The organism is Streptomyces sp. NPDC087215 (assembly GCF_044744885.1).
Classification (GTDB): Bacteria; Actinomycetota; Actinomycetes; order Streptomycetales; family Streptomycetaceae; genus Streptomyces.
This window is the reverse complement of the sequence record NZ_JBIUZD010000011.1, coordinates 39,758-151,701: the sequence shown is the minus strand read 5'-3', so window position 1 is coordinate 151,701 and position 111,944 is coordinate 39,758. Positions and strand designations below refer to the sequence as shown.

The following is a 111,944-nucleotide window of genomic DNA, read 5'->3' as shown; positions in this document are numbered from 1 at the left end:
TCGTCGAGGACGAGCACGAGTCCGGGGGCCGGTACGGCACGGACCGCATGGGCGATCCGGCGCACCAGCGCCGGCTCGGGGAGACGACCGGAACCGGCGTCCCGCACCGTGGGGCCCAGGCCCGAGTCCCCGTCGTCCCACGGGCGGCTGCCGTGGTCACCCGCCGCCGGGCTCTCCGTCACGCTCTCGACGAGGTCCGCCAGCGCGGCCAGTTCCGGGTGGGCGGTCCGCTCGTGGTGGCCGAGCCCGGACAGGGCGTCGGCCCAGGCTCCGAAGGGCGTGTCGGCGGTCGGGCCGGGACCCGCACGGCCGTGGAGGACGAGCGGGGCCCGCTGTCCGTCCGTGCCGCGCCCTCGAACCCGTGACGCGAACTCCGTGGCGAGCCGGGTCTTGCCGATGCCCGGCTCGCCCGTGACGTCCACGGCCACCGGGCCCGCTCCCCCGGCCCGGCCGCGTAACAGCGCTTCGAGCAGGTCGAGTTCACCGGTCCGGCCGAGGAAGGGCACCCGGTCGGCGCACCCCGGGTCCGCGAAAGTGTCCACGTGCCGTCCCCCTGTCCGGTCGTCCGGGTGGACGGCCGGTCGTGCCGTTCCGTTCACCAGTTCCCCCAGTTGTACGGCACGGCACTGACAACGGCCTCAGCCGCCGGTCAGGGCCTTGAAGGCGCGGGTCTGCTCCGTGATGGCCCGCTCGGTGGGCAGGCGTTCGATCGAGGAGGCACCGAAGAAGCCGACGACCCCGGTGGTGTGCTCCAGGACGTACCGGGCGTCCTCCGGCTCCGCGATCGGCCCGCCGTGGCAGAGGACCAGGACGTCGGGGTTCACGCGCTTCGCCGCGTCGTGCATCTCCTGGACGGCGGCGGCCGCCTGGTCGAGCGTCATGGCCGTGCCCGCGCCGATGGCTCCCTTGGTGGTGAGTCCGACGTGGGGCACCAGGACGTCGGCTCCGGCCCGTGCCATGTCGGCCGCCTGCTCGGGGTCGAAGACGTACGGGGCGGTGAGCAGGTCGCGCTCGTGGGCGGCGCGGACCATGTCCACCTCCAGGCCGTACCCCATGCCGGTCTCCTCCAGATTGACGCGGAAGGTCCCGTCGTAGAGGCCGACCGTGGGGAAGTTCTGCACGCCCGCGAAGCCCATGGCCTTGAGCTGGTCGAGGAAGAGGTCCATGCGGCGGAACGGGTCCGTGCCGCAGACACCCGCGAGGACGGGGGTGTCGCGGACCACGGGCAGCACCTCGCGGGCCATGTCCTGGACGATCGCGTTGGCGTCGCCGTACGGCAGGAGGCCCGCGAGCGAGCCCCGCCCGGCCATCCGGTAACGGCCGGAGTTGTAGATGATCAGCAGATCCACCCCGCCCTCCTCGGCGCACTTGGCGGAGAGGCCGGTGCCCGCTCCGGCGCCGACGACCGGGCGGCCCGCGGCGACCTGGGCGCGCAGCCGGTCGAGCACGTCCTGGCGGCTGATGATGGTCACGATCGTCACTCCTCGGTGTCTCGGGTGGGGGATTCCGGTGCGTTCCCGGTCGCGGTGCCGGTGCCGGTGCTTGAGCCGGTGCCGGTCGCTCAGAACGTGGTGCCGCGCGCCTTCTCGCTGATCAGCCGGTGGAGGCGGTCGGCCATGGCGACGGCGAAGGAGGGGTCGTTGACGTGGGCGTCGAGCTCGTGGACGCGGACCTCGCCGCCCCGGACGGCGGCGCGGAGCGCGTCCAGACCGGCCCGGTCCGCCTGCGGGTCCTCGAACGGCCCGTCGGCCACGTCCACGGCGGAGAGGCCGCGCAGGGGCCAGAAGACCTCGGCCGGGCCCCGGGCGGTGCGCAGTTTGCGGCCCATCGCGGTGCCGAGTTCGGCCATCTCGCCGGGGGTGGTGCGCATCAGGGTCACGGTGGCGTTGTGGACGAGCAGCCGCCGCTCGGCGAACCGCTCGGGCACGGTCGCGGCGGGACCGAAGTTGACCATGTCGAGGGCTCCGGGGGCGACGACCTGGGGAACGCCCATCATTCCGGCGGCGGTGAGCCTGGCCGGGCCCGCGCTGAGCACTCCGCCGACGAGTTCGTCGGCGAGTTCGGTGGTGGTGAGGTCGAGGACGCCGTCGAGCATCCCGTCCTTGGCGAGCTTCTCGACCGCCCGGCCGCCCGCGCCGGTGGCGTGGAAGACGAGGACCTCGTAGCCGAGTTCGGCGAGCCGGGTGCGGGCGACGTCGACGGCCGGGGTCGTCACGCCGAACATGGTGGCGGCCACGACCGGCCGCCCCCGGCCCGCGGGCTCGTCGTGGTTGCGCTCGTGGCGGCGGGCCATTCCGGCGGCCGCGGCGGCGGCGTTGCCGAGGACCTGGCAGGAGACGGAGTTCAGTCCGGAGATGTCGACGACGCTGTACATCAGGGTGAGGTCGCTGCTGTCGACGTACGGGGAGACGTCTCCCCCGGCCATCGTGCTGACGAGCACCTTCGGTACGCCGATGGGCAGGGCCCGCATGGCCTGTGCGGCGATGGCGGAGCCGCCGCTGCCCGCGGCGGCGAGCACGGCGTGGAGGCGGCCCTTGCGGTAGAGGTCGACGACGACCCGGGTGAGGCCCTGGGCCATCGCGGCGACGGCCGCGCCCCGGTCGCCCGCAGCCCTCAGCGCGGCGAGGTCGTGGCCCCCGGCCCGTGCGACGACGTCGGCGGAGACGTCGGGCACCGGCGCGTGGGCGGGCGGCGGCATGATCCCGGTGTCGACGAGGAGGACGTCGCTGCCGTACTCCCTGAGCCGCTCGCGCAGCCAGGCGTACTCCTCGCCCTTGGTGTCCAGTGTGCCGACCAGCACGACGGTCGCCATGACCTCACCCATCTCCCTGTCCCTGTCCGGTCCTCCGGATCCCCGGCCCGGTCCCGCCCTGTCGATCATCCGCCGGGGGTCCCGGGGCGACAACGACCAGTCGGGCAGGATTGGCCTGCGTCTTCGCGCACCATGGATGTCATGGCCAGGATTTCTTCGACCCGTTTGTCCCGACTTCTCACCGGTTGGTCGTCGGAGGGGCCGGGGCCGCTGCCCCGGCGGCTCGCGGACGCCCTGCGGGAGCTGGCCGAGCGGGGGGACGTGGCGGGCGGCACCGTCCTGCCCTCGCAGCGGGAGCTGGCCCTGGTGCTCGGGGTGAGCCGGTCCACCGTGACGGCCGCCTACGGGCTCCTGGAGGACGCGGGCCGGCTGGAGAGCGTGCGGGGCAGCGGTTCGCGGCTGCGGGGCTCCGGGGCGCCCGACGGGTATGTGACCGAGGGCAGGCTCGTGAGCTTCGACGCCCGTTCGCGCGCCGCCGACGGCACGGGCACGGCCGATCTGTCGAGCGGGGCGCTGCCGGGGCTCGGCGCGGTGGGCGAGGAGGTGGCCGCGCTGACCCGTGACGACCTCGGCGGGCTCCTCGGCGAGGACGGTTACCACCCGTACGGTCTTCCGGCGCTGCGGGAGGGGATCGCCGCCCACTACCGGGCGGCGGGGGTGCCGACCGAGGCGGCGCAGATCCTGGTGACGGCGGGTTCGCAGCAGGCGGTGTGGCTGGTGGCGCAGGCCCTCGTGGAGCCCGGGGACACGGTGGTCGTGGAGGATCCGACCTACCGGGGCGCCCTGGAGGCACTGCGCGCGCGGGGCGCCCGGCTGGTCCCGGTGGGCGGGGACGGACCGGGCGGGGAGGGGGCGGACGGCTCCGGTCCTGCGGCGCTGCGGCGGCTCGTCGGGCACGCGCGGCCCCGGCTGGTGTACCTCCAGCCGACGGTGCACAACCCGACCGGGCGGAGTCTGGACGGGGCCGCGCGCCGGGAGTGGCGCCGGGTCCTGGCGGACCTGGAACTGTTCGCGGTCGAGGACATGGCCTGCGCCGAACTCGCGCTGGGGCCGGACGGGGCCGGTGGGATCCCGGCGGCGGACGGGTCGCCGGGGCCGGGAACCGGACTCCGAGGGGCCGGACTCCAGGGCGCGGGACTCCAGGACACCGGGCTCAAGGACTCCGGGCTCCAGGACTCCGGGCTCCAGGGCCCCGGACTGCCGTGGGAGGGGGCCGGGGCCGAGGAGGTTCCGGTGCCGCTCGTGGCGGAGCTGCCGATGGGTTCGACGGTGACCGTGGGCACCCTGTCGAAGTTGTTCTGGGGCGGTCTGCGGGTGGGCTGGGTCCGTGCGTCGCCGCAGGTGGTGTCACGGCTCGCGCAGATCAAGACCTCGGTGGACCTGTCGTGTTCGGTGGTGGACCAGCTCCTCGCCGTACGGCTCCTGGACCGGCTCCCGGAGGCACGCGCGCACCGCCGGGCCGCGCTGCGGGAGCAGCGGGACGCGGCGGAGGCGCTGCTGCGGACGTGGGCGCCGCACTGGGAGTGGACCCGGCCGGCGGGCGGGCCCGCGCTCTGGGTACGGGTCCCGGGGACCGACACGGAGGCGCTCGCCCAGCTGGCCCGCAGGCACGGCGTGTCGGTGGTGCCCGGCTCCGCGTTCTCCCCGGTGGACGGCTTCCGGGACCGGCTCCGGCTGCCGTACGCGCGGGGGACGGACGCCCTGGCGGCGGCCCTGCCGGTGCTTCTGGAGTGCGCGGAGCGGGCGCGCGGGTGAGGGGCGGGCTCCGCGCGCGTGGGTCGTCCCCGGCGACGCGCGCGGAGCGGGCAGGGGACGCAGCTCCCCGGCCCCGCTCCCCGGCCCCGCCCTCGGCGCCAGAGGCGCGCGGAAGGCCGTCAGGGGTGCATACGGGCGCCCTTGAGGACCTTGTCGACGGCGTTGCGGGGTCCGTACACGGCGAGGCCCGCGAGGTCGAGGTCCGCCGTGGCCACCGCGCGGACGGCGGCCCGGTTGTCGCGGTCGTTGCCGGTGGTGAAGAGGTCCGTCGTGAACAGGGCGGTGGGGAGCGCGCGGGAGAGCGCGCGGCCGTGCGCCGTCACCAGGGTCTTCCCGCTGCCTTCGAAGACCAGGACGGGCTGACGGAACATCGGGAGGTACGGGGTGTCGTCGGCGTCCGCGTACGGTTCGCCGATCACCTCGGGCAGCAGGGTGCCGAGCCCGCTCACCAGGAAGGCGGTCACGTTCAGCCGCTGCCAGGTCTCCAGGTCCTCCCGCAGCAGGACGGCGATCTTGGTGTCGAAGCGCACGGGCGCGTGGTCGGTGGTGTTCATGCCCCGAGGCTGCCGGTGACGGCCCCGGGGCGTCTTGTACATTCCTTGCATGGTGGCGGGGCAGCGGGTCGTGGCATGGCGTCCCCGCGTCCCCGGGGTGGTGGAGGTGTTCCACGCCCGGTTCACGGAGCACGCGTATCCGATGCACGTCCACGACGTGTGGACGCTGCTGATCGTCGACGACGGCGCGGTCCGGTACGACCTGGACCGGCGCGAGCACGGCACGCCGGGCGACACCGTGTCGCTGCTGCCGCCGCAGGTCCCGCACAACGGCTCCCCCGCGACCGCCCACGGCTTCCGCAAGCGGGTCCTGTACCTGGATCCGACGCAGCTCGACGAGGGCCTGATCGGCGCCGCCGTCGACTCCCCCGACCTGGTCGACCCGCTGTTGCGCCGCCGTGTCGGGCAGTTGCACACCGCGCTGACGGAACCGGGCGACGAGTTCGAGGCGCAGTGCCGTCTCGCCCTGGTCCGCGAACGGCTGGGCGACCATCTGCGGCCCGGCGCCGCCACGCGCGCGCGTGAGACCGTTCCGGGGGTGGCGCACGCTCTGCGGGAGCTGCTCGACGCCCGGCTGTTCCAGGGGGTGCCCCTGGAGGAGGCGGCGGGGCTGCTGGGCGCCCATCCCACCCATCTCGTACGGGCGTTCAGCCGGGCTTTCGGCATCGCCCCGCACCAGTATCTGACGGCCCGGCGCCTGGACCGGGCACGGCGGCTGCTGCTCGACGGGATGCCGCCGGGGGAGGTCGCGGCGACCACCGGTTTCTACGACCAGTCGCATCTGAACCGCTCGTTCAAACGGCTCGTGGGCACGACTCCCGGGCGGTTCGCGGGCGGGCGCGGCGGGGCGGTCAGGCCGGAGGGGCCTTCCGGAGGGAACGTGTCAGACCCCGGTGGGCGCGGACCAGGACGGCGGCGGTCGTGAGGAGGACCACGTCGAGCAGCGCGACGGAGGCGAGCGGGGGCAGCCGGACGGCGGCCACCCCCACGACGACGAGGACGGCGGCCCCGGCGAGCCGTTCGGCCCAGGCTCCGCCGACCGTGGTGCGGAAGTACCAGGCCGTCGTGACGAGGTAGAGCGCGGGCCCGCCGAAGAGGAGCAGGGCGATCTCGGTGGAACCGTGGCCGGTGGGGTGGGCGATGGCCAGTTCGCTGCCGACGGCGAGGGCGACGAGCGCGGCCAGGACGAGATAGGCGCTGTTCACGCCGAGACGGAGCGCCCGCACCGGGTCGGGGGTGGTGGCCAGGACCGTACGGACGACGTCCTCGCCACCGCCGAAGTAGGCGGCCCACAGACAGACCAGGGCCACGAACACGCCCGCGGTCGCGAGCACGCTGGGCGCGTCGACCGGGGCGTCGGTCATCGCCCGGCCCGCGGTGAGGACGGTCTCGCCGAGCAGGATGATGAAGAGCAGCCGGAGGCGTTCGAGCATGTGACCGGCGTCGAAGACGAATTCCCGGCTGCGGAGGGTGCGGCCCGGCAGCGGGTGGGCGAGCCAGGTCCCGGTGACGTCCACGAGGGCGGCGGCGGCCCACCACCACAACCGGGGCCCCGGGCCGACCGCCGCGCCGACGACCCACAGCGGGGCGGAGCAGGAGACCCAGACCAGGGTGCGGCGGAAGTGCTCGCGCTGCGCCTCCGTACGGGCGACGGCGGCCGTCACGGCGACGGCGAGGAACTGGATCAGCAGCAGGGGGACGACGAAGGCCGGGGCGTGGTCGCCGAAGGCGTTCGGGATCTCGGCGTTCATGAAGAGGCCGAGGCCCATCACGACGACGATCATCCACCGGGTGACGACCCGGTCGACGTCGAGGAGGGTGGCCTCGTAGCTGGTGAAGGTCCAGGTGCCGAAGACGGCGGCCAGGAGGACCGCGGTCTCCGCCGCGCCCCGCGCGGTGAGGTGTTCCAGGAGGTGGTGGGAGAGCTGGGAGACCGCGAAGACGAAGACCAGGTCGTAGAACAGTTCCAGCGGCGACACTTCCCGCCGCGGTGCCAGTGGTCGGGGCGCGCTGCTCATGACCGGCTCCTCCTGGGGACGGCGGTGCGGTCCCCGCTCGCGGCGGACGGGGACGGCGGTACGGTCCCCATTCGCGGCCGGACGGGGTCCACGGCCGCGCGGGCGGCGGCGGGACGTATGTGTGCCCGGCCGTCGGCCCCTCGTAACCGGTCGGACCGCGATCGGGACGACCGAGACCATCACCCCGACCGCCGTCGGACTCTCCCCGGTCGGTCCTGGAGCGGCCCGTCGAGCCCCGGGAAGGCGCTGCGCGGTGGGAGCGGCGCGAGGGAAAAAAGCATTGGCCTCTGATCGGGGGCCGGGCGACCATGGCTCCGTGAAACCGTTGAAGATCGTCGCGGGCGACGCGACCGACCCCCAGGCGAAGGGGCCGAAGATCATCGCCCATATCTGCAACGACCTCGGCGGATGGGGCAAGGGATTCGTCCTGGCGCTCTCGCGTCACTGGCCCGGACCGGAGCGCGAGTACCGGCGCTGGCACCGCGAACGCGCGGGTGACGACTTCGCCCTCGGAGCAGTGCGGATGGTCCGCGTCCGGTCCGACATCCGGGTCGCGAACATGGTCGCGCAGCGCGGGACGAAGACGGGAAGCAGCGGTCCGCCGATACGGTACGACGCCGTCGAACGCTGCCTCCAAACCCTCGCCGAGCACGCCCTCGCCGACGGGGCCTCCGTCCACATGCCCCGCATCGGCTGCGGCCTCGCCGGCGGCAAGTGGGAACGCGTCGAGCCGATCATCAGCAGATCCCTGAGTGCCCGCGACATCGCCGTCACCGTCTACGACCACGCATGAGACCGCCGTTCCGTCCGGCCTCGGAGCAGCGGAGCCGCTGTCGGCTGTCGTGAGGTGACGAGTGGCTCCCTGTAGCCGTCGGGGAGGCGGCGGATCTGGTCGGGGGCTGGACGCCGCTGGAGGCGGACCGGGGAACGGCTCAGGACCTCGGGCCTCGGGCCTGGGCCCTCTCGCCCCTCCTGCCCGGTCCGGACCCGGACCCGGCCCCAGACCCCGGCTCAGCTCCTGGCCCCGGTGCGGCCCTCCGTACGGCCCCGGTCCCGGCTTCCGGCCTCCGGTTCCGGCCTCCGGTTCCGGCCTCCGGGAACATTTCCCACCCCTCGTTCGTCATACCCCCCAAGGGTATGCAGAGGAGAGTTCATGACCACGAGAAGACTGACCGCGCTCACCCCCGAGCAGGCGCCGGGCCGGGCCGGGGAGCTGTTGGCCGACATCGTCGGGCGGCACGGCTCCGCCGGGGAGATGGTGTCGACGATGGCGCACTCGCCCGCGCTGCTCGACGGCTATCTGAGCCTGTCGCGGGCGATGAAGCGGGTGAAGATCCCCCGCGCGCTGAGCGAGAAGCTGTCGCTCGCGGTCCAGGAGTGGATCGGCTGCGGCACCTGCCGGGAGGCGCACCGGGCCGCCGGTCTCGCGGCGGGGCTCACCGAGACCGATGTCGAGCTCGCCCGTCAGGGCACGTCGAAGGACCCCCGGGAGGCGGCGCTGATCGCGCTCGCCCTCCGCGTCCTCGCCGAGCCGGGCTCCCTCACCGACGAGGACGTCGCCGAGGTGCGGGCGCACGGCTGGAGCGACCGGGTGATCGCGGAAGTGGTCGGGGTGGTGACGCTGAACCTCCTGACCGGAGCGTTCAACCTGTTGGCGGGCATCCAGCCGGACCGGCGGGCCGAGGACGGCGAGAGCAGCGAGAACGACTGACATCCCCGACCGTCGGCCCGACCCCTGCGGACCGGGCGCACCGGTCCGTACGGCCGCCACCGGCCACCCGGCGCACGGCCACCCAGCCCACGGCAGCCAGGTCCGCGACCGGCCCGTCCGGCACCCACCCGGCGCCCGGCCGCTCAGTCCACGGCGGGCGGCCCGAAGGTGACGTCGGCGGCGGCGACGGTGACCTCCGCGTCGCTTCCCAGCGCGTACGCCGCCACCCGCGAGGCGACGGCCGCAGGAACGGCTTCGCAGACCCCCGGTACCGCCGGGACGTCCTGGGTGGCGTGGGCGTCGAACGGTACGACGACCCGGTAGCCCCGCTCCAGCGCCGTGCGGGCCGTGGCCTGGACGCACATCTCCGACATCACTCCGCAGACGGCGACCGACCGGACCCCGGCGCCGGAGAGGACCGCGCCGAGCGGGGTCTCCCGGAAGCCGTCGTCGAAGGGCTTGCGGACGACCACCTCCGTGGGGCCCGGCTCGACGGGGTGGTGCAGCTCCCAGCCGGGCGTGTGCGGCTCGTCCTCCGCGCCGGGCGGCCCGTCGTTCTGCAGATGCACGACGAACGCCCCCTCCTTCCGGGCCCGTGCCAGCAGCTCGGCCGTGCGGTCGACGAGCAGGGCGGCGTCCGGTACGGCTCCGGGTCCGGTCACGAAGGCGGACTGGACGTCCACGACGAGCAGGGCGTCCACCGGGGACGGGCGGGCGGCGGAAGGCGGGGACGAAGGCGCGGTCATCCCGCCATCATCGGAGCGGACCTCCCCCGACGCCACGGGTTTTCGTCCGGCACGCGACGGCGTCCGGTGCCCCCGCCCCTACGGGACGGGGCTCGTCACGCCGGGGGCGGCGGACAGGGCGTCCGGGAGTTCGTCCGGCAGCCCGGTCTGCGGGGACAACAGGTCGCCCAGCGCGGCGAGGCGGATCAGCCGCAGGATCGACGGCTGGTCGCACACGAGCCGCCAGTCCGCCCCGCTCCGGCGCACGCACCCGGCGCAGTGGGCCAGGAGGCCGAGCCCGGTCGCGTCGCAGAAGGTGAGACCGCGAATGTCGAGCGTCAGGGCTTCGGACTCCCTGACGAGGGCGTCCAGCTCGGGACGCAGGTGCCGGACCAGGACGAGGTCCAGCTCGCCCCGGAGGGCGGCGACGGTGGTGCCGTCGGCCGAACGGACGACGAGGTAAGGGTCATGACGGGGGATCAGTTGCATCGGGCGCTCCACAGGGTGGCTCCATGTGTCGCTCCGAGCGTGGCCGCCCCTCTTCCGGAAGGGACGTTTCGCCTCGACCGCTATCACCTGAATCGGTGAATGCCTGGACGGTTCTCCCTCGTACAGGTACCCGAAGGGCGTATAGGTACGCGAGGTGCGCGCCCCCCACCTCCGCGTCCACACCCCCGCCTCCGCACTCGCCGGACCGGCGGGCGGACCCGGCTCGGACGCCCGCGCCCGCCAGGGTGCCCAGGAGCGGGCGCCCCCTCGGACCAGCGGCATCCCGGGCGGTGACGGTGACGGGTTCCGCCGGATCGGCCCCGGCCGCCCGGCGCGTCCGGCCGGTGGGATCAACGGGGGCGCCGTCGGCCTCGAAGCGGATGCGGCGGCGCGGGTGCCCGAGGCCCCTCGGTGAGCTGCCGGAGGGCTTACGGGTGGAGGGCCCGGGGCCCTCAGACGTACGCCGTCCGTCCGTCGAGGGGTCCGCCCGGCCCACTGATCGGGCGGCGGAGAGCAGCGCAATTGGTCCCGGGTGGTCCGGGGTCCGGGGGTCCGGCATCCGGCGGGTGCAATCGGCCCGGAGGCCGGGGCGGGAGGCGGCGAGCGCGTCGAGTCCCGCGCGGAACAGCGCCTCGTCCGGAGACCAGCGGGGCGCGGCCCCGCCGCGCCGGAGGGTCACGGCGGGGCGGTGGGGCCCGCGCCATCCAGGCCATCCGGGTCCGGGTCATCCGGGTCGTCCGGGTCGTCCGGGTCGTCCGTGCCGATCACGACGGCGTCGAAGTCTGCGCCGCCCACCGTGCGGGACCGGCATTCGCGCCGGTGGCCGCGCCCGTACCACCGGCCGTGGCCGTACCTGTGGCCGGGGACGGGTCCGCAGCCGCGCCCGCGCCCGTGCCGGTGACCGTGACCGTCTCCGCCCCGGCAGTCGCCACCCCACCCGTCTCCGCCGCCACCGCCTCCGCGCTGATGCGGTCGAACTGCGCGCCCATCGCGGCGGCGAGCGCCTGGGCGGCGGAGAGCGGCCGGACCATGACCGTGAAGTCGTCGATCCGGCCGTCCTCGTCGAAGTGGAGGAAGTCGCAGCCGTGGATCCGCTTGCCGTCGACCTCGGCGGTGAAGACGAGCGCGCGGTCCCGGCCGTCCGCGCCCGCGATCTCGCGGACGTACCGGAAGTCGGTGAGGACGCGGATCACCCCGCGCAGGATCGCGGCGGTGAGGGCCCTGCCCCGGTACGGGCGGAACGCCACGGGGCTGGTGAAGACGACGTCCTCCGCGAGCATCGCCTCGACGGCGGCGTGGTCGCGCTTCTCGACGGCCTGACGGAACGGGTGCGTCACAGAGACTCCATACTCAATTTATTGAATAGGTGCACTCGCAGCTAACCCCATGGCGACCGACCGCGTCCAGGGCGCGGACATCCCGGCCCGCGACCCGCCCGGCCCAGGAACACCCCTCCCCGAGCCCGACCAGGCCCGGCCCGCCCCCGATCAGACCCCCGGCTCCGCCCGGCGCCGCAGCGGCGGCCAGGACAGCGTGGCCCACGCCCGCAGCAGCCATTCGAGCGGGCCGTACCGGTGACCCCGCAGCCACCACCGGGCGGCGACGGCCTGGACGGCGAAGAGCGCGAGGGCGACCGCGAGGACCTCGGACGGCGACAGCCGGCCCGTCAGCCCGGCCCCGTACCCCGTGAACAGCAGGGCGCAGACCAGGGACTGGGTGAGATAGCCGGTCAGGGTCACACTGCCGACCGGTCCGAGGGCGGCCACCACGCTCCGCCCGAACCGCCCCCGGGCGAGCCGGAGCACGGTGACGGCGTACGCGGCGGTGAGCAGCGGCGCGGTCACGACGTCCACACCGAGCGCGAGAATCTGGTAGGCGCCTCCCGGGCGGACCAGGCTCGCGTGCGCGTACACGACGGCGCCGAGGAGTCCGACCGTGAATCCCGCCCACTGGAGCCGGACCAGGGTCCGCCGGTGCCGGTCGAGGTCCGCCATCACACGGCGGCGTCCGGCGGCGAGACCGAGGAGGAAGGCTGCGAGGGCGGCCGGGGCCTGGAAGAAGACCAGCAGGTAGACGACGTCGGGCAGTTGCGACAGATGTTCCCGGACCACCTCCCCGGGGCTGCCGCGCAGCGCCTCCGTCGTCCGCGCGGCCTCGGCGGCGGCACCCGGGTCGACGCCGCCGGTGCCCGTGAGGTGCACGCCGAGCGCGAGCAGGGCGTAGAGGGCGGCGGTGGCCGCCAGGAGCACCACGGCGGTACGGATCGCGGTGCGGGGCGCGATCCCCCGCACCGCGAACAGGACCAGGCCGAGGACGGCGTACGTGGTGAGGATGTCGCCCGGGAACAGCAGGACCGCGTGGAGCGCGCCGAGGACGAACAGTCCGGCCAGGCGCCGCAGGAAGCGCGGCCCGAAGCGGGCTCCGCTCCGTGCGGCGGAGTCCAGTTGGAGCGTGAAGGCGTAGCCGAACAGGAACGAGAACAGCAGGAAGAACTTGGCCTCGAAGAACACCGCCACCAGCCATCCGGCCGCGTCGTCGAGGGGCGCGCCGAAGGCGGGGTCCTCGGCTCCCGAGCCGTGGTGGGCGGAGGCCAGATAGCCGATGTTGACGACGAGGACGCCGAGCAGGGCGAAGCCGCGCAGGGCGTCGACGTGCGCGAGCCGCCCGCGGGTGGTGGCACCGGCGGCCGGGCCCGTTCCCGTACTGGTGGCGGCCTTCCGGGTGATGGCGTCCGGGGGCGCCGTTCCCGGCCCTTCGGCCTTCGTGGTCTCCATGACCCTCCCCTAAAACTATCGAATAAGAAACGCTCGTATCGAGAATGAACGTATTACTATCGATAGCGCAAGTCGACGAGGAGGAGGGCCATGAACACGGAGCCGGTGGTGTGCCGGGAAGTCCCCGAGGGGAGCGAGGCGCGGGTCGCCGCGCTGTACTGGGAGGCGTTCGGGCGCAAGCTCGGCGCCGCCCTCGGCCCGCCCGACAGGGCCCGCGCCTTCCTCGCGGAGCATCTCCACCGCGACCGGGGCGTCACCGTGCTCGTGGACGGCGAGGTCGCCGGAGTGGCGGGCTACCAGCTCGGCGGGCGCGGTCTGACGGGCGGCGGCGCCTCGGACGTCCTCGCCGCCTACGGGGTCCTGAGCGGACTGCGGCGGCTGGCCCTCCTGGCGCTCATGGAGCGCCGCCCCGCCGCACGGGAACTGGTGATGGACGGGATCGCCGTCGCCGCCGGACACCGGGGCGAGGGCCTAGGCGGCCGTCTGCTGCGGGAGGTCGCGGCGGTCGCCGCCGAGGCCGGGTGCCGCCGGATCCGGCTCGACGTCATCGACGTCAACCCCCGGGCGCGCGCCCTCTACGAGCGGCACGGCTTCACCGGCGTCCGCACCGAGCGCACCCCGTACCTGCGGGATCTGATGGGTTTCGGCGCGGTCACGACCATGCACCGGCCCGTCACCCCGTCCGACGCCCGCCCGCACGGGCGGACCCCCGACTCCCGGGAGCCCCGATGAAGAGCACGAGCGCGGCGGACGACTCAGGGGAGCCTGTGAAGACCACGGCCGTCGCGGACGGCTCCGGAAAGCCGACCCGGACCACGACCGTCGCGGACGACTCCGGAAAGCCGACCCGGACCACGGTCGTCGCGGACGGCCCCGGAAAGCCGACCCGGACCACGGCCACGGCGGACGGCTCCGGGGCGCCGACCGGGACCACGGCCGCGACGGACGGCGGCGGGAAGCCGGTGCGGCCCCCGACCGCCGTGCCGGAGGAGGGCGGCGCCTCGGACGCCGTCCCGACCCGCACCCTCGTGCACGCCCTCGTCCGCACGGACGGCACCGTCGACGCCGGGGAGCTGTACCAGGTCGCGGGGCTGCTCTCGATGACCGACCAGCAGGTCAGGCTCTGCGTCAAGCGCCTGGTCGCCGAGGGCCTGTTCACCCAGGAGGGGCGCGGTCGCAGGGCCGTCCTGCGCGCGGTCGCCGAACCCTCGGGGCCGCTCGCCCCCGACGTCTCCTCCGTGCGGCTCGCCTACCGCCAGGACCAGGGGCTCGCCCCGTGGGACGGCGTCTGGCACCTTTTCGCGTTCGCCGTGCCCGAGTCCGCGCGGGCGGCCAGGGACGCGCTCCGCGACGCCCTGCTCGGTCTCGGCGCCGCGCCCCTCCAGGGCGGGCTGTACGTCACCCCCCACCCGGTCGAACCGCTCGTCGAACAGCGGGCGGGGCAGCTCGGCGTGGCCTCCCAGCTCGCCTGCCTCACCAGCACCGACCTGAGGATCGGGGCCCCGGCGGAGCCCCGGGAGCTGGCGGCGGCACTGTGGCCGCTGGACGGGATCGCCGCCCGGTACGGAGAGCTGGCCGCCGCCGCCCGAGACTGCCTGGACCGGCTCGAAGGACCCGAACCGCCTACGGGGCCGGAACGGCTGATGCTGGCCGTCCGGCTCGCCGCCGTCTTCACCCGCGCCATGCGGCCCGATCCGCTGCTGCCCCCGGAGCTGCTGCCCCGGCCCTGGCCCGGCGCACGGGCACGGGAGCTCTTCTCCACCGCCTGGGCCGCCCTCACGACGGCGGCGGAGCGGGACCCCGGCCCCTCCTCGCCCCGCCTGTTCGCGCTGTACGAGGAGCTCACCGGGCGGACGGCGCCGGAAGCCTGACCCGGCGGACGCCGACCCGGACAGGGGCCCGCCGGGGTCGCGGGACACGGGCGGCGGCCCCCGGAAACCGGAGGACCGGAAAACCAGAAACCGGAGAAGAGGGAAAGGGGACCGGCCCCGCGCACGGGACCGGACTCGGGGGGCGAGTCCGTGCGTCCGTGGGCGGGGCCGGAGAGAGCGGGCCGGGAAGTCCGGGGCGGAGGCGCCCCGGGCGTGGATCAGCCCGCGTGCCGGGCCATCCACTCCTCGACCTCGTCCGAGGAGCGCGGCAGACCCGCCGACAGGTTCTCGTTGCCGTCCTCGGTGACCAGCAGGTCGTCCTCGATGCGGACGCCGATGCCGCGCCACTCCTGCGGCACGGTGAGGTCGTCGGGCTGGAAGTAGAGACCCGGCTCGACGGTGAGGAGCATTCCCGGTTCGAGGACGCCGTCGACGTACTCCTCGTTGCGGGCGTGCGCGCAGTCGTGGACGTCGAGACCGAGCATGTGCCCGGTGCCCGCCATGGTGAAGCGGCGCTGGAGACCCAGCTCGTACGCGCGCTCGGCGGGGCCCTCTATGAAGCCCCACTCGACGAGCCGGCCCGCGAGGTGACGCTGCGAGGCCTCGTGGAAGTCGCGGTAGGCGGCGCCGGGCTTGACGGCGGCGATGCCCGCCTCCTGGGCCTCGTACACCGCGTCGTACACCGCGCGCTGCACCTCGGTGAAGGTGCCGCTGATGGGGAGGGTGCGGGTGACGTCGGCGGTGTAGAGCGAGTGGGTCTCCACGCCCGCGTCGAGGAGGAGGAGTTCGCCGGGCCGGACCGGGCCGTCGTTGGAGGTCCAGTGCATGATCGTGGCGTGGTCGCCCGCGGCGCAGATCGAGCCGTAGCCGAGGGCGTTGCCCTCCAGACGGGCGCGGCGGAAGAAGGTGCCCTCGATCCAGCGCTCGGAGGTGGCGACGGCGGTGGAGAGGTCGGCGACGCAGTCGGTGAAGCCGCGGACGGTGGAGTCCACCGCCTTGCGCATCTCGCCGATCTCCCAGGCGTCCTTGACGAGCCGCAGGTCGGAGAGCGCCTCCTCCAGTGCGTCGTCGCGGTCCTCGTCGGTGGTGACGGCGGCTTCGAGCCTCGGGTCGTGGCCGCGCACGATACGGGTGGGGACCCCGGGGGCGGCGGCCAGGTCATCGGCGGCGGCGCGGACGTCCCGGCAGGGCAGGCCCAGGACGACCTCGGCCTCGCGGAGGGTGCGGCGGCGGCCCATCCACAGTTCGGCGGTGGCGCCGAGCCAGAACTCGTCGTTGTCGCGGCTGTCGCGGGGCAGCTGGTAGCAGTAGGCGTCGTGGCCGCCGTCGGCGCGGGGTTCGAGGACGAGGGCGCCGTCGCGGGCCTGGTCGCCGGTGAGGTGGACGTAGCCGGTGTACGGACGGAACGGGTACGTGTCGTCGTTGGAGCGGGTCTTCAGATTGCCCGAGGGGATCACCAGGCGCTCGCCGGGGAAGCGAGCGGAGAGCGCGGCGCGGCGCGCGGCCGCGTACGGGGACTGCTCGGCGGGCTCCAGATCGTGCTGCTCGGTGTCCGCCCACCCCGTCCTCATGAGGCTGGAGAGTTCCTCGGAGACGCCTTCGTAGAGGCCGTTCTTGCGACCCTTCGCCACGTCCTGCACCTTCTTCCGGATGAGTTCCTGGGCCGCCGGACATCGGCGGCATCCCGGAAGCTACTCCACTCCGGGGCCGCCGGGTGCCCAGGACCGCCAGTGGCACGGATCGGACACGGCGGGGCCGCCCGGAGGCTCCGGCGGGCCGCATAATCGGTCCATGGCGAACGAGAAGCTGAGCGAGGCCCTCCGTCTCCTGGGGATCGGTCCCGGAGCCGTACGGGTCTACCGCAGCCTCCTGGCGGAGGGGCCCGCGCCGCTGAGCGCGGTCGGCGACGCCGCCGGTGTGACGGGCCCGGAGCTGGCGGAGGCGTACCGCGAACTGGTCGACTCCGGTCTGGCGAGCACCGCCGACGAGGAGCGGGAGGTGGTCGCCCCGGTGCCGCCCGCCGCCGGTCTGGAGATCCTCGGGCGGCGGCGGGCGGCCGAGCTGGACTCCTCCCGGATCACGGTCGGGAGCGCCTTCGACTCGTTCCGGCGGCACCGGCTCGCCGGATACCACGATCCGCTGGTGGAGGTCGTCACCGGCGAGGCGATCGGGCTGCGGATGCGGCAGGCCTGGGCCAGTGCCCGGGAGCGGATCCGGCAGTTCGACTCGCCGCCGTACTTCCCGCTGGAGGGGGCCACGGACGACGCGCTCGCCACGCTCGCGCGGGGGGTGACGCAGCGGGTGGTGTACTCCCGCGCGTCCCTGGAGCACCCGGGGCAGCTGGAGAACGCGATCGAGCCGTGCGTCGAGGCGGGCGAGCAGGCCCGGGTGCTGCCGTCGGTGCCGGTCAAGCTGGTCGTCATCGACGACGCGTACGCCCTGGTCGCCCTGTCGATCAAGGAGACGGACGTCTACAACACCATGCTGGTCGTGCAGCCGTGCGGGCTGCTCTCGGCGCTCGTGGCGCTGTTCGAGCAGGCGTGGCAGAGCGCGCTGCCCCTGCACGGGCGGACGGCGCGGCCGGCCGCCCTGCTCCCGGCGGACCGGCGGCTGCTGCGGCTGCTCGCGGCCGGGGCGGACGACGAGGTCATCGCCCGGGAGCTGGGGGTCAGCCGCCGCACGCTGTTCCGCCGGGTGCAGGTCCTGATGGCCAGGCTCGGCGCTACGAGCCGGTTCCAGATGGCGTTGCAGGCACAGCGCTCGGGCTGGCTGTGACGGCGTCCCCGGTGAGCCGCTGCCACAGGTAGGTGTGGACGAGCGCGCTGTTGTGCGCGGCCTGTTCGTTGTCGCCCGCCCCGGCGTGGCCGCCGCCGGTGTTCTCGTGGAACAGGACGGGATGGCCGAGTTCCCGCAGCCGGGCCGCCGTCTTGCGGGCGTGGCCGGGGTGGACCCGGTCGTCCCGGGTGGAGGTCATCAGGAGGACCGGCGGGTACGGGCGGTCCGCCGCGAGCCCGTGGTACGGCGAGAGGTCCAGGAGGTGCGGGCGGTCGGCCTCGTCGTCCGGGTCCCCGTACTCGGCGATCCAGGACGCGCCCGCGAGGAGCTTGTGGAAACGGGTCATGTCCAGGAGGGGGACCTCGGCGACGATCGCCCCGAAGAGCTCGGGGTGCCGGGTGAGCATGGCGCCCATGAGGAGGCCGCCGTTGCTGCCGCCCTTGGCACCCAGCATCGCCGGGGTGGTGATCCCGCGCGCCACGAGGTCCTCGGCGACGGCCGCGAAGTCCTCGAAGGCCCGGGGGCGTTCGGCGCGCAGGGCCGCCTGGTGCCAGTCGGGGCCGTACTCCCCGCCGCCCCGGATGTTGGCGATGACATGGGTGCCGCCGCGCTCCAGCCAGGCGCGGCCGGTCACCGCCCCGTAGTAGGGGGTGAGGGAGACCTCGAAGCCGCCGTAGCCGTAGAGCAGGGTGGGGCCGGGTCCCGTGCCGGTGCGGTCGGCGCCGATCACGAAGTACGGGACGCGGGTGCCGTCCCGGGAGGTCGCGAAGTGCTGGGCGACGGTGAGCCCCGAGGTGTCGAAGCGTTCCGGGGCCCGCTTGAGGACCTCGGAACCGGCGCCGATCCGCCCGAGGTGCAGGGTGGACGGCTGGAGGAAGCCGGACACGTCGAGGAAGTACTCGTCGGAGACGTCCGGGTCGGTGCCGAAGACGCTGACGGCGGACAGCTCGGGCACTCCGGTGAGCGGGCGGCGCTCCCAGGGGCCTTCGGCGGTGGGGGTGAGCACTTCGAGGCGGGTGCTGACGTCCCGCATCGTCTCCAGGACGAGGTGGTCGCGGGTCCACAGGTGCCCGGCGAGGGCGGTGCGCGGGTCCGGGACGAACAGGACCTGGTGGGTGCGGTCCCCGGCGAGGAAGTCCTCGAAGCCGAAGGCGAGGAGCGAGCCGGTGGGCCGGTCGAGCCACGGGGACTTCAGGGTGACGAGGAGGTACTGGCGGTGGACGTCGATGTCGGCGTCCTCGGGCACGTCGATCCGGACGAGGGTGCCGTCGGGGCGCAGCAGGTGGACCTCGCCGCGGAAGAAGTCCAGGGAGCGTCCGACGAACTCCCGCTCGTAGCCGGGGGTGGTGTCGCGGCTGCCCCAGGCCGACACGTCGCCCGGCTCGGCCTCGAAGACCGTCTCGGCGTCCGCCAGGGGCGTTCCGCGCCGCCAGCGCCGGACGGTGCGGGGGTAGCCGGAGTCGGTCAGGGAGCCGGGGCCGTGGTCGGTGCCGACGAGGACGGCGTCGGCACCGGCCCAGCCGATCCGGCTCTTCGCCTCGGGGAGCCGGAAGCCGTCCTCGACGAACTCCCTTGTCCCGAGGTCGAATTCGCGGACCACGGCGGCGTCCCCGCCGTCCCTGGAGAGGTGCACGAGGGCCCGCCCGTAGTCGGGCCGCCGGACCTCCGCCCCGTCCCACACCCACTTCTCGCCCTCCGCCTCGGCGAGCGCGTCGAGGTCGAGGAGGAGCTCCCACTCGGGTTCGTCCGCGCGGTACCGCTCCAGGGTGGTGCGCCGCCACACGCCCCGCACGTGCTCGGCGTCCCGCCAGAAGTTGTACAGGTGCTCGCCCCACCGTACGGGGTAGGGAATCCGGTCCGAGGCGTCGAGCACCTCGCGCAGGCGTTTCTTCAGCGTCTCGAAGCCGGTGCCCCCGGCGACGGCGTCGGCCGTCTCGGCGTTCCGTTCGGCCACCCACGCGAGCGCGGCGTCCCCCGAGATGTCTTCGAGCCACAGATACGGGTCGTCATCGGTCATCCCCGTATTGTGCAGGCCCGGACGCGGTCCGGTGGAGGGCAGGTCAGGGGGCGTCCACGCGCCGCAGCCGGGCCGCCAGGTGGTGCCCGAGGGGTTCGCCGACCGCTGCCAGGTCGTGGGTGAAGTCCAGGGTGGCGTCGTCGAGGACGTAGCGGCGGCGGGTGGCGTCGACGCGCTTGGCGGTGGGGGTGAGGGCGACGCCGTCGGTGGCCAGGTCCACCGTGCCGTCCCGCGCCTCGCCGACCATGATCTCCGCGATGCCGGTGGGCTGGGTGATCAGCGCCTCGACGGCTCCTTCGGGGCGCAGCCGCCACCAGCCGGTCTCCCGGGCCGCCGGGCGCGACGGGGTGCCGTCCGGGCCGATCAGCCAGGCACGGGCCTCGTAGTGGAGGAAGGGCCTCCCGTCGTGGCTGAAGGTCACTTCCTGCGCGTACGCGAAGTCGGCGTCGAGGGTGGGGTATCCGCCCCTGCCCCGCCCGGTCCAGGTTCCGAGGAGCCCGAGCACGGGGCCGAGCAGCTCGTGCGGCGCGGGCACCCCGTCGGCCCGGAAGGCGTCGGGGTAGGGGAACTGCCGGTCGTGTGGGGACATGGGTGCGCTCCTGGGTCGGGATCCGGTTGCCGCAGGGCAGCTTAGGGGCCGCACCCCCGGCCGGGGCCCTTGCCGGGCGGGTCCCGGAGGAGATCCGGCCGGTCGGCCGGGGGCGCGGCACCGGGAGACGGGGGCGGCCGTGGCCCGGCAAGGCCGAAGGAGAACGAGCGGGCCCGAGTCCGGGCGGAAGCCGTACGGAGAGCGACCGGGCCGAGGGCGGGGGGGGAGGGAGACCGGGCTGAGCGCGGGCGGACCAGGGCGGGGCGGAGAGCGGCCGGGCGAAACGACCGGGCCGAGGGCGGGCGGACGAAGGGCAGGGCCGAGGGCGGGGGGAGAGCGACCGGGCCGTCCCGCCCGTTCGGCTTCGGGCGGGGGCCGGTGGTACGGCCCCGGCGGGCAGAGCGGTGGGGCCCGACCCGGCCCGGCCGGTCGCTCTCCACCCGCCCTCGCCCTCGCACCCGCCCTCGCACCCGCACCCGCACCCGCACCCGCACCCGCACATGGTCCTCCGGCCGAGGGATGCTCCCCGGCCCCGGGCTCGCCCGTACAACGGGGCCCGGTTCACCTCCCCGTACGACGGCCGTACGAACGCCGTACGAACGCCGTACGGCTCCCGCAACGCTCTCGACACGGTGCCGTACGGGTCCCGTCACACGGCGGTGTCCGGGCGGGCGCCCCCGGGCGTCCGGACCGTGGACCGCTCGTCCGGGCTCCGAGACGGGCGTTGACCCGGTCCGTGCCCGCCGCATACCTTCGCGCCATGCCGCGTACAGCCCTGCTCACCACGCGTGGTCACATCGACCTGCTGCGGGTGGCCTCCGCCGCGTGTCGCCCCGGCCGCTGACGCCCCGCCGCCTCCCGCTCCTCCCCCACGTACCGGTCCGCCGTGCGCGCGTGTTCCCGCCGCGCCCCGGCCGTCGGCGCGCACCCGTTTCCCGTCCCAGGACCCGCCGCCCCGGTCGGCCCGGCGCGCGGCCACGGAAAGGCCTCCCGATGAGCGTTCATCTGCACTGGTTCCTGCCCACCGGCGGCGACGGCCGGACCCTCGTCGACCGGCACGCCTACGCGGACGGCGGGATCACCCGCGACCGGGCCGTTCCCGGGGTGCGGGCGCCGGACATCGAGTACCTGGCCCAGATCGCCAAGGCCGCCGAGCAGCTGGGGTTCGAGGGCGTGCTGACGCCCACCGGCACCTGGTGCGAGGACGCGTGGCTGACGACGGTCGCGCTCGCCCAGCACACCGAACGGCTCAAGTTCCTGGTGGCGTTCCGGCCGGGCGTGCTGTCGCCGGTGCTCGCGGCCCAGATGGCGGCCACGTACCAGCGGATCACCCGGGGCAGGCTGCTGCTCAATGTGGTGACCGGCGGCGACTCGGCCGAGCAGCGCCGGTTCGGGGACCGCCTGGACCACGACCGGCGGTACGCGCGGACGGCGGAGTTCCTGTCGGTGGTCCGGGGCGTGTGGGGCGGGCGGCCGTTCGACTTCGCGGGCGAGCACTTCCATGTCGAGGGCGGTCTGACCGCGCTGCCTCCGGACCCGCTGCCCGAGATCTTCTTCGGGGGTTCCTCGGCTGCCGCCGGTCCGGTCGCGGCGGAACACGCGGACGTCTATCTGACCTGGGGCGAGCCGCCGTGGCAGGTCAAGGAGAAGCTCGACTGGATCAGGGGGCTCGCGGCGCGGCGCGGCCGGACGGTCCGCTTCGGCATCCGGGTGCACACGATCTCCCGCGACTCGGCGCGCGAGGCGTGGACGACGGCCGACCGGCTGCTGTCCACGCTCGACGAGGAGACGGTCGCCTCGGCGCAGCGGGTACTCGGCCGCAGCGAGTCGGTCGGCCAGCAGCGGATGGTGGCGCTGCACCGGGGCGGTTCGCTGGACCGCGACCGGCTGGAGATCTCGCCGAACCTGTGGGCGGGGGTGGGTCTGGTACGGGGCGGGGCGGGCACCGCGCTGGTCGGCAGCCACGCGGAGGTCGCGGACCGGATCGAGGAGTACCACGACCTGGGCGTGGAGCACTTCGTACTGTCCGGCTACCCGCACCTGGAGGAGGCGTACTGGTTCGGCGAGGGCGTGCGGCCGGTGCTCGCGGCGCGCGGACTGCTGCCGGAGGTCCCGCCGCCCCCGCTCCACGGGTCCCCGGGCGCGCGCTCCTCGGCGCCCGGCGGGGCGGCGGCGCTCGCGCCGGGCGGCCGGACCTGACGAAACGGCCCCGGACATGGCAACGGCCCCGGACCGCAGCGGAGAGGCCGCGGCCCGGGGCTCGGTACGTGTGCGGTTCCCGGCCGCACGGACCGGTGCGACCGGGAACGCGGTCCTTCGGGCCGGTGCGATCAGGAACGTGGCCCGTCGGAGCGGTGCGACTAGGAGAAGAAGCCGAGGGCCGACTCGCGGCTCCACACGGTCTCGGAGCCGTCGTTCTGGTAGAAGACCGGGCCGACACGGTCGATGACACCGGCGAAGGTCGTGGTGTCGGACCGCTGGCCGCCGTGCTCGCCGTTGTAGGAACCGCCGCCGCCACCGCCGTGGGCCAGGGCGCCACCGGCACCACCGAGCAGGATGCCGGTGGCGAGGACGGACGCCGCCAGGACAGAGCGCATACGCATGAATACTCCCGTGGTCTCTTGTGCGACACGGCGGAGGAAGGAGCCGCGTCGGTCGGTCCAACAGCGCGCGCCGATCACGGGACACGGGCCGTCCCTCCGATGGCCCACCGGGGTCACCCACCGGGCTGACCGGGCGGCGGGAAGATCCACGCCCCCGGCCTGGTTGGTAGAACCGTGAACGATATCGGGGTGAGAGAGGCGCCGGACGGCGGACGGTCCGGGCGGGCGGTGGACGTCGTCGTGATCGGCGCCGGGCAGGCGGGGCTCTCGGCCGCCTTCCATCTGCGCCGGTCCGGTCTGGAGCCGGACCGGGACTTCGTGGTGCTCGACCACGCCCCGCGCGCGGGCGGGGCCTGGCAGTTCCGCTGGCCCTCGCTCACGTACGGCAAGGTCCACGGGATGCACGCGCTGCCCGGCATGGAGCTGACCGGCGCCGATCCGGACCGGCCGTCGTCGGAGGTGATCGGCACGTACTTCGAGGCGTACGAGCGGACCTTCGGGCTGCGGGTCCACCGGCCCGTGGACGTCACCGCCGTCCGGGAGGGCGACGGCGGGCGGCTGCTCGTCGAGACCTCCGAGGGCCCTTGCGCGACCCGCGCCCTGGTCAACGCCACCGGGACCTGGGACCGGCCCTTCTGGCCCCGCTACCCGGGCCAGGAGACCTTCCGGGGGCGTCAGCTGCACACCGCCGGATATCCGGGACCGGCGGAGTTCGCGGGGCTGCGGGTGCTCGTGGTCGGCGGCGGGGCGTCCGGCACCCAGCACCTCATGGAGATCGCGGACGTCGCCGCCGACACGTTCTGGGTGACCCGGCGCGAACCGGTGTTCCGGGAGGGGCCCTTCGGTGAGAGCGAGGGCCGGGCCGCCGTCGCGCTCGTGGAGGAGCGGGTGCGGCGGGGGCTGCCGCCGGAGAGCGTCGTCTCGGTCACCGGACTCCCGCTCAGCGACGCGGTCCGGGCGGCCCGCGCGCGGGGCGTCCTGGACCGGCTGCCGATGTTCGACCGGATCACCCCGACCGGGGTGGCCTGGGACGACGGCCGGACGGTCGACGTGGACGTGATCCTGTGGGCCACCGGCTTCCGCGCCGCGATCGACCACCTGACCCCGCTGCGGCTGCGCGAGCCGGGCGGCGGCATCCGGGTCGAGGGGACGCGTGCCGTACGGGACGGACGGGTCCACCTCGTCGGCTACGGCCCGTCGGCCTCCACGATCGGCGCCAACAGGGCCGGACGGGCGGCGGCGTCCGACCTCCGCCGCCTGCTGGCCCGGCCCCCGGCCGGAGCCACCGCCGCCGCCCCGTAGGCTCCCCCGCGAAAAGACTGCGGCGGGTCGTTCGTGTCCTGACCGTCCCCGCGCGGGGGCGGTCAGCCCCGTTCCGCGCCCCGGTTGGCGTTGAACTCGGCGACGTTCTCCTGGTGGCGGGCGTAGTCGGCGGTGAAGCGGGTGTCGCCGGGGGCCACCGTGACGAAGTAGAGCCAGTCGCCGTCCGTCGGGCGGATCACCGCGTCGAGCGCCTGGTCGCCCGGATTGCCGATGGGTGTCGGCGGCAGGCCCTTGCGTTCGTAGGTGTTGTACGGGTTGCGGATGCGGGTGTCCTCGTAGCTGGTGTCCACGGTGCTGCGGCCCAGCGCGTAGTTGAGGGTCGAGTCCATCTGGAGGGCCATGCCCCGGGCGAGCCGGTTGTGGACGACCCGGGCGACCTTCGCCATGTCCTCCGGGTTGTCGGCCTCGGCCTGCACGATGCTCGCGGCGATCACGGTCTGGTAGACGCTGAGCCCCTGGGCCTTCGCGCCCGCCACGATCCGTGCGGCGCCGAAGCGCTTGGCGGCGGTGTCCACCATGAACTTCAGCAGCCCCTGCGGGGTGGTGCCACCGGTCACCGGATAGGTCGCGGGGAACAGATAGCCCTCGGGGTTGCCGCCCGCCGCCCGGGGCAGCGGAAGGGCGGCGGCGGGCGCGGTCGCGGTCTTCCGCGCGGTTCCCTCGGGCAGCCCGAGCGCCCGGTCGACGGCGGTGTAGACCTGACGGGCCCGCCAGCCCTCGGGGACGAGCAGGGTCCGGGCGGGTTCGACGGCGGGTTCGTCGCGGATCAGGAGCAGCGGGACGGCGATCCCGGCGGCCACGGCGAGGACGGCGCCGAGGAGCAGTGCCAGCCTGCCGCGCCGGGTGAGCCGGGGACGGCGCGGCGGCCGGGGCAGGGACGGGCGGCGGGAGCGGCGTGGGGGTGCGTACGGTGAGGACGGCCGGTACGTCATGGCCGCACGCTAACCCGGCCGGAAGCGGAATCCCGGGAACCGCGCACGCGGCGGCGCCGCCGACCCCCGGGGACGGGGGACCGACGGCGCCGGGCACTGCGATCGTCAGACGAGCCATCCCAGGAAGTGGAAGACGCCGGCGAGCAGGTTGGTGATGACGTTCATGTGGTGCTTCTCCTCGTACAGGTACATCAGTGGGACTGCGCGGTGACGGTCTGCAGCTCGTCGAACGCGCACCGCAATCATCGGACGCCGTACGGGAGTTGGGCAATGGATACCAGAACGATCACACGTTCTGGGGAACAACCGCTCCCACGTTCGTTTGTTCGTCGAGCGTGGTGGCGTCCAGGGCGCCGCGCGCGTCCCGGCGGACCAGGGCCGCGTACCGCCCGTCCCGTGCGAGGAGTTCCTCGTGGGTGCCCCGCTCGGCGATCCGCCCCGCTTCCAGGACGACGATCTGGTCGGCGTCCCTGACGGTGGAGAGGCGGTGGGCGATGGTGATCGTGGTGCGGCCCTCGGACAGGGAGTCGATGGCCTGCTGCACGGCGTGCTCCGTACGGGTGTCCAGGGCGCTGGTGGCCTCGTCGAGGATCAGCACGGGCGGGTCGCGCAGGATCGTGCGGGCGATGGCCAGGCGCTGCTTCTCGCCGCCGGAGAAGCGGTAGCCGCGCTCGCCGACCAGGGTGTCGTAGCCCTCGGGCAGCGAGGCGATGTGGTCGTGGATCTGGGCGGCGCGGGCCGCCGCCTCGATCTCCGCGCCGGTGGCGTCCGGCTTGGCGAAGCGGAGGTTGTCGGCGACCGAGGCGTGGAAGAGGTACGTCTCCTGGGAGACCACGCCGATCGCACGGGCGAGCGTGTCGAAGTCCAGGTCGCGCACGTCCACCCCGTCGACCGTGACCCGGCCGCCGGTGACGTCGTACAGCCGGGGCACCAGATAGCTGAGGGTCGACTTGCCGGAGCCGGTGGGGCCGACGACGGCGAGGCTGCCTCCGGCGGGGACCGTGAGGTCGATGCCGTCGAGGGTGGGGCGGCCCCCGCCCTCGGGGTCGTAACGGAACACGACCTTCTCGAAGCCGACCTCGCCCCGGATCTCGGGGAGCCGGACCGGCTCGGCGGGTTCACCGATCTCCACGGGCAGGTCGAGGTACTCGAAGATGCGCTGGAAGAGGGCGAGGGAGGTCTGCATCTGCACACCGGTGGAGAGCAGGCTGACGGCGGGCCGGAAGAGGCCCTGCTGGAGCGAGACGAAGGCGACGAGGGTGCCGAGCGAGATGGCCGGGCCGCCCGGGGACATGGCGATGCCCGCGGCCCAGTAGATCAGGGCGGGCATGGCGGCCATGACGATGCCGATGGTGGACATCCGCCACCGGCCGGCCATGGAGGAGCTCACTTCGAGGTCGACGAGCCGCTCGGACTCCTCGGCGAAGGACTTGGTCAGCGAGTCGGCGCGGCCCATGGTCCGGCCGAGGAGGATGCCGCTGACCGAGAGGGACTCGGTGACGGTGGCGGCCATGGCGGCCATCTGCTTCTGGCGCTGGGTGGTGATCCGCTTGCGCTCGCGGCCCACCCGGCGGCTGATCCAGACGAAGACCGGGAGCAGGAGCAGGGAGACGGCGGTGAGACGCCAGTCGAGGGCGAGCATGGCGACGACGCCGGCGACGACGGCGGTGAGGTTGGACACCAGGGAGGTCGCCGTGGAGGTCACGGTGGCCTGCATCCCGCCGATGTCGTTGGCGATGCGGGACTGCACCTCGCCGGTGCGGGTGCGGGTGAAGAAGGCCAGCGGCATACGCTGGAGCTGCTCGTACACCCCGGTGCGCAGGTCGTGCATGACCCGCTGGCCGACGGTGGTGGAGATCAGGGTCTGGAGCACGCCGAAGACGCCGGTCAGGACGGCGGTGGCGATCATGCCGAGGGCGAGCAGGCTGAGCAGCCCGGTACGGCCCTGGGGGATCGCGGTGTCCAGGATCTCCTTGAGCAGGAAGGGGGAGGCGACCGTGACGAGCGAGGCGGCGCCGACCAGGAGGCCGACGAGCGCGAGGCGCGCGCGGTAGGGGCGGAAGAGCCGGAGGATGCGCCGCAGCTGCGCGGGCTCCCTCGGCTGGGCGGGATCGCGGGGCGGGGGCGTCCATTCGGACCGGTCGTCGGGGCGCATGGGCTCCCTCGGGGGATCGGCGGTGGTCGGTCAGAGCCTAGCTCATTGTTACCTATGTTCACAATGAACTACCTCCTGATATTGTTCCCGCATGAGCATCTCCGCCGTCCCGACCGGAGCCGTCCCCGCCGAGCCCGCACCGACCGGGGCCGCCGCGCGCACCGCCGTACCGGCACCGTCCGCCGGCACCGTCCCCGCCCGGACCGGCCGTCCGGGCGGGTCCGACGCCGACGGACTCCTCGCCGAGCAGCTCCTCCGGCTCACCCGGCGCCTGCACCGCATCCAGAAGCGCCATCTCGAACCGGTCGGCATCACCCCCGCCCAGTCCCGGCTGCTCCGGACCGTCGCGCACTTCGGGGAGCCGCCCCGGATGGCCGACCTCGCGGCCCGGCTCGAAGTCGTCCCGCGCGCGGTGACCAGCCTCGTCGACGGTCTGGAGGACGCCGGCCGGGTGCGCCGGGTGCCCGACCCGGCCAACCGCCGGGTGATACGGATCGAGCTCACCGACGAGGGACGCGCCACGCTGCGGGAGCTGCGCAGCGCGCGCCGGGCCGCCGCAGAGGACATCCTTGCTCCATTGACCGTCGACCAGCGCGAGGTGCTCGGAGGTCTGCTGTCCGCCCTGGTCGATCCGGGCCCGGAGGGCGGCTGCTGACCCCCGGCGGGGTCCTGCCCCGGCGGCAGGGGCCCCCGGGGCCGGGAACGCGCCGAAGGGGAGCCGTGACATGCCGCTGCTTGAGCCGAACCCCCAGGCCCTCCGCCCCGGCACGGAGCGGAGCCCCGCCCCGGACCGCGTGCCCGAGCTCAAGGCCCGGGGCACACCGAGGCGCCTGCGCGAGGAACTGACCGGGCTGCTCGGCCCCGGGAAGGTCCTGTCGAAGATCTCCGACCTGGTCCGCTACGCCTCGGACGCCAGCCCCTACCGCTTCGTCCCGCAGGTCGTCGTGGTCGCCGAGGACATCGACGACATCTCCACCGTCCTGTCCTACGCCCACGGCAAGGGCCGCGAGGTCGTCTTCCGGGCCGCCGGGACCAGCCTCAACGGACAGGCCCAGGGCGAGGACATCCTCGTCGACGTGCGCCGCCACTGGGTGGGCGTCGAGGTCCTGGACGGCGGCGCGCGGGCCCGGATCCGCCCCGGCACCACCGTCGTCCGGGCCAACGCGGCCCTCGCCCCGTACGGCCGGGTCCTCGGCCCCGACCCGGCCAGCGCCATCGCCTGCACCATCGGCGGGGTCGTCGCCAACAACGCCTCCGGCATGACCGCCGGGACCACCCGGAACTCGTACCGGACCGTCTCCTCGCTCACCTTCGTGCTGCCCAGCGGGACCGTGGTGGACACCGGTGCCCCGGACGCCGACGAGGAACTGGCCCGCGCCGAGCCGAGGCTCTGCGCGGAGCTGCTCGCCCTGAAGGGCGAGATCGAGGCGGACACCGCGCTGACCGCCCGCATCCGCGCCAAGTACGCCATCAAGAACACCAACGGCTACCGGCTCGACGCCTTCCTCGACGCCGACACCCCGGCGGGCATCCTGCGCGGACTGATGGTCGGCTCCGAGGGCACCTTCGGGTTCATCTCGGAGGTCGTCTTCGACACCCTGCCGCTGGACCGCGAGGTGACCACGGCGCTGCTCTTCTTCCCCTCGCTGCCCGCCGCGGCCGCCGCCGTGCCGCTGTTCAACGAGGCCGGGGCGTCGGCCGTGGAGCTGATGGACGGCAACACCCTGCGGGCCTCGGTGAGCGTGCCGGGCGTCCCGGCGGACTGGGCCGGTCTGCCCCGGGACACCGCCGCGCTCCTGGTCGAGTTCCGGGCGCCGGACGCGGCGGCGCGGGAGACGTACGAGCGGCGGGCCGAGGAGGTCCTCGCCGGGCTCGACCTGGTGGCCCCGGTGGCGTCCGTGGACAACGCGTTCACCCGCGACCCGGGCAGGATCTCCGGCTACTGGAAGGCCCGCAAGGCCTTCGTGACGGCGGTCGGCGGCTCCCGCCCCTCCGGTACGACCCTGATCACCGAGGACTTCGCGGTGCCCCCGGCACGGCTCGCCGAGGCCTGCGCGACCCTGCTCGACCTCCAGTCCCGGCACGGCTTCGACGCGGCCGTCGCCGGGCACGCGGCCCACGGCAACCTGCACTTCCTCCTCGCCTTCGACGCGGCCGACCCCGCCGACGTCGGGCGGTACGCGGCCTTCATGGACGAGTTCTGCCGGGTGACGGTGGAACGCTTCGACGGCTCCCTCAAGGCGGAGCACGCCACCGGCCGGAACATCGCGCCCTTCCTGGAACTGGAATGGGGCCCGAAGGCGACCGAGCTGATGTGGCGGACCAAGGCGGCCCTCGACCCCGACGGGGTGCTCGCCCCGAGGATCGTCCTCGACCGCGACCCCCACGCCCATCTGCGCGGCCTCAAGACCATCCCCGCCGTGGAGCCGGTCGCCGACCCCTGCATCGAGTGCGGCTTCTGCGAACCGACCTGCCCCAGCCACGACCTGACGACCACTCCGCGCCAGCGGATCGTGCTGCGCCGGGAGATGATGCGGCAGGGCGACGGCTCCCCGGTCGAGGCCCGGCTCCTGGAGGCGTACGGCTACGACGCCGTCGACACCTGCGCGGGCGACTCCACCTGCAAGCTGGCCTGCCCGGTCGGCATCGACACCGGGGCGCTGATGAAGGAGTTCCGGCACGAACGGCACTCGCCGCGCGAGGAACGGATCGCCGCCCTCACCGCCGGGAACTTCCGGGCGGTGGAGACCGCCGCCCGGCTCGCGGTCGCCGCCGCCGACCTGATCGGCGACCGGGTCCTGGAACGGGTGACGGGCCTGGCCCGCCGGGCGGTCCGCCCCGATCTCGTACCGGAGTGGCTGCCGGAGATCCCCGGTGCGGCGCCCCGGCGGCTGCCGCGCACCCACCGCCCGGCGGCCGTCGCCGTCTACTACCCGGCCTGTGTGAACCGCATCTTCGGCAACCCCGAGGGCACGCGCGGCCCCTCGCTGCCGGAGGCCGTCGTCACCGTGTCGGCGCGGGCCGGGCGGCCGGTGTGGATCCCGGACGACGTCACCGGCACGTGCTGCGCGACGATCTGGCACTCCAAGGGGTACGCGCGGGGCAACGAGGTGATGGCGAACCGGATCGTCGAGGCGGCCTGGGGCTGGACGGCGGGCGGGAAGCTGCCGCTGGTGGTGGACGCCTCCTCGTGCACGCTCGGCATCGCGCACGAGGTGGTGCCCTACCTGACGGACGCCAACCGGGAGCTGCACGCCGAACTGACCGTGCTGGACTCGCTGGTGTGGGCGGCGGACGAACTGCTCCCCCGGCTCGACGTGCGCCGGAGGGTCGGCTCCGCCGTGGTCCATCCCACCTGCTCCATGCGGCACCTGGGCGACGAGGACCGGCTGACGGAGCTGGCCGGGGCCTGCGCGGAGGAGGTCGTCGTGCCCCTCGACGCGGGCTGCTGCGCCTTCGCCGGGGACCGGGGGATGCTGCACCCGGAGCTGACGGCCTCGGCCACGGCCCGCGAAGCGGCGGAGGTCACGGCCCGCCCCTTCGACGCGCACCTTTCGGCCAACCGGATGTGCGAGATCGGCATGGACCGGGCGACGGGCCGCCGCTACGGGTCGGTGCTGCTCGCCCTGGAATACGCCACGCGCCCCTGACTCCACGTCAAAACCCCTGTACAGAGGGCTCCTCACCCCTTGTGGTGAGGAGCCCTTCGTATGTTCGAGTGACGGTGGGTGTTCGCTGCCGTTCGGCACGCGATACGGAACAGTAGGGTCCAGCTACCCGTCGTGAGTGTCCCGTCGGCGCCCTTGCGGACCGTCGGCTTCCGGGGCCAGGGTCCTGTGCGGGATTCATGAGACAGCCGTGCACACCGTCCGGGAGGTTCCATGAGCGAGCAGACACCCCACGTCCCCAGCCGCCGCAACGTCCTCAGAGGCACCGCCGCCGCCGGAGCGGGCCTCGGCATCGGCGCCCTCGGCGCCCCGACGGCCCACGCCGCCGCCGGTTCCGTCCCCGCCGCGCCGCCGGAGGACACCACCGGGACCGCCGCCGCCCCCGAGAGACGCGGCGCCACCATGGCCGGAGTGCCCTTCGAACGCCGGTCCGCCGTCCGGATCGGCATCGTCGGCTACGGCAACCGGGGCAGCAGCATGATCGGCCACTTCCTGTCGCTGCCCTGGGTCCAGGTGACCGCGGTCTGCGACCCGGTCCGCGACAAGGCCGAACAGGCCGTCAAGGCGGTCACCGCCTCGGGCCGCCCCGCGCCCGCCGTGTACGCCAACGGCGAGGAGGACTACGAGCGGCTCTGCGCCCGCTCCGACGTCGACCTCGTGTACGTCGCCACCCCGTGGGACAGCCACTTCGCCGTCGCGCGCGCCGCGATGCTGAACGGCAAGCACGTCGGCGTGGAGTGTCCGGTCGCGATGCGGCTCGACGAGCTGTGGGAGCTGGTGGACCTCTCCGAGCAGACCCGCCGCCACTGTATGCAGCTGGAGAACTGCTGCTACGGCCGGAACGAGATGCGGGTCCTGCGGATGGCGCACGCCGGGAAGTTCGGCAAGCTGCTGCACGGCGCCGGGGCGTACAACCACGACCTGCGCGGTCTGATGTTCTCCCCGACGTACTACGAGGGCCCCTGGCGCCGTCTCTGGCACACCCGGCTGCGCGGCGACCTCTACCCCAACCACGGTTTCGGCCCGGTCGCCAACTACATGGACGTCAACCGGGGCGACCGGGTGGTGAGCATCAGCAGCTTCGGCACCCCGGCGCTCGGTCTGGCGGAGTACCGGGCGGCGCACATGCCGTCCGGCGACCCGAGCTGGAAGGAGTCGTACGTCGGGAGCGACCGGACGGTCAGCATGGTGCGGACGGCGCTCGGCCGGGTGATCCGCCTCGAACACGACGTCTCGACCCCGCACCCGTACAGCAGGATCAACAGCCTGGGCGGCACCCGGGGCGTCTTCGAGGACTATCCGGCACGGATCTACCTGGAGCCGGACCACAAGGACGACGAGTGGGGCGACTTCTCGGCGTACGCGGCCGAGTACGACCACTGGCTGTGGAAGGACCACGCCAACCCGCCGGGCGGCCACGGCGGCATGGACTACATCATGGTCTACCGCCTGATGCAGTGCGTACGGCTGGGCCTGGTGCCCGACTTCGACGTGTACGACGCGGCCACCTGGACGGCCCCGGTGCCGCTCAGCGACGCCTCCGTCAGGGCCAAGGGCGCCCCCCAGGACATCCCCGACTTCACCCGGGGCGAGTGGCGCAGGGCCCGCCCCGGGGTGGACTCGGTGAAGCCCGTCTGACGGAGCGCGCGCCGGTGCCCCGGCCCCTCGACGGGGCCGGGGCACCGGTGCGTTCAGCAGCGGCGCCGGTCCTCGGTGAGGGTGCCCTGGACGCTCGTCAGGCTCCGGTCCCAGCAGCCCTCGGAGCCGTACAGCCGGTAGCGCTCACGGGTGGTGCCGACGGCGTGCCGCTGGTCGCGCGGGACACCCGTGGTGTACGTGGCGTCCCCGCTCCAGGTGTCGTCCAGCCGGGACCAGGAGACACGGCGTCCGTCGCGCAGGACGCGGACGTCGGCGCGGTCCCCGAGGGTGAGGACGGTCCGCAGCCGGTCCCCCGCGCCGGTCGTCGTCTCCCCGTCCATGGTGTACGTCCGGTCGGCGCGGGTGACGGTCCGGCCGGTGGTCACGGTCTCCCGGTCGGTCCACCGTCCGGTGAACGCGTCCGGGTTCTCGCCCGCGCCCCAGCGGTGGACGGAGGTGTGCGCCACGCTCCGGTCGACGGTGGTCACCACCCGGCCGTGCGAGGTGTTCAGGTGCCCGGCGACGGTGAGCCGGTGCTCGGCCCCGGTGTCGACCCGGTCGGAGGCGCCGCCGCCCGCCGGGGTGTGGACGGAGGAGCCGCGCGGGACGCTCTCCTCGTGCCGGTCGAGGGCGCCGGTGACGACCCGGCTGCCCTCGTCCTGCCAGAGCAGCACGTTGGCGGGGACGGACCAGCCCGTCGTACCGGCCGGGACCCCGGCGACGGTGACCTCCACCCGGTGCGGGCGCCCGTCGTTGAGGAGGGCGGCGAACGGCGTCAGGTCGTAGACCAGCGGCTGGACGTCGAAGGCCCGCGGACCGGGAGTGACGTACCAGAGGAAGGGGTTCGACCAGCCGCCGGTCCAGACCGTGGGGAAGGGGGCGGCGATGCCCGCGAGCCGCCCGTCGACCGAGACGCGGACCTCCCGGTGGGGTCCGTCCGCCGCCCGGCAGGAGTAGGGGGCGGGTTCGGGCACGGTGAGGTACCAGTACTCCTCGCAGCCGCCGCCGGACCCGGTGGCGTACACCTCGGCGAGGACCCGCTCGGTGTTGCGCGGGGTGGTGAGGGTGCCGCCGGTGAGCGGGAGCACCCGGTCGGGGGTGTCCGCGGCGGGCTCCACCCGGCCCTCGGCGGTGTGGAAGGTGAGGGTGGCGCGGACGTCGAGGACGCCGGTGTAGGTCTCGTTCACGACATTGCCGATGAGCATCTCCACGGGTCCCGGGCGGCCGAGGACGTCCCGGTAGCGGGTGACGTCCTTCTCCACGGACCAGGTGATGCCTTCGGGCGAGGGCTGCGGGGTGGAGGTGCGGAGGATCTCCACCCCGCCGACGGAGAGGTGGCCGAGGCGGTCGTACTGGCGGCCCTTCACCGCCCCTTCGAGGCGCAGGACGACCTTGTTCCAGCGGGTGCCGCACTTCTTCGGCGGGGTGTAGTTCCCCTGGTAGGGGGTGAAGTCCCGGAACCGGGCGGCGGCGAGGACCACCTCACAGGTGCGGGTGCCCGGAGTGGTGACCGGCGGGGCCGCGGTGACCGGATCGTGCCAGTCAGCGGTGAACTCGGCCGGTGGCGCGGGGCGGTCGGGGCTCTCGGCGGCGGCCGGGGGGACGGTCAGGACGGCTCCGGCCGCCAGCACCAGACCGCTGAGCATTCTCATGATCTTGGGTGATCCCATGGGGCGGAAGTGAAGCGCGGTCACCACCGGCCGGTCCAGAGGACGATGAGCGGACATGGCGCGATCTGTGCCACCGTGGGAAAAATCGATTGCCGCCGGGCGGTGGAGAGGCGAACCTTGCACGGCTTCCCCCCGCCGTCGCACACCCCCGGCGCGCGTTCCCCCCGAGACGGACCCGGAGACCCTGCGACGCCATGCAGATTCGAGATCTTCCCCATGCCGACCCAGGGGTCCCGGACGTCCGCTCGGGCACCCGGTTCCTCGTCTGGCTCGGCCGCCGACAACTCGCCGGTCAGGTGAAGGCCACGCTGTGGGGGCTGCTCCACCACCTGGGCATCGCCGGACTCCCCTTCGCCATCGGCATCGCCGTGGAGGCCGTGGTGCGCCGCGACGGCGGACGCCTCGCGCTGACCGGCGGGCTGCTCCTCGTCCTCGGCGCGGCCATCGCCCTCGGCGACGTGATGCTGCACCGCACCGCCGTCACCAACTGGATCACCGCCTCCGCCCGGGTGCAGCAGCTCCTCTCGCGCAAGACCGCCGCGCTCGGCTCCCTGCTGACCCGCCGGGTCGCCGCGGGCGAGGTCGTCGCCGTCTCCACCGGCGACGTCGAGAAGATCGGCTGGTTCGTCGAGGCCCTCTCCCGCTTCGCCGCGGGCGCCGTCACCCTGGTGATCGTCTGCGTCGGACTCCTCTTCTACCAGCCCGCGCTGGGCGTCGTGGTGGCCCTCGGCGTCCCCGTCCTGGCCCTCTCCGCGTTCCCGCTGCTCCCCCGCGCGACCCGCCGGGCCGACATCCAGCGCGAGAAGGCCGGCCGGGCCACCGAGCTGGCCTCCGACACCGTCGCCGGACTCCGGGTGCTGCGGGGCATCGGCGGCGAGGACCTCTTCCTCAGCCGCTACCGGGCCGCCTCCCAGGAGGTCCGCGAGGCGGCCGTGCACAGTGCCCGCATGTGGGCGCTGATCTCCGCGTCCCAGGTCGTGCTGCCCGGACTCCTGCTCATCGGCGTCGTCGCGTACGGCACCCGGCTCGCGCTCGACGGGCGGATCGGCGTCGGCGAACTGGTCACCGTCTACAGCGCCGTGGCCCTCACCTACCACCCGCTGCGCAACTTCGAGGAGATCGCGATGGCCTTCTCCTTCTCCCGGCCGTCCGCGAAGCGGGCCGCCCGGGTCCTCGCCCTCACCCGTACCGACACGGTCACCGCCGGGGGCGAGGACCGCGAGGCCACCGGCGACCTGTACGACCCGGCGACCGGCCTGCGGGCCCCGGCCGGTCTGTTCACCGCCGTCGTCTGCGGCGACCCCGACCTCGCCGGACGGCTCGCCGACCGGCTCGGCGGACACCCGGCCGAACCGGAGGACGGCCACACCTCGGTCCTCCTCGGCGGGGTCCCGCTGGACGAACTGCCGCTGGAGACCGTCCGCACCGCCGTCCTCGTCCAGGACAAGGACCCGGTCCTGCTCTCCGGCACCCTGGGCGAACTGCTCGACGTGCCCTCCTCCGGCGCGGTGTCCGCCGAACGGGCACTGGCCGCGGCCCGGTGCGAGGACGTCCTCGACTCCCTCGCCCAGGCCGCCGCGGACAACGGCGGCGACCCGATGCGCACCCATGTCACCGAGCGGGGCCGGTCGCTCTCCGGCGGCCAGCGCCAGCGGCTCGCGCTCGCCCGCTCCCTGGTCGCCGACCCGGAGGTGCTCGTCCTCGACGAACCCACCTCGGCGGTCGACGCCCACACCGAGGCCCGGGTCGCCGCGGGCATCGGCGAGCTGCGCCGGGCCAGGACCACCGTGGTCCTCGCCTCCTCGCCGCTGCTCCTGGACCGCGCCGACCGGGTCGTCCTGGTCCACGAGGGGCAGGCCGTCGCCGTGGGCAGCCACCGCGACCTGCTCGCCCGGGAGCCCCGCTACCGGGCGGTCGTCACCCGCGATCCCGTCGAGGAGCCCGGCCCGACGGCCGGACCCCTCGCCGGGATCGAAGCACTGGAAGGGGAATCGGCATGATCGGCCTGGCGCCTCCGGAGTACGACCCGGCCGCCCCGACGACCGCGACGACACTGCCCGTCGCCGTCTCCGCGACCGTCCGCGGCTACGTCCGCGAACTGCTGCGCCGCCACCGCCGGGCGTTCGCGCTGCTCGTCGGGGTGAACGCGGTCGCCGTGATCGCCTCGATGGTCGGCCCGTACCTGCTGGGCTCGGTGGTCGACGCGCTGGCCTCGGGGGCCCGCGAGGTCCATCTGGAGCGCACGGTCGCGCTGTTCGCGGGCGCCCTGCTCGTCCAGACCCTCTTCGTACGGCTGGTCCGGCTGCGCGGGGCGATGCTCGGCGAGGAGATGCTCGCCGACCTGCGCGAGGACTTCCTGGTCCGGGCGGTCGGCCTGCCGCCGGGCGTCCTCGAACGGGCCGGGACGGGAGATCTGCTCTCCCGGATCACCACCGATGTGGACCGGCTCTCCAACGCGATGCGGGAGGCCGTGCCCCAACTGGCCATCGGCGTCGTCTGGGCGGGGCTCCTGCTCGGCGGTCTCGCCGTGACGGCGCCGCCGCTGGCGCTCGCCTCGCTGCTCGCCGTGCCCCTGCTCGTCGTGGGCTGCCGCTGGTACTTCAAGCGGGCGGGCGCCGCGTACCGCTCGGAGTCCGCCGGATACGCGGCGGTGGCCGGGGCGCTGGCGGAGACCGTCGACGCGGGCCGCACGATCGAGGCGCACCGCCTCGGCGCCCGCCGGATCGCCCTGTCGGACCGGCGCATCACCGAGTGGGTCGCGTGGGAGAGGTACACGCTCTTCCTGCGGTCGGTGCTCTTCCCGGTCGTCAACCTCACCCATACGACGGTGCTGTGCGCGGTGCTCCTGCTCGGCGGGGTGTTCGTGCTCCAGGGCTGGATCGACGTGGGCCAGCTGACGACCGGCGCCCTGCTCTCGCAGATGCTGGTGGACCCGATCGGGATCGTGCTCCGCTGGTACGACGAACTCCAGGTCGCGCAGGTGTCGCTGGCCCGGCTCGTGGGCGTCCGGGACATCGAGCCGGAGGCGGGCGACGAGCGGGTGCGACCGGAGGGCCGCGCGGTCCGCGCGGACGAGGTCGGGTTCGGCTACCGCGAGGGCGTCGACGTGCTCCATCAGGTGTCCCTGAGGGTGGCGCCCGGCACCCGGCTGGCCCTGGTCGGCCCTTCGGGCGCGGGCAAGTCCACCCTCGGGCGGCTGCTCGCCGGGATCTACGCGCCCCGGACGGGTTCGGTGACGCTCGGCGCGGCCGAGCTGGCCCGGATGCCCGCCGAGCGGGTCCGTGAGCACGTGGCCCTGGTCAACCAGGAGCACCACGTCTTCGTCGGCAGCCTCCGCGACAACCTGCTCCTGGCCAGGACGGACGCGACGGACACCGAGCTGTGGGCGGCGCTCGCGGCGGTGGACGCCGAGGGGTGGGCGCGGGCCCTGGACGGGGGCCTGGACACCGAGGTCGGTTCGGGCGGCCGGACGACGACCCCGGCGCAGGCGCAGCAGATCGCGCTGGCCCGGCTGGTCCTGGCGGACCCGCACACGCTGGTCCTCGACGAGGCGACCTCGCTGCTCGACCCCCGGGCGGCCCGGCACCTGGAGCGCTCCCTCGCCCGGGTCCTGGACGGGCGGACGGTCGTGGCCATCGCGCACCGGCTGCACACCGCGCACGACGCCGATCTGATCGCGGTGGTCGAGAGCGGCCGGATCACCGAGCTGGGCAGCCACGCGGAGCTGGTCGCGGCGGACGGCGCCTACGCGGCCCTGTGGCGGTCCTGGCACGGCTGACCCGGCCGGGGCGGGGTGTTCGACGGCGTCCGGTGGGCGGCCCCTGGACCGGGGCCGCTCCGGGACCGGGGTCGCCCCGGACCGCCGGATCCAGGACCGGCCCCGGACCGCCGGGTTCAGGCGCGGTCCGGGTCTTCGAAGCTGGCGAAGTAGGCGGCGGCCATGTCCTCGGCGCCGTGTCCCGCCGCCGAGGCGCGCTCCATGCGGGCCGCGCCCGCGGCGGCGACGTCGAGGCGGACCCCGTGCCGCCGCCCGGCCTCGACGATGAGACGGGCGTCCTTGGCGGCGGTGTCCACGGCGAACTGGGGCGGGTACAGCCGGTCCTCCAGGACCAGCGCGGCCTTGGCCCGCAGATAGGGCATGTCGAGTCCGCCGCCCTCGACCGCGTCGAAGAAGCTCCGCGGGTCGACCCCGAGGGCCCTGGACAGGGCCAGGACCTCACCGGTCGCGTTGGTGACGGCGAGGACCCAGCTGTTGGCGACGAGCTTGAGCCGGGTGGCGCTGCCCGCCGCCCCGTCCTCGCCGGTCCACACCGTACGGGCGCCGATCGCGTCCAGGACGGGGGCCACGGCCCCGCGGTGCTCGTCCGGACCCGCCGCCAGGACCGTCAGCCGCCCGGCCTCGGCGGGCTCCCGGGTGCCGAGGACGGGGGTGTCGAAGAAGACGAGACCGTGCGCACGGGCGAAGCCGGCCAGCTCGCCGATCGCTTCGACGCCCACGGTGGTCGACTGCGCCCAGAGCGTGCCGGGACGCAGGGCCCCGGCGGCCCGCGCCATCACGTCGAGGACGGCGGGCCCGTCGTACAGCATGGTCAGGACGGCGTCCGCGTCCCGGACGGCCTCCGCCGGGGTGCCGACGACCTCCACCCCGTCGGCGGCGAGCGGTTCCGCCTTGTCCCGGGTGCGGTTCCAGGCGCGGACGGCGTGTCCGGCCCGGACCAGGCTGCGGGCCATCGCGGCGCCCATGATCCCCGTACCGAGGACGGCGACGGTGGGTCCTGCGGTGCGGGTGTTCGGTTCGGTCATGGTGGTGGGGTCCTCTCGGGTACGGGCACGGGAGTTCCGGAATCCGTGCCCGTGACGGTTCTGGGACATTCCCCGGCGGCGGGAGGGGGAACTCCTCGCACTGACCATGGTTCCGGCCCGGAACGTCCGCCGGACCGTCGAGCGAGGCAAGGAACCCCATGCGCAACCACCGCAAGACCGCCGCCGCCGTCGCCGCCCTGCTGCTGGCCGCTACGGCCCCTGCCGTCGCCCTGGCCGCCCCGGCGGACTCCGGCCCCGCTCCCTCCGCCTGTCGTCCGGCCAACCATCTGGCGAAGGTCACCACCGCGCCCGCGAGCGCCGGTCACCACCACTATCGCGTCACCCTGACGGCCCCGCGCGGTTACGCCACCTGTGTCCTGGCGGGTTCGCCGACGGACGTGCGGTTCTCCGGGCACGGCGACCCGACCCGGATCACCCCGGGCGAGTACGGCGACCAGCGCACCGCGGTGACCTTCGGCCCCGGCCGTCCGGTGCACTTCGACATCCAGGTCCCCTCCGACGCCCGCCAGGTCGCGGCGGACGAGGTGTCCTTCACGCTCCGGGCCCCGGGCGGACAGATCCCCGGCACGTCGTTCGCCGAGGGCTCGCTGCGCGTCGCCGCCGGAACCCTCGTCGGCCCCGTCCAGCAGGGCTCCTGACCCGTGCGGAGGAGGCCGGGCGGCCCCACCGCCCCGGCCTCCCCCCGTGTCCCCGGTTTCCGTGCCCGGGTCAGCCGGGCAGCTCGTCCTCGGGGACGCTGACCAGCCAGCGGGTGTCCTGGCGGGGGCGCAGGTAGAACGCCCAGTACAGGGTGGCGACGGCGGTGATGCCACCGGTCCAGAGCAGGTACTCGGTCTCCTGTGTGGACAGGACGTACGCGAGGACGCCGATGAGCAGGACCGGGACGGCGGGCCACAGCGGCATCCGCCAGGCCGCGACCTCGCGGTGCGCGCCCCGGCGGCTGAACAGGGCGGCGACCGCGACGAGCAGGTACATGCCGGTGACGGAGACCCCGGTGACGCCGTAGAGGGTGTCGAGATCGACGAAGCAGAGCGCGGCGCCCGGCACGCCCACCAGGAGGGTGGCCACCCACGGCGAGCCGAACCGGCCGAGCCGGGACAGCGCGTCGTTGACCGGCTCGGGCCAGGCCTTGTCGCGGGCGGAGGCGAACAGCACGCGGGAGTTCTGGATGACCATCACGATGCCCGCGTTGATGATGGCGAGGGCGACGCAGAGGCTGATGAAGGTGCCGACGGTGGAGTTGGACCAGGCGGTGATCATGCCGCTGATGTCACCGCCGGTGAGGGCTCCGAGGTCGTCGGCGCCGAGGGTGATGGCGACGACCGGCACGAGGATGACGGCGGTGGAGATGGCGAGCGTGGCGAGGACCGTGCGGGCCACGTTGCGGCGCGGGTTCTCCAGCTCCTCGGAGAGGTAGACGGCCGTCGAGAAGCCCTGGGTGACGAAGAGCGCGATGGCGAGGCCGGAGACGACGAGGCCGCCGGTGACGAGCGCGTGGGTGCCGCCCTCGCCCGCGACCTGGCCGTGGAACAGGGCGCCGGGGCCGCGCTGGGCGTGGGTGAGGCCGAGGACCGCGACGAGGCCCGCGGCGATCACCTCCAGGACGAGGAAGACGCCGGTGATCCAGGCGTTGGCGCGCAGGTCGAGCAGTCCGGCCAGGGTCGCCAGGAGCATGACGCCCGCTCCGGCGACCGGGGCGGGGATGTGCACCAGCGGCGCGAGGTAGTCGGCGGTGCCCATGGAGATCACCGGCGGCACGATCATCACCACGAGCAGGGAGAGCACGAACACCAGCCAGCCCGCGAGCCGCCCGGCGAGGGTGGAGACGATCGCGTACTCGCCGCCCGCGCTGGGGACGAGGGTGCCCAGCTCCGAGTAGACGAAGGCCACGCCGACGCAGAGCAGCGAGCCGATGGCGATCGTGAGGGCGGTGAAGGTGCCGACGCTGCCGAAGAGGTCGGGGACGACCACGAAGAGGGTGGAGGCGGGGGTGACGCAGGAGAGCGTGAGGAGGGTGCCGCCGACGACGCCGATGGAGCGCTTGAGCTTCTGCGGCTCGGGGCCGGTCCGGGGGGCCGGGGCGTGGGGTGCGCTGAGGGTGTCGGTCATCAGGCGGTTCCGATCGGTGCGTGCGGTCTTTCCGAGCGGGAGCGGTATCGCCTCCGGGGCGGCCGGTGATGTGAGGGGTGCGTTGCTCCCGGGCTGCATGGAAACCCCCGCTGAACAGCGGGTCAATGGCTCGGTGCCTGCGGAATCCGTTGCCGTGGGGGCTGCTCGGACGCCCCGGGGGGCGTCAAGGACGCGTCAAGACCGGGGAAGCGCCCCGTACGGGAACCGCAGCACCTCGGGGAAGGCTTTTCCCGCGCTTTGCCATGCGAAGGGCCCCGCCCGGCGCGAGCGCGCCGGGCGGGGCCCTGGAAGAACCGCCGAAGGAGGTCGAGGAGCCTCCCGGAACCGGCCTGCCGCTCCGGAGGAGCGGGAAGCACCGTGAAGGACCGGGAGGAGCCGGTGGACCGGTGGGAGCCGGAAGGTCCGGAGGACCGGGAGAAGAGCGGGAGGGACCCGAAGATCCGGGGACCGGAAGGGGGCCGGAAGATCAGGCGGCCCGGGAGATCGGGGGCCGGAAGGGGCCCGGGAGGCCGGGAGGAGGCCGGAAAGGCTAGAAGAAGCCGAGGGCCGAGGCTCCGCCGACGCCGCCGAGGAGCATGAAGGCGGGCATCAGGACCTTCAGCTCGACCCAGCTCCCGGCCCGGAAGCGCATCCCCTTCGGCGGGCCTATCGGGTACCAGCGCTTCCTGCCGACCGGGATCGGCCAGAGGACCGGGCAGCCGGAGACGGTCAGGGAGTCGCCGATGTCGTGGACGAGGGCGCCGAGCACGATCGGCAGGCCCAGCCACAGGTACTCCTGGCCCGGGCCGGTGAAGAACCAGTCGGAGCCGTTGCCGGGCTTGTCGAGGACGCCCGCGAGTATCCAGGCGCTGGTCGCGCCGAGCAGCCAGACCAGGACGTCGCTGGACATCCGGGCGGCCCGCCACAGCAGGCCCTCCACGGCGAGCACCAGATGGACGAAGAGGATGGCCAGGACCGCCCACCGGCCGCCGGTGACGGCCGCGAAGGAGGCGCCGCCGCCGATCAGGACCGCCCAGAGCCAGGTGTGGGTGAGGGTGCGGTGGCCGCCGGACCTGCGCGGGTCGGCGGAGGAGCGGGTCGCCTTGTAGACGGCGTACGACAGCTTGTCGACGATCTCGCACAGGCCCCGGGAGACGGGTCCGAAGGCGCGCGAGATGGTCGCCGACTTGTGGTCGAGGTCCGGGGCGAGGGCGGCGCCCGCGCAGATGAGCGCGCCGACGACGAGAACGGGCCAGGGCATCGGTCGGTCGTAGGCCGCCGCGAGCGCCCCGACCCCCAGCCAGGCCGCCGCTCCGGACAGTGAATGCGCCGGTCCCATCATGGTTGGCCCGCCCCGTCTCTCCCGCGCCGGTGTTCGGTTGACGACCGGTCGACGGAAGATCCTATCGTTCGTGATCTTCGTTCCGGTGGCCGGTTCCCTCATCCGGGCGGAATCCAGGCAAGATGGGGGCGTGACCCTTATCGATCAGCTTCCGCCGACAGCCGACCCCGACGCCCTCTTCGAGGCCTTCTCCTCCTGGGCCGAGGAGCAGGGCATCACGCTCTACCCGGCTCAGGAAGAAGCGCTGATCGAGGTCGTCTCCGGGGCCAACGTGATCCTGTCCACCCCCACCGGATCGGGGAAGTCCCTGGTCGCGGCGGGGGCGCACTTCACGGCGCTGGCGAAGGACCAGGTCACCTTCTACACCGCGCCGATCAAGGCCCTGGTGTCGGAGAAGTTCTTCGACCTGTGCAAGATCTTCGGCACCGAGAACGTCGGGATGCTGACCGGTGACGCCTCCGTGAACGCCGACGCGCCGGTGATCTGCTGCACGGCGGAGGTACTGGCCTCGATCGCGCTGCGGGACGGCAAGTACGCCGACATCGGCCAGGTCGTCATGGACGAGTTCCACTTCTACGCCGAGCAGGACCGCGGCTGGGCGTGGCAGATCCCGCTCCTGGAACTCCCCCAGGCTCAGTTCGTGCTGATGTCGGCGACCCTCGGCGACATGTCGATGTTCGAGAAGGACCTGACCCGGCGGACCGGGCGTCCGACCTCGGTGGTCCGCTCGGCGACCCGCCCGGTGCCGCTGTCGTACGAGTACCGGCTCACCCCGATCACGGACACCCTGACGGAGCTCCTGGAGACCAGGCAGGCGCCGGTCTACATCGTGCACTTCACCCAGGCGCAGGCCGTCGAGCGGGCGCAGTCGCTGATGAGCATCAACATGTGCACGCGCGAGGAGAAGGACAAGATCGCCGAGCTGATCGGCAACTTCCGCTTCACCACCAAGTTCGGCCAGAACCTTTCGCGTTATGTGCGTCACGGCATCGGCGTGCACCACGCGGGGATGCTGCCCAAGTACCGGCGGCTGGTCGAGAAGCTGGCGCAGGCGGGTCTCCTGAAGGTGATCTGCGGGACGGACACCCTGGGCGTCGGGGTGAACGTGCCGATCCGCACGGTGCTCTTCACGGCCCTCACCAAGTACGACGGCAACCGGGTGCGGACGCTGCGCGCCCGGGAGTTCCACCAGATCGCCGGGCGGGCGGGGCGGGCCGGTTTCGACACGGCGGGGTTCGTCGTGGCGCAGGCGCCCGAGCACGTCATCGAGAACGAGAAGGCCCTGGCGAAGGCGGGCGACGACCCGAAGAAGCGCCGCAAGGTGGTCCGCAAGAAGGCCCCGGAGGGTTTCGTCGCCTGGAGCGACACCACCTTCGAGAGGCTGATCGCGGCCGAGCCCGAGCCGCTGACCTCCCGTTTCAAGGTCACCAACATCATGCTGCTGTCGGTGATCGCACGGCCGGGGAACGCGTTCGAGGCGATGCGCAAGCTCCTGGAGGACAACCACGAGCCGCGCAAGGCGCAGTTGCGGCACATCCGCCGGGCCATCGCGATCTACCGCTCGCTGCTCGACGGCGGTGTGGTGGAGCAGCTGGCCGAGCCGGACGCGGAGGGCCGCACGATCCGGCTCACGGTCGACCTCCAGCAGGACTTCGCGCTCAACCAGCCGCTGTCCACGTTCGCGCTCGCCGCGTTCGACCTGCTGGACCCGGAGTCCCCCTCGTACGCCCTGGACATGGTGTCCGTGGTGGAGTCGACGCTGGACGATCCGCGCCAGATCCTCGCCGCCATGCAGAACAAGGCGCGCGGTGAGGCCGTGGGGCGGATGAAGGCGGACGGCGTCGAGTACGAGGAGCGGATGGAGCGGCTCCAGGAGATCTCGTACCCGAAGCCGCTGGAGGAGCTGCTCTGGCACGCGTACGACGTCTACCGGACGTCGCACCCGTGGGTCGGCGACCATCCCGTGTCGCCGAAGTCGGTCGTCCGTGACATGTACGAACGGGCGCTGACGTTCACCGAGTTCACCTCCTGGTACGAGCTGGCGCGGACCGAGGGCATCGTGCTGCGGTACCTCGCGGGCGCGTTCAAGGCGCTGGACCACACCATCCCGGACGATCTGAAGACCGAGGACCTGGAGGACCTGATCGCCTGGCTGGGCGAGATGGTGCGTCAGGTGGACTCCTCGCTGCTCGACGAGTGGGAGCAGCTGGCCAACCCGGAGGTGCAGACGGCCGAGGAGGCGCAGGAGAAGGCCGACCAGGTCAAGCCGGTCACCGCCAACGCCCGTGCCTTCCGGGTCCTGGTGCGCAACGCGATGTTCCGCCGGGTGGAGCTGGCCGCCCTCGACAACCTGTCGGCGCTCGGCGAGCTGGACGCGGAGTCGGGCTGGGACGCCGACGCGTGGGGCGAGGCGATGGACGCGTACTGGGACGAGTACGACGACCTCGGCACCGGCCCGGACGCGCGCGGGCCGAAGCTGCTGAACATCGAGGAGGACGCGGCGCACGGTCTGTGGCGCGTCCGGCAGACCTTCGCCGACCCGAACGGCGACCACGACTGGGGCATCAGCGCCGAGGTGGACCTCGCCGCCTCCGACGGGGAGGGCCGCGCGGTCCTGCGCGTGACGTCCGTCGGACAGCTGTAGGCCCGGGAACACCACCACCGAGAGCGTGAGGAGACGAAGGTGACCAATCCCGCCGAGAGGCTCGTCGACCTGCTCGACCTGGAGCGCATCGAGGTCGACATCTTCCGTGGGCGCAGTCCCCAGGAGTCCCTCCAGCGGGTCTTCGGCGGGCAGGTCGCCGGGCAGGCACTGGTGGCGGCGGGCCGGACCGTGGCGGAGGGACGGCCGGTGCACTCGCTGCACGCGTACTTCCTGCGGCCGGGCCGTCCGGGTGTGCCGATCGTGTACCAGGTGGAGCGGGTCAGGGACGGGCGTTCGTTCACGACCCGCCGGGTCACGGCCGTGCAGGAGGGCCGGACGATCTTCAATCTGACGGCCTCCTTCCACGCGCCGGAGGAGGCGGGCTTCGAGCACCAGCTGCCGCCCCGGCACGTGCCGGACCCGGAGACGCTGCCCACGGTCGCGGACGAGATCCGCGACCACCTCGGGGCGCTCCCCGAGGCCCTGGAGAGGATGGCCCGGCGGCAGCCCTTCGACATCAGGTACGTGGACCGGCTGCGCTGGACGCATGAGGAGGCCGAGGGCGCGGACCCGCGTTCGGCGGTGTGGATGCGGGCCGTGGGGCCGCTGGGCGACGACCCGCTGGTGCACACCTGCGCGCTGACGTACGCCTCGGACATGACGCTCCTGGACGCGGTGCGCATCCCGGTCGAGCCGTTGTGGGGTCCGCGCGGTTTCGACATGGCGTCGCTGGACCACGCGATGTGGTTCCACCGGCCGTTCCGGGCCGACGAGTGGTTCCTGTACGACCAGGAGTCGCCGATCGCCACGGGCGGCCGGGGGCTCGCCCGTGGCCGGATCTACGACCGTGCCGGACGGCTTCTGGTGTCCGTGGTCCAGGAGGGCCTGTTCCGCAAGCTGTGACCCGGGGGCGCCGCGCCTGCCGGGCCGGAGGCTCCGGACCTCTCCGCCGGTCTCGGCCGCCCCGTCGAAGAGGGCGCAACCGATGGCGTCCGTACGGGCGTCGGCGCCGTGGGCGAGTTCCCGCACCCCGGAGCCGTACACCTCACCGAAGAGCCCGACGCGGCGGGCGCCGAGCCGGGCCGCGAGGCGCCGCGCGACGGCGGGCAGGTCATGGGCGCGGACGGCCCGCCCGTACAGGTTGCGCGGGTCCTCCCGGAGGGCTAGGCCCTTGGCCCCGAAGGGCGGTCGAAATGCCGGGTGGTGGCCTCACCGGCCGTCGCCGGGGTCGCCGGGGTCGCCCTCCGGTTCGGTGCCGGGCAGCGGGTCCTGGGCCACCTCGTGGCGGCGGGTACGGATGCCGGGGGCCGGGGGATGGAGTTTGGCGTCGCAGGTCGGGCCGAGGCCGGTGCGACGGGAGCCCGCGCCGGTCAGCGGGCGGCCGCACAGCTTGCAGGACACCCGGCGCGGGGAGCGCCCGGTGCCGTCGGCGGAGTCGGCGGAGCCGCCCGTACCGGAGTCGGCCGGGTCGAGCGTGATTGCCAGTGGTTCGTCACCCATGCTGAGATCAAACCTCATCCCGACGAGGAGCAGTCCATGAGCCTGTACGACATTGCGCTGAAGACCCTGACCGGCGAACCGGTCTCGCTCGCCGACCACCTCGGCCGTGCGGTGCTGGTCGTGAACGTCGCCTCCCGGTGCGGTCTGACCCCGCAGTACGCCGGTCTCGAACGGCTGCAGAAGGAGTACGGCGAGCGCGGGCTCACCGTGCTCGGGGTGCCCTGCAACCAGTTCGGCGGCCAGGAACCCGGCACCCCCGAGGAGATCGGCACCTTCTGTTCGACGACGTACGGGGTGTCCTTCCCGCTCCTGGAGAAGACCGACGTCAACGGCCCGGACCGCCACCCGCTCTACGCGGAGCTGACCCGGACCGCCGACGCCGACGGCGAGGCCGGTGACGTCCAGTGGAACTTCGAGAAGTTCCTCGTCGGCCGGGACGGCCGGGTCACCCGCTTCCGCCCGCGCACCGAGCCCGACGCCCCCGAGCTGGTGGCCGCCGTCGAGGCGGCGCTCGCGGACTGAGCCCGCCCGCCCCGCGAGCGGCCCGGGATGATCGTTCCCGGGCCGCCCGGGGTAGGATGGGCGGGTTCGGCACACACGACCGAGGAGGTGGGACCCATCAGCACCACGCAGGCGGGAAGCTCCCCCACGGCGGCCGTTCCACCGGCCCGGTCGTAGCGGCCGCGGGAGCCTCCCTTCCCGGCTCCCCGGAAGGTCTCATGTCGCTCGACCCCTCGCTGTCCCTTCGTCCCTCCACCGTCTCCCGGCTCCGCGCGGCGGGCTGTGTGTTCGCCGAGGACGAGGCGGACGTCCTCCTCTCCACGGCGCGGGACGCCGACGAACTCGACGTCCTCGTCGCACGCCGCACCGCCGGGATCCCCCTCGAACACGTCGTCGGCTGGGCCGACTTCGCCGGGCTGCGCGTCGGCGTGGACCCCGGTGTCTTCGTGCCCCGGCGGCGGACCGAGTTCCTCGTCGAACGGGCCGTGGCGCTCGCCCCGCCCGGCGCCCTCTGCGTCGACCTGTGCTGCGGCTCCGGCGCGGCGGGCGCGGTCCTGCTCTCCGCCGTGCCCGGCGCGCGGGTGCACGCCTCCGACATCGCCCCCGCCGCGGTGCGCTGCGCCCGCCGGAACATCGAGCCGCGCGGCGGACGGGTCCACGAGGGCGACCTCTTCGCCCCGCTCCCCGCCGCGCTGCGGGGCCGGATCGAGATCCTCGTCGCCAACGTCCCGTACGTACCGACCGGCGAGGTCGGCCTGCTGCCGCCGGAGGCCCGGGAGCACGAACCGCTGGTCGCGCTGGACGGCGGCCCCGACGGGCTCGACGTGCTGCGCCGGGTCGCCGCCGAGGCGCCCCGGTGGCTGGCGCCCGGCGGACGGCTGCTGGTCGAGACCGGCGAACGGCAGGCCGCCCGTGCGACGGAGGCGGTGGCCGCGCACGGTCTGGAGCCCCGGATCGTCGGCTGCGAGGAGCGGTACGCGACCGTGCTCGTGGCGACCCGGAAGGGCTGACGGGAAGGGCTCGGGGCGGCCCCGGCGGACCGGTGAGAGGGAGCTCGGAGCGACCGGGACGGACTGGCGGGAGCGGGGCTCGGGGCCGTCGGCTCAGCGGCCGAAGGTGTCGATGCCCCCGACCAGCCAGCGGCCGTCGACGCGCACCATGTCCACGGCGAACATGGCGCCCGCGTACACCCCCTGGTCGAGGGCCTTCGACCCCTTCGAGCCGCTCTTGGCGCCCCGCGTCCCCGCCGTGCTGACGCTGCTCTGGTCGGCGTAGACCAGGACCCGGGCGCGGTCGCCGTCGATCCGCTCGACCGCGCTGTCGGTGACCACGGTGGTGATCACCGACTTCTGCTCGGCCGCCTTCGCCAGCACCGCGTCGAACAGGGCCCGGTGCTGGTCGACGGCCTTCCCGGTGAGGAGGGTCTCGCGGGCCCGCTCGAAGGGGGCCGGGCCTGCGTGGTCGTAGGAGAAGAGCGCGGCGACCGCCGCCGTGGTCTGCCCCTTGATCTCGCTGGTGCGCGCCAGGTCGGAGAGGGCCGTGTTGGCGCGCGCCGGATCGTCGCGCAGCGCGCCCGCCCTGCTGTGCGCCAGGCCCGCGAAACCGCCGAGGAGCAGGGTCAGGACGCACAGGACGACGAGCGGCACGAGGGAGCGGGGCGGCGTCCCGGCAGCCCGGTCACCGCGCTCCCCCGCGCCGTCCCCGGCCCCGGGCCTCCCGGCCGTCCGCTCCGGCTCCCCGGCCCGTACGGGCGTCGCCGCCGGGCGTGGCCGGGTGCGCGGGGCGGGCTCGGTGAGCAGGCCCGTGGAGGTGCGGGACCCGGCTCCCTCCGGAGCGGCGGGCGCGGGGGCCGACTGCTCGGCGAGGGCCTGTCGGCGGCGCTGGCGGTTGAGGTGGTGACGGGGCGTCGGCATCGTGCGGTGTCCTTTCGGGTGCGGGTGGCTCCTGGGGGTACGGCCCCGGTCAGCCGGTCGACGTACCGCCCACGGGGGCCTGCCCCAGGCCGCTGAGCTTCCACTGGCCGTCGGCGCGGGTGAGCTCGCCCAACATGCGGCTGTCCTTGTCGGTGCTCTTGGAGTCGGGGGTGGTGACCGTGACCCGCAGGGCGACGAGCACCCGGGCGCGCCCGGCCCGGTCGTCCAGCTCGGTGACCGCGCCGGAGAGCACCCGGGCGGTGGTCACCGTCCTGGCGGTCTTCACCTGGTCGGTGAACTCCGCCCGCCCCTCGACGAGTTGCTTGTGCAGTTCGCCGGTCGTGGAGGACTCCCAGAGGTCGATCCCCCGGTCGACCTCGCGGTGGTCGAGCGTGTTGAGGTTCTGCACGGCCTGCTCGCCCGCCGCGAGGGCGCGGTCGCGCTGCTCGGCGTACGCGGCGGACCCGTCGTGGGCCGCCGCGTACCAGTCCCGGCCCGCCCAGGCCGCGAAGGCGCCCGCGACGAGGGTGAGCACGAGGGCCACGGCGAGGGCGGGGCGGATGCCCGCCGGGGTGCGGACCGCGCGTGTCATGGGGTGCTCCCGTCTCCCGCTGATGGTCAGCGGGTCTTGATGTCGACGATCTGCCACCGGTCTCCCCCGAACCTGGCGGTGACGGTGAGCTGGGCCGCGGCGGAGGTGGCCGCGCCCTTGTCCCGCCGCGAGGTCTGGTCGAGGAACACGAGGAGACGCGCGCTGTCCCCGTCGAGTTCGATCACTCCGGTGCGGACGGTCTGGGTGCTGAGGGTGATGCGCTGCTCCACCAGGCTGGCCCTGACCTGGGCGAACAGCTCGTCGTACTGACGGGCCGCGCGCCCGGCCAGCAGGTGGTCGGCGGAGCGTTCGGCGGCGTCGGTGCGGTCGGGGGTGTACGAGAAGACCCGGGCGAGGCCCTCGCCGACGTCGCCGCCGACCCGGGCGGTGGCCCCGGCGTCGGTGAGCGCGAGGTTCCGCGCGGACGGGGTGGACCGGAGCTGGTCGGCGGCGTGGAAGAACCAGCCGCCGCCGAGGAGCAGGGCGGTGACGGCGACGGCGACGAGGGCGCCGGACCGGCCGACGCGGCGGGAGCCTTCGCGGCCGGGGCGCTCTTCGTCCGTGTCGTCGGACGCGCTCTCGTCGGTGCTCTCCGGCGCGGCCTCGGCGGTGGTGCCGGGCGCGGCTTCGTCCGTGTTCTTCCGTACGGCCCCGGTCGTCGCCTCGGCGGTGGTCTCGGCCGTGGTCTCCGGTGCTGCTCCGGGCGCGGGCTCGTCCGTGGGTTCCGTTCCGGTCGTGGTGGTCCCGGTCTTCGTGTCCTTCAGCAGTCGTGTCACCGCTCCCCGCCCTCCTCGGCCCCGGCGACCGGTACCGCGCTCAGTGCCGCGACCTTCCAGGTGTTCTCGCCCGTCCGGGTCAGGACGGCCTCAAGCCGCTTGCGGTCGCTGGTCGGCTTGCTGGTCCCGCGAGGTGTGACCTCCACCTGTACGGTCGCGATGAGCTTCGCCGTACCGGCCCTGGTGTCGAGCGCGGTGAGTGCCGCCTCGGTCACCGTGGCGCGCGCCGAGGCGCCCACCGCCGGTCGCGTGGCGCCCAGTTCGGTGCGGAGCGGCCCGGTGGACGCCTCGCGCCAGGCGCGGATGCCGGCCGCCGCGTGCTCGCGGGTCGAGGCGTCCAGGGTGTTCAGGACGGTGAGTCGGTCGCGGCCCTCGGCGAGTGCGGTGTCCCGTTCGCGGCCGAAGGCGAGTTCCTCGTCGCTCCGGGCCTGGGCGTAGGTCCAGGCTCCGGTTCCGCAGAAGCCCAGGGCGACGACGAGGGCGCAGGTGCCGAGGACGCGTGCCCGCCTCATCGGGTGCTCCCGGTGTCCAGGCCGAGGAGACCGGCCATGCCGGTGGGGGCGGAGGACTGGCCGGGCAGTGCGAGCGCGCCGGGGAGCGCCGCGCCCCGGCCCGCCGTGCCGCCGCGCGCGGTGCCCGAGGGCAGCGAGCCGGGCTTGGCCGGGGTGGGCACGGGGCCGCCCTCGGGCGCCTGGCCCGAGCCCCGTACGTTGACGCCGGACGCCGCCCGGCCCGTGCAGGAGGCGCGGGTGTTGAGGGCGGGCGCGGTGCCGAGGTCGAGTCCGTTGCGGTAGCGCGTACCGCCGTATCCCGAGGTGCAGGGCAGCGGCTTGAAGAAGGTGACGGCCATGCCGACGTGGAGGCGTCCGTTGTCGACGGCGGTGGCTCCGGCCGAGACGGCGGCGGGGAACTTCACGAGCAGTTCCTCCATGCCTCGCTGCCGGGTGACGGTCAGCTCCGAGGTGGTGAGGAGGTTGGCGAGGACGACGCTCAGGCTGGGGTCGAGGTCGCGCAGGAGTCCGCTGACCTGGCCCGTGGCGTCGGGGGCGACGGCGAGGAGGCGGCGCAGGTCGGCGTCGGAGCCCTTGAGGGTGACGGCGAGGTCGCGGGCGCCGGTGGCGAAGTCGCGGATGGCGCGGCTCTCCTCCGCCTGGGTGCGCAGGACGACCTCGCCGTCGTTGATGAGCCGGATGCTGGACGGCAGGGACTTGTCGGCGGCCTCGACGAAGCCGCTGCCGTTGTCCAGGAGGACCTGGAGGTCGTCGCCGTGGCCCTCGAAGGCCTTGCCGAACTCGTCGACGACCGTGCGCAGGGAGTCCAGCGGGACGGAGCCCGCGAGGTCGTTCATGCTGGCGAGGACGTCGGTGACGGGGGCCGGTACCTGGGTGTCGGTCTGTTCGATGCGGGCGCCGTCGGCGAGGTAGGGGGCGCCGTCGCTCTCGGGCCGCAGGTCGATGTACTGCTCGCCGACGGCGGAGAGTCCGGCGACCACGGCCCGCGCGTCGGAGGGGATGCGGGGGGCGGACTTCTTGATGCGCAGTTCGGCCACGACACCGTCGGCGGTGAGGTCGATGGCGCCGACACGGCCCACGGAGACGCCCCGGTAGGTGACGTCGGAGTGGGTGAACAGGCCGCCGGTGCGGGCGAGGTGGACACGGACGGTGTAGTGGTCGGCGACGCCCGCGTACCGGCCGAGGTCGGCGTAGCGGACGCCGACGAAGCCGAGCACGAGGACGGCGATGACCAGGAAGGCGAGGTTCTTCAGGCGTACGGTGCGGGTGATCACCGGCGGTCTCCTCCGTCCTTGGGTGCGCTGGTCCGGCCGGACGGGGCCGTCGTCACCGGCGGCAGCGGCAGGTCCGGGTCGCGGTGACGGGCCGCGCCCTCCGCGCCCGGATCGGGCTCCGGTTCGGGCTCCGGTTCCGGTTCCGTCGGGGCCGGTGTCGGGGGCTTCGGGGCGTCGTCCCGGGGGATCAGCGGGGGGATGATCTCGGTGCCGGGGGTGGCGGCAAGGTGCAGATAGGTGTTGAGGTAGTCGCCCTTGACGCCCTTCAGCACCTCGTCGGTGAAGGGGTAGGTGAGGAGTGCCTGGAGTGATTCGGGCAGGTCGGCACCGGCGTCCGCGAGGGCCTTCAGGGTGGGCGCGAGGGCCTTGAGGTCGGCGACCATGTCCTTCTTGCTCGCGTCGATGGTGCTGACGGCGACCCCGGACAGGGTGTCGAGGGCGCGCAGCATGGTCAGCAGGGAACCCCGCTGGTTCTCCAGGGTCTTCAGACCGGGCGAGAGGCCGGTGAGGACGGTGTCGACGTCCTTCTTGCGTCCGGCGAGGGTGGCGGAGAGCCGGTTGAGGCCGTCGAGGGCGCGGGTGATGTCGCCCCGGTTGGCGTCCAGGGTGGTGACGAGCGTGTTCACCCGGCCGAGCAGGGAGCGCATCTCGGGTTCGCGTCCGCCGAGCGCCGCGTTGAGTTCGCGGGTGATGGTCTTGAGCTGGTTGACGCCGCCGCCGTTGAGGAGCAGGGACAGCGCGCCGAAGACCTCTTCGACCTCCGTGTTGCGGCTGGTGCGGGCGAGGGGGATGACGCTGCCGTCGGTGAGGCGGGTGCCGTCGTCCTTCGGCGGGGCGACGAGCTGGACGTACTTCTCGCCGAGGAGGCTGGACTGCTCCAGGCGGACGCCCGCGCCCGCGGGCAGCCGGACGTCACCGTTGATCTTCAGGGTGACGCGGGCGGTCCAGGTGCCGGAGGCGGAGCCGTTGCCGAGTTCGATGGCGGTGACGCGTCCGACGGCGACGTCGTTGACCTTGACCGCGGACTGCGGGACGAGGCTGAGGACGTCGTCGAGTTCGGCGGTGACGGTGTACGGGTGGGGGCCGAGGTCGGCGCCGCCGGGCAGCGGGAGGTCCTCGATGCCGTCGAAGCGGACGGGGTTCGCGGGGACCGCTCCGACGAGGACGGCGAGGCCGAGGCCGAGGGCGACGACGGCGACGGCGCCCGCGCCGAGGGCCTTCCCCGAGGGTGTGCTGGGGCCTTTCACCGGTCCACCCTTCCGCTGCTGTCGGAGGAGGCTCCGGAGACCGGCAGCGGGAGGAGCGGGCCGCCCGAGCTGATCTCGTTGAGGTTGGCGCGGCCGTCCAGGGTGCGGGTGTCCTTGTCGTAGGCGTTGATGAGGTTGCCCGCCGCGAGGGGGGCGACGTCGAGGGCCTCGGCGAGGGAGGCGCGCTGGTCGACGAGGGTCTGGGTGAGGGGCACGAGCCGGTCGACGTTCTTCTTGAGTTCGCCCCGGTTGTCCTTGATGAACTGTTTGACCTGGGCGAGGGCCTTGCCGAGTTCCTTGAGGGCGGCGGCGAGGTCGTCCTTGTTCTCGGCGAAGTAGCCGACGACCTCGTCCAGGCGTTCCTGTGCGGTGCGGACGTCGCCGTCCTTCTCCTTGAGCATGGTGGTGAAGGTCTGGAGCTGGCCGAGGGTGGTGAACAGCTGCTCGCTGCTGCCGTCGAGGGTCTTGGCCGCCTTGCCGAACTCCTCGATGGAGGTGCCGATGGCGGCGCCGTTGCCCTTGAGGTTGCGGGCGCCGGTGTCGAGGAGTCCGGAGAGGGCGCCGGTGGAGTTGGCGCCGTCGGGGCCGAGGGCCTTGCCGAGTTCGGTGATGGAGGCGTACAGCTGGTCGATCTCGACGGGGGTGCGGTTGCGGGAGGCGGGCAGTTCGGCGCCGTCGGCGAGGGCGGGGCCGCTGCTCCAGGCGGGGGTGAGCTGGACGTAGCGGTCGGCGACGATGCTGGGGGCGACGACGAGGGCGCGGGCGTCCGCGGCGACGCGGATGCCCTCGTCGAGGCGGAGTTCGACGCGGACGCGGGTGCCCCGCGGTTCGACGGACTCGACCTCGCCGACCCGTACGCCGAGGACCCGGAGGTCCGATCCGGCGTAGATGCCGACGGCGCGGTCGAACCAGGCGGTGACGCGGGTGCCGTCGGACTCCAGGACGCGGACGGCGACGAGGCCGCAGGCGGCGAGGACGGCGAGGGCGAGACCGGCGACGAGGGGTTTTCTGGCTGTGGTCATCGTGCGGCACTCCCCTGGGCCGTCGTCTTCGGTTTCGGCGGCAGGCATCCGGTCGCGGGCTGCGAGGTCTCGGGCAGGTAGTTGCGGGGCACCACACCGCACAGGTAGCTGTCGAACCAGCGTCCGTTGCCGAGGGTGTTGCCGACGAGCCGGTAGTAGGGGCCGATGAGGGCGAGCGTCTTGTCGAGCTGGCCGCTGTTCTTCTCCAGGACGCCGGTGACGCGGCTGAGGGCCTTCAGGGTGGGGCCGAGCTGCCGGTCGTTGTCGCTGACGAGTCCGCCGAGTTCGGTGCCCAGCGCCCTGCTGCCCTTGAGGAGGGCGCGGATGGCGTCCCGGCGCTTCTGGAGTTCGCCGAGGAGCGAGCCGCCGTCCTCGATGAGCGTCTCGAAGCTGGACTTCTTGTCCTGGAGGGTCTTGGTGAACCGCTTGCTGTTCTCCAGGAGCCGGGCGAGTTCGGTGTCGCGCTTGGAGACGGACCTCGACAGTTCGGAGAGGCCGGTGGCGGCGTTGCGGACGTGCGGCGGGGAGTTCTTGAAGGTGTCGGAGATGGTCTCGAAGCTCTCGGCGAGCTTCTTGGTGTCGATGGCGTCGACGGTGCCGCTGAGGTCCTGGAACGCCTGTGTCACGTCGTACGGGGAGGTGGTGCGGGACTGCGGGATGCGGGTGCCGGGGTCCTGCCTGGCGGAGCCCAGCGGGTCCACGGCCAGGTACTTCTCGCCGAGGAGGGTCTTGATGGCGATGGCGGCGGTCGACTTGTCGCCGATCCAGGCGTCGCCGACCTCGAAGGTCACCTTGACCTTGGCGCCGTCGAGGGCGATCCCGGTGATCTTGCCGACCTTGACCCCGGCGATGCGGACCTCGTCGCCGGTGTCGAGTCCGGCGGCTTCGGTGAAGTCGGCGCTGTAGGCGGTGTCACCGCCTACGAGGGGCAGTTTCCCGACGTTGTACGCGAGGGCGGCGAGGAGCGCGAGGAGGACGAGCCCGACGACGGCGACGGCGACGGGGCTGCGTTCCTTGGCCGGCTTGAACCGGGGGACGGGACTCATCGGCCGCACCTCGCCTCGGTGACGGTGATGCCGGTCGGCGGCTTGGAGCCGTCGGAGGTTCCCACGCCGCTCACGCGTGCCTCGCAGAGGTAGAGGTTGAACCACGATCCGTACGAGGACAGGCGGGCGAGGGCCGTCATCTTGGCGGGGGTGTTGGCGAGGAACGCCTCCAGCCGGGCCGAGTGGTCGCCGAGGGTGCCGGAGAGGCGGCCCAGTTCGCGGATGTCCTTCTTCAGGGGGGCGCGGCTCTCCTGGAAGAGTCCGGCGGTCGTGGTGGTGAGGTCGCCGATGGCCTGCACCGCCTGGCCGAGGGGCTTGCGGTCGGTGTTGAAGCCGGTGACGAGTTTCTGGAGGGTGACGACGAGGTCCCCGAAGGCGTCCTCGCGGCTGTTGAAGGTGGTGAGGACGGTGTTGAGGTGGGTGACGACCTCTCCGATGACCTTGTCCTTGGCGGCGACGGTCTTGGAGAGGGAGCCGATGTGCTTGAGGAGGCTGTCGACGGTGCCGCTCTCGCCCTGGAGGACCTGGACGAGGGAGCCGGCGAGGTCGTTGACGTCGGCGGGCGAGAGCCCTTCGAACAGTGGCTTGAAACCGTTGAACAGCAGGGTCAGGTCGAGGGCGGGGGTGGTGCGGTCGAGCGGGATGGTCTCCCCGGCGGCGAGGGTGCCGCCGAGGTCGCCGCTGCCCTGGCCGAGGGACACGTACCGCTGGCCGACCATGTTGAGGTACTTGACGGCGGCGGTGGCCGAGCGGGGCAGGGTGCGGTCCTCGCGGACCGTGAAGGTGACCTGGGCGGTGCGGCGTTCGACGACGCGGACGTCGCTGACCTCGCCGACCTTGACCCCGGCGATGCGCACGGAGTCGCCCTTGACGAGCCCGGTGACGTCGGTGAACAGCGCCTTGTACGAGCGGGTGGCGGAGCCGACCCCGGTGTTGGCGATGCTGAAGCCGAGGACGGTGGTGGCCAGGGCGGTGACCAGGACGAACGCGAGGGACTTGAGGACGGTCCCGGTGAGGCCGCGCCGCCGGGTGTGGGAGGGCGGGGTCGTCATCGCAGGGTCACCTCCGCACCGCGGAACGCGGGTCCGGCCAGCAGGCTGCTCCAGTCCGGCAGTTCGCGGGGCTGCTTCTTCGCGGCGGGCGCGAGGAGTTCGTTGACGAGGTCGTTCTCCTGCGCGGAGTTGGCGGGTCCCAGGTTCTGGTCGGCCGCGGCGGAGGCCCGTGCGGCGGGGGCGGCGGGGACTCCGAGGTAGGGCACGGGGTAGCAGTCGGGGCCGCCGCCGGAGGTGTAGGACGGCTTGTCGCGGCCGGGGACGTACGCGCCGCGCGAGGGCACGGTGGTGACCTCGACGTGCAGTCCGGGCCGGTCGGTGCCCTTGCCGAGCGCCTTGTCCATGGCGGGGACGAACTGGGCCAGGGTGCGCAGGGTGCAGGGGAACGCCGGGGAGTACTCGGCGAGCAGCTCCAGGGTGGGCCTGCTGGTGGCGCTGAGCCGGATGATGTTGTTCTTGTTCTGCCGGAGGAAGGCCGTCAGGTCCTCGGAGGTCCGGGTGGTGGCGCCGAGGGTGGCGCCGAGGGCGGCCTCCTGTTCGGCGAGGGTGCCGCTGGTGGTGGTGAAGTCGGTGAGCGCCGTGACGATGTCGGGGGCGGCGTCCGCGTAGATGTGGCTGACCTTCACGAGTTCTTTCAGGTCGCGGGTGAGGGCGGGCAGATGGGGGTTGAAGCGGGTCAGGTGGGCGTCGAGCCGGTCGAGGGTCTCGCCCAGCTCGTCGCCGCGTCCTTCGAGGGCCTGGGAGACGGCCGACAGGGTCGCGGAGAGCTTCTGCGGCTGGACGGCGGTCAGCAGGGGCAGGACGTTGTCGAGGACCTGCTGGAGTTCGACGGCGTTGCTGGAGCGGTCCTCGGGGATGACGGCTCCGGGGCCCAGGGTCCCCGCCGAGGCGGCGCCGGGCGGGACGAGGGCGACGAAGCGTTCGCCGAAGAGGGTGGTGGGGAGCATCTGGGCGCGGACGTCGGAGGGGACGTGGCGCAGGGTCCCGGGCTTCATGGCGAGGGTGAGCCGGGCTCCGCCGTCGATGGCGTCGATGGCGCGGACCTCGCCGATGACGACGCCTCTGAGCTTCACCTCGGCGCCGAGGTGCATCTCGTTGCCGATGCTGCCGGTCTCGACGGTGATCGGGTCGGAGTCGGTGAACTTCTTGTCGTAGACGGCGACCGCGAGCCAGGCGAGGAGGGCGGGCACCAGGAGGAAGACGATGCCCGCGGAGCGGCGGCGCAGGGTCTCGGTACGTGAGTCGCTCATGTCACCCCGCCACCTTCACGGTCGTGGTCGCGCCCCAGAGGGCCAGCGAAAGGAAGAAGTCGGTGACGCTGATCAGCACGATGGCGTTGCGCACGGAGCGGCCGACGGCGATGCCGACTCCGGCGGGCCCGCCGGAGGCGCGGAAGCCGTAGTAGCAGTGGGCGATGATCACCATCACGCTGAAGATCAGCACTTTGAGCACCGAGAGCAGGACGTCCGTCGGTGACAGGAAGAGGTTGAAGTAGTGGTCGTACGTGCCCTGGGACTGGCCGTTGAAGAGGACGGTGATGTAGCGGGAGGCCAGGTAGGAGGAGAGCAGCCCGATCGCGTAGAGGGGGACGATGGCGACGACGCCCGCGATGATGCGGGTGGTGACCAGGTACGGCATGGAGCGGATGCCCATGCCCTCCAGGGCGTCGACCTCCTCGTTGATGCGCATGGCGCCGAGCTGGGCGGTGAATCCGGCGCCGACCGTCGCGGACAGGGCGAGTCCGGCGACGAGGGGGGCGATCTCACGGGTGTTGAAGTAGGCGGAGACGAAGCCGGTGAAGGCGGCGGTGCCGATCTGTTCCAGGGCCGCGTAGCCCTGGAGCCCGACGACGGTTCCGGTGAAGAGCGTCATCGCGATCATGACGCCGATGGTGCCGCCGATGACGCCGAGGCCGCCGGAGCCGAACGCCACCTCGGCGAGCAGCCGTTGCACCTCCTTGAGGTACCGGCGCAGGGTCCTGGGTATCCAGAGCAGGGCCCGGACGTAGAAGAGGAGCTGGTCTCCGGAGCGGTCGAGCCAGACGAAGGGGGAGGCCATCGCGCTCAGCCTCCCTTCGGCGGGACGATCTGCAGGTAGATGCCCGTCAGCACCATGTTCACGAAGAACAGCAGCATGAAGGTGATGACGACGGACTGGTTGACGGCGTCGCCGACGCCCTTGGGGCCGCCCCGGGGGTTGAGGCCCCGGTAGGCGGCGACGATCCCGGCGATGAACCCGAAGATGAGGGCCTTCAGTTCGCTGATGTAGAGGTCGGGGAGCTGGGCGAGGGCGGAGAAGCTGGAGAGGTACGCGCCGGGGGTGCCGCCCTGGAGGATGATGTTGAAGAAGTAGCCGCCGAGGGTGCCGACGACGGAGACCATGCCGTTGAGGAGGACGGCCACCGCCATGGTGGCCAGGACCCGGGGCACGACCAGTCGCTGGACCGGCGAGACGCCCATGACCTCCATCGCGTCCAGCTCTTCGCGGATCTTGCGGGAGCCGAGGTCGGCGCAGATGGCGGAGCCGCCCGCACCGGCGATGAGGAGGGCCACGATGAGGGGGCTGGCCTGCTGGATGACGGCGAGGACGCTGGCGCCGCCGGTGAACGACTGGGCACCCAGCTGCTGGGTGAGCGAGCCGACCTGAAGGGCGATCACCGCGCCGAACGGGATGGAGACGAGGGCGGCCGGCAGGATGGTGACGCTGGCGACGAACCAGAACTGCTCGATGAACTCGCGGAACTGGAAGGGGCGCCGGAAGACGGCCCGGCTCACTTCCAGGGCGAGGGCGAAGAGACGGCCGGTCTGCCGCAGCGCACCGGTGATCACGAGCCGCTCCCCTGGGCCGGGAGCGTGAGCGTGGGGGCCCTGTCGGCCTGGGCGTAGGTGTCGCGGATGGCGGCCTGGGCGGCGGGCGGCAGCCGGTCGAGCATCCCGAGGACGCGTTCCCTGCGGCGGGCGACGGCCGCGCGCGGGGGCAGTCCGGGGGACGGCTCCAGCTGCGGGACGATGCCGGGAGGGGCGCTCGGGCCGACGGGATTGACCGCCTCGGCGGCGAGCAGGGCGGCGTCCTTCTCCTCGGACATGCCGATGGGACCTTCGCGGCGGCCGGCGAGGAACTGGGTGACGACCGGCTCGTCGCTGGTGAGGAGGACCTCGCGGGGGCCGAAGGTGACCAGGTTGCGCCGGAAGAACATCCCCATGTTGTCGGGGACGGTGGCGGCGATGTCGAGGTTGTGGGTCACGATCAGCATCGTCGCGTCGATGCGCGCGTTGAGGTCGATCAGGAGCTGGGACAGATAGGCGGTGCGGACGGGGTCGAGACCGGAGTCCGGTTCGTCGCACAGCACGATCTGCGGGTCGAGCACGAGCGCGCGGGCCAGTCCGGCGCGCTTGCGCATACCGCCGCTGATCTCGCCCGGCAGTTTGCCCTCCGCGCCGAGCAGTCCGACGAGGTCGATCCGCTCCATGACGATGCGCCGGATCTCGGACTCCCGCTTGCGGGTGTGCTCGCGCAGCGGGAAGGCGATGTTGTCGAAGAGGGTCATGGAGCCGAAGAGGGCTCCGTCCTGGAACATGAGCCCGAAGAGCTTGCGGGTCTCGTATATGTCCCGTTCTGGGCTGCTGACCATGTCGACCCCATTGATGAGGACACGGCCCTGTTGGGGTTTCAGCAGTCCGATGAGCGATTTCAGGAAGACGGTCTTGCCCGTTCCGGAAGGGCCGAGCATGACGCTCACCTCTCCGGCCGGCAATGTCAGCGTCACGTCCTGCCAGATGTTCTGCTTGCCAAAGGACATGGTCAGACCCTCAACGACTACTTCGATTCCCATCCCACCTCCAGCAAGCGTGCGTGGTGCGTGCGCCGCGGGCGCACGGTAAGTCGGAGCGGATCACCCGGACAATAGGGCTGGCGCAGAAACCTTGATCCGCTTCCGTTTTTGTCACCGGGGAGACAAGGTCGGGAGCGACTTTTGTCTCCGGGGAGACAGGGCGGTGTTCGTCGCCCGGAAGGCCGGGTGGACGGTCCCCGCCTGCGGTGACCCGCCCCCGCGAGGGGGGGCCGGTGCCGGGTGCGGTCCGCCGCAGGAGCGGTCCGCGGATCCGCGCCGACCTGCGACGGGGCGTCGGCAACGCGAACGCTACGACCCGGTAACCTCTTCCGGCAATACCGGATTCCGAGTTTTAGCGAAACAGGGCCTCAGGGCGGGTCGTTTATCAGCCGGAGGACAATTTCCGGCCGCTCCTTGTCACCGGAGAGAGCGGTTTCTGCCCGGAATGCGCGACTCCATGGGCAAGGGGCGGCGACTCACCTCTCGAACCTTGCATGATCGATCATAATTGTCGACATTGCGCACCGGGGAACCAAGAGCATTCCCGTCACCGCTCACCCACTTGACAGGCAAAGCCGCGTCTTCAAAGAATCATGGACCACAGCATTGTTCAGCTAAGTTTCCCGCAAGTAACGTCTGGTTTCGCGGCCGACGAAATCGAGCCGTCCCGGCCGCTCGTCCGCCATCGCGGCCACCCTCTGCCGGTCAATCCCCAAGGAGAGTCCCAGAGCCATGAAGAAGCCCATCAGAAACCTCGCCGTCGTCGCCGGTGGCGCCTCCGCCGCCTTCGCCCTCGCGATCTCGCCCGCCTCGGCCGTGCCCTCGACGGTCTGGACCGTCAGCCCGTCCCCGGCCAGCATCACCGCGGTCAACAGCGGGAACATCGTGCTCAGCGTCAACGGCGTGGCCATGACGTGTACGAAGTCGAACGGTTCGGGCACGGGGGCCAGCGCCACCGGCAACCCCGCGACGATCGGCAGCATCAGCGCCATCGCCTTCGGTGCCACCGGTGCTCCCTGCACCAGCGTGCTGGGCAACGTGACGACCGTCCCGGTCACCCCCTGGTCGATCGTGGCGCAGGACTACACCGCCGCGACCGGCGTGACCAAGGGCTACATCGGCAACGTGGACGCCACGGTGACCGTCGGCGCCTGTGTCTTCCGCGTCACGGGCAAGGCCTCCACCACGTACACCAACTCGACCGGCGCGCTCGCCGTGAACAGCACCGCGGGCGAGCTGACCGTCGTCTCCTCGGCCGGCTGCGGCGTGGCCGTCCCGGTCGGCGCCAAGCCGACCTTCAAGGGCACGTACCTCTTCAAGTCGGGCAGCTCCATCCCGACGATCGTCGGCTCCAACCCGTAAGGAACCAGCACCCGCGTCCGCCCGGCCGGAGCCACCGGCCGGGCGGACGCGGGCCGTTCGCGCAGCCGACCACCCGCCCGCCCCGAGGAGGCTCCCGCGTCATGAAGAAGCCGGTCGCACCACTCGCCCTCTCCGCCTGGGCGGCCACGGCCGCACTGCTCCTCACGGCGGCCCCGGCCTCGGCGGCGCCCTCGACGGTCTGGACGGTCACCCCCTCGCCGGTCGCCGTCTCGGCGACGAACGTCGGCAACGTCGGCATGAACCTCAACGGGCTCCCCATGAACTGCCCGAAGTCCACCGCCTCGATGCTCCTGGCGAGCACCACGGGCAACCCGGCGGTCCTCGGCAACGTCAGCGCCCTCACCTTCGGCGCTCCCGGGGCGCCGTGCAGCAGCCAGGTACCCCTCGTCGTGACACCGACCGGGCCCTGGAAGTTCGTGGCCCGGGACCACGACGCCACGACCGGCGTCACCAGCGGGTACGTCGACGACATCGACATCGGGCTGAACGTCGCCTACCTCGTCCTGCGCGTCCGGGGCAGGTCGTCCGCCACCTTCTCCAACGCGACGGGCAGGCTGACCCTCAGCAGCGTCACCGGCGAACTCCCCGTCACCCAGACCAACGACGCCGGTGCCGTACCGGTCGGCAGCAGTCTGTTCCTCAAGGCCACCTACCAGACCAGGGTGTCCGGCAGCAGCCTTCTGCCGAAGATCGTCGGCACCAACCCGTAGAGGCATCACCACCCGCGTTCGCGGGCTGTCCGCACCCCCGCCGGCCCCACTTCTCCCCCGCCGGCGCACGAACCACCCGAGCGGAGCACCGGATGAAAGGCCCACGGCCCACCCCTCGACCCTCCCGGGTCCGCGCGCGCGGCGCGACGATCGCCGCCTTCGTGGCGCTCGCCCCGCTGCTTCCGGCGGCGGCCGTCGCCGTCGGGACGCTGAAGGTCGACACCGCGCTGCCCTACGTCTGCGCCCTGCCCTCCGGCGCGCGGACCGCGGCGGTGCGGATCACGGCGGCCTTCCCCGAACGGGCGGTCGTCGGCGAGGAGATCCGGCCCACCGACGTCACCACGACGGTGGAGCTCCCCCCGGAGGCCGTGGCCGACCTGACCGCGCTCAAGGCCGCCACCGTACGGGCGGAGACCCGGCTCATGGTCGGCGTGACCCAGAACGACCAGCGGGCGGAAGCCACCTGGAGCGGTACGGCCGAGCCCGTCGCCGTCCCCGCGGAAGGGCCCCTGGTCCTCACCACCACCGGCGACGTGCCGTCCCTGACGACGAGCGAGACCGGTGATCTGAGGCTCACCGCCGGGGGGTTCGCGGTCGACCTCGCCCCGGGCACGGCCGACGCCTCCGCCACCACGCCCGCCTCCCTCTCCGTCAGCTGCGTTCCCGACCCGGACGCGCAGGGCCGTACGACACTGGCCACGGTCCCGGTGGGCTCCGTCGCCCCGGTCGAACCGAGCACCCCTCCCACCTCGCCGGGCGTCCCCTCGCCGTCCGCTTCCGCCTCCGGCCTTCCCCTCCCGTCGCGCCCGGACGGCCCGGCGGGAGTCCCGGACCGGAAGGGCGAGGCGTCGAAGGAACCGGGGACCGGGAAGCAGACGGCCGAGGGCCTGACGACGGCGGACGAGGACGCCCCCGGCACTCCGGCGCCCCGCCCGGCCGCGCCGCCCTGTCTCACCAAGGACCCGGACCCGATGGCCCTGTCGGCGTACGTCACCGGCTACTCGAACGTACGGAAGCTGAAGGGCGCCTCGCTCCTCCCCCTGACCTGCATGATGGTCGTCCAGGGCACCCCGGAGTTCCCCGAGGAGCCGGGCCCGCCGGACGAGTTCCGGTTCATCACCCGGTCCACCGGCGACCTCTCCTACCAGGGGCGCAAGCAGACCCCGCCCTTCACCTCCACCCTTCTGGCCTTCGGCTTCCAGCCGGTCACGGCGACCATGACCCTGGAGCAGACGGGGCCCGTCTCGATCTACACCCTGGTCCGCGCCTTCATGACCGGGGACAACTACCAGGAGACCACCGTCCGGCTCCCCCTGGTCCTGCGCGTCCTCGACGTCAAGGTCAACGGCGTCAAGCTGGACGTCGGCCCCTCCTGCCGCACGGAGAAGTCCCTCGCCTCGGTCGACCCCAAGCCCGACAAGTACCCCGGCGACCACCTGGTGCTGGAGGGCAGGGGAAAGATCCCCCTGGGCGAACCGGCCGTGGGCTACGTCCTCACCAGCGGCGGCCCCCTCGTCGGCGAGGTGAGCATTCCCGCCTTCAAGGACTGCGGCGCCGACGGCGAGAACCTCGACCGGCTCCTCACCGCCTCCATCTCGGGCCCCGGCAACTACATCAAGCAGATACAGGGGCAGACCTGCAACGTCGGTCTGGAGGAACCCACCATGGAGTACTGCACCGACGACCTCCAGCCCCGCATCGTGCCCAGGCCCGAACGCTGATCCGTCCCGCTCAGCCCCTCTCCCCCTCTCCACAGGAAGGCTTCGCCATGCCCTTCGTCTCCACCCGCACGAAGCTGGCCACCGTCTCCGCGCTGACCGCCCTGGGCGCCTTCGCCTCCATCGGCACGGCGACGGCGGCCAACCCGCAGCTGAACGGCAGCTGGGCGCCCTTCGACCGCTGCCCGGTCGACGCCCCGGCGATGCTCGCCTCCGACGGTCTCGACACCTCGCCGCAGTGCGTCGTCTCGTACTCCCTCAGCGGGTCCATCAAGATGGGCAACACGACGGTGGCCACCGGGAAGACCAACCTCCAGATCGGCGTCGTCCAGAACGCCGACGGCACCAGCTCGGTCTCCGCGCCCGCCTCCGGCGCGCTCATCACCGACCCCGCCACCGTCCCCGGCGGACTCCTCGGCCTGATGTGTCCGAGCGACATCCCGTTCATCACCGACATCTGCCGGCAGCTGTCGGACGCCAAGCTCAACAAGATCACCGCCACCATGGAGTCGGTCGGCTCGCCCTCGAACTTCGACCAGATCGCGGGCGTCCTCACCGACCAGCCGATCGTGACCATCCCGGTCCGCATCCGCCTGCAGAACCCGTTCCTCGGCGACAACTGCTACATCGGGACCAAGGCCAACCCGATCCTGCTGCGTCCGCGGAACCTCACCTCGCCGGACTTCGGCGTGGAGCGCTTCAACGGCGACGGCTCCGCCAACGAGGAGGGTGACATGAGCCGTCTGAACCTGCTCGGCGCCACCCAGTACGACAGCACCTTCGCCGTCCCCGGCGCCAGCGGTTGCGGCCTCGGATGGTTCGGCATCATCGACGCGGCGGTCAACCTCAAGACCGGTCTGCCCTCCGCCTCCGGCAAGAACAAGCTCGTGCTCAACAACACCCAGACCTACCTCGGCGGCCTCTTCGCCCCCGGTGTCTCCGCCCCCGACGCCGGCAAGGTGATGTCCCAGAACTGGCACTCCGCCGTCAAGTAACGGCCACTGAGGGTCGATAACCGGCCTACTCAGCGCCACGAAGGTCTAGGCAACGTCAACTCTTGCGCAAGTTGTGTACAGCACACAGCAGTTGTCCTAGCTTCAGCAGTCCCCGTCGGTACGCACCTGACCGTGCACCGCGGCGCCCGTCCCCCACCGGGGCGGGCGCCGCTGTCCATCCCCCACCGGTCACGCAGGAAGCAAGGGATCGGTCATGCCCGCCACCGCACCGCCACCGCACATCGGTGAACCGCTCGATCCGCTCCCCCGGGAGTTCGCCAACCTGATGAGGCCGGAGATCCCGGGACTCATCAAGGAGATCGGCGTGGAGGTCCAGCGGACCTACCCCGTGTACGCCCACCTCTTCAACGGGCCCCACTCGGACGCCATCCGGCAGGGCGTGGAGCAGGCCCTGGCGGCCTTCGTGGAACGGGTCGCCGACCCCGGCGCCAACTCGGCCCTCCGGGACGAACTGCTCCGCAAGTTCGGCCGGGTCGAGGCGTACGAGGGCCGTGACCTGGAGACCCTCCAGGGGGCCTACCGGCTCGGCGCCCGGATCGCACTGCGCCGGGCGAAGAGCATCGGACGCACGTACAACCTCTCCCCCACCCTGATCCTCGCCTTCGCGGACGCCCTCTTCGCGTACGTCGACGAGCTGGAGTCCCTCTCCCGCGAGGGGTACGTGATGGTCCAGGCGCGGGCGGTGTCCGACGTGGCCGCGCTGCGAAGACAACTGCTCTACCTGGTCGTCGCGGGGCCGCCGCTGCCCCGGGCCACCATCGCCGAACTGTGCCGGGAGGCCTCCTGGCAACTGCCCGAGGAATGCACCATGGTCGCCCTGCGGCCCCCGGTCGCCGAACTCGTGCAGGCAGGGCTCGACCGGGACGTCCTCGCCGACCTCACCCTCCCGCAGCCGCACCTGCTGATCCCCGGTCCGCTCACCCCCGAACGCCTGGAGATGCTCGACACCGCACTGGCCGGAACCCCGGCCTGCATCGGTCCGACCGTCCCTCCCGCGCAGGCCGCCCACTCCATCCGCTGGGCCCGGCGGGTCCTCCAGCTCGTCGACGACGGCATCGTGCCGGACGCCCCCCTCGTGCACTGCGAGGACCACCTGACAACGTTGTGGCTCCTGTCGGACCCGGCACTGGTGGCGCATCTCACCCGGCGCGAACTGGCGCCGCTCGACGGCCTGTCGGGCTCCCGGCGCGACCGGCTGATCGAGACCCTGCGGGTCCACATCTCCACCCGGGCCCCCGCCGAACAGGTCGGCGAGATGCTCGGCGTACACGCCCAGACCGTCCGCTACCGGCTGCGGAACCTGGACGGCCACTTCGGCGACCGGCTCGTCGACCCCGACCACCGGTTCGCCCTGGAGGCGGCCCTGCGCTCGCTCCACCTCCAGGCGGGGAAGCACACCGACTGAACCGTGCGGCGGCGGGCCCGGCCGGAGCCGGGTCCCGCCTCCGCCGTCAGACCGTCCGCGCCCGCAGCACGCAGCGGGCCGGGCCCTCCACCTGGAGGGTGATCGCGGAGCCGACCGGCACCTCGGTGTCGATGGCCTCGAAGTCGTACCGCTGGAGGATCATCGCCAGCGCCACCCCGGACTCCAGCATCGAGAAGTGCTGCCCGATGCAGGCGCGCGGACCGCCGCCGAAGGGGAACCACGCGTACCGGGGGCGGGCCGCCTCCGCCTCGGGCAGGAAGCGGTCCGGGTCGAAGCGCTCCGGGTCCTCCCAGTAGTCCGGGTGCCGGTGGGTCACCCACGGGGCCACGATGACGTCCGCGCCGGCCGGGATGGTGACGCCGTCGACCCGGGTCTCGGCGACGGCGCGGCGCCCGATGACCGGGGCCGCCGGGAAGAGCCGCATCGCCTCCTTGAGGACACGGGTGACATAGGGCAGGGCATCGAGGTCGGCGGCGCCGGGCTCCCGGCCGCCGAGCACCCGGTCGACCTCCTCGTGGGCCCGTTTCCGCGCCTCCGGGTGGAGGGCGAGCAGGTGCAGGGCGAAGCCGAGCGAGGTCGCGGTGGTCTCATGGCCCGCGAGGAGGAAGACGAGGACCTGCTCGCGCAGTTCGTCCGCGTCGAAGCTGCCGTCCTCGGCGCTCTCCGTCGCGACGAGGAGCGTGAGGAGGTCGTCGCCCTCGGCGGGGTTCCGCCCGGAGTCGCGGCGCCCGGCGATGATCCGGTCGCACACCTCGTACAGCGCCCGGTGGACGGTGGCCGCACGACGGTTGGCCGGAGTGGGCCAGCTCCGGGGGACGTTGAGCGGGGAGTAGCCCCGGCGGAGCACATAGGCGCCCAGTTCGGGGAAGCTGCTCTCGACGATCTCGACGGCCTCGTCGACGTCCGTGCCGAAGAGGATGCGGGCGACGGAGCGCAGCGCGAGACGGGTCATCTCCTGGAGGACGTCGACGGATTCGGCGCCGCTGTCCCGCCATTCCCCGACGAGGGTGGTGACCTCGGTGGCGACGGCCGAGGCGTAGCCGTCGACCCGGCGGCGGGTGAAGAGGGGCTGGACGAGCCGCCGCTGCCGCAGGTAGTGCTCGTCCTGGCTGGTGAGCAGACCGTTGCCGAAGGACTCGCGGATCTCCTGGTAGAAGTTGTTGTCCTTGCGGAAGTTGGCCGATTCACCGGCCAGGACCTGCTGGGCGCCTTCGGCGGAGAAGACCCCGTAGACGGTGGAACGGATGCCGGGCGGCCCGGCGGTGATCCGTACGACGTCGCCGTACTCGCGCCGGGCGCGCAGGAAGGTGCCGAGCGAGTCGCTCTTGAGGTCGGACAGGGAGCCGAGCAGCGGATGTCCCGCGACTTCGGGTGCTTCGGTGCCGGTGGTGACGGCCATGGAGGTTTCCCCTCGATCGTCGATGTGCGCAGCGATTGTCCCTCAGGGAGCTGCTCGTGGGGAGAGTCGTCCGAACGCCGGTCCGGTTCCGGCCGGTTGCCGGGGAGCAGTGGTTGTCAGTGGCGTCTGGGAGGCTCGTGTCATGGAGCGACCCGTGCCGCCCGAGCGGCCAGAGATGACCCTTCAGCTCACGATCGACTGTGTCGACCCCCAACGCCTCGTGCCCTTCTGGCTGGAGGCCCTGCGGTACGTGCCGGAGCCGCCGCCCGCCGGGCACGGGACCTGGCGGGCGTACTGGGAGGCGATCGGCGTCCCGGCGGAGGAGCTTCCGGAGGGCTCGGGCGAACTGCCGGAGTCCCTCGTGGACCCGAAGGGCGTGGGTCCGCGCGTCTGGTTCCAGGCGGTCCCGGAGCCGAAGACCGTGAAGAACCGGGTCCATCTGGACCTCAAGGTCGGCGGTGGCCGGGAGGTACCGCTGGCGCTGCGCCGGGAGCGGGTGGACGGCGAGGCGGCCCGGCTGACGGCCCTCGGCGCCCGGGTGCTGTACGCGATGGACGAGCCGAACGGGATGGACTACTACGCGGTGGTCCTCCAGGACCCGGAGGGCAACGAGTTCTGCCTGGTGTGACCGGCCGGGAGCCGGACGGCGGCGGCCCGCGCGGCCGTCCGCCCCGGGGGGCTGCCGGACGGCCCGGCGACCGGACGGCCCGGCGGGCCGCGCGCGGGGCGCGAGCCGCCGGGGGCCGAGCGGTCTACTTGGCGAGGGCGCGGCTGATCACCATGCGCTGGATCTCGCTGGTGCCCTCGAAGATGGTGTAGATGGCCGCGTCGCGGTGCATCCGCTCCACCGGGTACTCACGGGTGTAGCCGTTGCCGCCGAGGATCTGGATGGCCTGGGCGGTGACCGTCTTGGCGACCTCGCTGGCGTACAGCTTGGACATCGAGCCCTCGGCGTGGGTGAAGGGCTTGCCCGCCGTCGCCATCCAGGAGGCGCGCCAGACGAGGAGGCGGGCGGCGTCGATCTGGGTGGCCATGTCGGCGAGCTGGAAGGCGACGCCCTGGTTCTCGATGATGGGGCGGCCGAACTGGACGCGGGTCCTCGCGTAGTCGAGGGCCACCTCGTAGGCGGCGCGGGCGGTGCCGACGGCCATCGCGCCGACCGCCGGGCGGGAGGCCTCGAAGGTGGCCATGGCGGCGTTCTTGACGCGCTCCCCGCCCGTCTTCGCCTTCTCGCGGGCGCGGGCGAGGCGCTCGTCGAGCTTCTCCTTGCCGCCGAGGAGGCAGCCGCCCGGGACGCGGACGTCCTCCAGGACGACCTCTGCGGTGTGGGAGGCGCGGATGCCGTGCTTCTGGAACTTCTGGCCCTGGGAGAGACCGGGGGTGTCCGGCGGGACGATGAAGGAGGCGTGCCCCTTGGAGCCGAGTGCGGGGTCGACGACGGCGACGACGACATGGACGTTGGCGATGCCGCCGTTGGTCGCCCAGGTCTTGGTGCCGTTGAGCACCCAGGTGTCCGTGGCCTCGTCGTACACGGCGCGGGTGCGCATGGCGGCGACGTCGGACCCGGCGTCGGGCTCGGAGGAGCAGAAGGCGGCGACCTTGACGTCGGAGGCGTCGCCGTACATCTGCGGGATCCAGGTGCCGATCTGCTCCTCGGTGCCGTTGGCGAGGACGCCGACGGCGGCGAGTCCGGTGCCGACGATGGAGAGGGCGATGCCCGCGTCGCCCCAGAACAGCTCCTCCATCGCCACGGGGATGCCGAGGCCGGTCGGGTCGAAGAACTGCTGGGCGTAGAAGTCGAGGGAGTAGATGCCGATCTTGGCCGCTTCCTGGATGATCGGCCAGGGAGTCTCCTCGCGCTCGTCCCATTCGGCGGCGGCCGGCCGTATGACATCGGCGGCGAAGCCGTGCAGCCAGTCGCGGACCTGCCTCTGGTCCTCGTTGAGTTCGAGCGTGAAGTCGCCCATACGTCCCTCCAAGGAGTACGTTACTTCCGGTAACAGCAGTCTGTTACCGGTGGGTAAGCGCTGTCAACCTGCGGCGGAGCGATTCGGCCCGACCGGCAGCGGAGAGCGGGCGGGTGTTACGTTGCGAAGCCTCAGGCAGACGCGGCGCGGGGAGACACGCTCATGGACATCGCACACCGGACCACCGACCGGCAGACGCCCGCCGACCAGCGGCGGCGCGAACTGCTGGAGGCGGCGGACCGGGTGGTGCTCAGGGACGGCCCCAAGGCCTCCATGAACGCGATCGCGGCCGAGGCGGGCATCACCAAGCCGATCCTCTACCGCCACTTCGGCGACAAGGGCGGCCTCTACCGCGCCCTCGCCATCCGGCACACCGACGCGCTCCTCGACGCGCTCAGGGCCGCGCTCGACGCTCCCTCCGACCGGCGCCGCCGGGTCGAGGCCACCCTCGACACCTATCTCGCCTCGATCGAGGCGATGCCCCAGGTCTACCGCTTCCTCATGCACCCGGCGGAGGAGTCCCACCAGCCCGAGCAGGGCTTCGACGTCGGCCGCCACTCCGCCCCGCTGCTGCGCCGCATGGGCGAGGAGCTCGGCCGGGTCGTCGCCGAACGCATCGACCTCGGGCCCGGCGCCGAGGTCCAGGCCCGGATCTGGGGCCACGGGATCGTCGGGATGATGCACGCCGCCGGGGACTGGTGGCTCGGCGAGCGCCCCTGCTCCCGTGAGGATCTCGTCCGGAGCATGGCGGACCTCCTCTGGGGACGGCTCGCCCAGGCCCCGGACCTGCCCGACGGTCCGGGCTTCTGACCGGCCCACGCACACGATCCGGCTCCCGCTCGCGATCCTGCCCTCAGTCGCGATCCTGCTCCCGGTCACGACCCTGCTCGTGATCCGGCTCTCACACGTGCGATCCGGTGTGATCCGGCTCTCGTTCCTGACCGGCCCGCGCCTTCCGGCGCCCCGGGGGCCGGCACCCGCAGGTCCCAGGAGCCCCCACCCTGCCCGGCGCCTCCCCGGCCCTCAGACCTCGACCCGCAATCCGCAGGCCTCAGACCTCAGTCCTCCAGCACCGAGGACTTCGCGCCCCACGGCTGCTTGCGGATCGCCCGCAGCAGCCGTGACTTGCGCCACCCCGTGACGTGGTCCGCGTAGACCCCGCCGTCCAGGTGGTCGGTCTCGTGCTGGAGGCAGCGGGCGAAGAAACCCGTCCCCTCGATCCGTATCGGCGAGCCGTCCGTCCGTACGCCCTCGACCACCGCGCGGTCGTACCGGGGCGTCGGCGCCTCCAGGCCCGGCAGCGAAAGACAGCCCTCCGGGCCCCGGAACACATCGCCGTCGGCGGCCACCAGACGGGGGTTCACCACATGGCCCAGATGGCGGGTCTCCTCGTCGTCGGGGCAGTCGTACACGAAGACCCGCAGGCCCACACCGACCTGGTTCGCCGCCAGGCCCACACCGTGCGCCGCGTACATCGTGGCGAACATGTCCTCGACGAGCCGGGCCAGTTCGGGGCCGAAGTCGGTGACGGGTTCGCAGGGGGCGTGCAGCACGGGATCGCCGAGGAGGGTCATCGCTCGGACGTGGCCGGAACTGCCGGGGATGGGCCGGTTTCGCATGGCCGTAAGGGTACGGTCCGCCATGACCTCGGCGTTTCGCGCGCCCGCTCGGCGGTGCCGCTGTTCGGGCTGCTGACCGGATCTCGATAGGCTGAGCACGGACCGACGCAAGGAGGAACAAGAACGATGTCAGGACACCCCGGGAATCCAGAGCCGCTGTCGCCGCGCGCCAAGCTGGCCGTGACGGCGGGCAAGGCCGCGGCCGCGGTGTCGCGGGCGGCGGGGCGCGGCAGCGGATCGGTGATCGGCGGTCGGGTCGCGCTGAAGCTCGACCCCGACCTCCTCGGTCGGCTCGCCCAGCACCTGGACGTCGTCCTGGTGTCCGCGACCAACGGCAAGACCACGACGACCCGGCTGATCGCGGAGGCCCTGCGCGCAGCGGGACCCGTCGTCTCCAACGCCCTCGGCGCCAACATGCCCGCGGGCATCACCTCCGCGCTGGCCGGCGGCTCGGACTCCAGGTACGGCGTGATCGAGGTCGACGAGAAGTACCTCGCCGGGGTCGCCCGTGACACCACGCCCAAGGTGATCGCGCTGCTGAACCTCTCCCGCGACCAGCTCGACCGCGCGGCCGAGACCCGGATGCTCGCCGAGAAGTGGCGCGAGGGCCTCAACGGCACCAAGGCCGTGGTCGTCGCCAACGCCGACGACCCGCTCATCGTGTGGGCCGCCTCCTCCTCCGCCAACGTGGTGTGGGTCGCGGCGGGCCAGGAGTGGAAGGACGACGCCTGGTCCTGCCCCGCCTGCGGCGGTGTGATGCAGCGCCCCGGCGACGACTGGTTCTGCGGCGAGTGCGGCTTCCGCCGTCCCGCGCCGAGCTGGGCGCTCAACGGCGACCACGTCCTCGACCCGCACGGTTCGGCCTGGCCGATCCGGCTCCAGCTGCCCGGCCGCGCCAACAAGGCGAACGCCGCCACCTCGGCCGCCGTCGCCGCCGTCTTCGGGGTGCCGCCGCAGGTGGCCCTGGAGCGGATGTACCAGGTGCAGGCCGTCGCCGGACGCTACGACGTGGTCTCCTTCCAGGGCCGTGAGCTGCGGCTGCTGCTCGCGAAGAACCCGGCGGGCTGGCTGGAGACGTTCTCCCTGATCGACGGACCGCCCGCGCCGGTGATCCTCTCGGTCAACGCGCGCGGCGCCGACGGCACGGACACCTCCTGGCTGTGGGACGTCGACTACGGCCGTCTCGCCGGACACCCGATCATGGTGATCGGCGACCGCAGGCTCGACCTCGCGGTCCGCCTGGAGGTCGCCGGGGTGGACTTCCGCGTCTGCGAGACGCTGGACGAGGCCGTCTCCATGGCCCCGCCCGGACAGATCGAGCTGATCGCCAACTACACCGCGTTCCAGGACGTCCGCCGCCGCGTCGGCAACTGACCCGCAAAGGACTTTGCAGCATGAGTGAGAGCAGCCTGCGGCTGGTCTGGGTCTACCCGGACCTGCTCAGCACCTACGGCGACCAGGGCAATGTGCTCGTGGTCGAGCGCCGCGCCCAGCAGCGGCGTCTCAACGTCGAGCGCGTCGACGTCCGCAGCGACCAGCCGGTCCCGACCTCCGGCGACATCTACCTGGTCGGCGGCGGCGAGGACCGTCCGCAGCGGCTCGCGGCCGAGCGGCTGCGGCGGGACGGCGGTCTCAGCCGGGCCGCGTCCAACGGCGCCATCATCTTCTCGGTCTGCGCCGGGTACCAGATCCTGGGCCACGAGTTCATCAACGACCTCGGCGAGCGCGAGGCCGGTCTCGGCCTCATCGACGTGATCTCGACCCGTGGCGAGGGCCAGCGGTGCGTCGGCGACGTCCTCGCGGACATCGACCCGCGCCTGGGCCTCCCGCAGCTCACGGGCTTCGAGAACCACCAGGGCATCACGCACCTCGGCCCGTCGGCCCGGCCGTTCGCCCGGACCGTCTTCGGCAACGGCAACGGCACCGGCGACGGCACCGAGGGCGCGTACAACGAGACCGTCTTCGGTACGTACATGCACGGCCCGGTCATGGCCCGCAACCCGCAGATCGCGGACCTGCTCCTGAAGCTGGCCCTCGACGTGAACGCGCTGCCGCCGACCGACGACCGCTGGTACGAGGCGCTGCGCGCCGAGCGCATCGCGGCGGCCACCCAGCCCGCCTGACACGACCGCGCGGGGCACCCGTACACGCGTACGTTGTCCACTGTGCGGACATCCTGTTCGGCCCCGCCATCCTGCACCGATAGGGTGGCGGGGATCCAGCCGGACGACGGGGTCCGGGAGTCGGCCCACGTTGCAAAGGTTTTCGGGCTATGCGCATTGGCGTGCTCACCTCCGGCGGAGACTGCCCCGGTCTGAACGCTGTCATCCGTTCCGTCGTGCACCGCGCCGTCGTCGACCACGGCGACGAGGTGATCGGTTTCCACGACGGGTGGCGGGGACTCCTCGAGTGCGACTACCGCAAGCTCGACCTCGACGCCGTCGGCGGCATCCTCGCGCGGGGCGGCACCATCCTCGGCTCCTCGCGCGTCCAGCCCGCGCATCTGGTGGACGGCGTCGAGCGCGCCAAGGGGCACGTGGCCGACCTCGGCCTCGACGCCATCATCCCGATCGGCGGCGAGGGCACCCTCAAGGCGGCGAACCTGCTGTCCGAGGCGGGGCTGCCGATCGTCGGCGTCCCGAAGACCATCGACAACGACATCGCCTCCACCGACGTCACCTTCGGTTTCGACACCGCCGTGACCGTCGCCACCGAGGCCCTCGACCGGCTGAAGACCACCGCCGAGTCCCACCAGCGCGTCCTGGTCGTCGAGGTCATGGGCCGTCACACCGGCTGGATAGCGCTGCACTCCGGCATGGCGGCGGGCGCGCACGCGGTCGTCGTGCCCGAGCGGCCCTTCGACATGGACGAGCTGGCCGCCCGGGTCGGCGAGCGCTTCGAGGCGGGCAAGCGGTTCGCGATCGTGGTCGTCGCCGAGGGCGCCAAGCCCCGCGAGGGCTCGATGGTGTTCCACTCCGGCGGCAAGGACGAGTACGGCCACGAGCGGTTCACCGGCGTCGCCAACCAGCTCTCGGTGGAACTGGAGCGCAGGCTCGGCAAGGAGGCCCGACCGGTCATCCTCGGTCACGTCCAGCGCGGCGGCACCCCCACCGCGTACGACCGTGTCCTCGCGACCCGCTTCGGCTGGCACGCGGTCGAGGCGGCGCACCGGGGCGAGTTCGGGATGATGACGGCGCTGCGCGGCACCGACATCGAGATGGTGCCGCTGGGCAAGGCCGTGGAGACCCTCAAGACGGTCCCCTCGGACCGCTACGCCGAGGCCGAGTGCGTGCTCTGATCCGTTCCGGCGCCTGACATCCGCCCCCGGTCGCGTCCGCGACCGGGGGCGGTTCTAGTCTGGTGCGGACAACAAGCGCGAATCGGGCTCCAGGAGTACACACGATGGATCACAGCGGGCACGGCATGACCACGGATCTGCCGCCGTTCACGCTGGGGCGGGCCCTGGAGTTCTCCCCCGACCTCTTCTTCCTGATCGGCTGCCTCACGGCGCTCGGTCTGTACGGGTGGGGCGTGACGCGGCTGCGGCGGCGCGGGGACGCGTGGCCGGTGAGCCGGACGGTGTTCTTCACGGTCGGCGTGCTGTCCGTGGCCCTGGTGATGTGCACCAAGCTCAACGACTACGGCATGGTCATGTTTAGCGTGCACATGGTGCAGCACATGGTGATCTCCATGCTGTCGCCGATCCTGCTGCTCCTGGGGGCGCCGGTGACGCTGGCGCTGCGGGCGCTGCCGGTGGCCGGGCGCGGTTCGACCGGCCCGCGCGAGCTGCTCCTGAAGCTGCTGCACAGCCGGTACCTGCGGGTCATCACCCACCCGGTGTTCACGATCTTCCTGTTCATCGCGAGCCTCTACGGTCTGTACTTCACCCCGCTCTTCGACACCCTGATGGCCTCGAAGCCGGGGCACATCGGGATGATGGTGCACTTCCTCATGGTGGGCCTGGTGTTCTTCTGGCCGATCATGGGTGTGGACCCGGGGCCGCACCGGCCGGGGTACGTGATGCGGATGCTGGAGCTGTTCGCGGGTATGCCGTTCCACGCGTTCTTCGGCATCGCGATGATGATGGCGACGGAGCCGCTGGTGGAGGCTTACAAGAACCCGCCCGCCTCGCTGGGGATCGACGCGCTCGCCGACCAGAACGCGGCGGGCGGCATCGCCTGGGCGTTCAGCGAGATCCCGTCGGTCCTGGTGCTGATCGCGCTGGTCTACCAGTGGTACCACTCCGAGCAGCGGCAGGCGGTCCGCATGGACCGGGCGGCCGACCGGAACGGGGACAAGGAGCTGGAGGCGTACAACGCGTATCTGGCCTCGCTCCAGGCGCGCGGGCGGTGACGCGCCCGCTCGTGTGACGCTTCGCCTCCGGGCCCGCGCGGAGACCCTCACGGGGTCCCGTCCGGGCCCGGAGTCATTGCCGGGGGCGGGTCGGGGGCAGGTCAGGGGTGAGCCCGGAGGCTTCGTCCGGGACGGGCCCGGTCGCTTCGTCCGGGACGGGGCGAGGTTTTGTCGCGGCGGGGCGGAGGCGCTGTCGGGGCAGGTCAGGGGCGGGTGCGGGCGCGTTCAGGGGCGGGTTCGGCGCACGACGGAGCGTCCGGGGAGTAGCGCGCGCCCCCCTCGCGGGGTCACGATGGGCTGGACGGCTTCCGCGACCCCGGTCGGGAGAAGGGCGGACCGATGTCCGGTCCCACGAAGACGATGGCGGCGCTGACCTGCGCCGCGCTGGTGCTCACGACGGCGTACACGGTGGCGCTCGGCAGCAGCGGCTGGCTCTGGCTCGGCTGGGTGGTGCTCGCGGTGGCCACGATCGGGATGGCCGCGGCGGACAGCCAGAACCCGTCCGCCCCGCGCCCGCGCCCCCCTACGGGCCGGGGCCCCGGCACCGTACGGCCCTGATTCCTTCCCCGCGGGCCCGGCGCCCGCCCGCTGGACCGTGGGGCCCCGCGCGGTTACAACGGGTGGACGGACGACGAACGGGGATCTCGCGTGTTCTACCAGCTGATGAAGCACGTCCTGCTCGGGCCCCTGCTGAAACTGCTCTTCCGGCCCCGGACCGAGGGCCTGGAGAACGTCCCCGAGGAGGGCGCGGCGATCGTCGCGGGAAATCACCTCTCCTTCTCGGACCACTTCCTGATGCCGGTGGTGCTCGACCGGCGGATCACGTTCCTGGCCAAACAGGAGTACTTCACCGGACCGGGACTCAGGGGGCGGCTGACGGCGGCGTTCTTCCGGGCGGCCGGACAGATCCCGGTGGACCGGTCGGGGAAGGAGGCGGGGAAGGCGGCGATCCGCGAGGGGCTCGGGGTGCTGGCCCGGGGCGAACTGCTGGGGATCTACCCGGAGGGGACGCGCTCGCACGACGGACGGCTCTACAAGGGCAAGGTGGGGGTGGCGGTGATGGCGCTGACGGCGGGGGTGCCGGTGGTGCCCTGCGCGATGGTGGGGACCTTCGAGATCCAGCCGCCGGGGAAGGTCGTGCCGAGGATCCGGCGGGTCACGATCCGGTTCGGGAAGCCGCTGGACTTCTCGCGGTTCGCGGGGGCGACGGACCAGCGGGCGGTGGTCCGCGCGGTGACCGACGAGATCATGTACGAGATCCTGCGGCTGTCCGGACAGGAGTACGTGGACGAGTACGCGGCGGTGGTGAAGGCCGTGGAGCGGGACGACGGGTCCCCGGCGGAGGAGTCCCCCCGGCCGGAACGCTGAGATCCGGTCCGCGCGCGGCACGGTCGCCCGGCCGGGGCGGGCCGGGGACGAGAGGAGGGGCGGCCGTCGGACGGCCGCCCCTCCTCTCACCGGGTCACGGCCGCGGGGTGGCGTGCGGGGCGCAGGTCTGGTCCCTGGCGTCCAGCTCGCCGGTCAGCAGATAGGCCTCGACCTTGGTGTTGAGGCAGGGGTTGACCAGGTTGGTGATGCCGTGCGAGCCGGCGTCCCGCTCCGTGATCAGACGCGAGTTCTTGAACCGCTTGTGCAGCTCGACGGCGCCCGCGTACGGGGTGGCGGCGTCGCGCTCGGACTGCGCGATGAGCACCGGCGGCAGGCCCTTGCCGGTCTTCACCTCGGTCGGGCGCTGGCGCGGGGCCGACCAGGTGGCGCAGGGGAGGTTCATCCAGGCGTTGGACCAGGTCAGGAAGGGGTACTTCTGGTGGAGGCGGGTGTTGTCCCGGTTCCACTTCTTCCAGCTGGTCGGCCAGGGGGCGTCGGCGCACTCGACGGCGGTGTAGACGGCGTTGCCGTTCTCCGAGGCGGCGTTGCCCGCCGTGTCGGAGAGGTCGGCGGCGGCGGCGTCGATCAGCGGCTGCGGGTCACCGGCGGCGTAGGCGCTCCACGCCTCGGCCACGGGGGCCCACATGGAGTCGTAGTAGGGGGCGTTCTGGAAGAAGCCGATGAGCTCGGCGGGGCCGACCTTGCCGCCCAGCGGGTTCTTCTTGGCGGTGGCGCGCAGGGTGGTCCACTGCTGCTTGACCTCCGCCAGGGTGTCGCCGAGGTGGTAGGCCGCGTCGTTCTTGGCGACCCAGGTCATCCAGTCCTTGAGGCGGCCCTCGAAGGCGACGTCCTGGTCGAGGTTGACCTCGTACCAGATCTTGTCCTTCGACGGGTCGACGACGCTGTCGAGGACCATCCGGCGGACGTGGTCCGGGAAGAGGGTGCCGTAGACCGCGCCGAGGTAGGTGCCGTAGGAGACGCCGACGTAGTTGAGCTTGCGCTCGCCGAGGGCGGCGCGGACGACGTCGAGGTCGCGGGCGGTGTTGGGCGTGTTCATGAAGGGCAGCATGTCGCCGCTCTTCTCGGCGCAGCCCTTGGCGTACGCGGCGGCGAGCTTGCGCTGCGCGGCCTTGTCGGCCTCCGTGTCGGGGACCGGGTCGGCCTTGGGGCCCTTGACGAAGTCGGTCGGGTCGACACAGGAGATGGGGGCCGACTTGCCGACGCCTCGCGGGTCGAAGCCCACGAAGTCGTAGGCCTTGGCGGCGCTCGCCCAGATGGCGTTGTTGGTGGTGACCCGGCGCGGGAAGCGCAGGCCGGAGCCGCCGGGGCCGCCCGGGTTGTAGAGGAGCGCGCCCTGGCGCTCGGCCGGGGTGCCGGTGGACTTGACGCGGTCGACGGCGATCTTGATCTTCTTGCCGTCGGGCCTCGCGTAGTCGACGGGGACGGTGACCCAGCCGCACTGGATCGGCTTCTCCAGGCCCCAGTCGGCCGGGCAGTCCTTCCAGTCGATGCCCGTGCGGGCGGCGCGCGCCGCGGCGACGGCGACGCCGACCGACTCGGCGTCCCGCAGGTGCCGGTTGCTGTCGGCGTTCGCCGCCGGGGCTGCGAGCCCGCCCATGACGAGCGTGCCGGCTATCAGAGTGCCGGCCGAGCCGAGCACTGCCGTGCGTCTCACGTGTCCTCCCCCAGTGGGGCGCCGCCCCCGTGGCAGCGCCGCTTTTGGTTGTCGGGGGATCCTTTCGCCTGGGAGGCTCACGTTGAAAGGGCGTACACGTGTTTCTTTGCCGAACCAATAACCGGTGCCGCGTGTACCGCTGAGCGGTGACACTCCCCGGGGACGCCCGGGGAACGGTCAGAACGGGGCGAGTGCCGCCGAGGCCTCGTCGAGGAGGCGGCGCAGCACCAGCGCGTCCGGGGCGACCGCGGTGACGAGTGCGGCGGGCCCGGCGAGGGGGGTCACCACCGCGTACTCCCCCAGCAGCCGGGTCTCCACCGGCTTCTCCTCGAACACCGGGTCCACGACGAGGAGTTGACCGACAGACCGGTGCCCGCCCAGGACGGCGCCGCCGTCCCAGCCGTCGGGGGCGCCGGGGCCGAAGGCGAGTTCCTGGTCGAGCAGCGGCCGTCCCGCCCGGCGGACGGTGAGCCGGGTGGTGAGGGTGCCCGGCGGTTCGCCGTACCGCCCGAGGACCTGCTCCTCGCGCAGCACGAGCCGGGCCGTGGCCGCGAGTTCGACGACGGTCCGCATCCGCAGCTCCGAGCCCTGGACGGAGACCAGTTGTTCGGGCAGCCAGCGGAGCACCGCCCCCGCGCCGACGCGGAGCCGTACGTCGTACGTGGCGGGCCCGGTGTCCCGGCCCGGCAGGGCCAGGGTGGCGGCGGCCGAGTCGACGAGGAGCCGGGCCCCTTCCCGTACCTCGGCCTCGACGGCGAGCCGGTCACCGCCGAGCGGGGCGCTCATCGCCCCGACGACGGTGACCCGGGTGTACGGCCCCGGTGTCCTGGTGCGCCGCAGGGCGAGGGGGCCGTCGCTCACCAGGAGCGGCAGCCCGCCGTCGGCGTCGGCGGCGATCCGGGCGGTGGCGCGCAGGCTCACGCGGTCCATGCCCCGATCCGCTCCCGGACCCAGTCGACGACGGGGGCGACGCCGTTCTCGGTGCGCAGCGAGGTGAAGGCGACGGGCAGGTCGCCGCGCTGCTCCCCGGCGTCGTGGGCCATCCGGTCCAGGTCGGAGCCGACGTACGGGGCGAGGTCGGTCTTGTTGACGACGAGGAGGTCGGCGGTGGTGACGCCGGGGCCGCCCTTGCGCGGGATGTCGTCGCCGCCCGCGACGTCGATGACGAAGATCTGGGCGTCGACGAGGCCCTTGGAGAAGGTGGCGGTGAGGTTGTCGCCGCCGGATTCGACGAGGATGAGGTCGAGCGGCCCCACCGCGTCCTCCAGTTCCTCGACGGCTTCGAGGTTGGCGGAGATGTCGTCGCGGATGGCGGTGTGGGGGCAGGCGCCGGTCTCGACGGCGCGGATGCGCTCGGGCGGCAGGACGGCGTTGCGGAGCAGGAACTCGGCGTCCTCCCGGGTGTAGATGTCGTTGGTGACGACGGCGAGGGAGAGGGTGTCGCGCAGGGCCCGGCAGAGGGCGGCGACGGTGGCGGTCTTGCCGGAGCCGACGGGGCCGCCGAGTCCGATGCGCAGGGCGCGGCGGGTGCCGTCGGGGCGGTGGGCGTCGGCGGAGACGGCGCCGTGGTGGTGTCCGTGGTCGAGGTGCATGGGGCAGCTCCTTGGTGTGCGGGCGGGCCGTGGAGGGGTGGACGCAAGAGTGGGTCGGGGCCGGGACGGGACCCGGCCCCGGGGTCATGAAGCGGTCAGGAGACGGCCAGAAGTCGGCCAGAAGTCGGTCCTGAGGTGTCCGCGGGGCCGTCCGAGGCCGTCATGAGGCCGTCATGAGGCGAAGAGGCGCACCGGCCAGGCGGCGTGCTGTTCGGCGGTGAGGTCGAGCAGGGGCGCGGAGGCCGCGGGCAGGGCGTCGACGCCCTGCCGGGCGGCCGCCACGGCCTGTGCGGCGACCTCGTCCATCTCGGGGGCGAGGCGGGCGAGGACGGCGGTGGCCTGGTAGGGGTCGAGGCCGAGGAGGCGGACGACGGCGGTGGCCGGTCCGCCGACGGTCTCGTACACGACGCAGTGGGCGGCGTCCTCGGGGCCGAGCCCGGCGGCGCGGGCGGCGGTGCCGAGGACGACGGGCTGATGGGCGCCGCGCGGGAACAGCGCGGCCAGCGCGTCGAGTTCGGGGCTGGGCCAGGCGGCGCGGGCGGCCCGCATCATCTGACGGCCGAGCCTGCGCGCGGCGGCGCGCAGGGCGGGCGAGGGAGTGCGGGCGTCGGCCGCCGTGTCGAGTTCGGCCGGGTCGAGTCCGTGCGCGGCCCCGGCGGCCAGCGCGGCGGAGGTGAGGCCGGTGGTGCGCAGTCGGCCGCGGCAGAAGGACTCCAGTCCCGTGGCGTCCCGGACGCGGTCGGCGCGGACGGCGGCCTCGGCGCCGCCGGAGTGGGCGTGCCCGCCGGCGGGAAACCGTCCGTCGGCGAGCACGAGCAGTGCGGAGCGTGTCATGGAGGGGGCGCCGTCAGAAGAGGAAGTAACGCTGGGCCATGGGCAGTTCGGCGGCGGGTGCGGGTTCGACCACTTCGCCGTCGATGCTCACCGAGAAGGTGTCGGCGTCGACCTCGACCCGGGGCACGGCGTCGTTCTCGACCATGTCCGCCTTGGTGACCCGTCGGGTGGAGCCGATGGCGGCGAACTCCTTGTGCAGTCCGAGCTTCTGCGGGAGGTCGTCCTCGATGGCCGCCTGGGCGACGAAGTTGATCGAGCCCGCGGCGGCCGCCCGGCCGAGCGCGCCGAACATGGGGCGCGGCAGCACCGGCTGCGGGGTGGGGATGGAGGCGTTGGCGTCGCCGAGCTGCGCGTACGCGATCTGTCCGCCCTTGATGACGACGAGCGGCTTCACACCGAAGAAGGCGGGTTCCCACAGGACCAGGTCGGCGAGCTTGCCGGGTTCGACCGAGCCGATGACGTGGCCCATGCCCTGGGCGACGGCCGGGTTGATCGTGTACTTGGCGACGTAGCGGCGGGCCCGGTGGTTGTCGGCGCGGCCGTCGCCGGGGAGGGCGCCGCGCCGCTTCTTCATGACGTGGGCGGTCTGCCAGGTGCGCATGATCACTTCGCCGATGCGGCCCATGGCCTGGGAGTCGGAGGAGATGATCGAGATCGCGCCCAGGTCGTGCAGGACGTCCTCGGCGGCGATGGTGGAGGGCCGGATGCGGGACTCCGCGAAGGCGAGGTCCTCGGGGACGGCCGGGTTGAGGTGGTGGCAGACCATCAGCATGTCGAGGTGTTCCTCGATGGTGTTGACGGTGTGCGGCCGGGTCGGATTGGTGGAGCTCGGCAGGACGTTCGGCTCCGAGACCACGGTGATGATGTCGGGGGCGTGGCCGCCGCCCGCGCCCTCGGTGTGGTAGGCGTGGATGGTGCGCCCGGCGACGGCGGCGAGGGTGTCGCCGACGAAGCCCGCCTCGTTCAGGGTGTCGGTGTGGATGGCGAGCTGGGCGCCCGTCTCCTCGCAGACGCCGAGGCAGGCGTCGATGACGGCGGGGGTGGCGCCCCAGTCCTCGTGGATCTTGAACCCGAGCGCTCCGCCGCGCAGTTGGGAGTGCATGGCCTCCCGGGACATGGTGTTGCCCTTGCCGAGCAGACCGATGTTGACGGGGAAGGTGTCCAGGGCCTCGAACATCCGGGCCATGTGCCAGGGGCCGGGGGTGATGGTGGTGGCCTTGGTGCCCTCGGCGGGGCCGGTACCGCCGCCGACGAGCGTGGTGACGCCGGTGGCGAGGGCCTGCTCGACCACGGTCGGGGAGATGAAGTGGACATGGGTGTCGACGGCGCCCGCGGTGACGATGCGGCCGTTGCCGACGATGACCTCGGTCTCGGGGCCGATCACCAGGCCGGGGTGGACGCCGTCCATGGTGTCGGGGTTGCCGGCCTTGCCGAGGGCGACGATCCGGCCGTCCCTGATGCCGATGTCGGCCTTGACGATCCCCCAGTGGTCGATGACCACGGCCCCGGTGATGACGGTGTCGGGGGCCCCCTCGGCGCGGGTGGTGCGGGCCTGGCCCATCGACTCTCGGATGACCTTGCCGCCGCCGAAGACGGCTTCGTCCCCGGCCCGGCCGGGGCCTCCGCTGCGGTCCTCCTCGATCTCCACGAAGAGGTCGGTGTCGGCGAGCCGGAGGCGGTCGCCGGTGGTGGGGCCGAACAGGTCGGCGTAGACGGCGCGGTGCAGATCAGGCACGGGAGTCCTCTTCGTTCGCGTCCAGGGGACCCGCGGTCTCGCCGCGCAGACCGGGGACGATCCGGCGGCCGGTGAGGGGAACGAGTTCGACCTCGACGGGGATGCCGGGTTCGAAGCGGACGGCGGTTCCGGCGGCGATGTGCAGCCGCTGTCCGCGCGCGGCGGCACGGTCGAACTCGAGTCCGGGGTTGACCTCGGCGAAGTGGTAGTGGGAGCCGACCTGGACGGGCCGGTCGGCGGCGTTGAGCACGGTCAGACGCGTGACGGGGCGCCCCTCGTTGAGGGGGACGGGGCCGTCCGCGTACAGGATCTCTCCGGGGATCATCGGCGCGTCCGTTCAGACGATGGGGTCGTGGACGGTGACGAGCTTGGTGCCGTCCGGGAAGGTGGCCTCGACCTGGACGTCGTGGATCATCTCGGGGACGCCCTCCATGACCTCGTCGCGGGTGAGCACCTGGCGTCCGGAGGCCATCAGTTCGGCGACCGTGCGGCCGTCCCTGGCGCCTTCGAGGACATGAGCGGTGATCAGCGCGACGACCTCGGGGTGGTTGAGTCGCACACCGCGTGCCCTGCGCTTCTCGGCCACGTCGGCGGCCACATGGATGAGCAGGCGTTCCTGCTCGTGCGGGCTCAATTGCACACTTCCACCTCACAGTCGTCCGCCGGGACGGGACCCGGACAGCTGCGGACCCTACCGAGCTTCAACACCTTGTTGAATGCTGGAGCGCGGTACACCGGCAGACATTGCACGTTAGGGCGGAAGTTTTTCCGGCTGGTTAACTACGCCTTTGCGATCACATGATCATCGGACCGACGACGGTACATACGGAGCCGGACCCTCCCCTGACGGATCGACATCCGGCCGTGTCGTGTCGAGGGCCGGACGGCCGACACGTGTCGCAGAATCCCTCCCTCGTTCGGAGTAGTCGACGAGTCGATATTCAGACCGGTCAACTTGCGCCATCGATGTACTCATCTGGCGGAATCGAACGTTCCATCGCTGGTGCGGGGCTCGCCGGGGGTACCTCCGATGATCACGAAACCCTCCTGTCCACCCGAACGGATCAGTCGTGAGGAGCCTCACATATCGCCGTTTCCACTCGGATTTCACCCCTGGTGTGAGTCAAGATCCCTGTCGACGACAAGCCCCCGCCGCCGCGGCGGGGCGGTCCGGGCGGACGCCGAGTCCTGCCGCTGTCCCGGACGTCTGGTCGACAGGATTGGACCGGCAGGAGTGGAGGACCCGATTTTTACGGGGCGTACGCGCTGTTTCCCACAGCGGGGCCGCCCCTTGGGGTGAAGCCGCAACCGCGGCCGGGCATCTTCGCCTGCCCGAACCCGACAGGTCATCCTTCACAGGCGGCTGACGAAGGGTTGCGCATGACTGCGCAGATGCACGTCCCGTCCCTGCTGTCCCGGGTCGGAGCCGTCTCGGCTCTCACTCTCGCCGCCGTCGGCGGCACGCTGCTCGCACCGGGTGCGGCGCCGGAGGCCCAGGCAGCGACGAACTACGCGAACAAGGCACTGAGCGTCGCCGCGTCCAAGAAGGGAGCACCGTACCGGTACGGGAGCGCCGGACCCTCCAGGTTCGACTGCTCCGGTCTGACGCTCTACGCGTACCAGAAGGCGGGCAAGTCGCTGCCCCGCACCGCGCAGCAGCAGTACAACAGAACCACACGCGTCTCCGCCGCCTCACGGCAGAAGGGGGACCTGGTCTTCTTCCACTCCGGCGGAAGGGTCTACCACGTGGGCATCTACGCCGGGAGCGGCAAGATCTGGCACTCGCCCAAGACGGGGTCCTGGGTGAAGCTCGACAAGATCTGGTCGTCCAAGATCTACTACGGCCGCGTCCGCTGACCCGGCGGAACCGACGGCCGGTCCGTGAACTGACCCGGGGCCGGTCCGTGAACTGATCAGGCGGAACGGACGGCGCCGGTCCGTGCGGGGTGCGGTGGCGCCGCCGCATCCCGCACGGACCCGGGCCGACCCCTGGCGGTACGGTCCCGGCGACCGCGCGTCCCCCGCGGAAGCCGCCTCCGGGGCCCCTCTCGGGCCCGCGACGACGGCATCGGCCCGGGTCACGACGACGGACCCGCCCCACGCGGGTCCGTCAGCGGCTGGCCAGCGGGGCGGGGGTCCACGGGAGGGAGATCCGGACCGTCTTGCCGCCCTCCTCGATCGGGGTCACGGAGAGACGCCCGCCGGCCTCCGCCGCGAGGGCCCTGACGATGACCATGCCCCTGCCGTTGTCCTGCTGGACCGCGGCGGGCAGACGGCGCGGCAGCCTCGGATGACTGTCGGTGACACCGATGTGCAGCTGCTCCTCCCGGTCGAGCCTGAGGTCCACCGTGAAGGTGGGCGACTGGCCGAGGGTGTGCAGCACGGCGTTGGTGGCCAGCTCGGAGACGACGATCCGGATCGCGTCCGCGGTCTCCGTGGCGTCGTCCAGGCCCCAGCAGCCGAGAACCTCCGCCACGAACCGCCGGGCCGTGGACACCGAGGCGGGTTCGCTCGGCAGAGTGACGGATGCTTCCTGCTGGTCTGCCATGGCGACGCCGTCCCTTTCCGCCGGGGCCGCTGCCCCGGATCGCACTGCGCGTCAGACTGCCACCGATCGGGCCGCGCCGGGAGGCGTTCTCCCAAGATATGTCCCCATCTGTCGCCCGAAGCGGTGAACGCGAAGGCCCCGGGACGCACCGGGCCGCCGTCCGCCGGGTCAGCCGGCCGGAGCCGTCCGCAGGATCGTTTCCACCGCGTACGCGATCCGCTCGTCCGTCAGATCCGCGCGGGCCGTGAGCCGTAGCCGCGAGACCCCGTCGGGCACGGAGGGCGGCCGGAAACAGCCGACCGCGAGCCCCCGCTCCCGGCAGTCCGCCGCCCAGCGCAGCGCCGCCTCCGGGGAGGGGGCGCGCACCGAGACCACGGCCGCGTCGGGCCGGGCGGCCGTCAGACCCGCCCCGGTGAGGAGCCGGTGCAGGGTGGTGGCAACCGTACGGGTCCGCTCCGCGAGACCCGGCTCGGCCGCCAGCAGACGCAGGGCCGCCAGCGCGCCCCCGGCGGCGGCCGGGGCGAGACCGGTGTCGAAGATGAAGGTGCGGGCCGCGTTGACCAGGTGCTCGACCACCCGGGCCGGGCCGAGGACCGCGCCGCCCTGACTGCCGAGGGACTTCGACAGGGTGACGGTGGCCACCACGTCCTCGTCGCCCGCGAGCCCGGCCCCGTGCAGGGCCCCCCGACCGCCGTCGCCGAGGACGCCGAGGCCGTGGGCGTCGTCCACGACCAGACCGGCGCCGTGCGCGCGGCAGGCGGCGGCGAGCGCGGACAGCGGGGCCCGGTCGCCGTCGACGGAGAACACGGAGTCGCTGACGACCAGGGCCCGCCGCCCCGGATGCGCGTCGAGGGTCTTGCGCACGGCCTCCGGGTCGGCGTGCGGGACGACGGCGGTCTCGGCGCGCGCCAGACGGCAGCCGTCCACGATCGAGGCGTGGTTGGAGGCGTCGGAGACGATCAGGGCGTCCCGGCCGCCCAGCGCGGTGAGCGCGGCCAGGTTCGCGGTGTAGCCGGAGGAGAAGACGAGGGCGGCCTCGAAGCCGCAGAAATCGGCGAGTTCGCGTTCCAGCCGGGCGTGCAGCCGGGTGGTCCCGGTGACGAGCCGGGAACCGGTGGAGCCCGCGCCCCAGCGGCTCGCCGCCTCGGCCGCCGCTCCGGTCACCTCGGGCCGTCGGGTCAGGCCCAGGTAGTCGTTGCCCGCCAGGTCCAGGAGGTCGGAGTCGGCGGCGCGGGGCCGCAGCACCCGGACGAGACCGGCGTCGGCACGGCGGCGCGCCTCGGCGTCGGTCCAGTCGAACGCGGTGCGGCGCGGGCCCGCGGCCCGGGTCCCGTCGGCCTGTGACATACGGCGTTCCTTTTGTAGGCAGCGCACAGACCCTAGCCAACGGAAGCCGGGGTGGGGATGTGGTCATCCACACACCTCCTTCGGGGCCGTTTGTTCGGTTCCTCCTTGGCCCGGAGGCGGGCGGTAGGACAGGATCAACGGTTATGGACCTGCTGAACACGCTGGTGGAGAAGGGGCTGCGGCGCGAGCTGCCGACCCGTGGGGAAGCGCTCGCCGTCCTGGCGACCTCGGACGACGAACTGCTCGATGTGGTGGCCGCCGCGGGCAAGGTGCGCCGCCAGTGGTTCGGGCGCCGGGTGAAGCTCAACTACCTGGTGAACCTGAAGTCCGGACTGTGCCCCGAGGACTGCTCGTACTGCTCGCAGCGGCTCGGCTCCGAGGCCGGGATCCTCAAGTACACCTGGCTGAAGCCGGACGAGGCGTCCCGGGCCGCGGCCGCGGGTGTCGCGGGCGGCGCCAAGCGGGTGTGTCTGGTGGCGAGCGGCCGTGGTCCGACCGACCGGGACGTCGAGCGGGTCGGCAGGACCATCGAGGCCATCAAGGAGGGCAACGAGGGCGTCGAGGTGTGCGCCTGCCTCGGACTGCTCTCGGACGGGCAGGCGGAGCGGCTGCGGGAGGCGGGCGCCGACGCGTACAACCACAACCTCAACACCTCCGAGGGGACGTACGGGAAGATCACCTCCACCCACACCTACGCGGACCGGGTGGACACCGTCCGCAAGGCGCACTCCGCCGGGCTCTCCGCCTGCTCGGGGCTGATCGCGGGCATGGGCGAGAGCGACGAGGACCTGGTCGACGTCGTGTACGCGCTCCGCGAGCTGGACTCGGACTCCGTACCGGTCAACTTCCTCATCCCCTTCGAGGGCACCCCCCTCGCCAAGGAGTGGAACCTCACCCCGCAGCGCTGTCTGCGCATCCTGGCGATGGTCCGGTTCGTCTGCCCCGACGTCGAGGTGCGGATCGCGGGCGGCCGTGAGGTGCACCTGCGTTCGATGCAGCCGCTGGCCCTGCACATCGCGAACTCGATCTTCCTCGGCGACTACCTGACCAGCGAGGGCCAGGCCGGGCAGACCGACCTGGACATGATCGCGGACGCGGGCTTCGAGGTGGAGGGCGCGGGCACGACCACGCTGCCGGAGCACCGCGCGGACGCGCTCGCGGCGGCCGGGGGCGGCTGCGGGACCACCGCGTCCGGCTGCGGCCCGGCGGACGGCGCGGCGGCGGACGGCTGCGGCGGGCACGCGCGGGCGGGCGGCGGCTGCGGCCCCTGCGGCGGACACACCGCGCCGGAGGCGCCTTCGCCGAACGAGGCCAGGACCGACCTGGTCGCCGTGCGCCGCCGGGGCGCGGGCACCGACCTCGCCCCCAACGCCTAGGACCACCGTGCGCAACGACGAACTCGTCGCCCTGGACCGGGCCCACGTCTGGCACCCCTACGGTCCCATGCCGGGCCGTACGGACCCGCTGGTCGTGGCGTCCGCGTCCGGGGTGCGCCTGCGGCTCGCCGAACCCGCCGAGGGGCACGACGAGCTGATCGACGGCATGGCCTCCTGGTGGTCGGCCGTCCACGGCTACAACCACCCGGTGCTCAACGCGGCGGCCCACGCCCAGCTCGGCCGGATGAGCCACGTCATGTTCGGCGGACTCACCCACGAGCCCGCCGTCCGGCTCGCCGCCCGGCTCGTCGAGATCACCCCCGAGCCGCTGCGGCACGTCTTCCTCAGCGACTCGGGCTCCGTCTCGGTCGAGGTCGCCGTCAAGATGTGCCTGCAGTACTGGCGTTCGCTCGGACGGCCCGAGAAGCACCGGCTGCTCACCTGGCGCGGCGGCTACCACGGCGACACCTGGCAGCCCATGTCGGTGTGCGACCCGGAGGGCGGGATGCACGAGCTGTGGACCGGCGTGCTCCAGCCGCAGGTGTTCCTGGACGCCCCGCCCGCCGCGTACGAGGAGGAGTACGCCCAGCGGCTGCGGGAGGGCATAGCCCGGCACGCGGGGGAACTCGCCGCCGTGATCGTGGAGCCGGTGGTGCAGGGCGCGGGCGGGATGCGCTTCCACCACCCCGACTACCTGCGGGTGCTGCGCGAGGCCTGCGACGCGCACGACGTGCTCCTCGTCCTCGACGAGATCGCCACCGGGTTCGGCCGCACCGGCACGCTCTTCGCCGCCGGTCAGGCCGGGATCTCCCCCGATGTGATGTGCCTGGGCAAGGCACTGACCGGCGGATACCTGTCGATGGCGGCGACGCTCTGCACCGGCCGGGTCGCCGACGGGATCTCCCGGGGCGAGGTGCCCGTACTGGCCCACGGGCCGACCTTCATGGGCAACCCGCTGGCGTCCGCCGTGGCCCTCGCCTCGATCGACCTGCTCCTCTCCCAGGACTGGGCGGGCGAGGTCGAGCGGATCGAGGCCGGGCTGCGGGAGGGCCTGGCGCCCGCCGCCGCGCTCCCCGGGGTGCGGGAGGTACGGGTGCTGGGCGCGATCGGCGTCGTCCAGCTCGACCGTCCGGTCGACATGGCGGCGGCGACCCGCGCCGCCGTCCGGGAGGGCGTCTGGCTGCGCCCCTTCCGGGACCTGATCTACACGATGCCGCCGTACGTGACGGGCGACGAGGACCTGGCCCGGATCTGCGCCGCCGTCCTCGCCGCCGCGACGGCGGGCTGAACGGAAGGACCGGTACGTCCATGGGAATCGTCGTCGTCAGCGGTACCGGCACGGAGATCGGCAAGACGGTGGTGACCGCGGCGGTGGCCGCCGTCGCCGTCGCCGCCGGACGCTCGGTCGCCGTCCTCAAGCCCGCGCAGACCGGCCTCGGACCGGACGAGCGGGGGGACGCGGACGAGGCCGTCCGGCTCTCGGGCGCCGCCGTCTCCGTCGAACTGGGCCGGTTCCCCGAGCCGTTGGCCCCCGGCACGGCGGCCCGGCGGGCCGGGCTCGCGCCGGTGGGCCCCGGGGAGGTCGCGGAGGCGGCCCGGAAGCTGGCCGCCGAGCACGACCTGGTGCTCGTGGAGGGGGCGGGCGGGCTGCTCGTCCGCTTCGACGAGGAGGGCGGCACCCTCGCGGACGTGGCCGCGCTGCTCGGCGCCCCGGTCCTCGTGGTGGCCCCGGCCGGACTCGGCACCCTCAACTCCACGGCCCTGACGGCCGAGGCGCTGGCGGCACGCGGGATCGAGCAGCTGGGCGTGGTCATCGGCAGCTGGCCGTCCGCGCCTGACCTGGCCGCCCGCTGCAACCTGGCGGACCTCCCGGAGGCGGCGGGCGCGCCCCTGCTCGGCGCCGTACCGGAAGGCTCGGGAGCGCTGGACCCCGTGGGGTTCCGGGCGGCGGCGGCCGACTGGCTGGCCCCGGTGCTCGGCGGCACCTGGGACGCGGCGGAGACGACGGAGCGGTTCGCCACCACCGGATGACGGGGGCGGGCCCGCTCCCGGGACGGGCTCCGCCCGGCGCTGGGTCCGGAAGGACCGAGGCCCCCGCCGGTCCGGCGGGGCGGTGGGCCCGTCCGGGCCGGTCGGCCCGCCGGGGCGGCGGGCGCGGTCAGTGGTGCGCGTGGGCGCCGTGGTGGCTCCCGTGCTCGGGCGCGGCCCGGTGGCCCGCGTCCGGAGCGGGGGCGGTGGCCCGTACGGTGAACTCGGCGGTGCGGACGAATCCGCCGTGCTTGAAGTCCAGGTACAGGCGGTAGGTGCCGGCCGAGGGCGCGGACGCGAAGAAGGTGATCCCGGGTCCGGGGGCGGTGACGCCGTCGCCGGGCGCGCCCTCCGGGTGGACGTGGAGGTAGCCGAGGTCGCCGACCCGCAGGGCCACGAGGTGTCCGTAGGCGGCCAGGTAGGGCTGGAGGTCGGTGACGGGGTGGCCGTCCCGGCTGACGGTGAGGGTCAGTTCCCCCGTCTCCCCGACGAGGAGTTCGCCGTCGAGGGTGACGGTGTAGTCGTCGACCAGGGCGGTCCCGGTGGCTTCGGGCAGCGGCTTCGGGGCGTACGGTCCGGCGACGGCGGCGTCGATCCCCAGCGTCATGGTGCCGTCGTGGCCGACCGGGTGGATGTCGGTGAAGAAGCGCCAGTCCCCCGGTTCCAGGGTCAGTTCGACGCTCCAGGTGCCTTCCTCGTCCCGCACCGGGTGCACGTGCTGGAAACCGGCCGTGTCGCGCCGGACGGCGATGAAGTGCAGTTCCTTCTCGTGCTCGGCGAGGAACCGGGTGACGACCCCTCCGTCGGGGCCGATGATCCGGAAGCCGATCGACTGGACACCGGCGGTGAGGACGGTCGCGTCGAGTTCGAGGGAGTACCCGTCCTCGGAGACCGACAGCCCGCCGGGCCGGGCCCCGCCGTGGGCCGCGTGGGCGCCGTGACCGCCGTGGTCGGACTGGTCGTGGCCGGTGTGGTTCCTCATGACGTCTCCCTGTGGTCTGCGCGCCCGCCGCTGTTCGTCCGTGCGGTACATCCATCGGAACCATATACCCCCAGGGGGTATTCCGCGAGCGTCGGAGGACGCTCCGGCGACTTCCGGCCGAGGGGCGCGCCCCGACAGCGGCCGAGCCGGACGGGCCCGCGGGGAGCGGCTCCCCGGGGCGCCGCCGTACGGGTTCGGCGGGCGGCGACGCCGGACCCGCACGGGCATCCCGGCGTCCGGCGCCGTACGGCTCGGGGCGCCCGCCCCGCCCGGCAGGCGGGTGGCGGGGGCCGCCCCGGCGCCTCAGCGGTTGACGCGGCCCGCGAGTTCGCCGAAGTCGCCGAGCCGGTCCGGGCAGTAGACCTCGACGACGAGACGGTCGTAGGCGATCAGGTCGTCGGCGTGCTCCTCCGGCGTGGCGGTGAGGGTGGCGCGCCCCCAGCCCAGCAGGAGGCCGGCCGGATTGCCGTCGAGCGCGGCACAGAGGGCGCCCCCGTCGTCGCCGTAGAGCGACGCGGCGACGGCGGGGGTCATTCCGGAGGCGACACCGGCCGCACGCGCCTTCTCCGTGAACAGCGCCGCCCTGACCTCCTTCGCCCGGGAGTCCGAAGCACATCCGGTGAGCAGGACGAGGACGGCGAGCGGCATGGCCGCGACGGCCGCGATGCGACGCATGTCAGCCCTCCGTCGAGGTGGTCGGGGCGGGGGCGGTGACGTCGGAGTCCACACGCCGCCCACGGTTCCAGCCGGGCCTGCGGAAGCGGTAGAAGAGCAGCGGCGGGGTCCCGAGCGCGACGATCACGACGAGCATCATGACCGGGTAGAGGTGCGGGGGGATTCCGGACAGCCCCTGGGGAGGGACGAAGCCGAGCGCGAAGGCGGCGGCCGAGGCGGCGAAGCCGATGCCCGCCACCAGCTTGATCGCCGGTACCCGGTAGGCGCGCACGACGTCGGGGCGCAGCCCCCGCAGCCTCAGCGCGGAGACGAACATCAACATGTACATGATCAAATATAGTGCCGCGGCCATGTCCACGAGGGTGAAGAAGGCCGTCGAGACGTTGGGGATGGCGATGAACAGGGCCGCCAGGGCCGTCACGATCAGGCCCTGGACCAGGAGGATGCTCTGCTGGACTCCGGCCTTGTTGCGCTTCTGCATCCACGGCGGCATGAGCCCCGTCTCCGCGGCGGCCAGCACGCCCTTGCTCGGGCCCGCGATCCAGGTGACCACGGAGGCGAGGGCGCCGACGGCGATGGCGGCGGAGACCACCGCCGTGGCCCACGGGACGCCCCAGTGCTCGAAGAAGACCTTGAAGGCGAGGTTGATGCCCGTGGTCAGGCCCAGTTCGCCCTTGGGGACCGCGAGCGCGACGGCCAGGGTGGGCAGGATGAACACCCCCAGGATTCCCGCCACGGCGATGAACACCGCCTTCGGATATCCCTTGCCGGGGGCGCGCATGTCGGTGGCGTGGACGGCGTTGACCTCCATGCCCGCGTACGCCAGGAAGTTGCTGACGATCAGCACCAGGCTGGCAAAGCCGGTGAACGGCGGCACCACGTCCCCCCAGTGGAGGGGCACCTGGCTCTTCTCGCCGGTGCCGAGCCAGCAGGCACCGAGCACGATGAGCAGGACACCGGGGGCGATCGTGCCGATCAGACCGCCCCACGACCCGACCTTGGCGAAGAGGTTCCCGCCCCGCAGCGTCAGCGCGGTGGACGCCCAGTACAGGACGACGATCACGACCGCGGTGTAGAGACCGGAGCCGGACAGGTCCTGGTCGGCGAGGACGAAGGTGAAGCTGGCGGCGATGAAGGCGAGCTGGACGGGGAACCAGACGACGTTCTGGATCCACTGGAGCCAGATCGCGACGAAGCCCCAGCGCGCGCCCATCGCCTCCCGGACCCAGACGAACACTCCGCCGTTCCAGCCGGTCGCCAGCTCGGCCGCCACCAGGGCCACCGGGACCAGGAAGAACAGCGCCGGGACGAGGTAGAGCGTGATGCTGCCGAGGCCGTAGGTCGACATCGTCGGCAGGCTGCGCAGGCTGGCCACCGCGACCACGGTGAGGACGGCCAGGTTGAACACCGACAGGTACGCGCGCGGACGCGGGGCCGCGGCAGCCACGGCGGTTCCCCGCCCCGCCGGGGGCGGGGTGACGGCGGCCATCAGTGGTGGAACCCGGAGACGCGGCCCTCGGAGGGCATCGGCCCGCTGAGCCCGTCGAGGAACCGGACGGCGTGGCGGATGTCGTCGAGCAGGGAACGGGCGAGGTCCATGCCCAGTCCGTTGCGCACGACCACGCGCTGCACGGTCAGATCGGCCAGATCGTCCGGCAGCGGGTAGGCGGGGACCTGCCAGCCCTTCAGGCGCAGCCGCTCGGACAGGTCGTACAGCGACCAGTTCCCGGTGTGGCCCGCCTTCTGCCGCCAGGCGAAGACCGGGATGTCCGAGCCGTCGTTCCACAGCTCGAAGGCGTCCATGGCGCCGACGCCCTCCGCGAGGAACCGGGCGACGTCCTGGCTGGCCTTCTGCACCGCCCGGTACCCGGCCCGGCCCTGCCGCAGGAACTGGTAGTACTGCAGGAGGACCTGGGCCCCGGGGCGCGAGAAGTTGAGCGCGAAGGTGGGCATGTCACCGCCCAGGTAGCTGACGCGGAAGACCAGGTCCTCGGGGAGCAGGTCGGCGCTGCGCCACACCACCCAGCCCAGACCGGGGTAGACCAGCCCGTACTTGTGGCCGGAGGTGTTGATGGAGTGGACCCGTTCGAGCCGGAAGTCCCACACCAGGTCGGGCTGGAGGAACGGGGCGATCATCGCGCCGGACGCGCCGTCGACATGGAGGGGGACGTCCAGACCGGTGTCGCGCTGGAGGGCGTCGAGGGCGGCGGCGATCTCGCGGACCGGCTCGTACACACCGGTGTACGTCACTCCGAGGATCGCCACGACACCGATGGTGTTCCCATCGACGTAGGAGGCCAGGTCATGGCCGTCGAGACATTTGTGGTCCTCGGTGATGGGCACGTACCGGGGCTCGACGTCCCAGTAGTTGCAGAACTTCTCCCACACCACCTGGACGGCCGACGACATCACGAGGTTCGGTCTGTCGGCCGGTTCGCCCGCCGCCCGGCGGGCGTGCTGCCAGCGGCGCTTGAGCGCCAGGCCGGCGAGCATACAAGCCTCCGACGAGCCGGTGGTGGACGTGCCCACGGTCCCGGTCGGGTCCGGCGCGTGCCACAGCTCGGCCAGCATCTTCCAGCAGCGGTCCTCGATCGCCGCCGTCTGCGGGTACTCGTCCTTGTCGATCATGTTCTTGTCGAAGGCGTCCGCGTACAGCTTCGACGCGTACGGGTCCATCCAGGTGCCCACGAACGTCGCCAGGTTCAGCCGCGCGTTGCCGTCGAGCATGATCTCGTCGTGGACGATCTGGTAGGCCGTCTCGGGGAGCATGGGCCCTCCCGGGATCCGGAACCTGTCCGTCACCGCCGTCTCTCCGGGACGGGTGAACAGCGGGTTCACCTCCACGATGCCGTCATCGGCCATGACACACCTTCCTCACGCGCGGTTTCGCCCGCATCCTCCCTTTCCTCCCACCGTTCACCCCGGAGATCCGTGTCGGCAGGAGGGACGGAGCTCCGTCTTTCACCGGGATGGCGGCTGCCGCCGGGGCAACGGCCCCCACGGCTCCCGGCCTGGCCCTAGGCTGGGGACATGCGCGCTCACGTCCAGGAGATCGTGTTCGACTGCGCCGGTCCGGCCGCGCTCGTCCGTTTCTGGGCCGGGCTCCTCGGCGGGGACCCGGTCGACCGCGGCGACGCCTGGTCGTACGTGGATCCGCCGGGCTTCGTCCGGCTCGCCTTCCAGCGGGTGCCGGAGGGCAGGACGGTGAAGAACCGGGTCCATCTCGACCTGGCGGTCGAGGACCCCGGCCGGGCGGCCGAGGAGGCCTCCCGCGCGGGCGCGGTCCGCGTGGGCGGGCCCGTGACCGACCCCCAGGGCACCTTCCAGGTCATGCGGGACCCGGAGGGCAACGAGTTCTGCTTCGTGACCGGCTGAGGAGGGCCGGATGTCCCCGCGCTGCTTCGTGACCCGCTGAGGAGGCCCGATGTCCCCCCGCTCCCCCGCACCGGCGTCGCCGCACGTCCACCATCCGCTGTTCGCCCGTTTCTACGCCCGGGTCAGCGTCTCCGCCGACACCAGGGGCGGGCTCGCCGAGCTCCGGGCCGAACTCCTCTCCGGGCTCTCCGGCCGGGTCGTCGAGATCGGCGCCGGGAACGGGCTCAACTTCGCCCACTACCCGGCCGCCGTGACCGAGGTGGTGGCCGTGGAGCCGGAGGCCCGGCTGCGGCGCCTCGCGGAGGAGTCCGCCGCGCGGGCGCCCGTCCCCGTCACGGTCCTGCCGGACACGGCCGAGACCCTGCCACTGCCCGACGCCTCCTTCGACGCGGCGGTGGCCTCCCTCGTCCTCTGTACGGTACGGGACCTCCCCCGGGCCCTCGCCGAACTGCACCGGGTGCTGCGCCCCGGCGGTGAGCTGCGCTTCCTCGAACACGGGGTGGCGGACACGCCCGGTCTCGCCCGGGTGCAGCGGGCCCTGGACCGGACGGTCTGGCCGCTGCTCTTCGGCGGCTGCCACACGGCCCGCGCCCCGCTCGACGCGATCGGGGCCGCCGGGTTCGCGCCGGGGCCGTACCGCTCCTTCGACATCCCGGAGAAGGGACCCCGGCTGCCCTCGTCCCCCTGCGTCCTCGGGGTGGCGCGGCGGCCGTAGGCCCGCGGCTCGGCGACCGGGCACCCCGTACGTCCCGGCGCGCCCTCGCGTCCCCGTGCGTCCCGGCAGCCGGAACCCCGTGGCACCCGTGCGGCCCTCCGTGATGGGATCCGGCCATGATCGATCTGCTGATACGCAGGGCCACTCACGACGACGTCGACGCCGTGCTGGCCTTCTGGCGGGAGTCCGCCGAGGGGACGTCCGTCTCGGACGACGCGGGCGGGGTGACCGCGCTGATCGAGCGCGACCCCGGGGCCCTGCTCCTGGCCGTGGCCGACGGCCGGATCGTGGGGTCCGTCATCGCGGGCTGGGACGGCTGGCGCGCCGCGCTCTACCGGCTGGCCGTGCTGCCCGCGTACCGCCGCCGCGGCATCTCCACGGCGCTCCTGAAGGCCTCCGAGGAACGGTTCCTCGCGCTCGGCGGGCGCCGGGCGGACGCCATGGTCCTGGAGTCGAACGAGACCGGGCAGCGGCTGTGGGCGGCGGCGGGGTACGAGCGGGAGGTCCGCTGGCGCCGATGGGTCAAGCCGCTGGCGCGGTGACGCGACGCCCAGGCCGAGAGGGCCGGGAGGCCAGCCCGGGACGTCCGGACGCCAGCGGGCCCGGGACCGTAGCGACCGGACGTCCCGGGCCGGAGCGTGTCGGCCCGGTGGCGCCGACCGGACATCCCCGACCAGAGGGCCCTTCCTGCCCGGGGGGGCGCGCCGACCGGGCGGCCCCGACCGGGGGAACCCGTCGGCCGGAGGTCACGCCGACAAGGCCCACGGGCCGGGGCGTCCGCCCGTACGGGGCGCGCCACGCGGATGCCCCGTACCGGGAGAGGGGTGACGGCCGGAGGCGTTCGCGTCGGTGGAGGCGTACCGGCCCCACGTCCCGGAGGCAGGAGAACCTGGCCGACCGGGACTCCGTTCCCGGGGCGCCTGCGGCAGCGCGGAGGCGTACCGGCCGGACGTCCCGGGGCGGCGGGCCCGCCGGTGCCGGGCCCCGCGGCCGGAGCGGGCGCGTCAGGGCTGATCACCATGGCCTTTTGCGGGTCCTTTACCATGGTTGCTCATCCCGCCACCCACGACCGAAAGGTGTGAGCGTCCGCCCATGGGCGAGCCTCCCAGTAGTACTGTCCCCCGACGCACCGAGACCGGCGGCCGACACCGCGCGGTCCTCCGCCCCCTGACTGATCATGGGACGGAGGTGAACCGATGACCGAAGTGCTTCTGCTCCTCCTGGCGCTGCTGCTCGCCGTGGCGTGCGGCGCCTTCGTAGCGGCCGAGTTCTCGCTGACCACCGTGGAGCGCTCCGACCTGGAAGCGGCCGTCGAGCGCGGTGAGCGCGGCGCCGCCGGAGCCCTGAAGGCCGTCCGGTCGCTCACCTTCCAGCTCTCCGGCGCCCAGCTCGGCATCACCGTCACCAATCTGGTGGTCGGAATGCTCTCCGAGCCCTCGATCAGCAAGCTGATCCGCGGTCCGGTCGAGGCCGTCGGTCTCTCCCCCTCCGTCGCCTCCTCGGTGGCGCTGGTCCTGGGCACGGCCCTGTCGACCGTCGTCCTGATGGTGGTCGGCGAGCTGGTCCCGAAGAACTGGGCGATCTCCTCGCCCCTCGCGGTCGCGAAGGTGGTCGCCACCCCGCAGCGCGTGTTCACCGCCGCGTTCAAACCGCTGATCAGCCATCTCAACAACACCGCCAACCGGATCCTGCACCGTCTCGGCATGGAGCCGACCGAGGAGCTGGCGTCCGCCCGTTCCCCGCAGGAGCTGGTGGCGCTCGCCCGGCACTCCGCCAAGGAGGGCTCCCTGGAGGCGGACACGGCCGAGCTGTTCGTCCGTACCCTCAATCTGGCCGGTCTGACCGCGGAGAACGTGATGACGCCCCGCGTGCAGGTCACCGCCCTGGAGGTGCAGGCCACCGCCGAGGACGTCGCCAACGCGACCCGGGCGACCGGCCTGTCCCGCTTCCCCGTCTACCGGGGCAGCCTCGACGCGGTGGTCGGCATCGCCCACATCAAGGACGTCCTGGCGATACCCGCCGGGGAACGGCCCCAGCGCCGGATCGGGGAGCTGCTGCGCGAGCCGCTGCTCGTCCCCGAGACCCTCACGGTCGACCGGCTCCTGGACCGGCTGTCCGGGAAGCAGACCATGGCCGTCGTCATCGACGAGTACGGCGGTACGGCCGGGGTCGTCACCCTGGAGGACATCGTCGAGGAGGTCGTCGGCGAGGTCCGCGACGAGCACGACCCGCACGAGACGCCGGACCTGGCGCGGGCGGGCGAGGACGCGGACGGGCGCGAGCTCTGGTCCGCCGACGGCGCCGCCCGCACCGACCAGGTGGGGGCGATCGGGCTGCGCGTGCCGGACGGCCCGTACGAGACGCTCGCCGGGGTCCTCGCCCACGAGCTGGGACGTATCCCGGTCGTCGGCGACAGCGTGGAGCTCGCCGGATGGCGGCTCGACGTGGTGGACGCCTCGGGCCGCCGCGCGGCCCGTGTCCTGCTGCACGAGCCGCTGCCCGGCTCCGGGGACGAGACCGGGGAGGCCGGCCGATGATCGTCGTCCAGTTGCTGATCGGCCTGCTCACCCTGGTCGTCAACGCCTTCTTCGTCGGCGCCGAGTTCGCCCTGATCTCGGTCCGGCGCAGCCAGATCGAGCCGTTGGCCGAGGCCGGGGACCGGCGGGCGCGCAGCGTCATCTGGGGTCTTGAGCACGTCTCGGCGCTGCTCGCGGCCGCTCAGCTCGGCATCACGCTCTGCACCCTGGTGCTCGGCATCGTGGCCGAACCGGCCATCGCCCATCTTCTCGAACCAGTGTTCGACGCGGTCGGTGTGCCGCACGGTCTGGTCCATCCGATCTCCTTCGTGATCGCGCTGAGCGTGGCCACGTATCTGCACATGCTGCTCGGCGAGATGGTGCCGAAGAACATCGCGCTGGCCGAGCCGACGCGCACCGCGCTGGCCCTCGGCCCGCCGCTGGTCACCCTGGCGCGGACGCTGCGGCCGGTGATCTTCACGATCAACACCTTCGCGAACACGCTCCTGAAGCTGTTGCGGGTGGAGGTCAAGGACGAGGTCGCGGCGACGTTCTCGGACGACGAGCTGGCCCGTATGGTCACCGACGCCGCCGACGCCGGTCTGCTCGACGACCGGGCCACCGAGCGGCTGCACGACGCCCTCGAACTGGGCCGCCGTCCGGTGCGGGACGTCGTGATGCCCTCGGAGCGGGTGGTGTACGCGCAGGTGGGCACCACTCCGGAGGAGCTGGAGGCGCTGTCGGCGCGGACGGGCTTCTCCCGTTTCCCGATGGTCGACTCCGAGCGCCGCATCCTGGGCTACCTGCACGTCAAGGACGCCCTGGACGTGACGCCCCGGGACCTGCCGTTCCCGGTGTCGGCGCTGCGGCCGATCGCCCGGGTGCGGGCGGCCACCCCGCTCGACGACGTCCTGACGGCGATGCGCCGCAGCCGGACGCATCTGGCGGCGGTGCTCGACGAGAACGACAGGCCCGCCGGGCTCGTCACGATGGAGGACGTGCTGCGCGAACTGGTGGGGCGCCCCGCGGCGCCGTGACCGGCCGCGCGACCGGCGGACGCCGAGGGGCCCCGGGAGCGATCCCGGGGCCCCTCGGGCGTTCCGGGGCCGCGACCGGGCCCTGGGAACGCCCGGGTCAGAGCGCGGTGGCGGCCAGCCAGGCGTCGAGCAGTTCCGTGTCGCCCGTGCGCAGGAAGCGGGGGTCGGCGGCGGCGAACCGGCCGTGCAGGAGGAGCAGCAGCTCCCCCGCCCCCGCGCCGACGCGCACGGCGGGGACGGCGGGCCCCTCGCCGGTTCCGCGGGTCCAGGTGAACCCGCCGCCGCCGAGGACCAGGGTCCAGCCGGTGCCGGTGTCGTGGGCCGTGAGCCGGATCACCGCTCCGTCGCGGTCGAGCCGGGCGAGGGCTTCGGCCGCCCGGGGGACGTACGGCAGCTCGGCGAGGAGGTCGTCGACGGCCTCGGCGGCGGTACGGGGGTCGGCCGGGTCCGGTTCCCCGCGGAGCGCGATCCCGGCGTCCGCCAGGTGCACGAGGGTCTCGCGGAGCAGCCGGGCCGGGTAGGAGCGGACGTGCGGGTCGCCGCCGGGGGACCAGACGGGCGCGTCCGGGTCGGCCGTCCGCAGGGTGCGGACGGTGGCGTCGGCGGTGGCGGCGAGCCAGTCGGCGTGGGCGGCGGGCTCGGCGGGCAGGCCGAGCGGGAGGTCGCCGGGCAGGACGCGGGCGCGGGACCGGGTCCGTACCAGGTGTCCGGCCCAGTGGTGGAGGGTGCCGAGGTCCCGGGTGAGGTCCGCGAGGGTCCGGCCGGGGCGGGTGGGCACGGGGGTGGCGGGGTCGGCGTCCCGGACGGCCGTGACGAAGCGGCGGGTGTGCTCGGCGACGGCCTCGCAGGCGTCGGCGTGGATGTCCCCGGTGAGGCCGAAGCCCTCGGAGAGGGTCAGCAGCTCGTCGCGCCAGGGGCCCTCGGGGTGGCGCAGGGCGACGGCGCGGAACAGCCCGTCGAGCGTCCGCCGGTCGGCGGGCGGGAGCGCGCCGAGGGTGTGCCCCGTCATCTCCAGCCACTCGACGGCGGTGTCGGGGTCGAGGACCTCGTCGTCGCAGGCGGCCACCGCCGTCACCAGCTCGGCCAGTGCCTCGGCCAGTGCGCCCGTCAGCGCGTCGCTCATCGGGTCTCCCCTCCCGGGATGCTCCACGGCACCCGCGCATACCGCGCGGTACGATCGCTCCGCCATGGAGATCAATGCCACGTACAACAGTCTCGTCGCCCTCGGCGACAGCTTCACCGAGGGTATGTCGGATCTGAAGCCCGACGGCTCCTACCGCGGCTGGGCGGACGTCCTCGCGGGCCGTCTCGCGGGCCGCTCCCCCGGCTTCCGGTACGCGAACCTCGCGGTGCGCGGCAAGCTCATCGGGCAGATCGTCGAGGAGCAAGTCGGCCCGGCGGCGGGCATGAAGGCCGATGTGGTGACCCTGGTCGGGGGGCTCAACGACACCCTGCGGCCGAAGGTCGACATGGTCCGGGTGCGGGACCTCCTCACCGAGGCAGTGGAACGCCTCACACCCGCCTGCGGGCAGCTCGTCATGATGCGCAGCCCGGGACGCGACGGCCCGGTCATGAAGCGTTTCCGGCCCAGGATGGAGGAGCTGTTCGAGCACGTCGACGCACTGGCCGCCCGGCACGGGGCGCTCGTCGTCGATCTGTACGGGGCTCCCGCGCTCGGCGACCCCCGGCTGTGGGACGTGGACCGGCTCCACCTGACGGCCGACGGGCACCGGCGGGTCGCCGAGGCGGTCTGGCAGGCGCTCGGCCTCGCGCCCGAGGAGGACTGGCGGACCCCGCTGCCCCCGACCGCGCCCCCGGGCTGGGCGGCCCGGCGGATCACCGACGCCCGGTTCGCCCGGGAGCACCTGGGCCCCTGGATCGGCCGACGGCTCACGGGCCGCTCGTCCGGTGACGGGCGTGCGCCCAAGCGCCCCGAGCTGCTGCCGTACGGGCCCCCGGCCGTCCCGTGACGGCCCGGGTGACCTGCGTCTCGTAGCAAGCTCCAGTCCGGCCCGTGGCGCTGGCCTGCAGGAATCACCAGTAGAATGCGTCCACGTGACTGCTGTGACTGCGAAGCCCCGCATCCCCAACGTTCTGGCCGGCCGCTACGCCTCCGCGGAGCTCGCCGTCCTCTGGTCCCCCGAGCAGAAGGTGAAGCTGGAGCGTCAGCTGTGGCTCGCCGTGCTCCGTGCGCAGAAGGACCTCGGGATCGAGGTGCCGGACGCCGCCCTCGCCGACTACGAGCGGGTGCTCGACCAGGTCGACCTGGCCTCGATCGCCGAGCGCGAGAAGGTCACCCGGCACGACGTGAAGGCCCGGATCGAGGAGTTCAACGCCCTCGCCGGTCATGAGCACGTCCACAAGGGCATGACCTCGCGCGACCTCACCGAGAACGTCGAGCAGCTCCAGATCCGGCTCTCCCTCGAACTGGTCCGGGACCGTACGGTCGCCGTCCTCGGCCGCCTCGGCAAGCTGTCCGCCGAGTACGCGGAGCTGGTCATGGCGGGCCGCTCGCACAACGTGGCCGCGCAGGCGACCACCCTCGGCAAGCGTTTCGCGACCGGCGCGGACGAGCTGCTCGTGGCGTACGCCCGGCTGGAGGAGCTGCTCGGCCGCTACCCGCTGCGCGGCATCAAGGGCCCGGTCGGCACCGCGCAGGACATGCTGGACCTGCTCGGCGGCGACGCGGGCAAGCTCGCGGACCTGGAGCAGCGGATCGCCGGTCACCTCGGCTTCGCGCACGCCTTCACCTCGGTCGGCCAGGTCTACCCGCGCTCGCTCGACTACGACGTGGTGACCTCGCTGGTGCAGCTGGCCGCCGCCCCGTCGTCGATCGCCAAGACGATCCGGCTGATGGCGGGCCACGAGCTGGTCACCGAGGGCTTCAAGCCCGGCCAGGTCGGCTCCTCCGCGATGCCGCACAAGATGAACACCCGCTCCTGCGAGCGCGTCAACGGCCTGATGGTCATCCTGCGCGGTTACGCGTCGATGACCGGCGAGCTGGCCGGTGACCAGTGGAACGAGGGCGACGTGTCCTGCTCCGTGGTCCGCCGGGTCGCGCTGCCCGACGCGTTCTTCGCGCTGGACGGCCTCCTGGAGACCTTCCTGACCGTCCTCGACGAGTTCGGCGCGTTCCCCGCCGTCGTCGCCCGCGAGCTGGACCGCTACCTGCCGTTCCTGGCGACCACCAAGGTCCTCATGGGTGCGGTCCGCGCGGGCGTGGGCCGCGAGGTCGCCCACGAGGCGATCAAGGAGAACGCCGTCGCCTCCGCCCTCGCCATGCGCGAGCGGGGCGCCGAGCGCAACGAGCTGCTCGACAAGCTGGCCGCCGACGCGCGCATCCCGCTGGACCGGGCGCAGCTCGACGAGCTGATGGCCGACAAGCTGTCCTTCACCGGCGCCGCCGCCGAGCAGGTCGCGGCCGTGGTCGCCCGCGTGGAGGAGATCCTCGAGCGCCACCCGGAGGCCGCCGCCTACGCTCCCGGGGCGATCCTCTGACCGGTGCCCCCCGGTTCACCCAGGAACAGCTGGAGGCCGCCCGTGACCGCGTCGTCCCCGACGTGGCCGCGGGCGGCCTCTCCGTACTGTTCTGCGGGATCAACCCGGGTCTCATGACGGCGGCGACGGGCCACCACTTCGCCCGTCCCGGCAACCGCTTCTGGCCGGTGCTCCAGCTGTCCGGCTTCACCCCGAGACGGCTGCGCCCGGACGAGCAGGAGGAACTGCTCTCGTACGGGCTCGGGATCACCAACGTGGCGGCGCGGGCCACGGCTCGGGCGGACGAGCTGAGCCCCGAGGAGTTCCGGGAGGGCGGCCGGATCCTGGGGGAGAAGGTCGAGCGGCTCGCGCCGCGCTGGCTCGCGGTCGCCGGAGTCACCGCGTACCGCACGGCCTTCGGCGAGCCGAAGGCCCGGATCGGGCCGCAGCACCGCATGATCGGGACCACCCGGGTCTGGGCGCTGCCCAATCCGAGCGGCCTCAACGCGCACTGGACGGCGGAGACGATGGCCGGGGAGTACGCCCGGCTCCGGGAGGCCGCGGGACTGCCCGAGGCGTAGCCGCGGAGGAAGGAGCAGCGAGTGGAGTGGGGCGACTACCGTCCGTTCCAGCCCCTGGAGGACGGCCCGATGGGCGAGATGCCCCTGTCGGTGGCGCGCCGGGAGTACGACCACCGGATGGCGACGAAGGCCGGACGGCTCGCGGCCCTCGCCGCGCTGGCGGGGGCGAACGGGCTCCGGCCGGGCACGGCCGACGAGGACCTCGACGCGCTGGAGGGGTGGTACCTCGCCGAGGTCGAGCCGGACGCGGACGGTTCCGCCCGGCCGCGTCCGCTGTGGATCGCCGTCGCCTACGACCTGGGCCTGTACCTCGGGGACACGATCGTCGCGCGGGCGCCGGGACTCTCCTGGACCTTCTACCGGTCCCGGGAGGGGGCCCGGGACGTCTCCCACCAGCACCCGGTGATCATGGGCTTCACCCGGCTCCGCAACAAGCGGTACAACGTCGATCCGTTCCTCTTCGCCGCCGGGACCGGCGGGAGTTCGCTCGGCGGGCACGACGCCCGGGGAAGCTTCCGCCGCTTCGTCGACTCGGCGGTCGGATACGCCTGAGGGGGCCGCCGACGTCCTCGGGCGCGTACCGGAACGGACCGGTCCGTCCCTTGCGTCCCCGACGGGGTGAGGGGTGGCACTCGCCCGGACCCGTCCCATTGAGTACCATCCGCCCAGAGAGGTGCGCGAGCTGGGAGGACACACTGTGGGGCGGCTGACCGGCGGGGATCCCTCTCTGCTTCGGCGGATCAACTCCGCGGTGGTGCTCCACGCCCTCCGGGGCGCGTACGCGCCCACACTCACCGATCTGACCCGGATCACCGGTCTGTCGCGGCCCACGGTCGAAGGCGTCGTCGAGGGGCTCATGGAGGCCGGTCTCGTCGTCGAGGCGGCGCCCGAGGAGGGCGAGGCCCGGCGCCAGGGCCGTCCGGCACGGAGGTTCCGCTTCCGCGCGGAGGCCGGTCATCTGCTCGGCATCGAGATCGGCCCGCACCGGGTGGCGGCGCTCCTCTCCGGTCTGGACGGCCGGATCATCGGCGCCGGTTCGCGCGAGGTGTCGGAGACGGCCCCGGCGGACGAGCGTCTGGACCGGGTCCGCGCGGTCGTGGCCGACGTACTGCGCAGGGCCGGGGTCGCCCGGTCCAATCTGCGGGCCGTCGGTGTCGGCAGCCCCGGCATCGTGGAGGCCGACGGCACGGTCCGCCTCGGCACGGCCCTGCCGGGCTGGACGGGCCTCGCGCTCGGCGAGCGGCTGCGGCGTTCGTTCCGGTGCCCGGTGATCGTGGAGAACGACGCGAACGCGGCGGCCGTCGCCGAGCACTGGAAGGGCGCGGCGACCGACTCCGACGACATCGTGTTCGTGCTCGCGGGGCTGAGCCCGGGGGCCGGTTCGCTGATCGGCGGACGGCTGCACCGGGGGTTCGGCGGGGCGGCCGGGGAGATCGGCGCGCTGCACCTGCTCGGCCGGGGCGTCACGCCCGAGCACCTGCTGTCCACCACGGACGAGCCGCTGCACCCGCTGGACGAGCAGGCGGTCGCCAAGGTGTTCGCGCTGGCCCGCGAGGGGGACGTGCGCGCGGAGGCGGCGGTGGAACGGTTCATCCAGCGTCTCGTCCACGACGTGGCGGCGCTGGTCCTCGCGATAGACCCGGAGCTGGTGGTCGTCGGCGGCTGGGCGGCCGGTCTGGACGGCGTGCTGCCGCCGCTCCGGGAGGAACTGGCACGGTTCTGTCTGCGACCGCCCCGGGTGGTGCTGTCCATGCTCGGCGAGGCGGCGGTGGGCACGGGCGCCCTGCGCCTCGCCCTCGACCACGTAGAGGAACAGCTCTTCGCGGTCGACGGAACGGCCCGCCGCTAGGTTCAGCGACGGGCCGTGGTCCGGGAGAACCGGGCCGGGTGCTACGAGGCCATCAGCAGGTCGACGGAGTCGCCGAAGGTCAGTCGGCAGGTGTCGGCGCGGTAGGTGGCGACGGATACGGCGGCCGTACGCCCTCCGGAGAGGTAGCGGGTCGTCACCACGAGCACCGGCGCGCCCGGCAGGCGGTCGAGCTCCCTGGCGTCGTCCGCGCGGGCGGAGCCCAGCTCCACGGAGCGGTCCTGGCCGTCGAGGGCGAGGTGCTGGAGTTCGCGCAGCACCGCGCGGGCGCGGGCCGCTCCGGGGGGCGCGTCTATGGCGCTGAGGCCGGGGACGGAGTCCGCGGGCACGTAGAGCAGCTCGGCGGCGACGGGTCGGCCCTGGCTGAAGCGGAGGCGGCGGACGACGTGCACCCGCTCCTCGGCTGCGCTGTCCAGGACCCGCGCGACGGCGGCCGGGGCCACGTCGGCCGCGGAGTCCTGCGGCAGCCAGGCCTCGTCGCCGACGCCCGGCCAGGCGTGCTGCGTGGTGGAGACGTCGACGCCGACGCGCGGCGGGGCGACGGTGGTTCCGACGCCGCGGCGGCGCTGGAGGCGGCCTTCCAGCTCCAGTTGCTCCAGTGCCTGCCGGAGCGTGGCACGGGCGACGCCGAAGCGTGCCGCGAGCTCGCGCTCGTTGGGGAGGATCTCCCCGACGGCGAACTCCGAGTCGAGTGCTTCACCGATCACTGTCCTGAGGTGCTGGTACTTCGGTTCCGGTACCGATGCCAGCTGCGTGGTCCCCACCCTGATCCTCCGCAATTCGCCGTGTCCCGCGGCGTTTCCGCGCCCTTGTTTATTAAAGGTTCCTGCACTAACTCTGCGACCATAAGGCGAGCACACCCCTTGGTCAAGACCAATCCTCCGCCCTCCGGGCCCAAATGTGGACCTCTGACCTAGATCGTTCACAGGACGTTCGCGGTCCCGTGAGCCCCGCGCAGCAAAAAGCCCCGTCTCCTGGTCGGGAGACGGGGCGAGTTCCGGCCGATCGGCGCGATCACGGTACGGAAAGGGACCGGGAGGAGACCTCAGGGGGTCCCGGGGCCCCCGCGCCCCCTGGGACCGGTGAGGCACCAGAGATCGGGGAGCCCCTTGGGGACGGTGGGGCCCTGGAGACCGGGCTGACCCTTCAGGACGGTGGGTTCCTAGAGACCGCGCGGCCCCTTCGGGCCGGTGGGTGCCTCGGGGCCGGGGGGTCCCTTCGGATCGGCGAGACCGGTGAGCTTGTCGGGGTTCCGGATGATGTAGACGCACTGCACGCGTCCGTCGCGCACCTCGATCTGCACCAGGCTGTCGGGCCGCCCGTCGAGGAGGCCGACGACCGCCGGAGCACCGTTGACCTCGACGAGACGCAGATCGTAGAGGGTGTCCGCGCCCTGCGAGGTGGCGGCGAGGAAACGGCCGACCTTGTCGGCGCCCTCGATGATCCGCAGCGGCGCCTTCGCCTTGCCGCCGCTGTCGCCGACGAGGCGCGCGTCCGGGGCGAGCAGGGCGAGCAGCCCGCCGAGGTCGCCGCCCGCCGCCGCGGTGAGGAACCGCTCCGTGAGGTCGCGGCGCTCGGCCGGATCGACGTCGTACCGGGGCCTGCCCTCCTCCACGTGCCGCCGGGCCCGCCCCGCGAGCTGCCGCACGGCCGCCTCCGTGCGGTCGAGGGCGGTGGCGATCTCGCCGTACGGGAAGCCGAAGGCCTCGCGCAGCACGAAGACCGCCCGCTCCAGGGGCGAGAGCGATTCGAGGACGACGAGGACGGCCAGCGAGACGGAGTCGGCGAGCAGGGCCCGCTCGGCGGTGTCGGGCACGGCCGGGCCGAAGTCGGTGACGACGGGCTCGGGCAGCCAGGGGCCGACGTAGGACTCGCGGCGCGTCTGGGCCTGACGGAGCCGGTCGAGGGCGAGCCGGGTGGTGATCCGTACCAGGAAGGCGCGGGGTTCACGGACCGCGGCCCGGTCCCCGCCCGTCCAGCGCAGCCACGCCTCCTGGACGACGTCCTCGGCGTCGGCGGTACGGCCGAGCATCCGGTAGGCGACGCCGAGGAGCATCGGACGGTGCTCCTCGAAGACTTCGGTCAGGGTGTCGGTCGGGATGTCGGCGGTCACCCGTCCATCCCAGCCCACCCGGGGCGCGCTGTCCAGTTCCGGCCGCCCTCTTGAACTCGCGGCTACCGATCGGTAATTCTCGCGTCGAGACCACCAGGACAGGGAGTCCCCATGCCCGAACGGATCACGCTCACGACGGCGACCCCGGCGGGACCCCGCCCGGTGTCCCTCACGTACGAACGCCGGGGCGCGGGCGAGCCGTTGCTGCTCCTGCACGGCATCGGGCACCACTGGCAGGCGTGGGAGCCGGTGCTCGGCGTGCTGGCCGCGGACCGTGACGTGATCGCCGTCGATCTGCCCGGCTTCGGGGCGTCGGACGCGCTGCCGGAGGGCTGCGCCTACGACCTCGGCACGGTGGGCCGGGTGCTCGACGCGTTCGCCGGTGCCCTCGGCGTCGAACGGCCGCACGTGGCGGGCAACTCGCTCGGCGGGCTGCTCGCCCTCCACCTCGGGCGGGAGGGCCGGGCCCGCTCGGTCACCGCTCTCTCCCCCGCCGGCTTCTGGTCGGAGGGCGAGCGGCACTACGCCTTCGCCGCGCTGCGGGCCATGCGGGGCGCGGCCCGGTCGTTGCCGGTGCCGCTGATCGACCGGCTGTCCCGGACGGCCGCCGGGCGCACCGTGCTCACCAGCACCGTCTACGCGCGCCCGGGGCGCCGTTCGGCCGGGGCCGTCCGCGCGGAGACGCTGGCGCTGCGCGGGGCCCCCGGCTTCGCCCTGACCCTGGCCGCCGGGCGGGACGTGGTGTTCGGCGACGACGTGCCCGGGGTTCCCGTCACCGTGGCCTGGGGCACCCGCGACCGGCTGCTGCCGCCCCGGCAGGGGGTCCGCGCCAAGCGGACGCTCCCCCGCGCGCGGCTCGTGCGGCTGCCCGGCTGCGGTCATGTGCCCATGAACGACGACCCGGCCCTGGTCGCCCGCGTCCTGCTCGACGGGAGCCGCTGACCGGGCGGAGGGAGCTCGGTGGTGGGGACTCGGTCGTGGGGCTCGCGGCCTTGAGGGGCGCGGTCCCGGTCTCGGGGATCCAGGGGATCCAGGGGATCAGGTGGCCTCGGCGGTCGCGGTCGTGGTCTCCGTCCCGGTCGTCGCCGTGTCGGTCGTCGCCGTGCCGGTGGTCCTGTCCGGGCGGCCGAGGGGGCCGGTTCCCGGGCGGTCGGGTTCGTCCCGGTGACCGACCGGGTCCGTCCCGGCCCCGGCGGACCCGTCACGGTGGCCGGGCGAGGCGGGCCCGGTCCTGTTCCGGCGGCCGATGAGTCCGGTGCCGACGGCGGCACCCGCTCCCACCAGGAGGCTGCCCGCCGCCTGCGGGAGGCCGAAGGAGCCGCCGCCGACCAGGGCGGCGCTGAGGGCGGCGGCGATCGGGATCGCTCCCGTGAAGAGGGTGGCCCGCTCCATGCCGACGCGCTGGACCCCCATGTAGAAGAGGACGAAGCCGACCACGGTGGCCAGGATCGCCTGCCACAGCAGGGCGCCGGTCTCCACCCCCGTCGGCACCCGGACGAAACCGGAGCCGTCGACGACCAGCCCGACGAGTGCCGCCTCGACGGCGCCCACCCCGCAGACGGTGGCGGTGAGCAGCTTGGGGCCGAGCAGTCCGAGCACCGGGACGGCCAGCACGGTGAACCCGACCTCGCCGAGGAGCGCCGCCACCGACCAGCCGATCCCGGCCAGGTCGGTGCGCCCCCAGCCCTGCACGGTGAAGGCTCCCGCGGCGACGAGCAGCGCTCCGTACAGGACGACGGGGGCGGGCCTGCGGCCCTCGGCGAGCGGGACGAGGACGGCGACGACGACCGGTGCGCAGCCGACGAGGACGCCGGGCACGGCGGGTTCGGCGGTCCGTTCGGCGGCGAGGACCGCCAGGTTGAAGCCGATCATGCCGACGGCGGCGAGGGCGGCGAGGCGGCCCCAGTGCCGGGCGGTCAGGGTGCGCAGCGGGGCGAGCCCGCCCCGGCCGAGCAGCGGGAGCAGGAGCAGACAGGCGGCGGCGTAGCGCAGTGCCTGGCCACCGGCGTACGGGTAGGCGCCGAGGAGGCTGTTGGCGGTGAAGGAGGCGCCGACGAGGGCGTAGGCGAGGGTCACCAGGAGGACCCCGCGCAGGGCGTTCGCGTTCATGCCTCCGACGCTAGGAAGCGGAGTGGTCCGGTTGAAGGTCCACTTCCGTCGTGCCATCGGGGACCACTTCGCCGGGGCGCGAGTCCCGGAGGGGGGCGGGTCTCCGGGGATACGGGTCCCGGGGCGGCCTCCGTGCCGGGCTCCGTCGGCGCGGCCGGTGCCGTCCTCCGGCGCCTTGCCCCGTTTCGGTCAGTGCGCGGCGGTTTCGCGCCGGTCAGGTCGAACAGGGCTTCTCGGGGTGTTCGCCGAATGCTGTGCTGAAGGGGCCGCGTCCGTCGGGGCGCGCGTCCGCACGCCAGCGACAGGGGTCTTCAACGGTGGCTTCTCTGAACTACGAAATCCTCACCGACCCGGTTCCGCTCCAGGTGCCGGAGGCGGGCGAGGAGGTCCGGGGCACGGTCCACATCGTCGTCTCCAACCCGACCTTCAACGACGTCATCTGGCACTCCGTCAAGATACGGGTGCCCGTCGGTCCGGGGGCCGGTGATCTGACGGCCGACCCGAAGGCGATCAAGGTCCGGGTCGGACAGAACACCGCGACGAGGCCGGGCGAGGAACCGGCCGTCGACTGGGACCTCGACGCCGGGGTCCTCACCGTGACCGCCAAGGACAACACGTACTTCCAGGAGGCCGGGGCCCTGGCCCTGGTGCTCGACGGGTTCCCGGTCTCCGACAAGCCGGGGCTCGTCCTGCTGCACGTGACCGAGCGGGCCGCGAGCGGCGTCTACGTGCAGAAGTACCCCGTCACGCTGAGTCTGCTCAAGCGGGAGGCGAGGGTGCCGCGCAACTTCCGCCCGAAGCAGTCCCTGGTGGCCTCGGGCCAGGACGTCGTCCTGCGGTGGGACGGGCCCGACACCTTCACGTACGCGGTCCAGGGTCCGGACGGTTCCCTGGAGACCGTCACGTCGGCGAAGGGCCCGGACGGCTGGGAGTGGTCGCCGAAGCCCGGCCAGGAACCCCGGCGGGACGCCACGTACACCCTGCTGGCCAGGGCGCCGGGCTCGCAGCGGCCGGGGTACTACCTCACCACCGGTGTCCATCTGCGCAGTCCCGAGTTCGAGACCGTGACCGCGAGGGACGGGGTGCGCGCCCCGTGGGTCGAGGGCACCTCGGACAAGGGACGGGTCGTGTTCACCTCCGGGGGCGTCCGGGTCCTCGACGACGCCCAGGCGCTCGGCACGGTCTCCGCCGCGACCGTGGACGCCGAGACCGTGGCCGCGACGTCGGTGCGCGGGCGGGACAGCGGTGCCGGGTGGATCAGGTTCCCGTCCGACGGGATCACGGTCGGCCACGGCGGCGGGGGCGACCTGGGGACCGTCACGGCGGACAAGGTCCGGGTGAACGGCGTCAACACGACGTGGGTGGGGGACGTCGACGGCGGCAAGGGGTGGATCGAGTTCCCGCAGTCCGGGATCGACGTCCGCAAGGACGGGCGGAAGGAGTGGGGCCTGGTCTCCGCCGACAAGGCGGATCTGAACGGCGTCAACACCAAGTGGGTGCAGGGGCCCACGGCCTCCGACGGATGGATCGAGTTCCCCGCCGCCGGGCTGAACGTGTTCCGGGGCGCCGGAAGCCGTCAGTGGGGAACCGTCGCGGCCGACACGGCGGATCTCAACGACCTGGTCACCCATCGGGCCCGGGTCAAGGAACGGCTCACCCTCCAGGGCGGGCTGACCGTCGACAACGTGCTGGAGACGCAGGACGGTCCGCCGAGGCTGATCGTCCACGGGCGCCTGGACGCGGAGGGGGCCGTGCACGCCGCCCAGCGGGTCGAGGCCGCCTCCGACCTCTTCGTCCGGGGGAACGTGCGCGTCGACGGGAAGACCAACGCCAACGGACACCTGTCCGTCCGCAACGGCACGTCCTGGATCATGCACACCAACGACGAGCTGATCGCGGTCCAGGCGAATCTCCGCGTCCACGGCGCCTTCCGCGCCGACAGCTGACCGCGCGCCGGCGGTCCGGTCGTTCCGCCGCGCCCACCCCACGGGCCGGGCGGAACGACCCCCGTCGGGTGGCGGGTCCGCCGGGCGGCGGCTGGTGGTCCGCCGGGCGGCGGCTGGTGGTCCGCCGGGCGGCGGCTGGTGGTCCGCCGGGCGGCGGCTGGTGGTCCGCCGGGCGGCGGCTGGTGGTCCGCG

Annotated in this window: 102 protein-coding genes, 2 pseudogenes and 1 riboswitch (1 of these 105 cut by a window edge); of the genes and pseudogenes, 49 read left to right on the top strand and 55 right to left on the bottom strand. The window is 73.2% G+C overall.

Translation table 11 applies throughout. The features are described from left to right. The 3 genes from ACIO92_RS25540 to ACIO92_RS25530 all read right to left on the bottom strand — a co-directional run. Positions 1-542, bottom strand: the beginning of a protein-coding gene (locus tag ACIO92_RS25540; RefSeq protein WP_402282936.1) for an AAA family ATPase. The gene continues 2,803 nt to the left of window position 1, outside the view; the window shows 542 of its 3,345 coding nt (coding positions 1-542); its start codon is at positions 540-542; its stop codon lies off the left edge, out of view. 96 nt (positions 543-638) lie between these two features. After that, entirely contained in the window at positions 639-1,472 is an 834-nt protein-coding gene (locus ACIO92_RS25535; RefSeq protein WP_366442604.1) for a phosphoenolpyruvate hydrolase family protein, read from the bottom strand. Between the two features lie 89 nt (positions 1,473-1,561). Next, positions 1,562-2,812, bottom strand: coding sequence for a Tm-1-like ATP-binding domain-containing protein (locus ACIO92_RS25530; protein WP_366442605.1), 1,251 nt, complete (start codon positions 2,810-2,812; stop codon positions 1,562-1,564). A 141-nt stretch (positions 2,813-2,953) separates the two neighbouring features. Between ACIO92_RS25530 and ACIO92_RS25525 the strand changes: the two genes are divergently transcribed. Further along, positions 2,954-4,567 carry a PLP-dependent aminotransferase family protein gene (locus ACIO92_RS25525; protein WP_402058934.1) on the top strand — a complete coding sequence of 538 codons (1,614 nt, stop codon included), beginning with the start codon at positions 2,954-2,956 and terminating at the stop codon, positions 4,565-4,567. A gap of 119 nt (positions 4,568-4,686) precedes the next feature. On the opposite strand, the gene ACIO92_RS25520 is transcribed toward ACIO92_RS25525, so the two are convergent. Further along, positions 4,687-5,121, bottom strand: a complete 435-nt coding sequence (locus tag ACIO92_RS25520) for a DUF2000 domain-containing protein (RefSeq protein ID WP_366442607.1) — start codon at positions 5,119-5,121, stop codon at positions 4,687-4,689. Between the two features lie 49 nt (positions 5,122-5,170). Between ACIO92_RS25520 and ACIO92_RS25515 the strand changes: the two genes are divergently transcribed. Continuing rightward, positions 5,171-6,046: an AraC family transcriptional regulator gene (locus ACIO92_RS25515; RefSeq protein WP_366442608.1), complete on the top strand. Its 876-nt coding sequence runs from the start codon at positions 5,171-5,173 to the stop codon at positions 6,044-6,046. Here the strand turns inward: ACIO92_RS25515 and ACIO92_RS25510 are convergent. After that, positions 5,973-7,139 (bottom strand): low temperature requirement protein A, encoded by a 1,167-nt coding sequence (locus ACIO92_RS25510; RefSeq protein ID WP_366442609.1) that lies wholly within the window; start codon positions 7,137-7,139, stop codon positions 5,973-5,975. The genes ACIO92_RS25515 and ACIO92_RS25510 overlap by 74 nt on opposite strands. Positions 7,140-7,455: 316 nt before the next feature. Between ACIO92_RS25510 and ACIO92_RS25505 the strand changes: the two genes are divergently transcribed. Further along, entirely contained in the window at positions 7,456-7,932 is a 477-nt protein-coding gene (locus ACIO92_RS25505) for a macro domain-containing protein (RefSeq protein ID WP_402282938.1), read from the top strand. Between the two features lie 360 nt (positions 7,933-8,292). Beyond that, positions 8,293-8,850, top strand: coding sequence for an alkylhydroperoxidase (locus ACIO92_RS25500; protein WP_366442611.1), 558 nt, complete (start codon positions 8,293-8,295; stop codon positions 8,848-8,850). 143 nt (positions 8,851-8,993) lie between these two features. Here ACIO92_RS25500 and ACIO92_RS25495 read toward each other — a convergent pair whose 3' ends face one another. Together ACIO92_RS25495 and ACIO92_RS25490 are read right to left on the bottom strand one after the other, a co-directional pair. Then, entirely contained in the window at positions 8,994-9,596 is a 603-nt protein-coding gene (locus tag ACIO92_RS25495; protein WP_401238849.1) for an isochorismatase family protein, read from the bottom strand. Positions 9,597-9,674: 78 nt separating this feature from the next. Continuing rightward, on the bottom strand, positions 9,675-10,064 hold the full coding sequence (locus ACIO92_RS25490) for an STAS domain-containing protein (RefSeq protein WP_366442613.1): 390 nt from the start codon (positions 10,062-10,064) through the stop codon (positions 9,675-9,677). A 154-nt stretch (positions 10,065-10,218) separates the two neighbouring features. Here ACIO92_RS25490 and ACIO92_RS25485 point away from each other — a divergent pair, with 154 nt between their 5' ends. Beyond that, positions 10,219-10,479, top strand: a complete 261-nt coding sequence (locus tag ACIO92_RS25485; RefSeq protein ID WP_402282940.1) for a hypothetical protein — start codon at positions 10,219-10,221, stop codon at positions 10,477-10,479. Between the two features lie 538 nt (positions 10,480-11,017). Here the strand turns inward: ACIO92_RS25485 and ACIO92_RS25480 are convergent. Together ACIO92_RS25480 and ACIO92_RS25475 are read right to left on the bottom strand one after the other, a co-directional pair. After that, positions 11,018-11,401 (bottom strand): annotated as a pseudogene (locus tag ACIO92_RS25480) (nuclear transport factor 2 family protein); the annotation flags it as partial. A 150-nt stretch (positions 11,402-11,551) separates the two neighbouring features. Beyond that, positions 11,552-12,838 carry a DUF418 domain-containing protein gene (locus ACIO92_RS25475; RefSeq protein WP_402282941.1) on the bottom strand — a complete coding sequence of 429 codons (1,287 nt, stop codon included), beginning with the start codon at positions 12,836-12,838 and terminating at the stop codon, positions 11,552-11,554. A gap of 90 nt (positions 12,839-12,928) precedes the next feature. On the opposite strand from ACIO92_RS25475, the gene ACIO92_RS25470 reads away from it, so the two are divergent. Together ACIO92_RS25470 and ACIO92_RS25465 are read left to right on the top strand one after the other, a co-directional pair. Beyond that, positions 12,929-13,570, top strand: a complete 642-nt coding sequence (locus ACIO92_RS25470; RefSeq protein ID WP_401238842.1) for a GNAT family N-acetyltransferase — start codon at positions 12,929-12,931, stop codon at positions 13,568-13,570. Continuing rightward, positions 13,567-14,709: a PaaX family transcriptional regulator C-terminal domain-containing protein gene (locus ACIO92_RS25465; protein WP_402058925.1), complete on the top strand. Its 1,143-nt coding sequence runs from the start codon at positions 13,567-13,569 to the stop codon at positions 14,707-14,709. The genes ACIO92_RS25470 and ACIO92_RS25465 overlap by 4 nt, the downstream gene beginning before the upstream one ends. A 218-nt stretch (positions 14,710-14,927) precedes the next feature. Here ACIO92_RS25465 and ACIO92_RS25460 read toward each other — a convergent pair whose 3' ends face one another. Further along, on the bottom strand, positions 14,928-16,340 hold the full coding sequence (locus ACIO92_RS25460) for an aminopeptidase P family protein (protein ID WP_366442617.1): 1,413 nt from the start codon (positions 16,338-16,340) through the stop codon (positions 14,928-14,930). Positions 16,341-16,500: 160 nt separating this feature from the next. Between ACIO92_RS25460 and ACIO92_RS25455 the strand changes: the two genes are divergently transcribed. Beyond that, positions 16,501-17,484 (top strand): LuxR C-terminal-related transcriptional regulator, encoded by a 984-nt coding sequence (locus ACIO92_RS25455; RefSeq protein ID WP_351783782.1) that lies wholly within the window; start codon positions 16,501-16,503, stop codon positions 17,482-17,484. Here the strand turns inward: ACIO92_RS25455 and ACIO92_RS25450 are convergent. Together ACIO92_RS25450 and ACIO92_RS25445 are read right to left on the bottom strand one after the other, a co-directional pair. Next, positions 17,432-19,501 (bottom strand): prolyl oligopeptidase family protein, encoded by a 2,070-nt coding sequence (locus ACIO92_RS25450; protein WP_401238835.1) that lies wholly within the window; start codon positions 19,499-19,501, stop codon positions 17,432-17,434. The genes ACIO92_RS25455 and ACIO92_RS25450 overlap by 53 nt on opposite strands. A 43-nt stretch (positions 19,502-19,544) precedes the next feature. Next, positions 19,545-20,090 (bottom strand): FABP family protein, encoded by a 546-nt coding sequence (locus tag ACIO92_RS25445; RefSeq protein WP_366442619.1) that lies wholly within the window; start codon positions 20,088-20,090, stop codon positions 19,545-19,547. A 993-nt stretch (positions 20,091-21,083) separates the two neighbouring features. On the opposite strand from ACIO92_RS25445, the gene ACIO92_RS25440 reads away from it, so the two are divergent. Next, positions 21,084-22,289 carry an LLM class flavin-dependent oxidoreductase gene (locus tag ACIO92_RS25440; protein WP_366442620.1) on the top strand — a complete coding sequence of 402 codons (1,206 nt, stop codon included), beginning with the start codon at positions 21,084-21,086 and terminating at the stop codon, positions 22,287-22,289. A 161-nt stretch (positions 22,290-22,450) separates the two neighbouring features. Here ACIO92_RS25440 and ACIO92_RS25435 read toward each other — a convergent pair whose 3' ends face one another. Continuing rightward, positions 22,451-22,693, bottom strand: a complete 243-nt coding sequence (locus ACIO92_RS25435) for a hypothetical protein (protein ID WP_366442621.1) — start codon at positions 22,691-22,693, stop codon at positions 22,451-22,453. Positions 22,694-22,882: 189 nt separating this feature from the next. Here ACIO92_RS25435 and ACIO92_RS25430 point away from each other — a divergent pair, with 189 nt between their 5' ends. After that, positions 22,883-23,995, top strand: coding sequence for an NAD(P)-binding domain-containing protein (locus tag ACIO92_RS25430; RefSeq protein ID WP_402282942.1), 1,113 nt, complete (start codon positions 22,883-22,885; stop codon positions 23,993-23,995). A gap of 62 nt (positions 23,996-24,057) precedes the next feature. Here ACIO92_RS25430 and mltG read toward each other — a convergent pair whose 3' ends face one another. From mltG to ACIO92_RS25415, 3 genes are all read right to left on the bottom strand, one after another. After that, the gene (gene mltG / locus ACIO92_RS25425) at positions 24,058-24,948 is read right to left on the bottom strand and encodes an endolytic transglycosylase MltG (protein WP_366442623.1); all 891 of its coding nucleotides are present in this window, start codon (positions 24,946-24,948) and stop codon (positions 24,058-24,060) included. Between the two features lie 105 nt (positions 24,949-25,053). Then, positions 25,054-25,185 (bottom strand): hypothetical protein, encoded by a 132-nt coding sequence (locus tag ACIO92_RS25420; protein ID WP_366442624.1) that lies wholly within the window; start codon positions 25,183-25,185, stop codon positions 25,054-25,056. Between the two features lie 49 nt (positions 25,186-25,234). Then, positions 25,235-27,103, bottom strand: coding sequence for an ABC transporter ATP-binding protein (locus ACIO92_RS25415; protein ID WP_366442625.1), 1,869 nt, complete (start codon positions 27,101-27,103; stop codon positions 25,235-25,237). Positions 27,104-27,194: 91 nt separating this feature from the next. Here ACIO92_RS25415 and ACIO92_RS25410 point away from each other — a divergent pair, with 91 nt between their 5' ends. The 3 genes from ACIO92_RS25410 to ACIO92_RS25400 all read left to right on the top strand — a co-directional run bounded on the left by ACIO92_RS25410 (position 27,195) and on the right by ACIO92_RS25400 (position 32,409). Continuing rightward, the gene (locus ACIO92_RS25410) at positions 27,195-27,758 is read left to right on the top strand and encodes a MarR family winged helix-turn-helix transcriptional regulator (protein ID WP_401238828.1); all 564 of its coding nucleotides are present in this window, start codon (positions 27,195-27,197) and stop codon (positions 27,756-27,758) included. Positions 27,759-27,828: 70 nt separating this feature from the next. Next, complete coding sequence (locus ACIO92_RS25405; protein ID WP_402282944.1) at positions 27,829-30,753, top strand: FAD-binding and (Fe-S)-binding domain-containing protein; 2,925 nt, start codon at positions 27,829-27,831, stop codon at positions 30,751-30,753. Positions 30,754-30,984: 231 nt separating this feature from the next. Further along, on the top strand, positions 30,985-32,409 hold the full coding sequence (locus tag ACIO92_RS25400) for a Gfo/Idh/MocA family oxidoreductase (RefSeq protein ID WP_366442627.1): 1,425 nt from the start codon (positions 30,985-30,987) through the stop codon (positions 32,407-32,409). A 53-nt stretch (positions 32,410-32,462) separates the two neighbouring features. Here the strand turns inward: ACIO92_RS25400 and ACIO92_RS25395 are convergent, their stop codons facing one another. Beyond that, a complete protein-coding gene (locus ACIO92_RS25395; protein WP_366442628.1) occupies positions 32,463-34,079 on the bottom strand; it encodes a peptide-N4-asparagine amidase in 1,617 nt (538 codons plus the stop codon). A gap of 194 nt (positions 34,080-34,273) precedes the next feature. Here ACIO92_RS25395 and ACIO92_RS25390 point away from each other — a divergent pair, with 194 nt between their 5' ends. Next, entirely contained in the window at positions 34,274-36,079 is a 1,806-nt protein-coding gene (locus ACIO92_RS25390) for an ABC transporter transmembrane domain-containing protein (protein ID WP_401238819.1), read from the top strand. Beyond that, entirely contained in the window at positions 36,076-37,857 is a 1,782-nt protein-coding gene (locus ACIO92_RS25385) for an ABC transporter ATP-binding protein (RefSeq protein ID WP_366442630.1), read from the top strand. Before ACIO92_RS25390 ends, ACIO92_RS25385 begins: the two co-directional genes overlap by 4 nt. 116 nt (positions 37,858-37,973) lie before the next feature. Here ACIO92_RS25385 and ACIO92_RS25380 read toward each other — a convergent pair whose 3' ends face one another. Then, on the bottom strand, positions 37,974-38,951 hold the full coding sequence (locus tag ACIO92_RS25380; RefSeq protein ID WP_402282948.1) for an NAD(P)-dependent oxidoreductase: 978 nt from the start codon (positions 38,949-38,951) through the stop codon (positions 37,974-37,976). Positions 38,952-39,040: 89 nt separating this feature from the next. On the opposite strand from ACIO92_RS25380, the gene ACIO92_RS25375 reads away from it, so the two are divergent. Beyond that, complete coding sequence (locus tag ACIO92_RS25375; protein ID WP_366442632.1) at positions 39,041-39,541, top strand: DUF4232 domain-containing protein; 501 nt, start codon at positions 39,041-39,043, stop codon at positions 39,539-39,541. 70 nt (positions 39,542-39,611) lie between these two features. On the opposite strand, the gene ACIO92_RS25370 is transcribed toward ACIO92_RS25375, so the two are convergent. Both ACIO92_RS25370 and ACIO92_RS25365 read right to left on the bottom strand, forming a co-directional pair. Beyond that, the gene (locus tag ACIO92_RS25370; protein WP_366442633.1) at positions 39,612-41,012 is read right to left on the bottom strand and encodes an APC family permease; all 1,401 of its coding nucleotides are present in this window, start codon (positions 41,010-41,012) and stop codon (positions 39,612-39,614) included. A 550-nt stretch (positions 41,013-41,562) separates the two neighbouring features. Beyond that, positions 41,563-42,354 (bottom strand): metal-dependent hydrolase, encoded by a 792-nt coding sequence (locus tag ACIO92_RS25365; RefSeq protein WP_351783750.1) that lies wholly within the window; start codon positions 42,352-42,354, stop codon positions 41,563-41,565. Positions 42,355-42,424: 70 nt separating this feature from the next. Between ACIO92_RS25365 and ACIO92_RS25360 the strand changes: the two genes are divergently transcribed. Next, on the top strand, positions 42,425-44,998 hold the full coding sequence (locus tag ACIO92_RS25360; RefSeq protein ID WP_402058904.1) for a DEAD/DEAH box helicase: 2,574 nt from the start codon (positions 42,425-42,427) through the stop codon (positions 44,996-44,998). 39 nt (positions 44,999-45,037) lie between these two features. Then, positions 45,038-45,901, top strand: a complete 864-nt coding sequence (locus ACIO92_RS25355) for an acyl-CoA thioesterase II (protein ID WP_366442635.1) — start codon at positions 45,038-45,040, stop codon at positions 45,899-45,901. A 21-nt stretch (positions 45,902-45,922) separates the two neighbouring features. Here ACIO92_RS25355 and ACIO92_RS25350 read toward each other — a convergent pair. Continuing rightward, positions 45,923-46,180 (bottom strand): annotated as a pseudogene (locus tag ACIO92_RS25350) (RNA ligase (ATP)); the annotation flags it as partial. Positions 46,181-46,207: 27 nt separating this feature from the next. Next, complete coding sequence (locus ACIO92_RS25345) at positions 46,208-46,498, bottom strand: DUF6011 domain-containing protein (RefSeq protein ID WP_402058902.1); 291 nt, start codon at positions 46,496-46,498, stop codon at positions 46,208-46,210. 36 nt (positions 46,499-46,534) lie between these two features. On the opposite strand from ACIO92_RS25345, the gene ACIO92_RS25340 reads away from it, so the two are divergent. Together ACIO92_RS25340 and ACIO92_RS25335 are read left to right on the top strand one after the other, a co-directional pair. Beyond that, positions 46,535-47,020, top strand: coding sequence for a glutathione peroxidase (locus ACIO92_RS25340; RefSeq protein ID WP_366442637.1), 486 nt, complete (start codon positions 46,535-46,537; stop codon positions 47,018-47,020). A 197-nt stretch (positions 47,021-47,217) separates the two neighbouring features. Beyond that, positions 47,218-48,009 carry a putative protein N(5)-glutamine methyltransferase gene (locus ACIO92_RS25335; protein ID WP_401238802.1) on the top strand — a complete coding sequence of 264 codons (792 nt, stop codon included), beginning with the start codon at positions 47,218-47,220 and terminating at the stop codon, positions 48,007-48,009. 93 nt (positions 48,010-48,102) lie between these two features. Here ACIO92_RS25335 and ACIO92_RS25330 read toward each other — a convergent pair whose 3' ends face one another. The 13 genes from ACIO92_RS25330 to ACIO92_RS25270 are packed head-to-tail and all read right to left on the bottom strand — an operon-like array spanning position 48,103 to position 60,265. Further along, on the bottom strand, positions 48,103-48,912 hold the full coding sequence (locus tag ACIO92_RS25330; RefSeq protein ID WP_401238799.1) for a hypothetical protein: 810 nt from the start codon (positions 48,910-48,912) through the stop codon (positions 48,103-48,105). Positions 48,913-48,961: 49 nt separating this feature from the next. Next, positions 48,962-49,504, bottom strand: a complete 543-nt coding sequence (locus ACIO92_RS25325) for a nuclear transport factor 2 family protein (protein WP_366442640.1) — start codon at positions 49,502-49,504, stop codon at positions 48,962-48,964. Positions 49,505-49,530: 26 nt separating this feature from the next. Next, positions 49,531-50,280, bottom strand: a complete 750-nt coding sequence (locus ACIO92_RS25320; protein WP_402282952.1) for a hypothetical protein — start codon at positions 50,278-50,280, stop codon at positions 49,531-49,533. Then, on the bottom strand, positions 50,277-50,792 hold the full coding sequence (locus ACIO92_RS25315; RefSeq protein ID WP_366442642.1) for a hypothetical protein: 516 nt from the start codon (positions 50,790-50,792) through the stop codon (positions 50,277-50,279). The genes ACIO92_RS25320 and ACIO92_RS25315 overlap by 4 nt, the downstream gene beginning before the upstream one ends. Continuing rightward, on the bottom strand, positions 50,789-52,066 hold the full coding sequence (locus tag ACIO92_RS25310) for an MlaD family protein (protein WP_366442643.1): 1,278 nt from the start codon (positions 52,064-52,066) through the stop codon (positions 50,789-50,791). The genes ACIO92_RS25315 and ACIO92_RS25310 overlap by 4 nt, the downstream gene beginning before the upstream one ends. Beyond that, on the bottom strand, positions 52,063-53,313 hold the full coding sequence (locus tag ACIO92_RS25305) for an MCE family protein (protein WP_366442644.1): 1,251 nt from the start codon (positions 53,311-53,313) through the stop codon (positions 52,063-52,065). Before ACIO92_RS25305 ends, ACIO92_RS25310 begins: the two co-directional genes overlap by 4 nt. Further along, positions 53,310-54,335 (bottom strand): MCE family protein, encoded by a 1,026-nt coding sequence (locus ACIO92_RS25300; protein WP_366442645.1) that lies wholly within the window; start codon positions 54,333-54,335, stop codon positions 53,310-53,312. The genes ACIO92_RS25305 and ACIO92_RS25300 overlap by 4 nt, the downstream gene beginning before the upstream one ends. Next, positions 54,332-55,381 carry an MCE family protein gene (locus tag ACIO92_RS25295; protein ID WP_366442646.1) on the bottom strand — a complete coding sequence of 350 codons (1,050 nt, stop codon included), beginning with the start codon at positions 55,379-55,381 and terminating at the stop codon, positions 54,332-54,334. The genes ACIO92_RS25300 and ACIO92_RS25295 overlap by 4 nt, the downstream gene beginning before the upstream one ends. Then, positions 55,378-56,433: an MlaD family protein gene (locus ACIO92_RS25290; protein ID WP_366442647.1), complete on the bottom strand. Its 1,056-nt coding sequence runs from the start codon at positions 56,431-56,433 to the stop codon at positions 55,378-55,380. The genes ACIO92_RS25295 and ACIO92_RS25290 overlap by 4 nt, the downstream gene beginning before the upstream one ends. Continuing rightward, positions 56,430-57,683, bottom strand: a complete 1,254-nt coding sequence (locus tag ACIO92_RS25285) for an MCE family protein (protein ID WP_401238788.1) — start codon at positions 57,681-57,683, stop codon at positions 56,430-56,432. Before ACIO92_RS25285 ends, ACIO92_RS25290 begins: the two co-directional genes overlap by 4 nt. A gap of 1 nt (position 57,684) precedes the next feature. After that, a complete protein-coding gene (locus tag ACIO92_RS25280) occupies positions 57,685-58,491 on the bottom strand; it encodes an ABC transporter permease (RefSeq protein ID WP_351783715.1) in 807 nt (268 codons plus the stop codon). Between the two features lie 5 nt (positions 58,492-58,496). Beyond that, positions 58,497-59,261, bottom strand: a complete 765-nt coding sequence (locus tag ACIO92_RS25275; RefSeq protein ID WP_351783713.1) for an ABC transporter permease — start codon at positions 59,259-59,261, stop codon at positions 58,497-58,499. Next, on the bottom strand, positions 59,258-60,265 hold the full coding sequence (locus ACIO92_RS25270) for an ABC transporter ATP-binding protein (protein ID WP_401238784.1): 1,008 nt from the start codon (positions 60,263-60,265) through the stop codon (positions 59,258-59,260). Before ACIO92_RS25270 ends, ACIO92_RS25275 begins: the two co-directional genes overlap by 4 nt. 732 nt (positions 60,266-60,997) lie before the next feature. On the opposite strand from ACIO92_RS25270, the gene ACIO92_RS25265 reads away from it, so the two are divergent. The 5 genes from ACIO92_RS25265 to ACIO92_RS25245 all read left to right on the top strand — a co-directional run bounded on the left by ACIO92_RS25265 (position 60,998) and on the right by ACIO92_RS25245 (position 66,497). Continuing rightward, positions 60,998-61,627, top strand: coding sequence for a hypothetical protein (locus tag ACIO92_RS25265; RefSeq protein WP_366442650.1), 630 nt, complete (start codon positions 60,998-61,000; stop codon positions 61,625-61,627). Positions 61,628-61,728: 101 nt separating this feature from the next. Beyond that, positions 61,729-62,358, top strand: coding sequence for a hypothetical protein (locus ACIO92_RS25260; protein WP_402058891.1), 630 nt, complete (start codon positions 61,729-61,731; stop codon positions 62,356-62,358). A 92-nt stretch (positions 62,359-62,450) separates the two neighbouring features. Further along, on the top strand, positions 62,451-64,079 hold the full coding sequence (locus ACIO92_RS25255) for a DUF6801 domain-containing protein (RefSeq protein WP_402282958.1): 1,629 nt from the start codon (positions 62,451-62,453) through the stop codon (positions 64,077-64,079). 47 nt (positions 64,080-64,126) lie between these two features. Then, positions 64,127-65,071, top strand: coding sequence for a hypothetical protein (locus ACIO92_RS25250; protein WP_366442653.1), 945 nt, complete (start codon positions 64,127-64,129; stop codon positions 65,069-65,071). A 214-nt stretch (positions 65,072-65,285) separates the two neighbouring features. Continuing rightward, positions 65,286-66,497: a helix-turn-helix domain-containing protein gene (locus tag ACIO92_RS25245; protein ID WP_366442654.1), complete on the top strand. Its 1,212-nt coding sequence runs from the start codon at positions 65,286-65,288 to the stop codon at positions 66,495-66,497. A 46-nt stretch (positions 66,498-66,543) separates the two neighbouring features. Here the strand turns inward: ACIO92_RS25245 and ACIO92_RS25240 are convergent, their stop codons facing one another. Beyond that, the gene (locus tag ACIO92_RS25240; RefSeq protein WP_366442655.1) at positions 66,544-67,917 is read right to left on the bottom strand and encodes a cytochrome P450; all 1,374 of its coding nucleotides are present in this window, start codon (positions 67,915-67,917) and stop codon (positions 66,544-66,546) included. Between the two features lie 142 nt (positions 67,918-68,059). Between ACIO92_RS25240 and ACIO92_RS25235 the strand changes: the two genes are divergently transcribed. Beyond that, positions 68,060-68,545, top strand: a complete 486-nt coding sequence (locus ACIO92_RS25235; RefSeq protein WP_401238773.1) for a VOC family protein — start codon at positions 68,060-68,062, stop codon at positions 68,543-68,545. Between the two features lie 124 nt (positions 68,546-68,669). On the opposite strand, the gene ACIO92_RS25230 is transcribed toward ACIO92_RS25235, so the two are convergent. Then, entirely contained in the window at positions 68,670-69,884 is a 1,215-nt protein-coding gene (locus ACIO92_RS25230) for an acyl-CoA dehydrogenase family protein (protein ID WP_366442657.1), read from the bottom strand. Between the two features lie 162 nt (positions 69,885-70,046). Between ACIO92_RS25230 and ACIO92_RS25225 the strand changes: the two genes are divergently transcribed. Further along, the gene (locus ACIO92_RS25225; RefSeq protein ID WP_366442658.1) at positions 70,047-70,694 is read left to right on the top strand and encodes a TetR family transcriptional regulator; all 648 of its coding nucleotides are present in this window, start codon (positions 70,047-70,049) and stop codon (positions 70,692-70,694) included. A gap of 248 nt (positions 70,695-70,942) precedes the next feature. Here the strand turns inward: ACIO92_RS25225 and def are convergent, their stop codons facing one another. Beyond that, positions 70,943-71,503, bottom strand: a complete 561-nt coding sequence (def, locus tag ACIO92_RS25220) for a peptide deformylase (protein WP_366442659.1) — start codon at positions 71,501-71,503, stop codon at positions 70,943-70,945. A 126-nt stretch (positions 71,504-71,629) separates the two neighbouring features. Between def and ACIO92_RS25215 the strand changes: the two genes are divergently transcribed. The 6 genes from ACIO92_RS25215 to ACIO92_RS25190 all read left to right on the top strand — a co-directional run bounded on the left by ACIO92_RS25215 (position 71,630) and on the right by ACIO92_RS25190 (position 77,224). Further along, positions 71,630-72,877, top strand: coding sequence for a MurT ligase domain-containing protein (locus ACIO92_RS25215; RefSeq protein WP_366442660.1), 1,248 nt, complete (start codon positions 71,630-71,632; stop codon positions 72,875-72,877). Between the two features lie 20 nt (positions 72,878-72,897). Beyond that, complete coding sequence (locus ACIO92_RS25210) at positions 72,898-73,626, top strand: glutamine amidotransferase (RefSeq protein ID WP_366442661.1); 729 nt, start codon at positions 72,898-72,900, stop codon at positions 73,624-73,626. 149 nt (positions 73,627-73,775) lie between these two features. Continuing rightward, entirely contained in the window at positions 73,776-74,801 is a 1,026-nt protein-coding gene (locus tag ACIO92_RS25205) for a 6-phosphofructokinase (RefSeq protein WP_366442662.1), read from the top strand. A gap of 104 nt (positions 74,802-74,905) precedes the next feature. Beyond that, on the top strand, positions 74,906-75,856 hold the full coding sequence (locus ACIO92_RS25200; RefSeq protein WP_366442663.1) for a cytochrome c oxidase assembly protein: 951 nt from the start codon (positions 74,906-74,908) through the stop codon (positions 75,854-75,856). A gap of 339 nt (positions 75,857-76,195) precedes the next feature. Next, the gene (locus tag ACIO92_RS25195) at positions 76,196-76,414 is read left to right on the top strand and encodes a hypothetical protein (RefSeq protein WP_366442735.1); all 219 of its coding nucleotides are present in this window, start codon (positions 76,196-76,198) and stop codon (positions 76,412-76,414) included. Between the two features lie 90 nt (positions 76,415-76,504). Next, positions 76,505-77,224 carry a lysophospholipid acyltransferase family protein gene (locus tag ACIO92_RS25190; RefSeq protein WP_402058886.1) on the top strand — a complete coding sequence of 240 codons (720 nt, stop codon included), beginning with the start codon at positions 76,505-76,507 and terminating at the stop codon, positions 77,222-77,224. 94 nt (positions 77,225-77,318) lie between these two features. Here ACIO92_RS25190 and ACIO92_RS25185 read toward each other — a convergent pair whose 3' ends face one another. The 7 genes from ACIO92_RS25185 to ACIO92_RS25155 form a co-directional block, all read right to left on the bottom strand. Then, on the bottom strand, positions 77,319-78,899 hold the full coding sequence (locus ACIO92_RS25185) for an alpha/beta hydrolase (RefSeq protein ID WP_366442665.1): 1,581 nt from the start codon (positions 78,897-78,899) through the stop codon (positions 77,319-77,321). Positions 78,900-79,076: 177 nt separating this feature from the next. Next, positions 79,077-79,820, bottom strand: a complete 744-nt coding sequence (locus tag ACIO92_RS25180; protein ID WP_366442729.1) for an urease accessory protein UreD — start codon at positions 79,818-79,820, stop codon at positions 79,077-79,079. Further along, positions 79,817-80,491 (bottom strand): urease accessory protein UreG, encoded by a 675-nt coding sequence (gene ureG, locus ACIO92_RS25175; RefSeq protein WP_366442666.1) that lies wholly within the window; start codon positions 80,489-80,491, stop codon positions 79,817-79,819. Before ureG ends, ACIO92_RS25180 begins: the two co-directional genes overlap by 4 nt. Before the next feature lie 171 nt (positions 80,492-80,662). Further along, the gene (locus ACIO92_RS25170) at positions 80,663-81,325 is read right to left on the bottom strand and encodes an urease accessory UreF family protein (RefSeq protein WP_366442667.1); all 663 of its coding nucleotides are present in this window, start codon (positions 81,323-81,325) and stop codon (positions 80,663-80,665) included. A gap of 13 nt (positions 81,326-81,338) precedes the next feature. Then, positions 81,339-83,060, bottom strand: a complete 1,722-nt coding sequence (locus ACIO92_RS25165) for an urease subunit alpha (protein WP_366442668.1) — start codon at positions 83,058-83,060, stop codon at positions 81,339-81,341. Continuing rightward, positions 83,053-83,385, bottom strand: a complete 333-nt coding sequence (locus ACIO92_RS25160; RefSeq protein ID WP_384859603.1) for an urease subunit beta — start codon at positions 83,383-83,385, stop codon at positions 83,053-83,055. Before ACIO92_RS25160 ends, ACIO92_RS25165 begins: the two co-directional genes overlap by 8 nt. A 12-nt stretch (positions 83,386-83,397) precedes the next feature. Next, positions 83,398-83,700 (bottom strand): urease subunit gamma, encoded by a 303-nt coding sequence (locus ACIO92_RS25155; RefSeq protein WP_366442670.1) that lies wholly within the window; start codon positions 83,698-83,700, stop codon positions 83,398-83,400. Positions 83,701-84,229: 529 nt separating this feature from the next. Further along, positions 84,230-84,437, top strand: a riboswitch (cyclic di-AMP (ydaO/yuaA leader). A 3-nt stretch (positions 84,438-84,440) separates the two neighbouring features. On the opposite strand from ACIO92_RS25155, the gene ACIO92_RS25150 reads away from it, so the two are divergent. Next, positions 84,441-84,917, top strand: a complete 477-nt coding sequence (locus tag ACIO92_RS25150) for a C40 family peptidase (RefSeq protein WP_351783670.1) — start codon at positions 84,441-84,443, stop codon at positions 84,915-84,917. A gap of 253 nt (positions 84,918-85,170) precedes the next feature. Here the strand turns inward: ACIO92_RS25150 and ACIO92_RS25145 are convergent, their stop codons facing one another. Then, entirely contained in the window at positions 85,171-85,608 is a 438-nt protein-coding gene (locus ACIO92_RS25145; RefSeq protein WP_366442671.1) for an ATP-binding protein, read from the bottom strand. Positions 85,609-85,776: 168 nt separating this feature from the next. Beyond that, positions 85,777-86,955 carry an 8-amino-7-oxononanoate synthase gene (locus tag ACIO92_RS25140; RefSeq protein ID WP_366442672.1) on the bottom strand — a complete coding sequence of 393 codons (1,179 nt, stop codon included), beginning with the start codon at positions 86,953-86,955 and terminating at the stop codon, positions 85,777-85,779. Positions 86,956-87,098: 143 nt separating this feature from the next. On the opposite strand from ACIO92_RS25140, the gene bioB reads away from it, so the two are divergent. The 3 genes from bioB (at position 87,099) to bioD (ending at position 90,362) form a co-directional block, all read left to right on the top strand. Then, positions 87,099-88,331: a biotin synthase BioB gene (bioB, locus tag ACIO92_RS25135; RefSeq protein ID WP_401238757.1), complete on the top strand. Its 1,233-nt coding sequence runs from the start codon at positions 87,099-87,101 to the stop codon at positions 88,329-88,331. 67 nt (positions 88,332-88,398) lie between these two features. After that, positions 88,399-89,619 carry an adenosylmethionine--8-amino-7-oxononanoate transaminase gene (locus ACIO92_RS25130; RefSeq protein WP_366442730.1) on the top strand — a complete coding sequence of 407 codons (1,221 nt, stop codon included), beginning with the start codon at positions 88,399-88,401 and terminating at the stop codon, positions 89,617-89,619. Positions 89,620-89,639: 20 nt separating this feature from the next. Next, a complete protein-coding gene (gene bioD / locus ACIO92_RS25125; RefSeq protein ID WP_366442674.1) occupies positions 89,640-90,362 on the top strand; it encodes a dethiobiotin synthase in 723 nt (240 codons plus the stop codon). A gap of 127 nt (positions 90,363-90,489) precedes the next feature. On the opposite strand, the gene ACIO92_RS25120 is transcribed toward bioD, so the two are convergent. From ACIO92_RS25120 to ACIO92_RS25105, 4 genes are all read right to left on the bottom strand, one after another. After that, positions 90,490-91,341: a hypothetical protein gene (locus ACIO92_RS25120; RefSeq protein WP_366442675.1), complete on the bottom strand. Its 852-nt coding sequence runs from the start codon at positions 91,339-91,341 to the stop codon at positions 90,490-90,492. A gap of 303 nt (positions 91,342-91,644) precedes the next feature. Continuing rightward, positions 91,645-92,016 carry a hypothetical protein gene (locus ACIO92_RS25115; protein ID WP_402058878.1) on the bottom strand — a complete coding sequence of 124 codons (372 nt, stop codon included), beginning with the start codon at positions 92,014-92,016 and terminating at the stop codon, positions 91,645-91,647. Between the two features lies 1 nt (position 92,017). Beyond that, positions 92,018-93,463 carry an amino acid permease gene (locus tag ACIO92_RS25110; RefSeq protein ID WP_366442677.1) on the bottom strand — a complete coding sequence of 482 codons (1,446 nt, stop codon included), beginning with the start codon at positions 93,461-93,463 and terminating at the stop codon, positions 92,018-92,020. A gap of 41 nt (positions 93,464-93,504) precedes the next feature. Beyond that, positions 93,505-94,878, bottom strand: coding sequence for a glutamate decarboxylase (locus ACIO92_RS25105; RefSeq protein ID WP_366442678.1), 1,374 nt, complete (start codon positions 94,876-94,878; stop codon positions 93,505-93,507). Between the two features lie 168 nt (positions 94,879-95,046). On the opposite strand from ACIO92_RS25105, the gene ACIO92_RS25100 reads away from it, so the two are divergent. The 5 genes from ACIO92_RS25100 (at position 95,047) to ACIO92_RS25080 (ending at position 99,659) form a co-directional block, all read left to right on the top strand. After that, a complete protein-coding gene (locus ACIO92_RS25100) occupies positions 95,047-95,391 on the top strand; it encodes a VOC family protein (protein WP_401238743.1) in 345 nt (114 codons plus the stop codon). A gap of 49 nt (positions 95,392-95,440) precedes the next feature. Beyond that, positions 95,441-96,106: a class I SAM-dependent methyltransferase gene (locus tag ACIO92_RS25095; RefSeq protein WP_366442680.1), complete on the top strand. Its 666-nt coding sequence runs from the start codon at positions 95,441-95,443 to the stop codon at positions 96,104-96,106. Between the two features lie 116 nt (positions 96,107-96,222). After that, positions 96,223-96,648, top strand: a complete 426-nt coding sequence (locus ACIO92_RS25090) for a GNAT family N-acetyltransferase (protein WP_366442681.1) — start codon at positions 96,223-96,225, stop codon at positions 96,646-96,648. Positions 96,649-97,302: 654 nt separating this feature from the next. After that, positions 97,303-98,643 (top strand): hemolysin family protein, encoded by a 1,341-nt coding sequence (locus ACIO92_RS25085; protein WP_401238740.1) that lies wholly within the window; start codon positions 97,303-97,305, stop codon positions 98,641-98,643. Then, a complete protein-coding gene (locus tag ACIO92_RS25080; RefSeq protein WP_366442683.1) occupies positions 98,640-99,659 on the top strand; it encodes a hemolysin family protein in 1,020 nt (339 codons plus the stop codon). The genes ACIO92_RS25085 and ACIO92_RS25080 overlap by 4 nt, the downstream gene beginning before the upstream one ends. A 97-nt stretch (positions 99,660-99,756) precedes the next feature. Here ACIO92_RS25080 and ACIO92_RS25075 read toward each other — a convergent pair whose 3' ends face one another. Further along, positions 99,757-100,782, bottom strand: a complete 1,026-nt coding sequence (locus ACIO92_RS25075; protein ID WP_402282970.1) for a maleylpyruvate isomerase N-terminal domain-containing protein — start codon at positions 100,780-100,782, stop codon at positions 99,757-99,759. Between the two features lie 64 nt (positions 100,783-100,846). On the opposite strand from ACIO92_RS25075, the gene ACIO92_RS25070 reads away from it, so the two are divergent. From ACIO92_RS25070 to ACIO92_RS25050, 5 genes are all read left to right on the top strand, one after another. Continuing rightward, positions 100,847-101,629, top strand: a complete 783-nt coding sequence (locus ACIO92_RS25070; RefSeq protein ID WP_401238735.1) for an SGNH/GDSL hydrolase family protein — start codon at positions 100,847-100,849, stop codon at positions 101,627-101,629. Between the two features lie 85 nt (positions 101,630-101,714). After that, positions 101,715-103,157 (top strand): adenylosuccinate lyase, encoded by a 1,443-nt coding sequence (gene purB / locus ACIO92_RS25065; protein ID WP_402058870.1) that lies wholly within the window; start codon positions 101,715-101,717, stop codon positions 103,155-103,157. Between the two features lie 62 nt (positions 103,158-103,219). Further along, positions 103,220-103,717, top strand: a complete 498-nt coding sequence (gene mug / locus ACIO92_RS25060; protein WP_402282972.1) for a G/U mismatch-specific DNA glycosylase — start codon at positions 103,220-103,222, stop codon at positions 103,715-103,717. A gap of 21 nt (positions 103,718-103,738) precedes the next feature. Further along, positions 103,739-104,269, top strand: a complete 531-nt coding sequence (locus ACIO92_RS25055) for a hypothetical protein (protein ID WP_366442688.1) — start codon at positions 103,739-103,741, stop codon at positions 104,267-104,269. 145 nt (positions 104,270-104,414) lie between these two features. Further along, complete coding sequence (locus ACIO92_RS25050; RefSeq protein WP_366442731.1) at positions 104,415-105,566, top strand: ROK family protein; 1,152 nt, start codon at positions 104,415-104,417, stop codon at positions 105,564-105,566. Positions 105,567-105,607: 41 nt separating this feature from the next. On the opposite strand, the gene ACIO92_RS25045 is transcribed toward ACIO92_RS25050, so the two are convergent. Together ACIO92_RS25045 and ACIO92_RS25040 are read right to left on the bottom strand one after the other, a co-directional pair. Further along, the gene (locus ACIO92_RS25045; RefSeq protein WP_366442689.1) at positions 105,608-106,348 is read right to left on the bottom strand and encodes a GntR family transcriptional regulator; all 741 of its coding nucleotides are present in this window, start codon (positions 106,346-106,348) and stop codon (positions 105,608-105,610) included. 398 nt (positions 106,349-106,746) lie between these two features. Continuing rightward, complete coding sequence (locus ACIO92_RS25040; protein WP_401238988.1) at positions 106,747-107,685, bottom strand: RNA polymerase sigma-70 factor; 939 nt, start codon at positions 107,683-107,685, stop codon at positions 106,747-106,749. A 123-nt stretch (positions 107,686-107,808) separates the two neighbouring features. Between ACIO92_RS25040 and ACIO92_RS25035 the strand changes: the two genes are divergently transcribed. After that, on the top strand, positions 107,809-108,639 hold the full coding sequence (locus ACIO92_RS25035) for an alpha/beta fold hydrolase (protein WP_366442690.1): 831 nt from the start codon (positions 107,809-107,811) through the stop codon (positions 108,637-108,639). A 96-nt stretch (positions 108,640-108,735) separates the two neighbouring features. On the opposite strand, the gene ACIO92_RS25030 is transcribed toward ACIO92_RS25035, so the two are convergent. Next, complete coding sequence (locus tag ACIO92_RS25030; RefSeq protein ID WP_402282975.1) at positions 108,736-109,806, bottom strand: DMT family transporter; 1,071 nt, start codon at positions 109,804-109,806, stop codon at positions 108,736-108,738. A 317-nt stretch (positions 109,807-110,123) separates the two neighbouring features. Here ACIO92_RS25030 and ACIO92_RS25025 point away from each other — a divergent pair, with 317 nt between their 5' ends. Then, complete coding sequence (locus ACIO92_RS25025; protein ID WP_402282977.1) at positions 110,124-111,752, top strand: hypothetical protein; 1,629 nt, start codon at positions 110,124-110,126, stop codon at positions 111,750-111,752. Positions 111,753-111,944: the final 192 nt, after the last annotated feature.

Excerpts from the sequence above, each read along its gene's own strand:
- ACIO92_RS25530 (WP_366442605.1), bottom strand. The coding sequence starts at position 2,812 with ATGGCGACCGTCGTGCTGGTCGGCACACTGGACACCAAGGGCGAGGAG.
- ACIO92_RS25525 (WP_402058934.1), top strand. The coding sequence starts at position 2,954 with ATGGCCAGGATTTCTTCGACCCGTTTGTCCCGACTTCTCACCGGTTGG.
- ACIO92_RS25520 (WP_366442607.1), bottom strand. The coding sequence starts at position 5,121 with ATGAACACCACCGACCACGCGCCCGTGCGCTTCGACACCAAGATCGCC.
- ACIO92_RS25515 (WP_366442608.1), top strand. The coding sequence starts at position 5,171 with ATGGTGGCGGGGCAGCGGGTCGTGGCATGGCGTCCCCGCGTCCCCGGG.
- ACIO92_RS25510 (WP_366442609.1), bottom strand. The coding sequence starts at position 7,139 with ATGAGCAGCGCGCCCCGACCACTGGCACCGCGGCGGGAAGTGTCGCCG.
- ACIO92_RS25500 (WP_366442611.1), top strand. The coding sequence starts at position 8,293 with ATGACCACGAGAAGACTGACCGCGCTCACCCCCGAGCAGGCGCCGGGC.
- ACIO92_RS25495 (WP_401238849.1), bottom strand. The coding sequence starts at position 9,596 with ATGACCGCGCCTTCGTCCCCGCCTTCCGCCGCCCGCCCGTCCCCGGTG.
- ACIO92_RS25490 (WP_366442613.1), bottom strand. The coding sequence starts at position 10,064 with ATGCAACTGATCCCCCGTCATGACCCTTACCTCGTCGTCCGTTCGGCC.
- ACIO92_RS25475 (WP_402282941.1), bottom strand. The coding sequence starts at position 12,838 with ATGGAGACCACGAAGGCCGAAGGGCCGGGAACGGCGCCCCCGGACGCC.
- ACIO92_RS25470 (WP_401238842.1), top strand. The coding sequence starts at position 12,929 with ATGAACACGGAGCCGGTGGTGTGCCGGGAAGTCCCCGAGGGGAGCGAG.
- ACIO92_RS25465 (WP_402058925.1), top strand. The coding sequence starts at position 13,567 with ATGAAGAGCACGAGCGCGGCGGACGACTCAGGGGAGCCTGTGAAGACC.
- ACIO92_RS25455 (WP_351783782.1), top strand. The coding sequence starts at position 16,501 with ATGGCGAACGAGAAGCTGAGCGAGGCCCTCCGTCTCCTGGGGATCGGT.
- ACIO92_RS25450 (WP_401238835.1), bottom strand. The coding sequence starts at position 19,501 with ATGACCGATGACGACCCGTATCTGTGGCTCGAAGACATCTCGGGGGAC.
- ACIO92_RS25445 (WP_366442619.1), bottom strand. The coding sequence starts at position 20,090 with ATGTCCCCACACGACCGGCAGTTCCCCTACCCCGACGCCTTCCGGGCC.
- ACIO92_RS25440 (WP_366442620.1), top strand. The coding sequence starts at position 21,084 with ATGAGCGTTCATCTGCACTGGTTCCTGCCCACCGGCGGCGACGGCCGG.
- ACIO92_RS25435 (WP_366442621.1), bottom strand. The coding sequence starts at position 22,693 with ATGCGTATGCGCTCTGTCCTGGCGGCGTCCGTCCTCGCCACCGGCATC.
- mltG (WP_366442623.1), bottom strand. The coding sequence starts at position 24,948 with ATGACGTACCGGCCGTCCTCACCGTACGCACCCCCACGCCGCTCCCGC.
- ACIO92_RS25415 (WP_366442625.1), bottom strand. The coding sequence starts at position 27,103 with ATGCGCCCCGACGACCGGTCCGAATGGACGCCCCCGCCCCGCGATCCC.
- ACIO92_RS25410 (WP_401238828.1), top strand. The coding sequence starts at position 27,195 with ATGAGCATCTCCGCCGTCCCGACCGGAGCCGTCCCCGCCGAGCCCGCA.
- ACIO92_RS25405 (WP_402282944.1), top strand. The coding sequence starts at position 27,829 with ATGCCGCTGCTTGAGCCGAACCCCCAGGCCCTCCGCCCCGGCACGGAG.
- ACIO92_RS25400 (WP_366442627.1), top strand. The coding sequence starts at position 30,985 with ATGAGCGAGCAGACACCCCACGTCCCCAGCCGCCGCAACGTCCTCAGA.
- ACIO92_RS25395 (WP_366442628.1), bottom strand. The coding sequence starts at position 34,079 with ATGGGATCACCCAAGATCATGAGAATGCTCAGCGGTCTGGTGCTGGCG.
- ACIO92_RS25390 (WP_401238819.1), top strand. The coding sequence starts at position 34,274 with ATGCAGATTCGAGATCTTCCCCATGCCGACCCAGGGGTCCCGGACGTC.
- ACIO92_RS25385 (WP_366442630.1), top strand. The coding sequence starts at position 36,076 with ATGATCGGCCTGGCGCCTCCGGAGTACGACCCGGCCGCCCCGACGACC.
- ACIO92_RS25380 (WP_402282948.1), bottom strand. The coding sequence starts at position 38,951 with ATGTCCCAGAACCGTCACGGGCACGGATTCCGGAACTCCCGTGCCCGT.
- ACIO92_RS25375 (WP_366442632.1), top strand. The coding sequence starts at position 39,041 with ATGCGCAACCACCGCAAGACCGCCGCCGCCGTCGCCGCCCTGCTGCTG.
- ACIO92_RS25370 (WP_366442633.1), bottom strand. The coding sequence starts at position 41,012 with ATGACCGACACCCTCAGCGCACCCCACGCCCCGGCCCCCCGGACCGGC.
- ACIO92_RS25365 (WP_351783750.1), bottom strand. The coding sequence starts at position 42,354 with ATGATGGGACCGGCGCATTCACTGTCCGGAGCGGCGGCCTGGCTGGGG.
- ACIO92_RS25345 (WP_402058902.1), bottom strand. The coding sequence starts at position 46,498 with ATGGGTGACGAACCACTGGCAATCACGCTCGACCCGGCCGACTCCGGT.
- ACIO92_RS25340 (WP_366442637.1), top strand. The coding sequence starts at position 46,535 with ATGAGCCTGTACGACATTGCGCTGAAGACCCTGACCGGCGAACCGGTC.
- ACIO92_RS25335 (WP_401238802.1), top strand. The coding sequence starts at position 47,218 with ATGTCGCTCGACCCCTCGCTGTCCCTTCGTCCCTCCACCGTCTCCCGG.
- ACIO92_RS25330 (WP_401238799.1), bottom strand. The coding sequence starts at position 48,912 with ATGCCGACGCCCCGTCACCACCTCAACCGCCAGCGCCGCCGACAGGCC.
- ACIO92_RS25325 (WP_366442640.1), bottom strand. The coding sequence starts at position 49,504 with ATGACACGCGCGGTCCGCACCCCGGCGGGCATCCGCCCCGCCCTCGCC.
- ACIO92_RS25315 (WP_366442642.1), bottom strand. The coding sequence starts at position 50,792 with ATGAGGCGGGCACGCGTCCTCGGCACCTGCGCCCTCGTCGTCGCCCTG.
- ACIO92_RS25300 (WP_366442645.1), bottom strand. The coding sequence starts at position 54,335 with ATGACCACAGCCAGAAAACCCCTCGTCGCCGGTCTCGCCCTCGCCGTC.
- ACIO92_RS25295 (WP_366442646.1), bottom strand. The coding sequence starts at position 55,381 with ATGAGTCCCGTCCCCCGGTTCAAGCCGGCCAAGGAACGCAGCCCCGTC.
- ACIO92_RS25290 (WP_366442647.1), bottom strand. The coding sequence starts at position 56,433 with ATGACGACCCCGCCCTCCCACACCCGGCGGCGCGGCCTCACCGGGACC.
- ACIO92_RS25285 (WP_401238788.1), bottom strand. The coding sequence starts at position 57,683 with ATGAGCGACTCACGTACCGAGACCCTGCGCCGCCGCTCCGCGGGCATC.
- ACIO92_RS25280 (WP_351783715.1), bottom strand. The coding sequence starts at position 58,491 with ATGGCCTCCCCCTTCGTCTGGCTCGACCGCTCCGGAGACCAGCTCCTC.
- ACIO92_RS25270 (WP_401238784.1), bottom strand. The coding sequence starts at position 60,265 with ATGGGAATCGAAGTAGTCGTTGAGGGTCTGACCATGTCCTTTGGCAAG.
- ACIO92_RS25265 (WP_366442650.1), top strand. The coding sequence starts at position 60,998 with ATGAAGAAGCCCATCAGAAACCTCGCCGTCGTCGCCGGTGGCGCCTCC.
- ACIO92_RS25260 (WP_402058891.1), top strand. The coding sequence starts at position 61,729 with ATGAAGAAGCCGGTCGCACCACTCGCCCTCTCCGCCTGGGCGGCCACG.
- ACIO92_RS25255 (WP_402282958.1), top strand. The coding sequence starts at position 62,451 with ATGAAAGGCCCACGGCCCACCCCTCGACCCTCCCGGGTCCGCGCGCGC.
- ACIO92_RS25250 (WP_366442653.1), top strand. The coding sequence starts at position 64,127 with ATGCCCTTCGTCTCCACCCGCACGAAGCTGGCCACCGTCTCCGCGCTG.
- ACIO92_RS25245 (WP_366442654.1), top strand. The coding sequence starts at position 65,286 with ATGCCCGCCACCGCACCGCCACCGCACATCGGTGAACCGCTCGATCCG.
- ACIO92_RS25240 (WP_366442655.1), bottom strand. The coding sequence starts at position 67,917 with ATGGCCGTCACCACCGGCACCGAAGCACCCGAAGTCGCGGGACATCCG.
- ACIO92_RS25235 (WP_401238773.1), top strand. The coding sequence starts at position 68,060 with ATGGAGCGACCCGTGCCGCCCGAGCGGCCAGAGATGACCCTTCAGCTC.
- ACIO92_RS25230 (WP_366442657.1), bottom strand. The coding sequence starts at position 69,884 with ATGGGCGACTTCACGCTCGAACTCAACGAGGACCAGAGGCAGGTCCGC.
- ACIO92_RS25225 (WP_366442658.1), top strand. The coding sequence starts at position 70,047 with ATGGACATCGCACACCGGACCACCGACCGGCAGACGCCCGCCGACCAG.
- def (WP_366442659.1), bottom strand. The coding sequence starts at position 71,503 with ATGCGAAACCGGCCCATCCCCGGCAGTTCCGGCCACGTCCGAGCGATG.
- ACIO92_RS25215 (WP_366442660.1), top strand. The coding sequence starts at position 71,630 with ATGTCAGGACACCCCGGGAATCCAGAGCCGCTGTCGCCGCGCGCCAAG.
- ACIO92_RS25210 (WP_366442661.1), top strand. The coding sequence starts at position 72,898 with ATGAGTGAGAGCAGCCTGCGGCTGGTCTGGGTCTACCCGGACCTGCTC.
- ACIO92_RS25205 (WP_366442662.1), top strand. The coding sequence starts at position 73,776 with ATGCGCATTGGCGTGCTCACCTCCGGCGGAGACTGCCCCGGTCTGAAC.
- ACIO92_RS25200 (WP_366442663.1), top strand. The coding sequence starts at position 74,906 with ATGGATCACAGCGGGCACGGCATGACCACGGATCTGCCGCCGTTCACG.
- ACIO92_RS25195 (WP_366442735.1), top strand. The coding sequence starts at position 76,196 with ATGTCCGGTCCCACGAAGACGATGGCGGCGCTGACCTGCGCCGCGCTG.
- ureG (WP_366442666.1), bottom strand. The coding sequence starts at position 80,491 with ATGCACCTCGACCACGGACACCACCACGGCGCCGTCTCCGCCGACGCC.
- ACIO92_RS25170 (WP_366442667.1), bottom strand. The coding sequence starts at position 81,325 with ATGACACGCTCCGCACTGCTCGTGCTCGCCGACGGACGGTTTCCCGCC.
- ACIO92_RS25160 (WP_384859603.1), bottom strand. The coding sequence starts at position 83,385 with ATGATCCCCGGAGAGATCCTGTACGCGGACGGCCCCGTCCCCCTCAAC.
- ACIO92_RS25150 (WP_351783670.1), top strand. The coding sequence starts at position 84,441 with ATGACTGCGCAGATGCACGTCCCGTCCCTGCTGTCCCGGGTCGGAGCC.
- ACIO92_RS25145 (WP_366442671.1), bottom strand. The coding sequence starts at position 85,608 with ATGGCAGACCAGCAGGAAGCATCCGTCACTCTGCCGAGCGAACCCGCC.
- ACIO92_RS25140 (WP_366442672.1), bottom strand. The coding sequence starts at position 86,955 with ATGTCACAGGCCGACGGGACCCGGGCCGCGGGCCCGCGCCGCACCGCG.
- bioB (WP_401238757.1), top strand. The coding sequence starts at position 87,099 with ATGGACCTGCTGAACACGCTGGTGGAGAAGGGGCTGCGGCGCGAGCTG.
- ACIO92_RS25130 (WP_366442730.1), top strand. The coding sequence starts at position 88,399 with ATGCCGGGCCGTACGGACCCGCTGGTCGTGGCGTCCGCGTCCGGGGTG.
- bioD (WP_366442674.1), top strand. The coding sequence starts at position 89,640 with ATGGGAATCGTCGTCGTCAGCGGTACCGGCACGGAGATCGGCAAGACG.
- ACIO92_RS25120 (WP_366442675.1), bottom strand. The coding sequence starts at position 91,341 with ATGAGGAACCACACCGGCCACGACCAGTCCGACCACGGCGGTCACGGC.
- ACIO92_RS25115 (WP_402058878.1), bottom strand. The coding sequence starts at position 92,016 with ATGCGTCGCATCGCGGCCGTCGCGGCCATGCCGCTCGCCGTCCTCGTC.
- ACIO92_RS25105 (WP_366442678.1), bottom strand. The coding sequence starts at position 94,878 with ATGGCCGATGACGGCATCGTGGAGGTGAACCCGCTGTTCACCCGTCCC.
- ACIO92_RS25100 (WP_401238743.1), top strand. The coding sequence starts at position 95,047 with ATGCGCGCTCACGTCCAGGAGATCGTGTTCGACTGCGCCGGTCCGGCC.
- ACIO92_RS25095 (WP_366442680.1), top strand. The coding sequence starts at position 95,441 with ATGTCCCCCCGCTCCCCCGCACCGGCGTCGCCGCACGTCCACCATCCG.
- ACIO92_RS25090 (WP_366442681.1), top strand. The coding sequence starts at position 96,223 with ATGATCGATCTGCTGATACGCAGGGCCACTCACGACGACGTCGACGCC.
- ACIO92_RS25085 (WP_401238740.1), top strand. The coding sequence starts at position 97,303 with ATGACCGAAGTGCTTCTGCTCCTCCTGGCGCTGCTGCTCGCCGTGGCG.
- ACIO92_RS25080 (WP_366442683.1), top strand. The coding sequence starts at position 98,640 with ATGATCGTCGTCCAGTTGCTGATCGGCCTGCTCACCCTGGTCGTCAAC.
- ACIO92_RS25075 (WP_402282970.1), bottom strand. The coding sequence starts at position 100,782 with ATGAGCGACGCGCTGACGGGCGCACTGGCCGAGGCACTGGCCGAGCTG.
- ACIO92_RS25070 (WP_401238735.1), top strand. The coding sequence starts at position 100,847 with ATGGAGATCAATGCCACGTACAACAGTCTCGTCGCCCTCGGCGACAGC.
- ACIO92_RS25035 (WP_366442690.1), top strand. The coding sequence starts at position 107,809 with ATGCCCGAACGGATCACGCTCACGACGGCGACCCCGGCGGGACCCCGC.
- ACIO92_RS25030 (WP_402282975.1), bottom strand. The coding sequence starts at position 109,806 with ATGAACGCGAACGCCCTGCGCGGGGTCCTCCTGGTGACCCTCGCCTAC.